104 protein-coding genes, 5 tRNA genes, 2 pseudogenes, 2 riboswitches and 2 other annotated features are annotated in these 111310 nt (G+C 58.9%); of the genes and pseudogenes, 78 read left to right on the plus strand and 33 right to left on the minus strand.

Going from position 1 to position 111310, the window contains the following annotated elements; genetic code table 11:
* The 15 genes and pseudogenes from B5G06_RS14330 to rsfS form a co-directional block, all read left to right on the plus strand.
* Positions 1 to 101: pseudogene (locus tag B5G06_RS14330) on the plus strand (IS200/IS605 family transposase); the annotation flags it as partial.
* 979 nt (positions 102 to 1080) lie between these two features.
* The gene (locus tag B5G06_RS03290; protein WP_242955334.1) at positions 1081 to 1827 is read left to right on the plus strand and encodes a S1 RNA-binding domain-containing protein; all 747 of its coding nucleotides are present in this window, start codon (positions 1081 to 1083) and stop codon (positions 1825 to 1827) included.
* 183 nt (positions 1828 to 2010) lie between these two features.
* A complete protein-coding gene (locus tag B5G06_RS03295) occupies positions 2011 to 2316 on the plus strand; it encodes a type II toxin-antitoxin system RelB/DinJ family antitoxin (protein ID WP_087187671.1) in 306 nt (101 codons plus the stop codon).
* Complete coding sequence (locus B5G06_RS03300; protein ID WP_087187672.1) at positions 2313 to 2636, plus strand: type II toxin-antitoxin system RelE/ParE family toxin; 324 nt, start codon at positions 2313 to 2315, stop codon at positions 2634 to 2636. Before B5G06_RS03295 ends, B5G06_RS03300 begins: the two co-directional genes overlap by 4 nt.
* Before the next feature lie 323 nt (positions 2637 to 2959).
* Positions 2960 to 3640 carry a hypothetical protein gene (locus tag B5G06_RS03305; protein ID WP_087187673.1) on the plus strand — a complete coding sequence of 227 codons (681 nt, stop codon included), beginning with the start codon at positions 2960 to 2962 and terminating at the stop codon, positions 3638 to 3640.
* Positions 3641 to 4105: 465 nt separating this feature from the next.
* Entirely contained in the window at positions 4106 to 4306 is a 201-nt protein-coding gene (locus B5G06_RS03310; RefSeq protein WP_087187674.1) for an excisionase, read from the plus strand.
* A gap of 243 nt (positions 4307 to 4549) precedes the next feature.
* On the plus strand, positions 4550 to 5818 hold the full coding sequence (locus tag B5G06_RS03315) for a site-specific integrase (RefSeq protein WP_087187675.1): 1269 nt from the start codon (positions 4550 to 4552) through the stop codon (positions 5816 to 5818).
* Between the two features lie 160 nt (positions 5819 to 5978).
* On the plus strand, positions 5979 to 9548 hold the full coding sequence (gene smc / locus B5G06_RS03320; RefSeq protein ID WP_087187676.1) for a chromosome segregation protein SMC: 3570 nt from the start codon (positions 5979 to 5981) through the stop codon (positions 9546 to 9548).
* Positions 9549 to 9589: 41 nt separating this feature from the next.
* Positions 9590 to 10489 carry a signal recognition particle-docking protein FtsY gene (gene ftsY / locus B5G06_RS03325; protein WP_087187677.1) on the plus strand — a complete coding sequence of 300 codons (900 nt, stop codon included), beginning with the start codon at positions 9590 to 9592 and terminating at the stop codon, positions 10487 to 10489.
* Between the two features lie 14 nt (positions 10490 to 10503).
* Positions 10504 to 11205: a ribonuclease PH gene (rph, locus tag B5G06_RS03330; RefSeq protein ID WP_087187678.1), complete on the plus strand. Its 702-nt coding sequence runs from the start codon at positions 10504 to 10506 to the stop codon at positions 11203 to 11205.
* A 3-nt stretch (positions 11206 to 11208) separates the two neighbouring features.
* Positions 11209 to 11808, plus strand: a complete 600-nt coding sequence (locus B5G06_RS03335) for an XTP/dITP diphosphatase (RefSeq protein ID WP_087187679.1) — start codon at positions 11209 to 11211, stop codon at positions 11806 to 11808.
* Positions 11792 to 12115 (plus strand): ribosome assembly RNA-binding protein YhbY, encoded by a 324-nt coding sequence (yhbY, locus tag B5G06_RS03340; RefSeq protein WP_087187680.1) that lies wholly within the window; start codon positions 11792 to 11794, stop codon positions 12113 to 12115. The genes B5G06_RS03335 and yhbY overlap by 17 nt, the downstream gene beginning before the upstream one ends.
* A 19-nt stretch (positions 12116 to 12134) precedes the next feature.
* Positions 12135 to 13343, plus strand: a complete 1209-nt coding sequence (yqeK, locus tag B5G06_RS03345) for a bis(5'-nucleosyl)-tetraphosphatase (symmetrical) YqeK (protein ID WP_087187681.1) — start codon at positions 12135 to 12137, stop codon at positions 13341 to 13343.
* A gap of 1 nt (position 13344) precedes the next feature.
* Positions 13345 to 14871 (plus strand): LCP family protein, encoded by a 1527-nt coding sequence (locus B5G06_RS03350; protein WP_087187682.1) that lies wholly within the window; start codon positions 13345 to 13347, stop codon positions 14869 to 14871.
* Between the two features lie 12 nt (positions 14872 to 14883).
* Positions 14884 to 15246, plus strand: coding sequence for a ribosome silencing factor (rsfS, locus tag B5G06_RS03355; RefSeq protein WP_087187683.1), 363 nt, complete (start codon positions 14884 to 14886; stop codon positions 15244 to 15246).
* Positions 15247 to 15286: 40 nt separating this feature from the next.
* Here the strand turns inward: rsfS and B5G06_RS03360 are convergent, their stop codons facing one another.
* A complete protein-coding gene (locus tag B5G06_RS03360) occupies positions 15287 to 16453 on the minus strand; it encodes a tRNA(Met) cytidine acetate ligase (RefSeq protein ID WP_087187684.1) in 1167 nt (388 codons plus the stop codon).
* A gap of 171 nt (positions 16454 to 16624) precedes the next feature.
* Between B5G06_RS03360 and B5G06_RS03365 the strand changes: the two genes are divergently transcribed.
* From B5G06_RS03365 to B5G06_RS03395, 7 genes are all read left to right on the plus strand, one after another.
* The gene (locus B5G06_RS03365) at positions 16625 to 17821 is read left to right on the plus strand and encodes an acetate/propionate family kinase (RefSeq protein ID WP_087187685.1); all 1197 of its coding nucleotides are present in this window, start codon (positions 16625 to 16627) and stop codon (positions 17819 to 17821) included.
* A 282-nt stretch (positions 17822 to 18103) separates the two neighbouring features.
* Positions 18104 to 18721 carry a TetR/AcrR family transcriptional regulator gene (locus B5G06_RS03370; RefSeq protein WP_204220734.1) on the plus strand — a complete coding sequence of 206 codons (618 nt, stop codon included), beginning with the start codon at positions 18104 to 18106 and terminating at the stop codon, positions 18719 to 18721.
* Positions 18722 to 18736: 15 nt separating this feature from the next.
* Positions 18737 to 20401 (plus strand): HlyD family efflux transporter periplasmic adaptor subunit, encoded by a 1665-nt coding sequence (locus B5G06_RS03375; protein ID WP_087187687.1) that lies wholly within the window; start codon positions 18737 to 18739, stop codon positions 20399 to 20401.
* Between the two features lie 3 nt (positions 20402 to 20404).
* On the plus strand, positions 20405 to 21160 hold the full coding sequence (locus B5G06_RS03380) for an ABC transporter ATP-binding protein (RefSeq protein WP_087187688.1): 756 nt from the start codon (positions 20405 to 20407) through the stop codon (positions 21158 to 21160).
* The gene (locus B5G06_RS03385) at positions 21157 to 22389 is read left to right on the plus strand and encodes an ABC transporter permease (RefSeq protein WP_087187689.1); all 1233 of its coding nucleotides are present in this window, start codon (positions 21157 to 21159) and stop codon (positions 22387 to 22389) included. The genes B5G06_RS03380 and B5G06_RS03385 overlap by 4 nt, the downstream gene beginning before the upstream one ends.
* Before the next feature lie 87 nt (positions 22390 to 22476).
* A complete protein-coding gene (locus B5G06_RS03390; protein ID WP_087187690.1) occupies positions 22477 to 24366 on the plus strand; it encodes an S-layer homology domain-containing protein in 1890 nt (629 codons plus the stop codon).
* Between the two features lie 143 nt (positions 24367 to 24509).
* Positions 24510 to 25235 (plus strand): peptidoglycan DD-metalloendopeptidase family protein, encoded by a 726-nt coding sequence (locus B5G06_RS03395; protein WP_087187691.1) that lies wholly within the window; start codon positions 24510 to 24512, stop codon positions 25233 to 25235.
* A 43-nt stretch (positions 25236 to 25278) separates the two neighbouring features.
* Here B5G06_RS03395 and B5G06_RS03400 read toward each other — a convergent pair whose 3' ends face one another.
* On the minus strand, positions 25279 to 26646 hold the full coding sequence (locus B5G06_RS03400) for an alanine/glycine:cation symporter family protein (protein WP_087187692.1): 1368 nt from the start codon (positions 26644 to 26646) through the stop codon (positions 25279 to 25281).
* 114 nt (positions 26647 to 26760) lie between these two features.
* Positions 26761 to 26852: riboswitch (glycine riboswitch) on the minus strand.
* Positions 26853 to 26940: riboswitch (glycine riboswitch) on the minus strand. It lies immediately after the preceding riboswitch.
* Positions 26941 to 27346: 406 nt separating this feature from the next.
* Between B5G06_RS03400 and prfB the strand changes: the two genes are divergently transcribed.
* From prfB to B5G06_RS03415, 3 genes are read left to right on the plus strand one after another with little or no spacing between them, the layout of a single operon-like run.
* Entirely contained in the window at positions 27347 to 28468 is a 1122-nt protein-coding gene (gene prfB / locus B5G06_RS03405; protein WP_087187693.1) for a peptide chain release factor 2, read from the plus strand.
* 27 nt (positions 28469 to 28495) lie between these two features.
* Positions 28496 to 29602, plus strand: a complete 1107-nt coding sequence (locus tag B5G06_RS03410) for a glycosyltransferase family 4 protein (protein WP_087187694.1) — start codon at positions 28496 to 28498, stop codon at positions 29600 to 29602.
* A 20-nt stretch (positions 29603 to 29622) separates the two neighbouring features.
* Entirely contained in the window at positions 29623 to 31155 is a 1533-nt protein-coding gene (locus B5G06_RS03415; RefSeq protein WP_087187695.1) for an O-antigen ligase family protein, read from the plus strand.
* Between the two features lie 57 nt (positions 31156 to 31212).
* Here the strand turns inward: B5G06_RS03415 and B5G06_RS03420 are convergent, their stop codons facing one another.
* The gene (locus tag B5G06_RS03420; protein ID WP_087187696.1) at positions 31213 to 32493 is read right to left on the minus strand and encodes a serine dehydratase subunit alpha family protein; all 1281 of its coding nucleotides are present in this window, start codon (positions 32491 to 32493) and stop codon (positions 31213 to 31215) included.
* A gap of 289 nt (positions 32494 to 32782) precedes the next feature.
* On the opposite strand from B5G06_RS03420, the gene B5G06_RS03425 reads away from it, so the two are divergent.
* Genes B5G06_RS03425 through B5G06_RS13830 form a run of 4 tightly spaced genes read left to right on the plus strand, consistent with a single transcriptional unit; the run spans position 32783 to position 34545 of the window.
* Positions 32783 to 33049, plus strand: a complete 267-nt coding sequence (locus B5G06_RS03425; RefSeq protein ID WP_087187697.1) for a hypothetical protein — start codon at positions 32783 to 32785, stop codon at positions 33047 to 33049.
* Entirely contained in the window at positions 33046 to 34134 is a 1089-nt protein-coding gene (locus B5G06_RS03430) for a hypothetical protein (RefSeq protein ID WP_087187698.1), read from the plus strand. The genes B5G06_RS03425 and B5G06_RS03430 overlap by 4 nt, the downstream gene beginning before the upstream one ends.
* A complete protein-coding gene (locus B5G06_RS03435) occupies positions 34118 to 34414 on the plus strand; it encodes a toxin-antitoxin system toxin subunit (RefSeq protein WP_224764580.1) in 297 nt (98 codons plus the stop codon). Before B5G06_RS03430 ends, B5G06_RS03435 begins: the two co-directional genes overlap by 17 nt.
* Positions 34411 to 34545, plus strand: a complete 135-nt coding sequence (locus B5G06_RS13830; RefSeq protein ID WP_140399779.1) for an XkdX family protein — start codon at positions 34411 to 34413, stop codon at positions 34543 to 34545. Before B5G06_RS03435 ends, B5G06_RS13830 begins: the two co-directional genes overlap by 4 nt.
* 74 nt (positions 34546 to 34619) lie before the next feature.
* Here B5G06_RS13830 and B5G06_RS03440 read toward each other — a convergent pair whose 3' ends face one another.
* Positions 34620 to 35537, minus strand: a complete 918-nt coding sequence (locus B5G06_RS03440) for a LysR family transcriptional regulator (protein ID WP_087187699.1) — start codon at positions 35535 to 35537, stop codon at positions 34620 to 34622.
* A gap of 162 nt (positions 35538 to 35699) precedes the next feature.
* On the opposite strand from B5G06_RS03440, the gene B5G06_RS03445 reads away from it, so the two are divergent.
* The 3 genes from B5G06_RS03445 to sdaAA are packed head-to-tail and all read left to right on the plus strand — an operon-like array spanning position 35700 to position 38481.
* A complete protein-coding gene (locus B5G06_RS03445; protein WP_087187700.1) occupies positions 35700 to 36926 on the plus strand; it encodes a dicarboxylate/amino acid:cation symporter in 1227 nt (408 codons plus the stop codon).
* 4 nt (positions 36927 to 36930) lie between these two features.
* On the plus strand, positions 36931 to 37599 hold the full coding sequence (gene sdaAB, locus B5G06_RS03450; protein WP_087187701.1) for an L-serine ammonia-lyase, iron-sulfur-dependent subunit beta: 669 nt from the start codon (positions 36931 to 36933) through the stop codon (positions 37597 to 37599).
* A gap of 12 nt (positions 37600 to 37611) precedes the next feature.
* Positions 37612 to 38481 carry an L-serine ammonia-lyase, iron-sulfur-dependent, subunit alpha gene (sdaAA, locus tag B5G06_RS03455; protein ID WP_087187702.1) on the plus strand — a complete coding sequence of 290 codons (870 nt, stop codon included), beginning with the start codon at positions 37612 to 37614 and terminating at the stop codon, positions 38479 to 38481.
* Between the two features lie 73 nt (positions 38482 to 38554).
* Here the strand turns inward: sdaAA and ilvD are convergent, their stop codons facing one another.
* The gene (ilvD, locus tag B5G06_RS03460; RefSeq protein ID WP_087187703.1) at positions 38555 to 40216 is read right to left on the minus strand and encodes a dihydroxy-acid dehydratase; all 1662 of its coding nucleotides are present in this window, start codon (positions 40214 to 40216) and stop codon (positions 38555 to 38557) included.
* Between the two features lie 117 nt (positions 40217 to 40333).
* Here ilvD and B5G06_RS03465 point away from each other — a divergent pair, with 117 nt between their 5' ends.
* A complete protein-coding gene (locus B5G06_RS03465) occupies positions 40334 to 41005 on the plus strand; it encodes a FadR/GntR family transcriptional regulator (protein WP_087187704.1) in 672 nt (223 codons plus the stop codon).
* Between the two features lie 39 nt (positions 41006 to 41044).
* Here B5G06_RS03465 and B5G06_RS03470 read toward each other — a convergent pair whose 3' ends face one another.
* Positions 41045 to 41944 (minus strand): hypothetical protein, encoded by a 900-nt coding sequence (locus B5G06_RS03470; protein WP_143382703.1) that lies wholly within the window; start codon positions 41942 to 41944, stop codon positions 41045 to 41047.
* A 188-nt stretch (positions 41945 to 42132) separates the two neighbouring features.
* Between B5G06_RS03470 and B5G06_RS03475 the strand changes: the two genes are divergently transcribed.
* Complete coding sequence (locus B5G06_RS03475; RefSeq protein ID WP_143382704.1) at positions 42133 to 43152, plus strand: acyltransferase family protein; 1020 nt, start codon at positions 42133 to 42135, stop codon at positions 43150 to 43152.
* A gap of 51 nt (positions 43153 to 43203) precedes the next feature.
* On the opposite strand, the gene ilvC is transcribed toward B5G06_RS03475, so the two are convergent.
* The 3 genes from ilvC to ilvB all read right to left on the minus strand — a co-directional run bounded on the left by ilvC (position 43204) and on the right by ilvB (position 46627).
* Entirely contained in the window at positions 43204 to 44223 is a 1020-nt protein-coding gene (ilvC, locus tag B5G06_RS03480) for a ketol-acid reductoisomerase (RefSeq protein WP_087187707.1), read from the minus strand.
* Between the two features lie 122 nt (positions 44224 to 44345).
* Positions 44346 to 44903, minus strand: coding sequence for an acetolactate synthase small subunit (ilvN, locus tag B5G06_RS03485; RefSeq protein WP_087187708.1), 558 nt, complete (start codon positions 44901 to 44903; stop codon positions 44346 to 44348).
* A gap of 14 nt (positions 44904 to 44917) precedes the next feature.
* Positions 44918 to 46627, minus strand: coding sequence for a biosynthetic-type acetolactate synthase large subunit (ilvB, locus tag B5G06_RS03490; RefSeq protein ID WP_087187709.1), 1710 nt, complete (start codon positions 46625 to 46627; stop codon positions 44918 to 44920).
* Between the two features lie 56 nt (positions 46628 to 46683).
* Positions 46684 to 46902: a binding site (T-box leader), on the minus strand.
* A gap of 365 nt (positions 46903 to 47267) precedes the next feature.
* On the opposite strand from ilvB, the gene rsxC reads away from it, so the two are divergent.
* The 6 genes from rsxC to B5G06_RS03520 are packed head-to-tail and all read left to right on the plus strand — an operon-like array spanning position 47268 to position 52446.
* Positions 47268 to 48614 (plus strand): electron transport complex subunit RsxC, encoded by a 1347-nt coding sequence (gene rsxC / locus B5G06_RS03495; protein ID WP_087187710.1) that lies wholly within the window; start codon positions 47268 to 47270, stop codon positions 48612 to 48614.
* Entirely contained in the window at positions 48611 to 49675 is a 1065-nt protein-coding gene (locus B5G06_RS03500; protein WP_087187711.1) for an RnfABCDGE type electron transport complex subunit D, read from the plus strand. The genes rsxC and B5G06_RS03500 overlap by 4 nt, the downstream gene beginning before the upstream one ends.
* Before the next feature lie 3 nt (positions 49676 to 49678).
* Entirely contained in the window at positions 49679 to 50236 is a 558-nt protein-coding gene (locus B5G06_RS03505) for an RnfABCDGE type electron transport complex subunit G (RefSeq protein WP_087187712.1), read from the plus strand.
* A gap of 14 nt (positions 50237 to 50250) precedes the next feature.
* On the plus strand, positions 50251 to 50934 hold the full coding sequence (rsxE, locus tag B5G06_RS03510; protein ID WP_087187713.1) for an electron transport complex subunit RsxE: 684 nt from the start codon (positions 50251 to 50253) through the stop codon (positions 50932 to 50934).
* Entirely contained in the window at positions 50934 to 51524 is a 591-nt protein-coding gene (rsxA, locus tag B5G06_RS03515; protein ID WP_087187714.1) for an electron transport complex subunit RsxA, read from the plus strand. Before rsxE ends, rsxA begins: the two co-directional genes overlap by 1 nt.
* Positions 51525 to 51546: 22 nt before the next feature.
* A complete protein-coding gene (locus tag B5G06_RS03520; RefSeq protein WP_087187766.1) occupies positions 51547 to 52446 on the plus strand; it encodes an RnfABCDGE type electron transport complex subunit B in 900 nt (299 codons plus the stop codon).
* A 59-nt stretch (positions 52447 to 52505) separates the two neighbouring features.
* Here B5G06_RS03520 and B5G06_RS03525 read toward each other — a convergent pair whose 3' ends face one another.
* The 3 genes from B5G06_RS03525 to B5G06_RS03535 all read right to left on the minus strand — a co-directional run bounded on the left by B5G06_RS03525 (position 52506) and on the right by B5G06_RS03535 (position 54186).
* On the minus strand, positions 52506 to 52676 hold the full coding sequence (locus tag B5G06_RS03525; RefSeq protein WP_087187715.1) for a DUF1540 domain-containing protein: 171 nt from the start codon (positions 52674 to 52676) through the stop codon (positions 52506 to 52508).
* A gap of 128 nt (positions 52677 to 52804) precedes the next feature.
* Positions 52805 to 53662 carry a hypothetical protein gene (locus B5G06_RS03530; RefSeq protein ID WP_087187716.1) on the minus strand — a complete coding sequence of 286 codons (858 nt, stop codon included), beginning with the start codon at positions 53660 to 53662 and terminating at the stop codon, positions 52805 to 52807.
* The gene (locus B5G06_RS03535; RefSeq protein WP_087187717.1) at positions 53659 to 54186 is read right to left on the minus strand and encodes a gamma carbonic anhydrase family protein; all 528 of its coding nucleotides are present in this window, start codon (positions 54184 to 54186) and stop codon (positions 53659 to 53661) included. The genes B5G06_RS03530 and B5G06_RS03535 overlap by 4 nt, the downstream gene beginning before the upstream one ends.
* 117 nt (positions 54187 to 54303) lie before the next feature.
* On the opposite strand from B5G06_RS03535, the gene B5G06_RS03540 reads away from it, so the two are divergent.
* Positions 54304 to 54516: a hypothetical protein gene (locus tag B5G06_RS03540; protein WP_087187718.1), complete on the plus strand. Its 213-nt coding sequence runs from the start codon at positions 54304 to 54306 to the stop codon at positions 54514 to 54516.
* 44 nt (positions 54517 to 54560) lie between these two features.
* Here the strand turns inward: B5G06_RS03540 and B5G06_RS03545 are convergent, their stop codons facing one another.
* A complete protein-coding gene (locus B5G06_RS03545; RefSeq protein ID WP_087187719.1) occupies positions 54561 to 55103 on the minus strand; it encodes a putative ABC transporter permease in 543 nt (180 codons plus the stop codon).
* Positions 55104 to 55294: 191 nt separating this feature from the next.
* Between B5G06_RS03545 and pyrB the strand changes: the two genes are divergently transcribed.
* From pyrB to B5G06_RS03615, 14 genes are all read left to right on the plus strand, one after another.
* Positions 55295 to 56353: an aspartate carbamoyltransferase gene (pyrB, locus tag B5G06_RS03550; protein ID WP_087187720.1), complete on the plus strand. Its 1059-nt coding sequence runs from the start codon at positions 55295 to 55297 to the stop codon at positions 56351 to 56353.
* A 43-nt stretch (positions 56354 to 56396) separates the two neighbouring features.
* Positions 56397 to 56609, plus strand: a binding site (T-box leader).
* A gap of 46 nt (positions 56610 to 56655) precedes the next feature.
* Positions 56656 to 59289 carry a valine--tRNA ligase gene (locus tag B5G06_RS03555; protein ID WP_087187721.1) on the plus strand — a complete coding sequence of 878 codons (2634 nt, stop codon included), beginning with the start codon at positions 56656 to 56658 and terminating at the stop codon, positions 59287 to 59289.
* Positions 59290 to 59467: 178 nt separating this feature from the next.
* Positions 59468 to 60202 carry a hypothetical protein gene (locus B5G06_RS03560; RefSeq protein WP_087187722.1) on the plus strand — a complete coding sequence of 245 codons (735 nt, stop codon included), beginning with the start codon at positions 59468 to 59470 and terminating at the stop codon, positions 60200 to 60202.
* Positions 60203 to 60294: 92 nt separating this feature from the next.
* On the plus strand, positions 60295 to 60600 hold the full coding sequence (locus tag B5G06_RS03565; RefSeq protein ID WP_087187723.1) for an STAS domain-containing protein: 306 nt from the start codon (positions 60295 to 60297) through the stop codon (positions 60598 to 60600).
* A 15-nt stretch (positions 60601 to 60615) separates the two neighbouring features.
* Positions 60616 to 61059: an anti-sigma F factor gene (spoIIAB, locus tag B5G06_RS03570; RefSeq protein ID WP_087187724.1), complete on the plus strand. Its 444-nt coding sequence runs from the start codon at positions 60616 to 60618 to the stop codon at positions 61057 to 61059.
* A complete protein-coding gene (locus B5G06_RS03575) occupies positions 61056 to 61766 on the plus strand; it encodes a sigma-70 family RNA polymerase sigma factor (protein WP_087187725.1) in 711 nt (236 codons plus the stop codon). Before spoIIAB ends, B5G06_RS03575 begins: the two co-directional genes overlap by 4 nt.
* A 151-nt stretch (positions 61767 to 61917) precedes the next feature.
* Positions 61918 to 62883 (plus strand): glycosyltransferase family 2 protein, encoded by a 966-nt coding sequence (locus B5G06_RS03580; protein WP_087187726.1) that lies wholly within the window; start codon positions 61918 to 61920, stop codon positions 62881 to 62883.
* The gene (locus B5G06_RS03585; RefSeq protein WP_087187727.1) at positions 62867 to 63274 is read left to right on the plus strand and encodes a GtrA family protein; all 408 of its coding nucleotides are present in this window, start codon (positions 62867 to 62869) and stop codon (positions 63272 to 63274) included. The genes B5G06_RS03580 and B5G06_RS03585 overlap by 17 nt, the downstream gene beginning before the upstream one ends.
* A gap of 98 nt (positions 63275 to 63372) precedes the next feature.
* Positions 63373 to 63717, plus strand: coding sequence for a serine proteinase (locus tag B5G06_RS03590; protein WP_242955335.1), 345 nt, complete (start codon positions 63373 to 63375; stop codon positions 63715 to 63717).
* 128 nt (positions 63718 to 63845) lie between these two features.
* On the plus strand, positions 63846 to 64220 hold the full coding sequence (locus tag B5G06_RS03595) for a BlaI/MecI/CopY family transcriptional regulator (RefSeq protein ID WP_087187728.1): 375 nt from the start codon (positions 63846 to 63848) through the stop codon (positions 64218 to 64220).
* Positions 64217 to 65119 (plus strand): M56 family metallopeptidase, encoded by a 903-nt coding sequence (locus B5G06_RS03600; protein WP_087187729.1) that lies wholly within the window; start codon positions 64217 to 64219, stop codon positions 65117 to 65119. The genes B5G06_RS03595 and B5G06_RS03600 overlap by 4 nt, the downstream gene beginning before the upstream one ends.
* Entirely contained in the window at positions 65116 to 66777 is a 1662-nt protein-coding gene (locus tag B5G06_RS03605) for an RHS repeat protein (protein WP_143382705.1), read from the plus strand. The genes B5G06_RS03600 and B5G06_RS03605 overlap by 4 nt, the downstream gene beginning before the upstream one ends.
* Before the next feature lie 13 nt (positions 66778 to 66790).
* Positions 66791 to 68338: an XAC2610-related protein gene (locus B5G06_RS03610; RefSeq protein ID WP_087187731.1), complete on the plus strand. Its 1548-nt coding sequence runs from the start codon at positions 66791 to 66793 to the stop codon at positions 68336 to 68338.
* 15 nt (positions 68339 to 68353) lie between these two features.
* Positions 68354 to 70414: a hypothetical protein gene (locus B5G06_RS03615; RefSeq protein WP_087187732.1), complete on the plus strand. Its 2061-nt coding sequence runs from the start codon at positions 68354 to 68356 to the stop codon at positions 70412 to 70414.
* Positions 70415 to 70460: 46 nt separating this feature from the next.
* Here B5G06_RS03615 and B5G06_RS03620 read toward each other — a convergent pair whose 3' ends face one another.
* The 7 genes from B5G06_RS03620 to rpoB all read right to left on the minus strand — a co-directional run bounded on the left by B5G06_RS03620 (position 70461) and on the right by rpoB (position 81777).
* Positions 70461 to 71210 carry a DMT family transporter gene (locus tag B5G06_RS03620; RefSeq protein ID WP_343286350.1) on the minus strand — a complete coding sequence of 250 codons (750 nt, stop codon included), beginning with the start codon at positions 71208 to 71210 and terminating at the stop codon, positions 70461 to 70463.
* 3 nt (positions 71211 to 71213) lie between these two features.
* Positions 71214 to 71354 carry an EamA family transporter gene (locus B5G06_RS13995; RefSeq protein ID WP_158094662.1) on the minus strand — a complete coding sequence of 47 codons (141 nt, stop codon included), beginning with the start codon at positions 71352 to 71354 and terminating at the stop codon, positions 71214 to 71216.
* Positions 71355 to 71454: 100 nt separating this feature from the next.
* Positions 71455 to 72372, minus strand: a complete 918-nt coding sequence (locus B5G06_RS03625) for an SH3 domain-containing C40 family peptidase (RefSeq protein ID WP_087187734.1) — start codon at positions 72370 to 72372, stop codon at positions 71455 to 71457.
* 41 nt (positions 72373 to 72413) lie between these two features.
* On the minus strand, positions 72414 to 72704 hold the full coding sequence (locus tag B5G06_RS03630) for a hypothetical protein (RefSeq protein ID WP_087187735.1): 291 nt from the start codon (positions 72702 to 72704) through the stop codon (positions 72414 to 72416).
* Between the two features lie 74 nt (positions 72705 to 72778).
* Entirely contained in the window at positions 72779 to 74167 is a 1389-nt protein-coding gene (locus B5G06_RS03635; RefSeq protein WP_143382706.1) for a DUF2029 domain-containing protein, read from the minus strand.
* 91 nt (positions 74168 to 74258) lie between these two features.
* Positions 74259 to 78047, minus strand: a complete 3789-nt coding sequence (gene rpoC / locus B5G06_RS03640) for a DNA-directed RNA polymerase subunit beta' (RefSeq protein ID WP_087187736.1) — start codon at positions 78045 to 78047, stop codon at positions 74259 to 74261.
* A 22-nt stretch (positions 78048 to 78069) separates the two neighbouring features.
* Positions 78070 to 81777 carry a DNA-directed RNA polymerase subunit beta gene (rpoB, locus tag B5G06_RS03645; RefSeq protein WP_087187737.1) on the minus strand — a complete coding sequence of 1236 codons (3708 nt, stop codon included), beginning with the start codon at positions 81775 to 81777 and terminating at the stop codon, positions 78070 to 78072.
* A 338-nt stretch (positions 81778 to 82115) separates the two neighbouring features.
* Between rpoB and B5G06_RS03650 the strand changes: the two genes are divergently transcribed.
* The 10 genes from B5G06_RS03650 (at position 82116) to B5G06_RS03695 (ending at position 94250) form a co-directional block, all read left to right on the plus strand.
* Entirely contained in the window at positions 82116 to 83468 is a 1353-nt protein-coding gene (locus B5G06_RS03650; protein WP_087187738.1) for a sigma-54 interaction domain-containing protein, read from the plus strand.
* A 223-nt stretch (positions 83469 to 83691) separates the two neighbouring features.
* Positions 83692 to 85275, plus strand: a complete 1584-nt coding sequence (locus B5G06_RS03655; protein WP_087187739.1) for an amidohydrolase — start codon at positions 83692 to 83694, stop codon at positions 85273 to 85275.
* Between the two features lie 39 nt (positions 85276 to 85314).
* Entirely contained in the window at positions 85315 to 86538 is a 1224-nt protein-coding gene (locus B5G06_RS03660) for a M20 metallopeptidase family protein (protein ID WP_087187740.1), read from the plus strand.
* A gap of 50 nt (positions 86539 to 86588) precedes the next feature.
* The gene (locus B5G06_RS03665) at positions 86589 to 87977 is read left to right on the plus strand and encodes a YfcC family protein (RefSeq protein WP_087187741.1); all 1389 of its coding nucleotides are present in this window, start codon (positions 86589 to 86591) and stop codon (positions 87975 to 87977) included.
* Positions 87978 to 88204: 227 nt separating this feature from the next.
* A complete protein-coding gene (locus B5G06_RS03670) occupies positions 88205 to 88447 on the plus strand; it encodes a ribosomal L7Ae/L30e/S12e/Gadd45 family protein (protein WP_087187742.1) in 243 nt (80 codons plus the stop codon).
* A 75-nt stretch (positions 88448 to 88522) separates the two neighbouring features.
* Positions 88523 to 88945 carry a 30S ribosomal protein S12 gene (gene rpsL / locus B5G06_RS03675; RefSeq protein WP_087187743.1) on the plus strand — a complete coding sequence of 141 codons (423 nt, stop codon included), beginning with the start codon at positions 88523 to 88525 and terminating at the stop codon, positions 88943 to 88945.
* Between the two features lie 215 nt (positions 88946 to 89160).
* Positions 89161 to 89631 carry a 30S ribosomal protein S7 gene (rpsG, locus tag B5G06_RS03680; RefSeq protein ID WP_191435189.1) on the plus strand — a complete coding sequence of 157 codons (471 nt, stop codon included), beginning with the start codon at positions 89161 to 89163 and terminating at the stop codon, positions 89629 to 89631.
* An 11-nt stretch (positions 89632 to 89642) separates the two neighbouring features.
* Positions 89643 to 91748 (plus strand): elongation factor G, encoded by a 2106-nt coding sequence (fusA, locus tag B5G06_RS03685; protein ID WP_087187745.1) that lies wholly within the window; start codon positions 89643 to 89645, stop codon positions 91746 to 91748.
* Between the two features lie 125 nt (positions 91749 to 91873).
* Positions 91874 to 93076 (plus strand): elongation factor Tu, encoded by a 1203-nt coding sequence (gene tuf / locus B5G06_RS03690; protein WP_087187746.1) that lies wholly within the window; start codon positions 91874 to 91876, stop codon positions 93074 to 93076.
* 313 nt (positions 93077 to 93389) lie between these two features.
* Positions 93390 to 94250, plus strand: a complete 861-nt coding sequence (locus tag B5G06_RS03695; RefSeq protein WP_087187747.1) for a mechanosensitive ion channel family protein — start codon at positions 93390 to 93392, stop codon at positions 94248 to 94250.
* Positions 94251 to 94365: 115 nt separating this feature from the next.
* On the opposite strand, the gene B5G06_RS03700 is transcribed toward B5G06_RS03695, so the two are convergent.
* Positions 94366 to 94839, minus strand: coding sequence for a DUF4830 domain-containing protein (locus tag B5G06_RS03700; protein WP_087187748.1), 474 nt, complete (start codon positions 94837 to 94839; stop codon positions 94366 to 94368).
* A 99-nt stretch (positions 94840 to 94938) separates the two neighbouring features.
* On the opposite strand from B5G06_RS03700, the gene B5G06_RS03705 reads away from it, so the two are divergent.
* The 7 genes from B5G06_RS03705 (at position 94939) to B5G06_RS03735 (ending at position 102411) form a co-directional block, all read left to right on the plus strand.
* On the plus strand, positions 94939 to 95652 hold the full coding sequence (locus B5G06_RS03705; RefSeq protein ID WP_087187749.1) for a pseudouridine synthase: 714 nt from the start codon (positions 94939 to 94941) through the stop codon (positions 95650 to 95652).
* Between the two features lie 231 nt (positions 95653 to 95883).
* Positions 95884 to 96975, plus strand: a complete 1092-nt coding sequence (locus tag B5G06_RS03710) for a PucR family transcriptional regulator (RefSeq protein WP_087187750.1) — start codon at positions 95884 to 95886, stop codon at positions 96973 to 96975.
* A gap of 90 nt (positions 96976 to 97065) precedes the next feature.
* Positions 97066 to 97758 carry a cell division ATP-binding protein FtsE gene (gene ftsE / locus B5G06_RS03715; protein WP_087187751.1) on the plus strand — a complete coding sequence of 231 codons (693 nt, stop codon included), beginning with the start codon at positions 97066 to 97068 and terminating at the stop codon, positions 97756 to 97758.
* Positions 97742 to 98632, plus strand: a complete 891-nt coding sequence (gene ftsX / locus B5G06_RS03720) for a permease-like cell division protein FtsX (RefSeq protein ID WP_087187752.1) — start codon at positions 97742 to 97744, stop codon at positions 98630 to 98632. Before ftsE ends, ftsX begins: the two co-directional genes overlap by 17 nt.
* A 32-nt stretch (positions 98633 to 98664) precedes the next feature.
* Positions 98665 to 99897: a murein hydrolase activator EnvC family protein gene (locus tag B5G06_RS03725; RefSeq protein WP_087187753.1), complete on the plus strand. Its 1233-nt coding sequence runs from the start codon at positions 98665 to 98667 to the stop codon at positions 99895 to 99897.
* A 39-nt stretch (positions 99898 to 99936) separates the two neighbouring features.
* The gene (locus B5G06_RS03730; RefSeq protein WP_242955336.1) at positions 99937 to 101199 is read left to right on the plus strand and encodes a murein hydrolase activator EnvC family protein; all 1263 of its coding nucleotides are present in this window, start codon (positions 99937 to 99939) and stop codon (positions 101197 to 101199) included.
* A gap of 81 nt (positions 101200 to 101280) precedes the next feature.
* Complete coding sequence (locus tag B5G06_RS03735; protein ID WP_087187754.1) at positions 101281 to 102411, plus strand: S41 family peptidase; 1131 nt, start codon at positions 101281 to 101283, stop codon at positions 102409 to 102411.
* Positions 102412 to 102467: 56 nt separating this feature from the next.
* Here the strand turns inward: B5G06_RS03735 and B5G06_RS03740 are convergent, their stop codons facing one another.
* The 6 genes from B5G06_RS03740 to B5G06_RS03765 all read right to left on the minus strand — a co-directional run bounded on the left by B5G06_RS03740 (position 102468) and on the right by B5G06_RS03765 (position 106382).
* On the minus strand, positions 102468 to 102677 hold the full coding sequence (locus tag B5G06_RS03740; RefSeq protein ID WP_087187755.1) for a DUF378 domain-containing protein: 210 nt from the start codon (positions 102675 to 102677) through the stop codon (positions 102468 to 102470).
* Positions 102678 to 102764: 87 nt separating this feature from the next.
* The gene (locus B5G06_RS03745) at positions 102765 to 103925 is read right to left on the minus strand and encodes a DUF362 domain-containing protein (protein WP_242955337.1); all 1161 of its coding nucleotides are present in this window, start codon (positions 103923 to 103925) and stop codon (positions 102765 to 102767) included.
* Entirely contained in the window at positions 103925 to 104320 is a 396-nt protein-coding gene (cdd, locus tag B5G06_RS03750) for a cytidine deaminase (RefSeq protein ID WP_087187757.1), read from the minus strand. Before cdd ends, B5G06_RS03745 begins: the two co-directional genes overlap by 1 nt.
* Positions 104321 to 104406: 86 nt before the next feature.
* Positions 104407 to 104916: a Gx transporter family protein gene (locus B5G06_RS03755; RefSeq protein ID WP_087187758.1), complete on the minus strand. Its 510-nt coding sequence runs from the start codon at positions 104914 to 104916 to the stop codon at positions 104407 to 104409.
* A gap of 46 nt (positions 104917 to 104962) precedes the next feature.
* Complete coding sequence (locus B5G06_RS03760; RefSeq protein ID WP_087187759.1) at positions 104963 to 105364, minus strand: NusG domain II-containing protein; 402 nt, start codon at positions 105362 to 105364, stop codon at positions 104963 to 104965.
* Positions 105345 to 106382, minus strand: coding sequence for an FAD:protein FMN transferase (locus tag B5G06_RS03765; protein ID WP_087187760.1), 1038 nt, complete (start codon positions 106380 to 106382; stop codon positions 105345 to 105347). Before B5G06_RS03765 ends, B5G06_RS03760 begins: the two co-directional genes overlap by 20 nt.
* A 220-nt stretch (positions 106383 to 106602) precedes the next feature.
* Here B5G06_RS03765 and B5G06_RS03770 point away from each other — a divergent pair, with 220 nt between their 5' ends.
* Positions 106603 to 107379 (plus strand): hypothetical protein, encoded by a 777-nt coding sequence (locus B5G06_RS03770; protein WP_087187761.1) that lies wholly within the window; start codon positions 106603 to 106605, stop codon positions 107377 to 107379.
* Between the two features lie 54 nt (positions 107380 to 107433).
* Here the strand turns inward: B5G06_RS03770 and B5G06_RS03775 are convergent, their stop codons facing one another.
* On the minus strand, positions 107434 to 108096 hold the full coding sequence (locus tag B5G06_RS03775; RefSeq protein ID WP_087187762.1) for an HD domain-containing protein: 663 nt from the start codon (positions 108094 to 108096) through the stop codon (positions 107434 to 107436).
* Positions 108097 to 108266: 170 nt separating this feature from the next.
* Here B5G06_RS03775 and B5G06_RS03780 point away from each other — a divergent pair.
* The 5 genes from B5G06_RS03780 to B5G06_RS03800 all read left to right on the plus strand — a co-directional run bounded on the left by B5G06_RS03780 (position 108267) and on the right by B5G06_RS03800 (position 108737).
* Positions 108267 to 108340, plus strand: a tRNA-Gly gene (locus B5G06_RS03780).
* A 3-nt stretch (positions 108341 to 108343) separates the two neighbouring features.
* Positions 108344 to 108420 (plus strand) — tRNA-Arg (locus B5G06_RS03785).
* Positions 108421 to 108445: 25 nt separating this feature from the next.
* A tRNA-His gene (locus B5G06_RS03790) sits at positions 108446 to 108521 on the plus strand.
* A 62-nt stretch (positions 108522 to 108583) separates the two neighbouring features.
* A tRNA-Gln gene (locus B5G06_RS03795) sits at positions 108584 to 108658 on the plus strand.
* A 3-nt stretch (positions 108659 to 108661) separates the two neighbouring features.
* Positions 108662 to 108737, plus strand: a tRNA-Lys gene (locus B5G06_RS03800).
* Between the two features lie 160 nt (positions 108738 to 108897).
* Here B5G06_RS03800 and B5G06_RS03805 read toward each other — a convergent pair.
* The 5 genes and pseudogenes from B5G06_RS03805 to B5G06_RS03825 form a co-directional block, all read right to left on the minus strand.
* Entirely contained in the window at positions 108898 to 109353 is a 456-nt protein-coding gene (locus tag B5G06_RS03805; protein ID WP_087187763.1) for a hypothetical protein, read from the minus strand.
* A gap of 26 nt (positions 109354 to 109379) precedes the next feature.
* On the minus strand, positions 109380 to 109721 hold the full coding sequence (locus B5G06_RS03810; RefSeq protein WP_143382707.1) for a hypothetical protein: 342 nt from the start codon (positions 109719 to 109721) through the stop codon (positions 109380 to 109382).
* Positions 109685 to 109987, minus strand: coding sequence for a hypothetical protein (locus B5G06_RS03815; protein ID WP_242955338.1), 303 nt, complete (start codon positions 109985 to 109987; stop codon positions 109685 to 109687). The genes B5G06_RS03810 and B5G06_RS03815 overlap by 37 nt, the downstream gene beginning before the upstream one ends.
* 22 nt (positions 109988 to 110009) lie before the next feature.
* Positions 110010 to 110609: an MptD family putative ECF transporter S component gene (locus B5G06_RS03820; protein WP_087187765.1), complete on the minus strand. Its 600-nt coding sequence runs from the start codon at positions 110607 to 110609 to the stop codon at positions 110010 to 110012.
* A gap of 128 nt (positions 110610 to 110737) precedes the next feature.
* Positions 110738 to 111310, minus strand: a pseudogene (locus tag B5G06_RS03825) (hypothetical protein); the annotation flags it as partial.

Here is a 111310-nt window from a genome sequence, read left to right on the forward strand (position 1 = left end):
AGTATATCCGAAACCAACTGGCATCAGATCAAATCGCAGACCAGATAGGGCTGAAAGAGTTTGTTGACCCGTTTACGGGTCGCGAGAACAAGAAGGCGTAAAAAGAACCCCTTAAGGGGCTTCGTCCGTATCAGGCCCTTTTAGGGCCTACTCAAGCCTCCGGCTTAGCCGGAGGTTTTGACTTCGGGGGGCAAAAGGATTTGCAATAGCCTCCATTCCTTGATATAATACTTTATTCAGAAGTATATGTGTTGCGAGGTGCCGCCTTGTATTTAAAAGCGCTGAAAATACATAGAGAACCCACCAAACCGCTGTAATGCCTGGGAAATCGGTACTTTGATGGTATGGCTGCCGAGTGAATTACACCAGTTTTACACCAGTTGAGACAGGGTCTGATATAGCACGTAGGGATAGCACAGTTATAATTGGGGAGGCAGTCGCTTCGATTTGGCCTCTTTTGGCAGAAACGGCCGCTGCAATAGAAAAGATTGAAGGGTTTTGGGGATATACCAAGTAAAGAATACCCCAAAAGAATACTGCAAAAGAAACGCCCGAGACTTACGAGCCTCGGGCGTAATTCTATATTTGTGGTGTGTAAAATACATCCCATGAAATGTAGTACGTATACACAGATAAAAAATGTGCTATGGGCAGAAAAACTGCATGGGTAGTGAGTCAGAAAATCGGCTGTGCTGGCAGAGCTCAACAACTACCGTTATCATCAGTCCAAAGATTCTCATTACGCCGATTTTTATAATCCTCTTGTTCTTCATCGGTTGCTGGACGAATGGTCGGTTTCCCGCAGTCAGGACAGGTCTTTTCAACTGTTCTGGGGAACAGGTAATGGCAATTATCACACGCATAAAGCATTTTAATCAAGCCTCGCTTTCGTGTTAATCAGTGTAGCACGGAGCGAGGCTTTTTTCAATCTACCAGAAAGGAGGTCAGTGCAATGAAGTGTCTACTTAAATATCAGTGGGTCAAACTGCCGCGAAATCAGTTGCCGCCCGGGAAGGGCATAATGGGTGCTTGGGCGCGTCTGGCCTCCCGAGCAGCCTTTCGAAATGGGCATGCAAAGTATTGCGGTTACATTATGCTGTCATCTACCACGGGGATTTCAAGGTCATCATCCCGGTGCTGGAGGCCATCGAGGAGCCTGCGGACTATCGTGGCCAGCCCAAAGGCGACGTGCTCCACTATCTGCTCAACAAGCGCCTGGGCGCGGAGGTGGATTACATCGTCAAGGGTATCGACCAGGAGCACAATGTGGTAGCGGGCAGCCGGCTGGAGGCTATGGCGCTCAAACGCAGGGAGTACTACTTCCGCACCGACCGGGACGGCAACTACCAGATCTACGAGGGAATCCGCGCTGAGGCTCGGGTCATCTCCGTCATCCGGGCGGGCGTCTTTGTGGATCTGTTTGGTGCGGAGTGCTATATTCCCCTGAGAGAGCTGTCCTACCAGCGCTGGGTAGATGCTGCGCAGCACTACCAGCCTGGCCAGCGCGTGCTGGTACGAGTACTGGAAGTGGACCGTAGCGACCGCAACCACCCCAGGGTGACCGCCTCGGTGAAGCAGGCGATGGAGAACCCCTATGAGAAAGCTCTGAAGAAGTATGTGGTGGGCAACCGCTATGTGGGCACCGTCAGTATGGTCGATCTCAACGGTGTGTTTGTCTCTCTGGATGGTGGTATCGATTGTCTCTGTACCTACCCCAAGCGCGGTCGGCCGCCCCGGGGAGCCAGAGCGACTGTGCGGATCCTGGGAATCAACCATGAAAACAATCGGATCTGGGGTGTGATCACCCACATGTCCACCATGCGCTGAGGGGAGGGAATAGGACTAGGCTATGTCAAAAAAGCCAGAAGTAAATTTGCCGCACAAAACAGTAGCGTGACAAGCGTATGAGTGGTCAACGGAATGTGGCAACATTGTTGCTACATTCCGTTGACTTTTTTGCCCTGTCTGGCTATACTATATGTGAGAAACAATAAATAGGAGGAATCGGACATGGATAATATCGTAGTAGCACCGAAGACGGATATGTTCCGCTTCCGTATCAATCCGGAAATCAAACAGCGGGCAGAGGCTGTTTATGCGCGTAATGGCCTGACTCTGACGCAGGCCCTGAATATTTTTATCCAGCAATCTATCAATGCCGGCGGCTTTCCGTTCCAGGTAAATGAGGAGAATGTAGAGTTGATCAAAGCAAGAGCCATGGAGAGGCTAATGAAAGAGCTGGATGCCGGTGAGAACTCCGGGGAGCTCATTGATGAAGCGGAGGCATATCGCCTTCTTGGGGTGAATGAACTGTGAGATTACAGTATCGGCCGGCGGCTATTGCCGACATCCGCAAGGCTTCGGATTACATTGCTGGAGTGCTCAAGAACCGCAGCGCGGCAAACAGGCTTAAAGGAAGAATTCTTGCGGGCGTATCTCTTTTGAAGGATAATCCGTACATGGGGACGCCGCTTTCAAGCAAGTATGACGGTGTTCCGGAGAATATTCGGTTCCTTGTAATTAGCAAGCAGATGGTTTTCTACAAGGTTACAGAAAGTGGGATCGAGATCATTCGAGTATTGGATGGGCGGACAGACTACCTGGTGCATTTGTTTGGATCAAACGAGGTAGAATAAAGCATTACCACGCTTTGAAGGGTAAAAAGACGCTTGCATTCTGTTGACAATTTCGCTATAATGCTGACATAAAGTATCCGTTGTTTGTCGCGGCAGACACAGTAACCGTGTTTCATAGCTCCCAGAGGTCGAACTGACCTTTGGGAGCTTTTTTGTTATATGTAGACTTACTGATACCAAAACTAAATACTGAGCCAAGAAAGGCATCAAGCGCATGGATCGCACTGGATCCATGCGCTTGTTTTTATATAGATAGTATCAAAAGATTGAAAGATGTAAGGAGGTGCATTATTCAATGCAAGCGGACTAAAAAAGCAAAGCGGATGAAATTGGCGAACATTCCCTTCCGCGTGCAGTATTCCGATTACAGAGAATATGCTGAAGAATACTGGGGCTTTAAGAGGAAGGAAGGAACTGATGCCTATGGCTTCTACACGAACCCCAATACTGAGTTTGACTGGTTTCAGATCGGCGGTCGCTGGCCGGACAGATTCCTTGTCAAGGCAGATTGCCGCGACGTTTTTTCGGGCGACTTGAGTTTTTTCCTTAGAGACAAACCTGCTGAGGCAGCCCCTGACGGGTACTGTTGGGTCACAGGAGCACGAAAAAAGGATATCGCATGGGATCTTATGAAGGAACTGTTCATTCAGAGAGAGCGTGAGACTTTTTTGTCATGCGAGAAGTGGTACCAGTCTGGTAAACTCCCGTCAGACCGACATGATTTGTCTATCACGGAAAAAGGCATTACATCTTGGGGGAAATTGATCTATGACAAAGGCCAAACGCTGGAGGAGCATCTGTGTAGCAAGGCTCTGTCTGAAGAGTACCGATATCCATTGACAACGTATGCAGTGCTGGACGATGGTGTGTGGAACGACCTCTATGAGATGAAATGCGTCAGTGAGGACAACGGCAAAGGAAATAATCAGCTATGGCATCAGGTGGTGGAAAAGTATATCGCATCGCTGCCTGAAGAGGCAATGCTGGTATGCTCGACAATCTAACAATTTTCGACCAGTAATCAGAGCGGCCCTATGCCTTCCAGCGGCGTAGGGCTGCTCTTTTGTGGCAAAACAGGCGACGAGAAACGGGGAATGAGGTGAAGACGAAATGTTCTTCCGGGAAGGCATCCTGATGCACCTTGACAAACAGGCGTGCTGCGCCTCATATTCAGCAACGGGTACGTTTCGTGTATGGAGAGCCGCGCAGGCAGACCGGGCCATGATCCCGCAGGGGGAAAGGAGAGATGGGGGAGCCGGATGCCGTGTGCAGACGAACTGTGGCGGTTTGTTGGCCATGACCCATACTCGTTAATCATGATACGTCGCTTTGGCCGTGATCCGAGCGGTAGCCATTCCGTCGCAGGTTGCGGGAAGTGCCAATAGCTCGGGGAGTAAGTCTCGCGGAGCGGCCTTGCCAGCTGCCGCCCGTTGCTTTTCTTTTGACTTTTACAAAAAGGAGTTGAGGAAATGGAAAAGCAAGCGGTACCAATTTGGGAGAAGGCCAATTTGACGATTGAAGAGGCGGCTGCCTACTTTGGAATTGGGACAAATAAGCTGCGAGAGATAACCAGCAACCCGGACTGTGGGTTTGTTATTTGGATAGGAACAAAAAGGCTGATCAAACGAAAAAAGTTTGAAAAGTATTTGGAAGATGTCGATACATTGTAAGCAATAAAAAGGAGGTCTGGACATGGCTTGAGCCGTGGCCAGACTGTCTTTTTATATAGCAAACTGTAACTGGTGTACTGGTAATTTCCGTAAAAAACAAAATTAGATTAAATTCAATAGAAAAATGTGATGAAATCCCGCCAGAGTTACCGGAAATAGGTTGAATCTTGAAAAGTAGTATCTGATGTGGTAGAATAAAATGCTATATCAGATTCCTTTTCTCGTGATAGAAGGGGAATTACTATGCCAAGTAAACGAAAAGACAGCAAAGGCAGAATCCTTAGAAATGGGGAGGTGCAAAGGCGAGACGGTATGTATATGTTCCGATATACCGATCCGGATGGAAAACGGAAAGCGGTATATAGTTGGAAACTGGTCAGTACTGATAAGGTGCCAGAGGGTAAAAAATGCGTGATGGCCCTTCGGGACCTTGAAAGACAGATCCAGAGAGATCTTGAGGATGGTATACGTGCCGGCGAAGCAAACACAATAACGGTTAACGCGCTGTTCAAATCCTTCATGGACTTGCGCAGTGATCTCAAGGAAACCACAAGATGTAATTACATTTGCTTATACGACAAGCATGTTCGGGATGAACTTGGCGGACGCAAAATCCGGAGTGTCAAGTTTTCTGACATTCAGAGATTGTATATGCATATGGTCCAAGATCTTGGCCTCAAGGCAAGTACGGTTCAAAGTGTCCATTCCATACTGTACCAAATGTTTGAGAGTGCTGTAATGGACAATCTTATTCGTGTGAATCCTGCAGCGAATGTTTTGAAAAGCTTGCGTAAGATGCTGCTGGTTGAACAGGAAAAGCGTCACGCATTAACGGAAGAAGAACAGACGAAATTGATTGAGTATGTTTATCAGTCGCGGATTTATTGTCGCCTGGGTACACTATTCACTGTTCTTCTTGGTACTGGTATGCGGATCGGTGAAGCACTTGGACTTAGATGGTGTGATTGCGATTTCGAAAAAAAGTTAATCAGTGTAAATCACACCCTACTATATAGGCAAAGCGAAAATGGGGGATATAGGTACCGAATTTCTGAGCCAAAGACAAAAGCGGGTCTAAGAGTTATCCCAATGCTATCAGAAGTGAAAGAAGCGCTTTTGGCTGAAAAGGCGAAGAGAAGAAACCCCAATTTAGAGCCCTTCTCTATTGGAGAATACACCGGTTTTATTTTCCTCAATAGTCATGGTAAGGTTTTTACTCCGGCGTATGTGTTCGATGCCATACAAAACATCACGAGTGCATTTAACAGGGAAGAGTACTTCAAAGCCGAGCAAGAAAACAGAGAGCCGTGTTATTTGCCAAAGTTCAGTGCCCACATATTGCGCCACACTTTCTGCACAAGGTTCTGCGAAAATGAAAGAAACCTCAAGATAATCCAAGACGTGATGGGGCATAGAAATATTCGAACGACGATGGATGTTTATAATGAGGCAACGGAGTCCAAAAAAATTGAGAGTTTTCAAAGCCTGGAAGGTAAATTCAAACTCATGTAGGTTTACACCATTTTGCCGCAGTCAACACCATTTTGCACCAGGATTTACACCAGTACATCGGTAAGTTATAGAAAACTATGAGGGGTTATATAAGCACCAAAAGCCTGGAACCCCTTGAAATAAAGGGGATAAGAGGTTATGAGAAGAAAGAGGTGTGCTTATGTACCTTAAAGCGCTGGAGATCCAGGGATTCAAATCGTTCCCGGATAAAACGGTCCTCTCCTTCGGGGAGGACATCACCGCTATCGTTGGTCCCAACGGCAGCGGAAAATCGAATATCTCCGACGCCATCCGCTGGGTCATGGGGGAGCAGTCCACCAAGGCCCTCCGGGGCGGTAAGATGGAGGATGTGATCTTCGGCGGTACCGCCCTGCGCAAGCAGCAGGGCTTTGCCGAGGTGTCCCTGGTGCTGGATAATACCGACCACATCTTCCCCCTGGAGGAGAGCGAGGTCATGGTCACCCGCCGGTACTACCGCTCCGGCGAGAGTGAGTACTACATCAACCGCCGTTCCGTCCGCCTGAAGGATGTGAACGAGCTGTTCATGGATACCGGCCTGGGCCGGGAGGGCTACTCCATCATCGGTCAGGGCCGTATCGACGAGATCCTGTCGGTGAAGAGCGGCGACCGCCGGGAGATTTTTGAGGAGGCTGCCGGTATCTCCAGGTTCCGCCACCGGAAGGAGGAGGCCGAGCGCAAGCTGGAGCGCACCCAGGAGAACCTGGTGCGCATCACCGACAAGATCGATGAGCTGGAGCTCCAGGTGGAGCCCCTGCGCCAGCAGAGCGAGAAGGCCAGGAAGTTCCTCATCCTGCGGGACGAGCTGCGTGGGCTGGAGATCTCCCTGTGGCTGGACCAGCTGGAGAAAATTCGTTCCGGGTCCCGCAAGACCCTGTCCGACTACGAGAATGCCCTCCGCCAGAAGGGGGAGGTCCAGCAGCAGGTGGAGGATCTGTACGCCGCCGCTGAGGCATTCTCCGCTCAGATGCGGGACAAGGACGTGGAGACCGAAGGCGTCCGCTTCCAGATGATGCAGCGGGAGGCCGACGCCAACAGCCTGGAAAACGCCATCGCCGTCCTCAAAACCAACATTCAGAACAACCTGGAGAACCGGGATCGTATCCAGCGAGAGCTGGAGCAGCAGGAGGGCCGGGCCGACTCCATCGCCGCTCAGATCGGGGAGCGTAAGACCCGGTTGGAGGAGCTGGAAGGCCAGACTGCCGGACTGCGTCAGCAGTTGACAGACCGCCAGAATGAGGCTGCCTCCGCCAGCCGCTCTGCCGGGGCCATTGCCCAGGAGCTGGAGGATCTGCGCCGGAAGGAGGCGGTGGAGAACGCCTCCGCCGCCGACGCAAAGGCCCTCATCTCCGCCCTGGCCGCCGCCGCCCAGGAGGTGCTGGACCGGGACGAGGCCATGCGTCAGGAGCTGGCCGCCGGTGAGGATCGACTCCAGGAGGCGGAGGAGACCCGCCGTCAGGCCGCTCAGGAGCTGGACCAGGCCAGAGAGGACAAGGACAGCTTACAGAACATCATCAGCGGTTACGCCCTGCGGCTGGAGACCCGGCAGCGGAAGGCCAGGGAGGCGGAGGAGCGCCACGTCAAACTCCAGATGGAGGACAACGCCCTGAACTCCCGCATCCATATGCTCTCCGAGATGGAAAAGATGTATGAGGGCTACTCCAAAGCGGTAAAGCTGGTGATGGGGGAGGCCAAGAAGGGCCAGCTTCGGGGGATCCACGGCCCGGTGGCCGGGCTCATCCACGTGCCCGACGCCTGCACCGTGGCCATCGAGATCGCCCTGGGGGGCGCTATGCAGCATATCGTGGTGGAGCGGGAGGAGGACGGCAAAGCCGCCATCCAGTACCTGAAACGCCGGGACGGCGGTCGGAGCACCTTCCTGCCCCTGACCTCCATGCGGCCTTCCGACTTCCGGGATCAGGGCGTGCGCAGGGAGCCCGGCTTTGTGGGCCTGGGCAACGAACTCATCCAGTTTGACCCCCGGTATGAGAAGATCTTTTCCAACCTGCTGGGCCGCACCGTGGTGGCCGAGGATATGGACAAGGCCATCGCTATGGCCCGGAAATACAACTATCGCTTCAAAATTGTTACCCTGGACGGCCAGGTGCTCAACCCTGGCGGCTCCATGACCGGCGGCTCGGCGTCCCGCAGCGCGGGCATCCTGAGCCGGGCCAACGAGTTGGAGCGGCTGGCTCAGCAGCGCACCGGCGTGGCCCAGCAGCTGGCCGACGCGGCCCACGCCATGGAGGAGGCTAAGCGGGAGGCCACCGCTGCTGCCTACGAGATGGAGACTGCCCAAGCCCAGCAGCGCCGCCACGAGGACGACATCCTCAAGCTGGAGGAGCGCCTGGGCCACCTGGACACCCAGCTGGCCGATCTGAAGAAACAGCGGGCCGATCAGAAGAATGAGCTGGAACAGCTCCAGGCCCGTTCCGCCCAGATCGAGGCGGACACCTGTGCCGCTCGTGCCCGGGTGGAGTCCCTGGAGGGGGCTGCCGCCGCCCTGCGGGCCGAGGCAGAGGGCAAGGCCAGAGGCCAGAGCGAAGTCCAGGAGAAGGCCACGGCTCTGGGGGAGGCCATTGCCGAACTGAATATGCGCCTGGCCGCCCTGGAGGCGGAAGCCCAGGCCGCCCGGAAGTCCATGACCGAACTGGAGGAACTGCGCCGGGATCTGACCGGCGACAAGGCCGAGCGGGAAAAGATGCTCTCCCAGTTCCAGGAGAAGAACGCCGGCCTGGAGCGGGAGATTGCGGAAAAGGAGCGGCAGCTCCAGACCATCCGGCAGGAGAACCAGGATCGTCAGGCCGCCATCAGCCGCATCAACGACGAGAAGCTGGCCCTGGAGGCCCAGCGCAACCAGGCGGACAAGGACGCCCGGGACAAGAACAGCGCCCTGCTCAATCTGGAGCGGGAGGTGTCGGTGCTGGAGCAGAAGAAGGCTGCCGCTGCCATGGAGGAGAAGAACCTGCTGGACAAGCTGTGGGAGACCTACGAACTGTCCCACCAGGCGGCCATGGCCCAGCGGGTGGAGCTGGAGAGCGTCCCCAAGGCCCAGCGCCGGGTGGGCGAGCTGAAAAAATCCATCTCTGCTTTGGGCAACATCAACCTGGACGCCATCGACGAGTTTCAGCGCATCAATGAGCGCTATACCTACCTCACCGACCAGAGGGACGATGTGCAGAAGTCCAAGAAAGAGCTGGAGGGCATTATCGCCGATATCACCGAGGAGATGCGTGCCATCTTTGCCAAGCAGTTTGCCATCCTCAACGAGTCCTTTCAGCAGACCTTTACCGAGCTCTTCGGAGGAGGTAAGGCCACCCTGGAGCTGGAGGACCCGGAGGATATCCTGAACTGCGGCATTGAGATCAGGGTGCAGCCCCCGGGCAAGGCACTGAAGGTGCTCTCCCTGCTGTCAGGCGGCGAGAAGGCCTTCGTGGCCATTGCCCTCTACTTTGCCATTCTGAAAGTGCGGCCCACCCCCTTCGTGGTGATGGATGAGATCGAGGCCGCTCTGGACGATGCCAACGTGGTGCGCTTTGCTCACTATATGCGCCAGATGGCGGACAAGACCCAGTTTATCGTCATCACCCACCGCCGCGGTACCATGGAGGAAGCGGATGTGCTCTACGGCGTCACCATGCAGGAGCAGGGCGTCAGCCGGATGTTGACTATCAATCTCAATGATGTGGAAAAAGAGCTGCATATCAAGTAAGTCGGCAGCTTTATCAACAACCGAAAGGAACCAAAATCAATATGGGCTTTTTTGCGAAGATTAAGGCGGGTTTGACCCGCACCAAGGAGAACATCGGCCACTCCATCGACCAGCTGTTTGCCGGTGAGCTCAACGACGACTTCTACGACGAGCTGGAGGAAACCCTGATCCTGGGCGACATGGGCGTGGACACCACCCTGAAGGCGGTGGAGACCCTGCGCCGCCGGGTGAAGGAGGAGAAAATCAAGGATATGGACTCTGCTCGTGCCTGCCTGCGGCGGGTGCTTACCGAGATGCTCCAGGTGGGCGAGCCGGAGCTCCATCTCACCACCACCCCCTCGGTGGCCCTGTTTATCGGTGTGAACGGCGTGGGCAAGACCACCACCATCGGTAAGCTGGCCGCCAAAATGAAGGGGGAGGGCAAGCGGGTGCTGATGGCTGCCGCCGACACCTTCCGGGCTGCCGCCGCGGATCAGCTGGAGATCTGGAGCCAGCGCTCCGGCGTGGAGATCGTCCGCCAGCACGAGGGGGCTGATCCCGCCGCCGTGGTGTTTGACGCCCTCACCGCCGCCAAGGCCAGAGGTACCGATGTGATCCTCATCGATACCGCCGGGCGGCTGCACAACAAGCAGAACCTGATGAATGAGCTGAACAAGATCTCCCGGGTGGTGGACCGGGAGCTGCCCGGCTGCGACCGGGAGACCCTGCTGGTGCTGGACGCCACCACCGGTCAGAACGGCCTGATCCAGGCCAAGCAGTTCAAGGAGGCCGCCGGCATTACCGGCATCGTCCTCACCAAGCTGGACGGCTCCGCCAAGGGCGGCATCGTCATTGCCATCGCCCAGGAGCTCCAGGTGCCGGTGAAGTATATCGGCGTGGGCGAGGGTATCGACGACCTTATGCCCTTTGAAGCGGAGGCCTTTGTGGAAGCGCTGATTTAATGGAGGTTATAACAATGGCCAGAATTGACGGACGGGCGGCGGACCAGCTGCGGCCTGTAGAGATCATTCCTAACTTCAACAAATTTGCTGAGGGTTCCTGCCTCATCCGCTGCGGCAACACTCAGGTGCTGTGCTGCGCCAGCGTGGAGGAGCGCACCCCGCCCCACGTTCCCGAGGGGGAGGGCTGGGTCACCGCCGAGTACTCCATGCTGCCCCGGGCCAACCGGGAGCGCTCCAAGCGGGACATTGCCAAGCTGAAGCTGTCCCCCCGCTCCGCGGAGATTCAGCGGCTGGTGGGCCGCTCCCTCCGGGCCTGCGTGGATATGAAAAAGCTGGGTGAGCGCACCGTGACCATCGACTGCGATGTGCTCCAGGGAGACGGCGGCACCCGTACTGCCAGCGTCACCGGCGGCTATGTGGCCCTGGCCCTGGCCCTGAAGAAGGTAGGGGTTGCCGATGCTCTGGTGGATCAGGTGGCGGCGGTGTCTGCCGGCATTGTGGACGATCAGCTGCTGCTGGACCTATGCTATGAGGAGGACTCCTCCGCCCAGGTGGACCTGAACTGTATCATGACCGGGGACGGCAAGCTGGTGGAGATCCAGGGCACCGGCGAGGGCCGGGCCTTTACCGTGGAGGAGCAGGGGGCTCTGGTGGACCTATGTGCCAAGGGCATCGCCCAGCTCCAGACCATCCAGAAAAACGTACTGGAGGGCTGAGACATGAAAATGGTATTGGCCAGCAAGAACGCCCACAAGCTGGTGGAAATGAAGGCCATCCTCTCCCAGCTGGGGGTGGACGTGGTGTTGGAGTCCGAAGTGGGCGTGGATGTGGACGTGGAGGAGACGGGCACTACCTTTGAGGAGAATGCCTATCTGAAGGCCCATGCGGTATGTGAGGCCTCCGGTCTGCCCGCCATTGCCGACGATTCCGGCCTGTGTGTGGACGCCCTCAACGGCGCCCCCGGCGTATACTCCGCCCGCTACGGCGGTCCCGAGCTGGACGACGTAGGCCGGTATAAGCTGCTGCTGGAGAACCTGCGGGGTCAGCTGGACCGGCGGGGCAAATTTGTATCCTGCATCTGCTGTTGCTTCCCCAACGGGGACAAGGTGGAGGCCAGAGGAGAGTGCCCCGGCACCATCGCCTACGCCCCCAGGGGTGAGGGCGGCTTCGGCTACGACCCTGTGTTCTTTATCCCGGGGCTGAAAAAGACCTTTGCGGAACTGACTGCCGAGGAGAAGAACGCCATTTCCCATCGGGGAAATGCGCTGAACAAATTTAAAACAGAATTGGAGAACTATCTGAATGGAACTGACCAGTAAACAGCGGGCCCAGCTGCGGGGCCTGGCAAACAACATCGACACCATCCTCCATGTAGGCAAGGACGGCATCGGAGAAAACCTGGTGAAGCAGGCCGACGATGCCCTGGAGGCCCGGGAGCTCATCAAGGGCAAGGTCCTGGAGAACTGTATGCTCACCAGCCGGGAGGCGGCGGAAGAACTGGCTGCGGCCACCCGTAGTGACGTGGTGCAGGTGATCGGAACAAAATTTGTTCTGTATCGTCCGACCCACAAAAAGGATAAGAAAGACAAGATCGTTCTGGTATCGGATAAAAAGCGGAAAGCATAATAAACGAGGGGGCATGGTCATGAAGCTGGGCATCTATGGCGGGACCTTCAATCCACCCCATTTGGGGCATCTGACCTCGGCTCAGGCGGCGATGGACGTTCTGGAGCTGGACCGTTTGCAGTTTGTCCCGGCGGCGCTGCCGCCCCACAAGGATCTGCCTGAAGGCAGTCCCGGACCCCGGGAGCGGCTGGCTATGGTGGAGCTGGCGGCGGACAGTCTGCTGCTGCCCGATCGGATTGGGGTCAATGCTCTGGAGCTTTCCCGACCCGGGAAAAGCTACACTGCGGATACGCTGGAGCAGATCCACGCCCAGTATCCCAACGCGGAGCTGTGGCTGATGATGGGTACCGATATGTTTCTTACCCTGCAAAACTGGTGGGAGCCCCAACGGATCACCCGACTGGCGGGAATATGTACCTTTGCCCGTACCCAGAGCGACAGCGGCGAGGCTTTGAACATCCAGGCAGAGCATCTGCAAAAGACCTTCGGGGCCAAGACCTGTGTGCTCCAGCTGCCCCATATTGTAGATGTATCCTCCACCCAGCTGCGGGAGCTGCTGGCCCGGGGAGAGGGACAGGAGTATCTGTCTCCGGCGGTATATGGATATATCATCCGCCACGGCCTGTACGGGGTCCATTTTGACCTGAAGCATCTGCCGGACCGGGAACTGCGGGCCTGCGCCTGCTCCATGATCCGGGCCAAGCGAATTGCCCACATCAGGGGCACGGAAGAGGAGGCGGTGCGTCTGGCCCGCCGCTGGGGCGCCGACGAGGAAAAGGCCCGCCGGGCAGGTATCCTCCATGATATTACAAAATATCTGGAGATGGACGAACAGTTGCAATTATGCCATAAATATGGTATCGTACTGGATGATTTGGAACAGCGTGCTGTTAAGCTGCTCCATTCCAAAACCGGGGCGTGTGTGGCCCGGGATGTGTATGGAGTGAGTGACGATATTTACAATGCGATTTTCTGGCACACCACCGGCAAAGCGGATATGACGCTGCTGGAGAAGATCCTGTACATCGCCGACTACATGGAACCCAACCGGGACTTCCCGGGCGTGGAGAAGCTGCGGAAGCTGGCTTATGAGGATCTGGACCAGGCAGTGCTGCTGGGTTGCGAGATGAGCATTCAGGAGATGAAGGACCGGGGCCTGCCGGTCCACAGCAACACGCTGCAGGCCAGGGATTGGCTGAGGAGCAAATCCAGCAGAAAGGAACCTTGAGATGAACCCGGAAGAGAAAAAGAACAGCCGCGGCGGCGCCCGGCTCGCGAAAGAGCAAAAGCCGCCCAAAGCCCCCAAGCAGAAAAAACCAAAGCCCCAGCGCACGCCCAGGGAAAAGATCCTGCGCATCTTGTTTATCATCTTTACAGTGATCGCAGCCCTGATCGTGATCCTGTTTGTGGCCTATAAGCTGCTGGTGGTCAAGCCGGAGATTCCCAATGTAGCGCCCCCCGATGCGGAGGAATCTGCCGGAATGGAGATGACGGGACCGAAACTGTCCGGCGACCGGAAGGAGGAGTTCTACACCTTCCTGGTGGTGGGACGGGATACCGGCGGCGGCGGCAACACCGACACCATTATGGTCATGTCCTACGACATTCCCAACCAGCAGCTCAATGTGCTGAATATTCCCCGTGATACTATGGTCAATGTGCCCTGGGACGTGAAGAAGATCAATTCCGTCTACAACTGGGCTTCCAACTACGACAGGGATGGCATCGATTACCTGAAGGAGGAGATCTCCTACCTCATCGGCTTCCAGCCCGACTTCACCATGGTGGTGGAATGGGAGGCTGTGGGTGAGCTGGTGGATGCTATCGGGCCCGTGTGGTTTGATGTACCATACGACATGAATTATGATGATGGTACCCAGGACCTCTACATCCACCTGGAGGCCGGCTACCAGGAGATCGACGGCGACGAGGCCATGCAGCTGCTGCGCTGGCGGAAAAACAACAAGATTGAAAACGGCAAACTGATTGTCTACGGCGGTTACCCCTCCGGCGATCTGGGCCGTATCCAGACCCAGCAGGATTTCCTGAAGGCGGTCATTGAGACCTGTCTGAACAACCTGACTGTGGATAAGATCCCCGCCCTGGCTCAGATCTTCTTCAATAATGTGGATACCCGCGGCACCCTTACTGTGAATAACCTGGCCTGGTTTGCCCAGGAGGCCATTCTGGGCGGATTGAGCATGGAGAATGTCAACTTCATGACCCTGCCCTGCGAGGGCGTCTACGTCTATAGCCGGACGGTGGGCAACAAGCAGTCCTATGTGACCCCCATCCAGGATCAGACCCTGGAAATGATCAACACCTATTTCAACCCCTATCTGGAGGACATCCGGTTGGATCAGCTGGATCTGATGAGCGTCAATGACGACGGGTCTCTGTCCTCCACCAGCGGCCATGTGGAGGACACCTATGCGGCTAAGCCTCAGGGCGGCAGCTCCAGCAGTTCGTCCGGTTCTTCCAGTTCGAACAGTTCCAGCGGCTCGGGTAGCTCCAACACAACGACCAAGCCCAGCAGCACGCCCAAGCCGGAAGTGACTTCCACGCCCAGGCCCAGTAACAGTCCGGCAGCCAGTGCGCAGCCCTCCACGACCCCGGCTTCCACACCCAGTCCCACGGCCAGTGCGCAGCCCTCTGCGACCCCGGCGCCTACCCCAACTCCGGCCCCTACGCCGGCAGCCACACCCGCTCCTGAATCGACACCGGAGATTGGTCCCGGCATGGAGCCTGTGGAGTAAAGGAGAGATTTTATGTTAACACCTAAGGAAATTGCCCTGCTGGCCGCCAAAGCGCTGGACAGTAAGAAGGGCCTGGATATTAAGGTGCTGGAGACCGGTCATCTGACCACGCTGGCCGACTATTTCGTGCTGTGCTCCGCCACCTCCACCACCCAGATCAAGGCCCTGGCCGACGTCTGTGAGAAGGAACTGAAGGAGGCTGGCGAGCCTCCCCACCATGTGGAGGGCCACCGGGGCGGCATCTGGATCCTGCTGGACTTCTCCTCCGTGGTGGTCCACATCTTCAACGAGGAGGCCAGAGAGTTTTACGATCTGGAGCGCCTGTGGAGCGACGCCACCCCTGTGGACCTGTCCGGTGTGCTCACGGAAAACTAAAGCAGTAAAAAAGTGTCGCGGGATTTCCCGCGACACTTTTTTATTTTATGATGACTGGGCTGGAGGTCCACTCCAAGCCGCAGGGCCTGGGTATAGGGAAGCACAGACCGTACAGGTCGGTGTATCGGACTTCCGCCTCAAAGAGCTGGCGGGCCGGACCGGTCAGATCCCTGGCCTGAGCGGGCTTGGTCAGAATGGGGAGGGGGCAGGTTCTTTTCATCTCCTTCAGAAGTGCCTGTCCCCGGCTGTTGAGCCCCAGCACCCGCACATAGGGGGGCAGCGCGGGGCGATCCGTGGTTACCCCTAAAAAGGCGGACAGAGCCAGCCGCCGGAGTCGGGCGTGGGTATAGCGCTTGGTTTTGGCAAGGGAATAGAATTCATCCAGGGAGAGGGCCTGTCGGGCGGCGCGGACCAGCCGTTCCGGCAGGCCTTCTGCCGCGCCGCTGTCGGGGAGGGCGGCCCAGTCTGAGGCGTCCATGGTGCGCAGTTTGGCCAGAATGGCCCGCTCGATATGGGACAGGGAGGATATCGCCCCCATCTGGTCCAGAGCGTTGGGGCGTACCAGCAGGGCGGCTTCCTCTTGCTGTCCGCTCCGCAGTAGTCGCCGGATCTGGGTGGCGGAAGCAAAACCCTCCACCGTCCGGCTGCTGTTATGCTCCGCCCCCCGGCGGGGTACCGTCACCACCTCCATGGAGGCAGACAGATGGTGGAGGGCCCGCAGGTACTCCACCCCAAGGTTGTTGTTTGGGGTGGACAGGCAGGAACAATTTGCTGCCTCCTGCCGGGCGGCGGGAAAGGACAGCCCCTTGCCCAGAGCTGCCCGCAGCCTGGCAGGGAAGTCCGGGGCATCCAGAGCCTCCGCTGCCTGGCGCAGTTCATCAGTGCTGCCGCACTCGCTGCCAAAGGAGAGGGTATCTACCACCCCGGTGGCAGCCAGAATCGACACCGCTCCCCGGGCAAAGGCCTCTGCTGAGGCCATGGCCCAGGGGGTGGGAAGCTCCAGCACCAGATCGGCGCCCCCCTCCAGAGCCAGTCCAGCACGGGTCCATTTGTCCGTAACGGCACAATCCGCCCCCTGCACCCAGTGGCCGCTCATGACGCACACCACCGGCCGGTCCTCCTCCAGCAGGCGGTGGGTCTGGGCGATGTGCCAGGCGTGACCCAGGTGGAATGGATTGTATTCCGCGACGATGCCTACAGCGGTCATGGCTTTTCCTCCAGAACGAGAGTAAAATTTCTCTCCCTTTCAGTCAAAATGTGGGTTGTTCTTTGTGAAAAAAAGGGATAAAATAAAACTGATATGTTTCTGTTATTGTACTACGGGAACGCCTGGCTCTCAAGCCATAGTTTATCAGGAAATGTAAGGAGAGATGGAACCATGAAAGTTCTGGTCATCAACGCTGGCAGCTCTTCCCTCAAGTATCAGCTCATGGACCCCGCAACCCGTGAGGTGCTGGCCAAGGGCCTGTGTGAGCGCATCGGCATCGACGGCCGCCTGACCCATAAGGTCCCCGCCAAGGACGCCAAGTGTGAGTTCGAGATCCCCATGCCCACCCATGCCGAGGCCATTCAGGCCGTGCTGGACGCTCTGCTCTCCAGCGAGCACGGCGTGATCAAGAGCGCCTCTGAGATCGACGCTGTGGGTCACCGCGTGGTGCACGGCGGCGAGAAGTTCGCCTCCTCCGTGCTCATCACCGACGAGGTCATGGCTGCTCTGGAGGAGTGCATCCCCCTGGCCCCTCTCCACAATCCTGCCAACATCACCGGCATCCGCGCCTGCCAGAAGGTCATGCCCGGCGTGCCCATGGTGGGCGTGTTTGACACCGCCTTCCATCAGACCATGCCCGCCAAGAGCTACATCTATGCTCTGCCCTACGAGTACTATGAGAAGGACAAGGTCCGCCGCTACGGCTTCCACGGCACCTCTCACCGCTACGTTTCCGCCCGGGCTGCCGCTATGCTGGGCAAGCCCATTGAGGAGCTGAAGATCATCACCTGCCACCTGGGCAACGGCTCCTCCGTGGCCGCTGTGGACTGCGGCAAGAGCGTGGACACCTCCATGGGCTTCACCCCCCTGGCCGGTCTGCCCATGGGCACCCGCTCCGGCGATCTGGACGCCGGCATTATGGAGTACCTGATGAACAAGTATGGCTACGACATGAAGGAAATGATGACCATCCTCAACAAGAAGTCCGGCGTGCTGGGTATCTCCGGTGTGTCCTCCGACTTCCGCGACGTTGAGAACGCTGCCAACGAGGGCAACCAGCGGGCCGCTCTGGCTCTGGAGACCTTCCAGTATGGCGTGAAGAAACTCATCGGCGCCTATGCTGCCGCCATGGGTGGTGTGGACGTTATCGTGTTCACCGCCGGCGTGGGCGAGAACGATGCCAACACCCGTCTGGCTGCCGCTTCCGGACTGGAGTTCATGGGCGTGAAGATGGACGCCGAGGCCAACAGGGTCCGCGGCAAGGAGACCGTGATCTCCGCAGCCGACTCCAAGGTGAAGGTGCTGCTCATCCCCACCGACGAGGAGCTCATGATCGCCATGGATACCGCCGCCATCGTGGGCAAGTAAGGGAAATAGAATATCCTTTCCTTTCAAAGGGGCGCTGCCATACAGCGCCCCTTTTTGCGTCAAAAACGGGAAAACGGCAGGATCGCGTTGCTGCCGCCCCTATTCTTTTAGAAAAATTTCATCTTTTTTTATGGAAGCTTTGGGAGGGGTCTGCTATCCTGTCTGACGGAATGGTTGGGAACAAATTGTGAATTCTGCGCCCGCCCTGTTGACATATGACAGCTTGTCGGATTAAGATAATACGACAGGTTGTCAGGTCTGGAGGGAAGCACTGTGCCAAGTATGACCTTTTTTCATCTGCCGGCAGAAAAGCGGGAGCGCCTGCTGGCAGCGGCCCGGGCGGAATTTGTCCGGGTACCTTATGAGGATGCCTCCATCAACCGGATGATCCGGGAGGCGGGCATTCCCAGGGGCAGCTTCTATATGTACTTTACCGACAAGGAGGACCTGTTCCGCTATCTGATGGAGTCCTATGGCCAGCAGCTGGTGGAGCAGGTGGAGGAATGGCTGGACCGGGATGGCGGAGATTTGTTTCAGGCCTTTCTGGACCTGTTCGACTATCTGCAGGCCAACCGGAACAGCAACGGCTTCCGGGAGATGGCGGCCATCCTCCGCCGCAATCAGCGGCTTCAGCCGGGATTGATCCTCAACCGGCAGGGGCCCTGTGCCATTGTGGACCGCCTGCGGGACAAGATTGACCTGTCCCGTCTGGATCTGCGCACCGACACCGATCTGCCTGATCTGTTTCACCTGCTGATCTCCGCGGTAGCGGGGACCATGCTGACGGCAGAGCAGGACGGCGGCGTGGAGCAGGCCAGAGCCAGGCTGATTCGTATTTTGGGGATCTTACAGCGGGGCGTAGCTGCAAAAGAGGCTGTGCCCGGCCGGGGACAGCAATGAAAAGGAGAAACGACCATGGAAGCAACCCAAGTAAAATCGGAAACCACAGCGGCGCCCAAGGAGGATCAGAAAAAACTCCCGGAGTTTAAGGCGCCCAAAAAGAAGCGCAAGTGGGTCAAGCGGGTGATCGCTCTGGTGGTGATCGTGGTGATCATTGCCTTCCTGCTCTCCCGCTGTATGGGTGCGGGCAAGCAGATCATCAGCAGTGCCTATTTGCCCTACACGGCCTCCATGCAGGATATGACGGTGTCCGTGTCGGGTACCGGTACCATTGAACCTATCCAGTCCTACAACGTGACCACTCTGGTCAGCGGCGAGATTCTGGAGGCCCCCTTCGAAGAGGGACAGACGGTACATAAGGGCGACGTGCTCTTCCGCATCGATGCCAAGGATGTGGAGAACAACATTGAGCAGCTCCAGCTCAATGTCCGCTCGGCTCAGCTCACCCTGGACGATCTGCTCAAGACCCAGAGCGACAACCAGAAGGACCGGAACATCACTGCCAAGGACGCCGGTGTTATCACCGAACTGCACGTGGAGCAGGGGGACACCGTTACGGTGGGCACTGTGATCGCCGACGTGCTGGACCGGGATCACATGAAGCTGAAGGTACCCTTCCATGCGGCGGACGCTGCAGGCTTCTATGTGGGACAGACCGCCACGGTGACTGTGAACGGCACCGGCTCCACCCTGACCGGTACAGTGACTGAGATCGCTGCCACCGACGAGGTGGGAGCAGGCGGCACTCTGGTGCGCCAGGTAACCATTCAGGTCAACAACCCGGGTGTGTTGTCCGAGACCAGCCAGGGCACGGCCTCCATCGGCGGCGCGGCCTGCGCGGCCAGCTCCAACTTTACCTATGCGGCCTCCGCCCAGATCACAGCAAAGGCCTCCGGTGACCTGGATGTCCTCAATGTGAAGGAGGGGGACCGGGTCAGTGTGGGGCAGATCATCGGTGTGATCGCCGAGGCGGATCTGGACACCCAGATCGAAAACGCCAGGATCGCCCTGGAAAATGCTCAGCTCTCCCTGAAAAACGCCCAGGAGAAGCTGGACGACTATACCATCACCTCCACCATCGACGGTCAGGTCATTGAGAAGAACCTGGATGTGGGGGACAACATCAACGGTATGTCCAGCTCCGGCACCACCGTAACCTATCCCGCCGTGATCTATGACCGCTCCCAGCTCACCTTTGAGATGGATATTGACGAACAGGACATCAGCCAGATCCAGGTGGGCCAGAAGGTGGAGATCACTGCCGATGCTCTGGACGGGCAGAGTTTCACCGGCGTGGTGGATAAAATCAACATCAACGGCACCACCGCCAGCGGACACACCAGCTACCCGGTCACTGTTCTGGTGGATGGCTCTCCTGAAGAACTGTATCCCGGCATGAACGTTTCCGCCAAGATCATTGTGGAAGAGGTGGGCAATGTGCTCGTCCTGCCGGTGGAGGCTGTGGAGCGGGGGAATACTGTTCTGGTGGCCAAAGAGGGCTGCCTGGATGAAAAGGGAAATGTAGTGGATGTCACTGCCACAGAAGAGCGTCAGGTGACCCTGGGCCGCAACGACGACAACTACATCGAGATCGTGGACGGCCTGGAGGAGGGGGAAGTGATTCTGGCCCCCAGCCCTCAGGGGTCCAATATGATGGAAGCTATGATGGGGATGGGTTAAGCCATGGAACACCTCATTGAACTCAAAGACGTCTATAAGATCTACCAGATGGGTGAGGAGACCGTCCACGCTCTGGACGGCATCTCCCTGACGGTGGATCAGGGGGAATTTGTGGCTATTGTGGGCCAGTCGGGCTCCGGCAAGTCTACTGCCATGAATATCATCGGCTGCCTGGATGTTCCCACCTCCGGTACCTATCATTTAAGTGGGGTGGACGTGTCCACCATGGACGACGACCAGCAGGCCGAGATCCGCAACAAGATGCTGGGCTTTATCTTCCAGCAGTATAACCTCATACCAAAGCTCAACGTGCTGGAAAATGTGGAGCTGCCGCTGCTGTATGCCGGTGTGCCAGGCAGCGAGCGCCGGGAGCGGGCCCTTCAGGCTCTGGAACGGGTGGGACTGGCGGACAAGCGGAAGAATCTGCCCAGCCAGCTCTCCGGTGGTCAGCAGCAGCGGGTCTCCATTGCCCGCGCTCTGGCGGGAAATCCGTCGGTGATCCTGGCCGACGAGCCCACCGGCGCTCTGGATTCCCGCACCGGCCGGGAGGTGTTGGGCTTCCTTCAGAAGCTCAACGCCGAGGGAGACACCGTGGTCCTCATCACCCATGACAATTCCATTGCGGTAAGGGCCAAACGCATCGTCCGTCTTCAGGATGGACGAATCATCTATGACGGGGACGCCCACGATCCCAGAGCTGTGGTCCAGCCCGATCTGGAGGAGGAACACGGCGGAGCCAGGGAGGTGCTGAATCTATGAAGATAGGACAGTCCTTCCGGCTGGCCATCAAGAGCCTGATGACCAGTAAGGTGCGGGCGCTGCTTACCATGCTGGGTATCATCATCGGCGTGGCAGCGGTCATCGTCATTGTTTCCCTGGGCAACGGGATGCAGCAGTACATGAACAGCCAGTTTGAGCAGATCGGCGTCAATATGATTCAGGTGGGGATCTACTCCTACGGCGGAAACCGGGAGGCCACGCCGGAGGACTTCTATGAGTTGGCGGAAAAATATCCTCAGTACATAGATTCGGTGAGTCCCTACCTCAGCGCTACCACCATTGTCCGCCAGGGCGCACAGGAGTATGAGCGCACCAAGGTCTACGGCGTCAGCGAAACCATGTACAACAGCGAGAAGGGGCAGACAGCTACCGGCGACAAGCTGGAGGAAGGCCGCTTCCTCAGCTATGTGGATGTGGAAAAGAATCAAAAGGTGTGCGTGATTGGCAGCTACCTCAATGAGGATATGTTTGGCGGTCAGGGCCTGGGACAGACCCTGACCATAGGAGGCGTACCCTACACCGTCATCGGCACGCTGGCCCAGAAGGCGGATTCCACCGAGGGCAGCGGAGACGACCAGATCTATCTGCCCTATGGCCTGGTGGAGCAGATCAACGCTACCGGCAGCATGATGGGAATGAGCAGCAACTCCTACCTGGTCACCAGTACCAACAAGGATACCTCCTCCGCCGCCAAGGGTGTCATTGAGAATATGCTCTTTCGCATCTATGGGGACAGCAGTGCCTATCTGGTCATGACCTCGGCGGAAATGATGGACATGATGGACTCCATGCTGGGTGTGCTCATGACCATTCTGGTGGTTATTGCCGCTATTTCCCTGGTGGTGGGCGGCATCGGCATCATGAATATCATGCTGGTATCGGTGACCGAGCGCACCCGGGAGATCGGCATCCGGAAATCTCTGGGGGCCAAGGGCCGGGATATCCGCAGCCAGTTTATCATTGAGGCGGGTACCACCTCCGCCATCGGCGGCGTGATCGGTATCCTGTTGGGTATCCTGCTGGCCAATCTGTTTACCGCGGTGGTGGGAGTGGTGATGAGCGATGCCGAGGGCTTTGCCGCCATTCCCAATCTCAGCGGCATCCTGGTGTCCTTTGGCGTGTCGGTGGGCATCGGCGTCCTGTTCGGTTACCTGCCTGCCAACAAGGCGGCCAAACTCAACCCAATTGATGCCCTGCGTTACGATTGACAGGTGGGGAGGAACCTCTTGCCTCCTGCCTTCAGGGGGTATATACTTACGGTAACGAAGGCCGTTTCCGTGGGAAGGAGAAAAAAGATGAAGCATAGACTGTTATCCGGATTGCTGGCCCTGGTTTTGGTATTGGGGCTGGCCCCCGGGGCGCTGGCGGCCCCTCCGGCCGAGGCGGAGGCTGCCCAGGTACTGGCTGCGCTGGACATTATGGTAGGAGATCAAAATGGTGATCTGGCCCTGGACCGTACCATTACCCGGGCGGAATTCACCAAAATGACAGTGGCGGCCTCCACCAGCCGGGATACGGTGGGGGATACGGTGGCTGTCAAGCCCTATCCGGACGTGCCCCAGACCCACTGGGCGGCTCCCTATGTGAAAGCCGCTGTGGACCTGGGCCTGGTTCAGGGCGATCTGTACGGCAACTTCAACCCCGACCAGAAGATCACTCTGGCGGAAGGGGTCACCATGGTACTGCGGCTGCTGGGCTATACTGACAGCGACTTTACCGGCGTTTGGCCCGCAGGCCAGATGGCTCAGTACCGGGCCCTGGATCTGGATGAGGGCGTGACCTGTGGGCAGAGTGAGAATATGACCCGTCGGGACGCTCTGTACCTGTTCTACAATCTGATGGTCACCAAGAACAAATCGGGGGTCTACCACCTGAATGTGCTGGAACCCACCCTGAATTTGGTGAATGCCGCCGGTGAGCTGGACCGGGTGGCTCTCATCAACTCTGCCATGGAGGGGCCGGTGGTGGCCTCCGCCAACTGGCAGGGCGCCCTGCCCTTTCATGCTTCCACTGCCACGGTATACCGCAACAGCAAGGCGGCCACACTGGGCAGCATTCAGGAGCAGGATGTGCTCTACTGGTCCAAGTCCATGCGGACGGTGTGGGCCTACTCGGATAAGGCCACCGGTACCCTGGAGGCCCTCAGCCCCTCCGCTTCCGCGCCTACTTCGGTGACGGTGGCGGGCAAGAGCTATGCCATTGAGACCACCTCCGCCGCCTATGCGCTGTCCGACCTGGGCAGCTATGCGGTGGGCGATCAGGTCACCCTGCTGCTGGGCCGCAACGGCGGCGTGGCCGCTCTGGGTGAGGCGCCCAGCGAGGGTGCGCTGATTTACGGCGTGATCACCAAGGTGGAAAACCTACCCTATGACGACGGAAACAACGGTACCTATACCGCCCGCACGGTGACGGTGGCGGCCACTGACGGCAGCAGCTACCGCTATCAGTGTAGTGAAAAGAGCCTGGAGGAGGGGGACCTGGTCCAGGTCATCACCGGCGACAGTGAGGTCCAGGTGAAGCGGCTGAGTACCGCCAAGCTGACCGGCAAGGTCAATTCCGATGGCACCAAGCTGAGCAGCTATGTGCTGGCGGATGATGTGCAGATCATTGATACCTATGAATCCCGCACTCCCATCCGGGTCTATCCCAGCCGCCTGGCGGGGGTGGAGCTGACCGGCAGCATGGTGCGCTACTATGCCCTCAACAGCGCCGGAGAGATCAGCCATCTGATCCTGGACGATGTGACCGGTGATCTGCACCAGTACGGCATCATTACCGATGTGAATGAGGTCAATGTGAGCCTGCCCACTGGCGGTTTCCAGATCTCTTCCGCTTACACTTATGATGTGGGCGGTCAGGAGCTGATGTTTGGCTCCGACTCCAAGATCTACAATCTGAAAACCGGTCCCTGCCAGGTCAAGATGGACAGTGATACCAATGTGGAGCGCCTGTACAACCTGAGTGAGCAGAAGCTGGACAGCGTCAGTGTCAGCGGAAGCTTTGCCGTGGGCACTGACCGGCGGCAGTATGCGCTTTCCGAGCAGGTGGTGGTCTATGTCTATGATAAGGGCGACTATCTGCTCTCCAGCCTGTCCAAGGTGACGGAAGGAGACTATGCCCTCACCGGCTGGTACGACAAGAACGAGAGTGCCGGCGGCCGGATCCGCGTGATCGTGGCCCGGTAAGCCTCAGAAGAAAAGAGCCCCGCCCCGCAGAGCCAGATATGCTCTGCGGGGCGGGGTTTATCATTTGAAATGCAGAAATTTCCGCCCGATGTGTATAACCCCTCTCCGGCCTGTCCAAAATAAGGTCGGAGGTGCTGAATAGTATGAAAAAATCATTCTATAACCGTTTCAGCGACTTTATCGAGGGAAAGGGGTTCTACATCGTCCTGGCTCTTTGCCTCGCCGCCATCGGAGTCTCCGGCTGGTTCCTGTTCTCCTCCCTGACCGGGGAGCAGGAGGAGCAGCCTGTAGGCGGTACAGCCAGCATCACGGTGACCCCTGCCCCCACACCGGCTGCTACTGTAACGCCGGTGAAGCCCACCGTGACCGCAACCCCCAGGCCTACCGCTACGGTTCCCGCCGTAGTCTCTGCCACGCCCTCGGCCACCGTTCAGCCGACGCCCACACCTAAGAGCGCCCCCACCTCTCTCACCTGGCCGGTACAGGGAGAGGTGCTCACCAGCTACAGCGTGGAGACCCTGGCCTATGACGTGACCATGGCTGACTGGCGCACCCACGCCGGTGTGGATATTGCCGCCGCCGCCGGCACGGAGGTCCGGGCTCCCGCCTCCGGTGTGGTGGTTGAGGTGACCGAGGATGTGATGCTGGGCACCACTGTGGTCATCGACCACGGCGGCGACCTGACCACAACCTGCGCCAACCTGGCCTCCGTTCCCACAGTGGAAGTGGGGGATGAGGTGACGGTAGGAGATATCATCGGCTCGGTGGGGAACACTGCCATTGCCGAGAGTGCCCTGGCCAGCCATCTGCATTTCAGTGTGGAGCGGGAGGGCCAGAGCGTGGACCCTATGGAACTGCTGAACGGATAACGGAAAAGAGCGCGCTGCGGAGTGCAGCGCGCTCTTTCTATTGTCAGCGATGCAGCTGATCCCCGGAGCCACGGGTGATCTTGACCACCAGGCCGCTGAGGGCCAGCAGACCGATCAGGTTGGGCAGCACCATCAGGCCGTTGAACATATCGGACAGACTCCAGACCAGATCCACTTTCAGGGTGGAACCTACCACGATAAAGACCACCACGATGACGGCGTATCCCTTGGCCGCCGTCTTGCCGAACAGGGCCTTCACGTTGACCTCGCCGAAGAAATACCAGCCGATGATGGTGGAGAAGGCGAAGAACAGCATACAGATGGCCACAAAGGCGTTGCCGAAGGAACCGAAGGCGGCGTTGAAGGCGGCCTGGGCCAGGGCGGTACCCTGGAGGGGGCCGTTCACAGGCTGGAGCATACCGGAGGAGATGATGACCAGGGCGGTCAGGGTGAGCACCACAAAGGTGTCGATAAATACGCCCATCATGGCAATGATGCCCTGATCCTGGGGCTTTTCCACCTTGGCCATAGCGTGGGCGTGGGGGGTGGAGCCCATACCGGCTTCGTTGGAGAACAGGCCCCGGGCCACGCCGTACCGCATGGCCTCCCGCACACTCAGGCCCAGAGCGCCGCCAAACACCGCCTGGGGATCAAAGGCGCACACAAAGATGGAGCGCAGGGCGGAGAGCAGGGTCTCGTGGTTGATGCACAGGATGATGATGCAGCCTACAATGTAGAAGAAGGCCATAATGGGGACGATCTTCTCGGTGAAGGAGGCGATGCGCCGCACACCGCCCAGGAAGATAAAGGCGGCAATAACGGCCACCACAACGCCTACCACCAGCTTGGGAATACCGAAGGCGGTATGGAAGGCGTCGCCGATGGAATTGGACTGGACCATATTGCCCATAAAGCCAAGGGCAAGGATGATGGCGATGGCAAAGAAGCCGGACAGGAACTTGCCGAACTTGCCCCGGAAGGCCGCCCGGATGTAGTACAGGGGGCCGCCGGTGACATGGCCGTCGGCGTCGGTGGTACGGAACCGCTGGGCCAGCACCGCCTCGGAATAGATGGTGGCCATACCGAAGAAGGCGGACAGCCACATCCAGAAGATGGCGCCGGGGCCGCCGGAATACAGGGCGGTGGCGCAGCCGGTGATGTTGCCGGTGCCCACCTGGGCGGCAATGGCGGTGGTCAGAGCCTGGAAGGAGGACATACCCTCCTTGCCCGCCCGGGCGCCCTTCATGGAGAAGCCGCCGAACAGCCGGCGCATTCCTTCGCCGAATTTACGCAGCTGGATAAAGCCCAGCCGCACCGTAAAGAAAATACCGGTAGCTACCAGCAAAAAGAGCAGCGCATAGTCCCACAGCACGGTGTTGACCGCGCCAACCAGTCCTTCGATCCATTCCATTGTACTCTCTCCTCGTCTCTTGGAATTGCGGCAAAGAAAAGGGCCAAACCGCACACACTGCGGTTTGGCCCTGAAATACAAGCAGAAAGACATCCGGTGAACCGGATGCCGCTGTTCTTCACTCTGTCCTTTTGCCTGAGAGATTCGTGCCCCATGGGGCACGTTGCACCTTCGGCATCCCCGCTGGGGGGACTTCTCCAGAGCCACATCCATCCACAGTCCTCATTTCCCGGGGGAAACGCCTGAGAGTTTTGCTCCTTCGGCAAGCCGTCGGCTTTTTCCTGTGGACTTCCTTTGTCGCTATGCGGCGGACGAATGTCCGTCCGATTTGATATGCAGAACTATAGCACGGGATGGGGGACTTGTCAAGCCCTTCCAAACGGTCGAAAGAGGGTGGGAAAAAGAGGAAAATCTGCGACAGAAACCGTGCACCTTCTCCCTGCCATCGGGCATATACTGATATGTACATCACCGGGAAGGAGGGAGCCAAATGAAGCAGTACCCGCATGATGACACCATTCAGTCCACCGGTCCCAGCGGAGACGTAGATGATCTGATCTTCTGTACCGATCCGGCCTGGTCCGCCAGCAGCCGATAAAAACCGCCCGCCTTCGGGCGGTTTTTTGGCGCCCCTCTCTTTACATCGGCCCTGCCGTTGGGTATAATAATATGGCTATTTTACGGAAATGAGAGTGGATCTATGTTACAGTTTGATGAATATAAGGTAAAGCTCAACAACCTGCGGCCCGAGCTGGACGAGCTGGAGCAGGCGTTGGGCCTGGAGGCCGCCCGGCGGGAGGCCGAGATGCTGGAGTCGGAGTCCGCCTCCGACGGCTTCTGGGACAACCTGGAGAAGGCCCAGAAGGTGCAGCAGCGGGTGAAGAACCTGCGGGACAAGATTGAGGGCCAGGAGAAGCGCCAGAGCCAGTGGGAGGACCTGATGACCCTGTGCGAGCTGGGCAATGAGATGGAGGACGAGAGCCTGGTGCCCGAGCTGGAGGAGGGCTTTGCCAAGCTGCAGGCCGACATGGAGGAGGCCAAGCTGTCCACCCTCTTCACCGGCGAGTACGACAACTCCAACGCCATCCTTACCTTCCACGCCGGCGCCGGCGGTACTGAGGCCCAGGACTGGGCCCAGATGCTCTTCCGGATGTACACCCGCTGGGCCGAGCGTCACGGCTTCACCTGCAAGACACTGGACTACCTGGACGGCGACGAGGCCGGTCTGAAGAGCGCCACCATCCTCATCGAGGGTGAGAACGCCTACGGCCACCTGCGCAGTGAGCACGGCGTTCACCGTCTGGTGCGGGTATCCCCCTTTGACGCCAATGCCCGGCGGCAGACCTCCTTTGCCGCCATTGAGGTCATGCCAGACCTGCCCGAGGACGCCGACGTGGAGATCCGGCCCGAGGACTACGAGATGCAGGTGTTCCGTTCCTCCGGCGCCGGCGGTCAGCACATCAACAAGACCTCTTCTGCCGTCCGACTGATCCACCATGCCACCGGTATCGTGGTGTCCTGTCAGACCGAGCGCAGCCAGTTCCAGAACAAGGACACCTGTCTGCGGATGCTGCGGGCCAAGCTGGTGGAGCTGAAGATGCAGCAGCACGCCGAGAAGATCTCCGACATCAAGGGCGTCCAGCTCAAGATCGAGTGGGGCAGCCAGATCCGGTCCTATGTGTTCATGCCCTATCAGCTGGTGAAGGACAACCGCACCGGCTACGAGACCAGCAACGTCAACGGCGTGATGGACGGCGATCTGGACGGCTTTATCAATGCCTATCTGAAGGCGGAGGCTACCGGCAACTGGGCGGGGAAATAATCCGCCGAAGGAAAAGGAGAATTTGCCATGCGCAAGGTACTCTATCTGCTCAACTATGCGGGCAAGGCGGGGACGGAGCGGTATGTGGAAACTCTGGTGAAGTACCTCTCGGCCGACGGATTGGTGCAGCCCTTCTTTGCCTATAACGAGGGCGGACTGCTGGTGGAGCGGCTGGAGGCCATGGGGGTCCCCTGCCGTCAGGTCACCATGCGCCGCCGGTTCGATAAGCAGGCCGCCAGAGCGCTGGCCGACCTGTGCCGGGAGTGGGATATTGATCTCATCCACTGCCACTACCTGCGGGAACACTATACTGCCCTGCTGGCTAAAAAATACAACAAAAAAATCCGGGTGGTGTACACCAACCACTTTGTGTTGGCCAACGACTTCATCACCCGGCTGTCCAACCGCTGGATGGACAAGCGGCAGGACCAGATGATCGCCGTGTGCAACAAGGGCAAGGAGCAGCTCATTGCCAACGGCTGGAGCGCCGACCGGATCCAGGTCATCTTCAACGCGGTGGATCTGGAAGCCTGGGCGGGGGACCGCTCGGAATCCACCCTTCGCTCCGAACTGGGTCTGCCCGAGGACCGGTTTGTCATGCTGTGCGCTTCCCGCTTTGCTGACGACAAGGGACATAAGTACCTCATTGACTCGGTGAAGCGGCTGACGGAGCTGACGGACAAGCCCTTTACCTTGGTGCTGGCGGGAGACGGCCCTCTGCTGGAACCCTCCAAGGCCCAGGTCAAGGAGCTGGGGCTGGAGGAGCAGGTGAAGTTCATCGGCTTCCGCAAGGATATCAAGAACCTGTACAAGGGCTCCGATCTGTACGTCAACTCCTCTCAGCATGAGGCACTGTCCTTCCTCATCATCGAGGCTATGGCCGCCGGTCTGCCGGTGATTGCCACCGATATGGGCGGCAATTCGGACATTGTAAATGACGAGGCGGGCTGCGGCCTGCTGGTGGCCTATGACGACCCCGACTCCATGGCTGGGGCCATGAAGCGGTTCCTGGAGGACCCGGATTTCAGAGCGGCCTGCCGGGAGAATGCCCTGCGGACCATCGAGGAGAAGTTTGAGATCCACAAGATGGCCAAGGTTACCTACGGTGTGTACGAAAAAGCCCTTCACGACTGATTCCAAGGAGTAAAAACCTGATGTCTATCGCAAAAAACAGCCTGTTTCTTCATTTTTTCCTGGCCTTCTGGCTGGGACTCAGGCAGGCCTGGGCGGGCAGTCTGCCCGGACGGGCCTGCGCGGGCCTGGAGCGGTGGTTCACCCGGCAGCTGCGGGGGAGCATTCTCTTCCGCTTTGTCTGGCGGGAAGGAGTCATCCCAAAGGCCTGGCCGGACAGCCTGATTTGCAGGCTGCTCACCGCTATCATCAACATTCCCTGTGCCATCTGTAAGTGGCTTTACAAGATCGGCCGCCCGGTATGGGACGGCAGCTTGTTCTGCCGCTTCCTGGGTGCCGTGGGCGGGGCCGGATTCTTCTTCCTGGGCCTGTTCATGCTGGTGATGCTGGTGGCCCCCCATGAGATGTGGAATAACACTTATGGTCTGCTGGGCGCGGTGGCTGTCACCGGTCTGTTCGTCATCGGCAGCGCCTCCCGGGCCAAGGATCGGCTGGAGCTGGATACCCTGGGGCCCTATATGAGCCTCTATATGGCCTTTATCTGCATTGCTCTGGCCGGGTCCATCTCTACCCGCCTGTCCATGCGCTTCTTTGCCTTCCACATTACAGCCTTCCTGTTGGTGCTGCTGGTGGTAAGCTCCGTGCGGAAGTATGAGCAGCTCCAGCTGATGGTGGCCCTGGCGGTGCTGGGTATCTCCATCGCCTCCATTTACGGCTGCTACCAGGGATATATCGGCGTGGAGGTGGTGGCCTCCCAGCAGGATATGACCGTCAACGCCGGTATGCCCGGCCGGGTCTATTCTGTCTTTGACAACCCCAACAACTTCGCCGAGCAGCTGGTCATGCTGCTGCCTCTGGAGCTGGCCCTCTTCCTCAACTCCCACTGGCGGGGCAAGATACTCTCCCTGCTCGCCCTGTGCGTGGGCGTGGTGGCCATCGGCCTTACCTACGGCCGCTCCTGCTGGATCGGGCTGGCCCTGGCGGTGGTGGTGTTCCTGGCCCTCATCGACTGGCGGTGGGTGCCCCTGTTCATTGTGGCCGGACTGGTGGCCATCCCCTTCCTGCCGGAGACCATCTACAACCGGATCCTCACCATCACCAACACCGAGGACAGCTCCACCCAGTACCGCTTCGAGATCTACTCCACTACCAGCAACCTGATGCGGGACCACTGGGTCAAGGGCATCGGCCTGGGCACCGATGTGATGAAAGAGGTATTCCAGACCTATCCCACCAACTTTGACGGCACCTATCCCATCCATACCCACAACAACTATTTGCAGATGTGGGCCGAGGCCGGTATCTGGGGCGTGATTTCCTTCCTGGCCCTGCTGCTCTACCAGCTTAAGAGCGGCGTGAAGGCCTTCCGGGCTGCTCTGGATAAGCGCACCAAGCGGATGCTGGCGGCAGCCCTGGGCGCCTTCTGCGGCATCCTGGTGGTGAGTGTGGCGGAGTATACCTGGTTCTACCCCCGCAATATGTTCACCTACTGGTTCCTCTTCGGCGTCATCGCTGCCTGCGTCAAGTTGGTCAGACAGCAACAGAAAAAGGCATAACGAATAGAAGCACAAAAAAGCGTCTGCCTCGGCAGACGCTTTTTTTATACTTTCTTGTTAGCAGGGTTCCCGAGTCATCATTTCCAGAATCACATGGTCGGTCTCACGCATCCCCTGGCGGCCCAGTTCGCCCACGTTCTGAATGGTGTGCTCCACGCCGTCGCTGATGATGCCGTCGCCGGTGCGGAACTCCTGGCCGTTCTGGTACATCTGATAGCCAAAGATACCGGCCTCCACCGCCATACTGATCTTGGCGGCGCAGCTGGATTTGGCGCCGTCACATACCACGCCGGAGTGGAAGGCCAGGGCATTGACGATGGTGTGCTTCACTTGATCGTAACCGCCGCCCAGCAGGTAGCAGATACCGGCCCCGGCGCCTGCGCCTGCGCTCACCGCGCCGCAGAAGGCGGACAGACGGCCGATATAAGTCTTTTGGTGGATGGTGCACAGGTCGGACACTGCCAGCGCCCGGTACATCCGCTCTTCCGGAATGCCCAGGGAGCGGGCGTACTCAATGACGGGCACCGAGGCGGTGATGCCCTGGTTGCCGCTGCCCGAGACAATGACCACCGGCATTTCGCAGCCGTTCATCCGGGCGTCGGAGCCGGCGGCGGCCTTGGCCCGGGCCCGCCGCTCCAGAGAGGCCTCGGTGCTCATGAGTACCTTGCCCACGTTGGCCCCGTAGGCGTGGAGCAGGCCCTCCTCCGCGATAGCCATATTATACTGGATCTGGGGGTCCAGCAGGGGACGCAGGTCGTCTACATCCACGCTGTCGGCAAAGTCCACGATCTCCTGGATGGAGAGGATGGAGCGGTCGGTGAGGGCCGTCTCCTGCTCGCCCTCCACCGGAATGTCGATCTCCTTCACGCCGTCCTTTTCCAGCAGCACGATGTTGGTGTGGTAGTTGGCGATGCGCAGGGTGACGGTATGGCCGCCGCCGGTAAGAGTGACGGTATAGTCGAAGGTCAGGGGAGTGTCGGCCAGATGGACCCCGATAGGGTGGGAGCGGAGGAAGTCAGTCATTTCTGCCTTCTGTTCCTCTGTCACCACGGAAATGACCTCCAGCACCTTATCTGGATCGCCAGCCACAAGCCCGGCGGTGACAGCGGCGGGGATGCCCTTCAATCCGCCGGTGTTGGGGACAATGACGCTCTTCACGTTTTTGATCAGGTTGCCGCTGACCTGGACGGAGACGGTTTCGGGCAGGCAGCCCAGGGCCCGGCGGGCCACCGCCGCGCCGTAGGCCAGCGCGATAGGCTCTGTGCAGCCCATGGCGGGGACCAACTCTTCCCGCAGAATTTGCAGATAAGCTTGATAATGGGGATCGGTTTTCTTCATGAACGGTTCTTCCTTCCCGCGGGCTCCCCAAGGAGCGCGCTTTCTCCTGTTATCTACATGATATCCGACCTTCCCCCAGTTGTAAAGAGGTCCTTTCCATCTCAGGAAAGGACCTCCTTATTTTGGCGGAAGATTGAAATTCAAAAAATCTTTTTCTTTGGTGTACGAAACCGTCCAACTTTTGGGGGTGGAACCGCTAAAAGTGAAGAGACCATGGAGTCTCTTCCAACAGCGAGCGGGGCGGATACAGGGCTGGGGCGGCCGCTCCGGGAAAGAGGAGGTGAACAGGATGGCCAGATTGCAGGAATTATCCGGGCAGTATCGGGAGGCGGCCGCCCGGCTGAGGTTGGGCCTGGAGGCAGCCAAGCAGCGTCTGGAAAGCCAGGAGGGAACAGAACGACAGGTGACCAATCGGGAGATCCTGATGCTGCGGCAGATGCTGCGGGAGATGCGGGAACTGCGGCAGCTGGCGGAGGAATACTACACCCGGCCCAGAAGCGGAAAATATACCACCGCCGACCTGACCGCGCCCCGAATCAACGAGGAAAAGCGATGAGCAGAGCCAGAGAGATCAGAGAACGAATCAAGGTACTGCGGGAGCAGAAGGTAGCCCTTCAAACGGAGCTGGATGGAGCGCAGGGGAGAGAGAAGAAAGCCCTCCGACTGGAACTGGCCCGGGCCGAGGAGGATCTGGCGAACTGCACCCGACAGCTGCGGGAGCAGATGCCCCGGCACAGGATCAGTCGAGGTACCACCTGGGCCGGGGTGGACGGCTGGCGGTGGGACAGGATGCAGTATAAGACCTGGGCGGAGGTGGAAGGCGCGGAGGCGCCGGAGGGCCCCACGGAACAGGACAAGATGCGCCTGGCGGTACGGACGGCCCGGACGGGGATCACGCCTGTCCAGAAAGCTTATCTGGCAGGTATCGACGGTGGCAATCCTCAGGCCCAGGTGGCCCGGGAGGCGGGGCGGAACCGCTCCACTGTATGCCGTACGCTGCAACGGGGGCAAAAACGGATTGCGGAGGACGCTAAGTTCCTCTATCGGCTGCTGGACTGCCAGGAGGGAGGCCCTCTGGTGGTGGACCTGGGGGAGCGGTCGGTGCTGAAAGCAGTGCTGGACCGGCTTACCCTCCGGCAGCAGACCTATTTGTATCTCTATTATGGCGAGTGGCTCTCCCTGCGGGAGATCGGAACTTTGCTGGGGGTGGACCATGCGTCGGTACTGCGGTCCATCCGGTGCGGACTAAAGAGGCTGGAAAGTCTGGCCCTGGGAGAACAGGTGGAGGTGCGGGGACTGGAGAGCCTGGAGGAGCGGCTGATGGCCCACTTCAATGACCTGCCTCCGGAGGAGACCCGGGAGAAGCGTACTTATCAAAAGCGAGGTGTTCCGTCTGCCGATCACAAGCCGATATCGCTGACACAGCGGCTGCTTCGTCTGGTGCGGGGCGGACAGATACGGATTGTAGAGGCGGGTGCGCCTGATCTGTCCCTCGGGACGGATGGCTGGAGCAGCGGCAGGCTGCTGGACTGGCTGAGGGAGCAGGGGGAGGGGCGGAAGGAAAAACGGGCTTGGCTGCGCAAGTTGTTGTATCACTTACTAACATGGATGAGGAGGGATCTGGATGTTGACCATCATTGAGATCGAGGCCAGAGCGGACGGCGGTCACGGTTTACAGAGCCAAAGCCACCGAACGGAGTGCTGGCTGGAGGGGTGGGTTGCAGTGCCGCCCCAGCTGGAACAGGCGGCGTGGGACTGCTGCGGCTACTGCGAACTGGACATTCAGGACGGCATTCTGGTGGGGCTGACTCCCGGCCAGGCGCCGGAACCGGAACCCACGCCGGAGCCTGAACCTACGGAATTGGAGCGGCTGCGGGCGGATGTGGACTTTCTGGCCATTATGACGGGGGTGGAACTGTGAACGTGTACGAGTTGGCTAAGAAATATTATCCCAGACTGTGGGATGAGCAGCGTATACAGGCCCTGGCAGAGGCAGGCAAGCTGACAGAAGAAGAAGCTGCGGCGATTCTCAGCCAGACGGAAAAAGCATAACGCATGATCGTGTAAACCGCCGCCCCGTGAACCGCTTCTGTGGAAGCAGGCTCACGGGGCGGCTGTTTTGTTTTTTACAGGGATAACAGGACGGAGGGACGTTCTTCTTCAGGCGGGGTACAGAAGCGGACAAACTCCTCCATCTCCCGGGTGGCCCATTTTTCCCGGTGATAGAAGATCTGGCCATACATTACCGCCTTGAGGTCGCTGACATCCACAATGGCCAACTTTCCTTGGCGCACCGGTTCTTCCACCAGAAAACGGGGCAGGAAGGACAGCCCTTCCGTCTCCTCCAGAACTCGCAGCAGGAAGGAGGCGTAGCTGCTCTCCAATGCAGGAGTAATGGCCTGGCCAAAGGCGGCCAGTCGCTGGTCCAGCAGCCGACGGTAGTTGGCGTCCCGCTCCGTCAGGTAAAAGGGCTTGTCCAGCAGGTCCACCAGCTTGTGGGAGCGACCGCTTAGTGCCGCCCCCAGCGAAGCGGAGGCGACCACCACTACCTCCTCCTGTAGCTCCAGCATTTTGCACCAGCTGTTGTTGTAGAGCGGTTCATCCAGAATGTAGATGATATCCAACTCACCCCGCTCCATTTTGGTGATGATCTCCTCCGGCGTACCCGTGGTGATCTGGATGCTCACCTGGGGATGCCGTATCCGGAAATTCCGGATGATACCGGGCAGTCGGGCGTAGCAGAGGGATTCCAGTGTCCCGATATGGAGCTGGCCCCGCAGGGTTTCATCCTCACCGGCCAGAGCCAGCTTGGCTTTAGATACATCCTGAATGATGCTGATGGCGCTGTCCAGAAAGACCTTCCCCTGTCCGGTGAGACACACCCGCTTTCCCATACGGTCAAAGAGCCGGACCCGCAGTTCCTCCTCCAGAAGGCGGATCTGTACCGTGACGGCGGACTGGGAATATCCCAAACTGGCCGCCGCCTTGGAGAAACTTTGAAATTGGGCCACCCGGATGAATGTGGTCAGCTGACGCAGCTCCATAATGCAAGCCTCCTGCCATACCGGTGAGTTTGATATTAAGAAAAATCAATTATATGATAAATTAGATTTATTTGATTTAATTGTTGTGCAATGTTATACTAAGGCCCGCCAAAAGTCAATAGGGAAATGGACAAAATAGAGAAAGTTAAGGGAGGAACTTATATGGCAAAGAAAAAGATTAAAATCGGCCTGATCCCGAAGCTCATCATTGCAATTATCCTTGGCATCTTGTTTGGCTCCTATATGCCGGAGTGGTTCAACCGTGTGATTGTGACCTGCTCCTCGATTTTCAGCACATTCCTGTCCTTCATCATCCCGCTGATGATTGTGGCCTATGTGACCATGGGCATTGCCAACCTGCGCAGCGGCGCCGGTAAGCTTCTGCTCATTACAGTGGCCCTGTCCTATGTGTCTACGCTGGTGGCGGGTTCCGCCTCCTATCTGGTTTCCTCCAACCTTTTCCCCTCCTTCATGAGTGAAGGCGCCCTGGACCAGATTGCCCAGACGGCGGATGTTTCCCTGGAAAGCTATTTTTCTTTGTCCATTCCTCCGCTGCTGGATACCCTGTCCGCTGTGACCCTGGCCTTCGTGCTGGGGCTGTGTCTGTCCAATATGCGGGGCAAGGAGATTGGTGACAGCCTCTATCACGGCATAGAGGATTTCTCCGCCATTATTGATAAGGTGCTCCATGTGGTCATCATCCCCCTGCTGCCCCTCTACATCTGCGGTACCTTTACCAACATGACTGCCTCCGGAAAGACATTCGCCATTCTGGGCATCCTGTGGAAGGTATTCCTGGTGGTCATCGCCATGCACCTGATCTATATCTGCATCCAGTTTATTGTGGCAGGTGCAGTATCCAAGAAGAATCCCTTCGCTCTGATTCGCAACCAGATCCCCGGCTACGCCACCGCCATCGGCACTCAGTCCTCCGCCGCCACCATCCCCGTCAACCTGGAGTGCGCCAAGAAGGACGGCATTCTGGAGGAGATCCGCAATTTTGTGGTGCCGCTGTGCGCCAACATCCACATGGCCGGTTCCATGATCACCATCACCGCCTGTGCCACCGCCGTGTGCCTGATGTACCAGCTGCCCATCAGCCTGGGTACTGTGGTGCCCTTCATCATGACTCTGGGCATTGCCATGGTGGCCTCCCCCGGCGCCCCCGGCGGCTCCATCATGACCGCGCTGCCCTTCCTGTACATGGTGTTCGGTACCGAGGCCGGCGATGTGAACGGCCCCATCTGTGCCATCATGGTGGCCCTCTATATTACTCAGGATTCCTTTGGCACCGCCTGTAACGTATCCGGTGACAACGCCATCGGTACCATTGTCAATGCCATCTACCAGAAATTCATTCTGAAGGCGCCTGCCGCCTCGGAGGAGTGATTCTATGTCGTTCATCAGCGTATTCGACGTATTGGGACCCAACATGATTGGTCCGTCCAGCTCCCACACTGCCGGTGCTGTGCTTATTGCCAACGTGGCTCACAAGCTGCTGGCTCCGCCGCTGAAGAAGGTGGACTTTACCCTCTACGGTTCCTTTGCCAAGACCTATCACGGTCACGGTACCGACCGGGCCCTGCTGGGCGGTATCATGGGCTTCTCCACCGATGATCTGTGCATCCGGGACTCCTTCCGCATCGCCAACGAGCGGGGGCTGGCCTTCTCCTTCACCCCAGATGAGGTGGAGACCGACATCCACCCCAACACCGTGGATATCCGCATGGAGAACGCTGCCGGACAGGTTATGACGGTCCGGGGCGAGTCTCTGGGGGGCGGCAAGATGCACATTGTGCGCATCAATGGCGTCCGCGTGGACTTCAGCGGCGAGTATGCCTCGGTGGTGGTGGTTCAGCAGGACAAGCCGGGTGTGGTGGCCCACATCACCAAGGTACTCAGTGACCGCAACGTGAATATTGCCTTTATGCGTCTGTTCCGGGAGGGCAAGGGAGATACCGCCTACAGCATCATCGAGTCGGACGGTACTCTGCCCGAAGGCATCGATGAGGAGCTGCGGGCCAATCCCTATATCCAGGACGTTATGATCGTCCAGTCGTAAGGAGGTAGGAACATGGACTTTAAAAATGCCAATGAGCTGCTGGCGCTGTGCCGGCAGGAGGGGTGTTCCATCTCTGAGATCATGCGTCGCCGGGAGTGTATCCTGGGGGAGACCACGGTGGATACGGTGACCCGGCGCATGAAACGGGCATTGGAGATCATGCGGGAGTCAGCCACTATTCCGCTGACCAGCCCTGTCCGCTCCATGGGCGGACTCATCGGTGGCGAGGCCAAGCATCTGGCCGCCCACGCCGCCAAGAAGAAGGATATCTGCGGACCTGTACTTCAGAAGGCCATTACCTACGCCATGGCGGTGCTGGAGGTCAACGCCTCCATGGGCCTGATCGTGGCCGCCCCTACCGCCGGTTCCTCCGGCGTGGTGCCCGGCCTGCTGCTGGCCCTTCAGGATACCTATCATATCTCGGACGCCCGGATCATAGATGGACTGTTCAACGCCGGCGCCATCGGTTACCTGGCCATGCGAAATGCTACCGTGGCCGGTGCGGTGGGCGGCTGCCAGGCGGAGGTGGGGATCGCCGCTGCCATGGCTGCATCCGCAGCCGTGGAGCTGATGGGCGGTGAGCCGGAGCAGTGCATCAGCGCGGCCTCCACCGTGCTGATGAATATGCTGGGCCTGGTGTGCGATCCGGTGGGCGGTCTGGTGGAGTACCCCTGCCAGAACCGCAATGCTGCCGGTGTGGCAAATGCGCTGGTGGCCGCCGAAATTGCGCTGAGCGGAATTCAGCAGCTGATCCCCTTTGATGAGATGCTTGCCGCCATGTACCGGGTGGGTCGCTACCTGCCCGCCGAGCTGCGGGAGACCGCACAGGGCGGCTGTGCCACCACTCCTTCCGCCTGTGAGCGGTGCGGGTGCTGCGGCTGACAACTTAATACAAAATAAACATGGCCGCCCGTCAGGGCGGCCATGTTTTGCATCTTGAAAGGGAAATAGGGGCTTACTCCAGCACCGCGCCCCGGGAGGCGGAGGTGACCAGCTTGGCGTACCGGGCCAGATATCCCGTTTTGACCTTGGGCTCGGGGCACACCCACTTGGCTTTCCGCTGGGCCAGGGTAGCCTCGTCCACCTGCAGCTCGATCTTGCAGGAGGGGATATCGATGGAGATGATGTCGCCCTCCTCTACCAGGGCGATGGGTCCGCCCTGGGCAGCTTCGGGGCAGACGTGGCCGATGGCGGCGCCTCGGGTGGCGCCGGAGAACCGGCCGTCGGTGATGAGAGCCACGCTCTCGCCCAGACCCATACCCACGATAGCGGAGGTGGGGTTGAGCATCTCGCGCATACCGGGACCGCCCTTGGGGCCCTCGTAGCGGATGACTACCACGTCGCCGGGGACAATCTTGCCGGCGTAGATGGCGGAAATAGCCTCCTCCTCGCTGTCAAAGACACGGGCGGGGCCGGTGTGGGCCATCATCTCAGGAGCCACGGCGGAGCGCTTCACCACGCAGCCCTCAGGGGCCAGATTGCCCTTGAGCACGGCAATGCCGCCGTCGGGGGAGTAGGGGTTCTCGATGGGGCGGATGAGCTCCGGGTTGCGGTTGGTGACGTCCTCCAGATTCTCCTCCAAGGTCTTGCCGGTGCAGGTCATGACGCTGGTGTCCAGCAGGCCCTTCTTGGTGAGCTCCTTCATGACGGCGTACACGCCGCCGGCACCCTCCAGATCCTCCATGTAGGTGTCGCCGGCGGGAGCCAGGTGGCACAGGTTGGGGGTCTTGGAGGAGATCTCGTTGCTCATGTCCAGATCCAGCTCAATGCCGCACTCGTGGGCAATGGCGGGCAGGTGGAGCATGGTGTTGGTGGAGCAGCCCAGGGCCATATCCACCGTCTCAGCGTTGTGGAAGGCAGCAGAGGTCATGATGTCCCGGGGACGGATGTCCTTCTTTACCAGCTCCATGATCTGCATACCGGTGTGCTTGGCCAGCCGCAGACGGGCGGACCACACGGCGGGAATGGTACCGTTGCCACGCAGGCCCATACCGATGGCCTCGGTGAGACAGTTCATGGAGTTGGCGGTGTACATACCGGAGCAGGAGCCGCAGGTGGGGCAGGCGTTGTTTTCGTAGTCCTCCACGCCGCACTCGTCCAGCTTGCCGGCCTTGTAGGCGCCTACCGCCTCAAACATATGGCTCAGGCAGGAGCGGCGGCCGTCATTGAGCCGACCGGCCAGCATGGGACCGCCGGAGCAGAAGATGGTGGGGATGTTCACACGGGCGGCGGCCATCAGCAGGCCGGGCACGTTTTTGTCGCAGTTGGGGATCATGACCAGACCGTCGAACTGATGGGCAATGGCCATGGCCTCGGTGGAGTCGGCGATCAGATCACGGGTGACCAGGGAATACTTCATGCCAATGTGGCCCATGGCGATGCCGTCGCATACGGCGATGGCGGGGAACTCCACCGGGGTGCCGCCGGCAGCCCGGACGCCGGCCTTGACGGCCTCGGCGATCTTGTCCAGATTCATGTGGCCGGGGACGATCTCATTGTAGGAGCACACCACGCCGATGAGGGGACGCTCCAGCTCCTCCTTGGTGTAGCCCAGAGCATAAAAAAGGGAGCGGTTGGGGGCGCGTTCCACGCCCTTGGTAACATTGTCGCTGCGCATGGGGAATGACCTCCTTCTATGTATCACTTGCGTTGTATGATAACGCTTGCATTGTCTGACTATATACTATATGATAGTGGCAGAACTGTCAAGGACTGACCAGAAGGGAAGTAGGGTATGGAGAAAAAAAGTTTGGCCCAGCAGACGGCAGAGGGGCTATACAGTCGTATCGTGGTGGAGAAGGGACTTAAGCCGGGGGAGAAGCTGCCCAATGAGGTGGAGCTGGCCGGGGAGCTGGGGGTGAGCCGGGCCACCCTGCGGGAGGCCATCCGCACCCTGACTGCCCAGGGGGTGCTGGAGGTGCGCCGGGGCAAGGGCACCTTTGTGTCGGCGGCGGTGGAGGAGATGGATGACTTCGGCTTCTCCAGCCTGGAGCGGGTGCGGGGGCAGTTGCGGGACCTGTTTGAGCTGCGCTCCATTTTTGAGCCCAGGGCTGCCGCCCTGGCCTGCCAACGGGCCACAGAGGAGGAGCTGGCAAATATCCTGGCCCGGGGAGAGGAAGTAGAGCGGTGCATCCGGGCGGGGGAGGACCGAACCCAGGCCGACCGGGCCTTTCACGCCGCCATCGTCCGGGGCGCCCACAATGAGTTTCTGGTGCGGCTGCTTCCCCTCATCGATCAGGCGGTGTCCGCCGCTCTCACGGCGGGAGAGCACCAGGAGCGGCTGGCTGAAGACACGTGCCGGGACCACGCTCTGCTGATGGAATTTTTCCGTAAGCGGGACGGAGAGGGGGCGGGCTACGCCATGGCCATCCATATGCGCCACTCCATGGACGTGATGGGGCTATAAAAAAGCGGCCCCCAGACGGGGGCCGCGCAAGGCGTTGGGTCACAGACTCCGAAGGTCCGTGTCCATCAGGAAGGGCATGGAAGTTTGGATCAGATCAATGCGCTGGTCAAAGGCTTCTGAATCAAAATTGTTGCCGGAATCAGACATGGCCTGGGCAAATTCCTGGTCGGAAGCGTCTAGCAGAGCGCATACCGGAGTAAGGAATTCCTCCCACTGTGCAGCGACTTCCATCAGGGCGTCATAGCCCTCCTGATAGTAGGGAGGGGGCGTCAGCTGGGACAGAGCATCCTTCACCTGATCGTAGGAAGCCTGGGCGGTGCGATAGGCCTCCCGATAGGGCTCAGTGTTGAAGCTGATGGTGAAGTTGATGGTGTTGAAAAAGTCATGGATGCCGCTGGTGAACTCGCCCACCACCTCCAGGGCTTCCTGCTGGAATGCTATTGCGTTCTGAACCTCGGTGGTCTGATAGCTGGTTCCGGCCAGAGTGGTGGTCAGCACCAGTTCCTCCGGATGCTCGGAGGCCTCCGGCGGGATCTCCACGATGCAGTACAGGGTGAAATCCCGCAGCGGCGGCAGGGGAGTATGGCCGGCATAGGCGTTGCCGTTGCCTGCGATATCCTGATCAAATTCCGTATATTCATATTTTTCCTGGTAAAATACCTTATTAGAGAGTACGGTTTCCGGAATGAGATCGTCCTCCGTGGCACCGGTATTTTTGATGTTATAGATGGCGCACAGGTAGTCGCTGTCATCCTTGGCGTTCAGGTTGATGTTTTCATCCACCACTGCGTCCAGAATGACCACCCCTTTCAGGGTGAGTTCAGCGGTTTCTGATGTGATGGTCTGGCCAGCGGTCAGTTCTTCCAGCGTCTGAGCCGGTGCGGCGGAAGGACTGTCAGGTGCTCCGCCGCAGGCGCATAGGGAGACGGAGAGTGCCAATGCCAAGGCACCAGGCAGCAACGGGGATATTTCATCGCAGTTTCCTCCTCATCAGATGATATAACATTTGTACTATAGCATGGGAGGACGGCAGTCTGCAATCTGCCGGGAGCATAGTAAAAGGCGTGGGGATTGACGGAAGAGAAGGAGCCACCTATAATGAAACCACGATAAAAGGGGGTGGACAGGTGATCGATGAAAACGGCAGGGAAGTTGGCGGATATGGACTACTAAGCCACTACCGGGGCGAGCTGATGGGGATTGCCATGCTGTATGTCATGCTCTTCCACGCCTATGAGCTGAACGACACTTTCCTGCCCTTCAAGGCCTTTCGCTCCATGGGTTTTGCAGGGGTGGACATCTTTCTGGTGCTCTCCGGCATGGGAATCTGCTGCTCTCTGATCCGGAGAGGAAAGGAGTCCTACGGGCGCTATCTGGGCCGACGGCTGCGGCGGCTGCTGCCCGCCTTCTGGCTGGTGGTTGGGATCTACAGTGTGGCCCTGGCCGCGGCCGGGCGGATCACTCCTGATGTGATCTTCTGGAATCTGTCCACTTTATCCTACTGGCTGAATGTGCCGGAGGGGTTCAACTGGTATATCTCCGCCATCCTGGTGTTCTATCTGGCGGCACCGTTCTATTTCAAGCTGTTCCGCCGCTGTGCCCATAAAGAGTGGCTGACCCTGTTCATCTATTTGATCAGCTACCTGCTCTATCGGGTAACCTGGGGTGCCGGGCTGCTGTATCTGCCGGATTTTCTGCTGCGTATTCCCGATTTTGCCATGGGCTTTCTGGTGGGCTCCTATGTGATGGAGGGTAAAAAGCTCAATGCCCGGCACCTGGCAGTGTGGGTGACTTCAGCTGTTCTGGCGCTGGCAGTTGTGGCCGGCTGGCTGGTCCAGCCGGTGATCTTCCCCCTGATCCTGGCGGTTGTGGTGGGTGTGATGCCTGTCTGTCTGCTTCTGGGCAGAGTGCTGCACTGGTACCCCGGACGGTGGGTCCCTGCCTTCCTGCGTATGGTTGGGGGGAGCAGCCTGGAGATCTATCTGCTCAATGTGGTAATCACCCGGGAGTTTGACCTACTGGCGCCCTGGCTGGACCATGATCCCAGACACATCGGCTTCTACCTCATTGCCTATACCTTCAATATCGCTTTGGGTGTGCTGCTCCACCGGGTACTGGAGCGGCTCATGAGCCGGTTTGCATCCTGAGTATAAAAAAGGTGGCCCTCCAGCTGGAGGGCCACCTTTTTTAGGATACAATTAGTTGGAAGCGGTGTCCAGGTCGGTGTCGCCGCCCCAGATCATGTTCTTGCGCAGCTCCTCGCCCACGATCTCCATCTGGTGCTTCTTGAGCGCGGCACGCTTGGAGTTGAAGAAGGTACGGCCGTTCTTATTCTCGGCGATCCACTTGCCGGCGAAGGTGCCGTCCTGGATGTCGGCCAGCACGGCCTTCATGTTCTTCTTGGTCTCCTCGTAGGGCAGCACACGGGGACCGGACACATACTCGCCGTACTCAGCGGTGTCGGAGATGGAGTAGTTCATGGCAGCCACGCCGCCCTTGTTGATCAGGTCGATGATGAGCTTCATCTCATGGATGCACTCGAAGTAGGCGTTCTCGGGCTCGTAACCGGCCTCCACCAGGGTCTCGAAGCCGCACTTCATCAGATCCACCACGCCGCCGCACAGCACAGCCTGCTCACCGAACAGGTCGGTCTCGGTCTCGTCGTGGAAGGTAGTTTCCATGACGCCGGCGCGGGCGCCGCCGATACCGGCGATGTAGGCCAGGGCGATCTTATAGGCGTTGCCGGTGGCGTTCTGCTCCACGGCCACCAGGCAGGGCACGCCCTTGCCGTTGACGTAGGTGGAGCGGACGGTGTGGCCGGGGCCCTTGGGGGCAGCCATGAACACATCCACGCCGGCGGGAGGCACGATCTGCTGATAGCGGATGTTGAAGCCGTGGGCGAAAGCCAGGGCCTTGCCCTCGGTCATGTAGGGAGCGATATCCTTCTTGTAAACCTCAGCCTGAACCTCGTCGTTGATGAGGATCATCACGATGTCGCCCCACTGAGCGGCCTCGGCAACGGTCTTGACCTGGAGGCCGGCCTGCTCGGCCTTGGCCCAGCTCTTGGAACCCTCACGCAGGCCAACGCACACATCGCAGCCGGAATCCTTCAGGTTCATGGCATGGGCGTGGCCCTGAGAGCCGTAGCCGATGATGGCGATCTTCTTGCCGTTCAGGTAGGTCAGATCACAGTCCTTCTCGTAATACATCTTAGCCATAGTCTTTGCACTCCTTTGTCAAATGAAGGTTTTTTTCTTGTCCACGATGATAACACAGCGGGGCAGAAAAGAATGATAAGTGTGATACAATCTCAGAACGTTTTTTGGAGTGGACCAAAAGATCACAGGAAATTTTTGCCCAGATTAAACTCAGTCTGTTCCTTGGTCTCATCCTCAATGGTGTAGGCGCCTCTCTCGAGCGCGACCATGCCGGTGCGGACCAGCTCCAGGATGCCGAAGGCCTCCAGAAGCTTTTGCATGGCCTCCGCCTTGGTCTCGTCGCCGATGAGGGCCAGGGTCAGGGACTTCAGGGACACGTCGATGATGGAGGCCCGAAAGATGTTGGCGATCTGGATGACCTCATTGCGGATGTCGTGGGTCTCTGCCTTGACCTTGAACATCACCAGTTCCCGGCGGATGGAACGCTCCGGCTTCAGCTCCTGCACGGAGTAGACGGGATACTGCTTACGCAGCTGGTTCATGATCTGCTCGATCATGGGGGCGTCGGCCCACACCTCGATGGTAATACGGGACACCGTGGGATCATCAGTGGTGCCCACAGCCAGAGACTCGATGTTATAGCCCTTTCGGGAGAACAGCCGGGAGACCTGGGACAGGACGCCGGCGGCGTTTTCAACCAGCACCGAAAGGGTGCGGCGGGTGGCATTCATTTCATTCATATTCCACACCCTCCTTAGTCCAGAATGAAGTCAGTGACCGGCGTACCGGCGGAGATCATGGGATGGACCATGGCGTCCTTGTCGATGGCGCACTCGATCACATAGGGACGGCCGGAGGCCACGGCACGACGGAAAGCGGCCTCAAATTCCGGCTGGGTGGCTGCACGCTCACCCTGGATGCCGTAGGCCTCCGCCAGCTTCACAAAGTCGGGGCCCCGGTCCAGATCGGTCTGGGAGAAACGTTTGTGATAAATCAGGTTCTGCCACTGGCGTACCATACCCAGGGTCCGGTTGTTGAAGATCACGGTGATCACCGGGATGTTATAGTGCTCGGCGGTACACAGCTCATGGCAGTTCATGCGGAAGCAGCCGTCGCCGGTACACTGGACCACCACCTTGCCCGGGTTGCCCACGGCGGCGCCCATGGCGGCGCCCAGGCCGAAGCCCATGGTGCCGAAGCCGCCGGAGGTGATCAGCTGGCCAGGGCGGGAGAAGTGGTAGTACTGGGCGCACCACATCTGGTGCTGGCCCACGTCGGTGGTGATGATGGCGTCCCCGTCGGTGACCGCCTGAATGGTCTCCAGAATCTCATGGGGGTGGAGAATGTCGTCCTTCTTCAGGGGGATCTCCTTGTGGGAGAACACCCACTCCTTCCACTCGGGATAGTCGTGGGCGGGCAGCTTGGTGTTGAGCAGCTCCAGCACCCGACGGGCGTCGCCGATGATGTGGTGGTCGGTGACCACGTTCTTATCGATCTCGGCGCGGTCAATATCGATGTGGACGATTTTGGCGTTGGGGGCGAAGGTGGCGGGGTCGGTGGCCACCCGGTCGGAGAACCGGCAGCCGATGGCGATGAGCAGGTCGCACTGGTCGCTGGCGTGGTTGGAGGCGTGGGAGCCGTGCATTCCGATCATGCCGGTGAACAGGGGATGGTCGCCGGGGCAGGCGCCGCCGCCCATAATGGTGGAGGCCACCGGGGCATTGAGGGTCTCAATGAACTTCCGGAACTGAGGCACAGCGCCCTTGGAGCGGATCACGCCGCCACCCACCAGCACCAGGGGACGGCGGGCCTCCTCGATCATGTCCAGCAGGGTCTGGATGTCGCCGGCGTCGGGCTCGGGAGCCTTGAGCTCGTGGCTGGCCCGGCGGAGCATGGCGGCCAGACGGCCGTGGTTGGGGTGCTCAGACAGGGGCAGGGGCTCATACTCCGCCTCAGCGGCGGTGACGTTCTTGGCGATGTCCACCAGAACCGGACCGGGACGGCCGGTACGGGCAATGGCAAAGGCCTCCCGGATCACGTCGGCCAGCTGGTTGGGGTCCTTTACCAGGTAGTTGCACTTGGTGATGGGCATGGAGATACCGGTGATATCCACCTCCTGGAAGGAGTCCTTGCCGATCAGGTTCTCGCTGACGTTGCAGGTAATGAAGACCACGGGGGAGGAGTCGTAGTAGGCGGTGGCAATGCCGGTGGTCAGGTTGGTGGCGCCGGGGCCGGAGGTGGCGAAACACACACCCACCTTGCCGGTAGCCCGGGCGTAGCCGTCAGCGGCGTGGGAAGCGCCCTGTTCGTGGGCGGTGAGGATGTGACGGATCTTATCCTTATAGCCGTGCAGCTCGAACTCGTCGTATACATTTAGAATGGTGCCGCCGGGGTAACCGAATACGGTATCCACCCCCTGCTCCAGCAGACATTCCATCAGGATCTGGGCTGTTTTCATTCTCATGGTGGAAAAGACCTCCTTTGGCTGGTATGGGAGAAAAACAACATGGCGGCTTCGTCCCATAGGACGAAGCCGCCATGACACTCCGTGGTACCACCTAACTTCGCGGGCATACCCGCGCACTCATGCCCCGGTAACGGAGGGTAACCGTCCCCGCCTACTGCCTTCGGCGGAGCCGCTCCCGGGTGACCTTCCGATGCGGCCTCACGGGAGCTTACACCAACCGCTCCCTCTCTGCGCTTATGCGCCGCCCGTACTGTCCCGGTCATCGCATTTGAAGCGTCCATCCCAGAGGATGAACTGCAAGTTGTAGGTATAATCATAGCTTTCCCGGTGGGCTTTGTCAATCTGCCATTTGAAACTTCTGCATTTTAAACAAGTAAAGTACCGTGGCAGGGGGACAGAATCCACGGTTCCGCCAATTGGAAAACCAGCTGGTATAGTTTTTTCAAAAAGGAGGAAAAGAAAGGAAGAATTCAGCTTTTTGATAAAACTGGTGAGTTTAAATGAAAAAACAGTGAGAAATTTGACGGTTTTAACTGGACAATTTGTGTGCTTTGCGATATGATAATTCTGTTTGAGATACCGGTCAAACAACTCAGAAAAATGGCCCGTGTGTGGGTCAGATTTGCGAGGTGGACCTATGAAGCAAAGCTTTTACGGCGGCGTGCATCCCCATGACCGGAAGGAGCTGGCACGCCACAAGGAGATAGCGCCTCTGAGCGCTGCTCCCAAGCAGGTGGTCATCGCTATGTCCATGCATATCGGTGCTCCCTGTAAGCCCATCGTTGCTGTGGGCGATCACGTCAAGGTGGGTCAGAAGATCGGCGAGATCGCCGGTCTGGGTGCCCCCATCCACGCTTCGGTCTCCGGTGAGGTCAAGGCGGTGGAGCCCCGTCCCTATGTGGGCGGCGGCAAGTGTATGTCGGTGGTGATCGAGAACGACTTCCAGGATACCTGGGGCTCCGAGCTCGTTCCCCATCCCGATTACACCAAGCTGAGCACCGATGAGATCGTCAACATCGTGAAGGAGGCTGGCCTTACCGGTATGGGCGGCGCAGGCTTCCCCACCCATGTGAAGATCAGCTCGGGCATCGGCAAGGTGGACACCGTGATCCTCAACGGCGCCGAGTGTGAGCCCTACATCACCGCCGACCATCGCCTCATGCTGGAGTATGGCGAGAAGGTTGTGGGCGGTCTGCGCATCCTCATGCAGGCCTTCGGCCTCAAGAGCGGCGTGATCGGTGTGGAGGCCAACAAGGAGGATGCCATCGAGCACCTGCGTGCACTGGTGGGCGGCAAGGGTGACATCACTGTGGAGTCTCTGCGGACCCGGTACCCCCAGGGCGCTGAGAAGCAGCTGATCCAGCGTATCACCGGCCGTGAGGTGCCTCCCGGAGGCCTGCCCGCCCATGTGGGCTGCGCCGTGTTCAACGTGGGCACTGCTGCCGCCGTGTACGACGCCGTGGTGGAGGGCAAACCCGTTACCCACCGTGTGATCACCGTCACCGGCGACGCCATCCAGGAGCCCAAGAACCTGATGGTACCCCTGGGCGTGTCCTTCCAGGAGCTCATCAACGAGGCCAAGGGCTTCAAGGAGGAGCCTGAGCGCATCCTCACCGGCGGCCCCATGATGGGTATCGCTCAGTACGACCTGAACGTGACCTGCATCAAGGGCACCAACGCCGTGCTTTGCCTCACCAAGCACGAGGCTGCCCCCGTGGTGGAGGAAGAGGTCTGCCTGCGCTGCGGCCGCTGCGTCAACGTCTGCCCCATGCATCTGACTCCCGTGTATATGCACCTGTATGCCGGCAAGGGTATGTGGAAAGAGGCGGAGGCCCTCAACGTTATGGACTGCATCGAGTGCGGTTCCTGCAACTACATCTGCCCCGCCCGCATCCATCTGGTCCAGTCCTTCCGCGTGACCAAGGGTGAACTGCGGAACCTGGCGGCCAAGGAAAAAGCGGCAAAGGAGGCGGCCAAAGCATGAATGAGGAAAAGAAGCTGAATCTGACGGTGGCCTCGTCCCCCCACGTGGCCTCCCCCATCGATACCCAGAACCTGATGCGCGATGTGCTCATCGCGCTGGTGCCCGCCCTGGTCATGGGCGTGGTGTTCTTCGGCCCCCGTGCTCTCGTTGCCACTCTGATCTCTGTGGTGGCCTGCGAGTTCTTTGAGTGGGGCTATCGCAAGCTGATGAAGAAGTCCTGCGCCAACAAGGACCTGTCCGCTGCCGTTACCGGCGTGCTGCTGGCCTTCGTGTGCGCCCCCACTCTGCCTTACTGGATGCTGATCATCGGCGATTTCTTCGCCATCGTGGTGGTCAAGCAGCTCTTCGGCGGCCTGGGCCAGAACTTCATGAACCCCGCCCTGGGCGGCCGTGCCTTCCTGATGCTGTGCTACCCTGTGGCCATGACCACCTGGGCACCCCAGGGCATCGGTACGCAGTACTGGCCTGACCTACTGGGTGGCACTACCACCATGGCCGGCGCCGACATCGTTTCCGGCGCCACCCCCCTGTCCGCCGATTTCATGCACAAGGGCCTGCTGCCCACCGATGTTTCCCTGCTGGATGCCTTTGTGGGCAACAAGATGGGCTGTATTGGTGAGATCTCCGCGCTCATGCTGCTGCTGGGCGGCCTGTACCTGATCTGGCGGGGCGTCATCCGCGCTCGTATCCCTGTGGCCTACATCGCCACCGTGGCCGTACTCACCTTTGCCTTCCCCATGGGCGGCAATGACCGGCTGACCTGGATGCTCTATCAACTGTGCACCGGCGGCCTGATGCTGGGCGCCTTCTTCATGGCTACCGACTACGTGACCAGCCCCGTCACCAAGAAGGGCGAGGTCATCTTCGGCATTGGCTGCGGCCTGCTCACCGTGTTTATCCGCTACTTCGGCGGCTATCCCGAGGGTGTGTCCTACTCCATCCTGATCATGAACTGCTGCGTGTGGCTCATCGATAAGGTGGGTAAGCCCAACCGCTACGGCGTCACCAAGGAAATGAAGGCTGCCGCCAAGGCCGCCCAAAAAGCCGGGAAGGAGGGCTAAACCATGAGCGAAACTGTAACCAAGAAGAAAGAGCCCGGCATGGCGACCCTTGTCATTGTGCTCTTTGCCATCTGCGCCGTTACCGCTCTGCTGCTGGGCCTGACCAACGAGGTCACCAAGCCCTACATTGCGGCCAATAACGAAAAGACCACCCAGGAGGCCATGGCTGCCGTGCTGCCTGCCGACAGCTATGAGAAGGTTACCGATCAGTACACCGGCGGCGATGCCACCGTGGAAGACGTCTACAGCGCCGGCGACGCCGGCTATGTGGTGCAGGTCAAGCCCGCCACTTCCTTCAGCGGCAACCTGACCATCATGGTGGGCGTGGACGCCACCGGAGCCTGCTCCGGTGTGTCCATCGTTAAGACCGGCGAGACCTCCGGCCTGGGTTCCAACGCCAGCAAGGAGGATTTCCGTGCCCAGTTCGTTGGTGCCACTGGTGAGGTCAATGTGACCAAGGATGGTGGCACCATCGACGCGCTCACCGGCGCCACCATCACCTCCCGAGGCGTATGCGAGGCGGTTTCCTCCGCTATTGCCGCCGCGGCCAGCATGGGTTAAGGAGGGAACGAACCATGAATGCAAGAAAACAACTGATGGACGGTCTGTTCTATCAGAACCCCGTTACCGTCCAGCTGCTGGGTATGTGTTCCACCATGGCCATCACCACCACCCTGTTCAACGGACTAGGCATGGGTGTGTCTGTGCTGGTGATCCTGACCCTGGCTAATATCATTATCGCTGCTCTGCGTAAGATTATTCCAAACAATATCCGTATTGCCTGCTTCATCGTGGTCATTGCCGGTTTCGTGACCATCGTGGACCTGATGCTCCAGGCATTCGTACCTGCCTTGTCGGCCAGCCTGGGTCTGTTTATCCCCCTGATCGTGGTAAACTGTATCATTCTGGGTCGGGCCGAGTCCTTCGCCTACAAGAACGGCATCGGTGCTTCCGCCATGGACGGTATCTTCCAGGGCCTGGGCTATACCATGATCCTGGTAATCATGTGTGTTATCCGTGAGTTCCTGGGCAATGGCACGATCATGGGCGGCCTGCTGGAGATCGGCAAGGACGGCAACCTGGTCTTCGGCCTGGGTACCGCCGCCGGCATTCGCATCCTGCCCGAGGGCATCCCCGCTCTGGGCATGATTCTCCCCGTGGGCGGCTTTATCACGCTGGCCGTGCTTATCGCTGCCATGCAGTACATCCTGAACAAGCCCAAGAAGGGCGAGAAAAAGGCTGAGGAGGTGGCCAAGTAATGGATTGGGCAAACCTATTTACCGTGGCCCTTGGCGCCATCCTGGTCAATAACTTTATCGTGGCTCAGTTCCTGGGCATCTGCCCCTTTATGGGCGTGTCCAAGAAGGTGGAGACGGCCTCCGGCATGGGCCTGGCGGTCACCTTCGTCATGGGTCTGGCTTCCGCTATCTGCTGGCCCATCAATGAGCTGATTCTGGTGCCTCTGGGGCTGACCTTCATGCAGACTGTGACCTACATCCTGGTCATCGCCGCCCTGGTGCAGTTCATTGAGATGTTCCTGAAGAAGTCCATGCCCTCCCTCTATGAAGCCCTGGGCGTGTACCTGCCCCTGATTACCACCAACTGCGCCGTGCTGGGCGTGGTGCTGCAGAACACCCAGAACAGCTACGATTTTATTACCAGCGTGGTATACGGCGTCACTGGCGGTATCGGCTTCCTGCTGGTCATCGTGATCTTCGCCTCCATCCGTGAGCGGATGGAGTTCTCCAAGTGTCCCAAGGCCTTTGAGGGCTTCCCCATTGCCCTGATGGCCGCCGGCTTGGTGGCCCTGGCCTTCATGGGCTTCTCCGGTCTGAAGGTCTTTGGTTAAGGGAGGCGGATGAATCATGGATATGAATACTGTTATCTTTGCCGTTGTGGTCCTGGCTGTGCTGGGCGCCATCTTCGGCCTGGTGCTGGCCATCGCCGCCAAGGTGTTCGCTGTTGAGGTGGACCCCAAGGAGGAGGCTGTGCTGGCCTGTCTGCCCGGCGCCAACTGCGGCGGCTGCGGCTTCCCCGGCTGCTCCGGTTATGCTGTCGCTGTGGCCAAGGGCAAAGCCCCTGTCAATGCCTGCGCCGCCGGCGGCGAGGCTGTCGCCGCTCAGATCGGTGAGATTATGGGCGTATCTGCCGGCGCTGCTGTCAAGATGATCGCTCAGGTTCACTGCACCGGCTGCGGTCAGAACTACAAGCAGTACAACTATGTGGGCCTCCACGACTGCGTGGCCGCTTCCAAGCTGCCTGGCGGCGGTGATCTGGGCTGCTCTTATGGCTGTCTGGGTTTGGGCTCCTGTGAGAAGGTCTGCCCCTTTGACGCGATCCACGTTGTTGACGGCGTGGCCAAGGTGGACGAGGAGAAGTGTAAGGCCTGTAACAAGTGCGTGGACGTTTGCCCCCGCCACATCATTGCTCTGGAGCCTTACAAGACCAAGCGTCACGTCACCATTCCCTGCTCCTCCCATGACAAGGGCGCGGACGCCCGGAAGGTATGCGACAACGGCTGTATCGGCTGTTCTCTGTGCATGAAGAACTGCCCCAGGGAGGCCATCACCATGGTCAACAACCTGGCCGTCATCGACTACGAGAAGTGCATTGGCTGCGGCATCTGCGCTCAGAAGTGCCCCCGCAAGCTGATCATTGTGGATGGCAAGGTGCCCGAGGTCAAGCCTGCGGCGCCCAAGGCTGCCCCTGCTGCTGCCGCCCCCAAGGCGGAGGCTCCCAAGGCCGAGGCCCCTGCCGAGCCCAAGGAGTAATTCCAAATACAAAAAACAGGACCTGCTTTCGCAGGTCCTGTTTTTTGTTGCTCAGGTGCTTAGTGCTGGCCCAGCTGGAAGGAGGCGCACTCGGTGGAGGCGCACTTGGTGGCGTTGGGCTCGCAGCAGCCCACCTTGATCTCGTTCAGGGTGCAGTAGTTCTGGCCGCCGCAGTGGTGGGCACAGTTGGTGACGGAGCACTTGATGCTGTTGTTAGGGGTCTGGTTCATGGCTAATTCCTCCTTGTTACCGTGGTACGCTCCTAGTATGGGCGGAATGGAGGAACTCTATGCAGGTATGTAGTGAAAAAATCTGCCAAAAGGGGAGAGTAGGTGGAAAAACAGAGGAGCAAAGCAGCTTAATTCTGTGTGGGATGGTCCTGATCTGCCGTTGTTTCCACATCGTCCACCACAGTGGGGATAAACTGGGGAGCAAATTTACCCTTGCCGCGGTTTTTCACATAAAAGAAGCCGATGGTGGAAAAGACCACAGCGCCAATAAAATTCACGAACAGATCCTTCATGGTGTCGATAATGCCGATGTCCAGATAGCCGCCCAGCCCCAGAGATTGCTGGGCGCCGTCGGCAGTGACCACAATCACATCTGTAATGTGTTTGATGGAGACAGGATGATTGCCTCCGGTGGGGTCCAGCATCACCGAGCCAATGGAATTGACCACGGTATCCTTCTGCATATCCAGCAGGAAGAGCTGGTCCATCGAGAACTCAAAGAACTCCCAAAGCACGCCGATGGTCATAGAGAAGCAAAAGGCTACCACAGCCAGATAGACCGGAGAGAGGCTGAATTTTAGTTTTTCATTCCGGTTGAGGATGTCCAGCAGAGAGAAGCCGATGGCAGCGCACAGGAAACCGTTGAGGGTATGAAGCATGGTGTCCCAGTAGGGATACTGGATGTAGTAGGCTTGGATCTCACCAAGGATTTCTGCAGCAAAGATGAAAAGTAAGATGATAATTTCCAGCGTGTCCGGAATCTCCACACGAATGGTGCGCTCCAGGAAGGAAGGCAGCGTAAAGAGAAACAGGGTGAGAACACACAGAAACACGTTCTCAAAATTACCCTTGAAGGACTGGGCCACGATGGCCACAATAACCAGGGCCCGGAGAATGATATAGACTGCGGTCACACCGGGTTTGGCCTTTACCTCTTCTTTCAGCGCCTGTCGGCGCTGTCCCTTGGGGTGATGCTCTTTTTTCATGTTGTTACCTCCTGACCGACAGCGGGAAGTTGGGCCGCAGACAGCTCCCGATAGAGCTGGGCGGAGTGGGGCAGGGATTCCTGCTCATCCGGGCGCAGGGGCCGGACCGCTTTGGCAGGGGAACCCATCACCAGGCTGCCTGGCGGGATTACCGTGTTCTGGGTGACCAGCGCCCCGGCCGCCACCAGACTGCCTGCACCGATGACGCAGCCGTTGAGCAGGATGGCGCCCATACCGATGAGGCATCCGTCTTCTATTGTGCATCCATGGAGGATGGCGCCGTGGCCTACAGTTACATCCCGGCCGATAACAGTGGGAAAGTCCGGGTCGCCGTGGACCACCGCCTGGTCCTGCACGTTGGAGCCTGCGCCCAGGCAGATGGAGCACTCATCGCCCCGCAGAACTGCGCCGTACCAGATGCTGGCAGCGGGGCCGACAGATACCTTGCCCACAAGGGTGGCATTGGCGGCGATTCTGGCCTCCGGGTGGAGCTGAGGAACATGGTTATCCAGAGAATGGATCATAGAAAGTGGGGCCTCCTTATCCGGATATATGGTATGCACACCATTATAGCCTGCCCCACATCAGCCCGCAAGTCAAATCTGCGTCACTGGTGCATAGACTGGGTTGGAGGTGAGCGCATGGAACTCAAACGCAATCAGATTACAGTAGGGGAGCTGCTGGACCATCCGGGCAGCCGGGCGGTGCTTCAGCGCCGGTTCCCTATGCTCTTCAAGCATCCCATCCTGGGGGCTGCCCGCTCCATCACCCTGGAGCAGATCCTCTCGGTAGCCCAGGCTTACGTATCCCAGAAGAAGATTGACGAGACTCTGAATGACCTGAGACGGGCATGAGGGACGCCCCCTTTCAGATACAAAAATCTGAAAGGGGGCGTTTTTCACGCTGGCTTTCGTCGGAACAGCCGGACATACCAGCGTAGAGAACCGGTATCCCGTGTTCGGCGCAGCAGAAGGGCGGTGAGTACCGTATCTACGCACAACAAAGCCGCAGCGGGTGGTGTGGCCCAGGTTGGAATGGCGGCAGCCAGCCAGGCAACCGTCGGATGGAGCAAATAATAGAGGGCCAGAGTCAATGCGCCCCAGTACAGGGAGAAGCGGAGGCAGATGTGCCGGCCCAGATGCAGAGGCAAATGGGAGTAATCCCAGAAGGATACCAGAAAGACTTTTTCATAAAAAAGACCCGCCAGAAGTTCTGCCGCCGTACAGATCAGAACTGCGGCGGAGAACAGCAGAAGCGGCTGGGCCCGCACACACTCCGGCAGCAGGAGCAGACCCAGCGCGCCCAACCCATAGACCGGGCAGATGGGAAGAAGCAGGCGGCACTTCCGGTCCTGCTTGGATTCACCACTCAGCCGGGCATAGCCTACCTCAATCAGAAAGCCCACAAAGCTGTAGAACAGAAAAATCCAAAACAAGTACATGACGCCGCCTCCTTCCTCTCTAGTGTGGACAGAAGGGAGCAAAAGGATACCTGCCGGCCCCTGTTGGAACAATGTGCGGGGGGTGTCAAGGAGCCGCGGGAAAAAAGGAGGAAATTTGTCCATTCTGCTCTTGCCGGAACGGGGGGAAATATGATACGATAGAAAAAATTCAAAAGGGGAAATGAAGCGTCATGCGGCATTTGATCGACTTTGGAGACCTGTCAAGGGCGGAGTGGGATTCCCTGTACCAGCGGTGCAGTGATATTATGGACCACCCCGCCGATTTTATGGACGCCTGCCGGGGGCGGGTGATGGCCAGCCTGTTCTATGAGCCCTCTACCCGCACCAACTTTTCCTTCCAGACCGCCATGCTGCGGGTGGGCGGTACCGTGTTCGGCTTTGCCGATCCCAAATCCACCTCCACCGCCAAGGGCGAGACCCTGAAGGACACCATCAAGATGGTGTCCGGCTACGCCGATGTGGTGGTCATGCGTAACCCCAAGGAGGGCGCCGCCAAGGCTGCTTCTCTTTACTCTGATGTACCGGTGATCAACGCCGGCGACGGCGGCCATATGCACCCCACCCAGACCACCGCCGACCTGACCACCATCACCCGCCTGCGGGGCGGTGTGGATGGTCTGTCCGTGGGCCTGTGCGGTGACCTGAAGAACGGCCGTACCGTTCACTCCCTCATCAAGGCCCTGGCCAAGTTCAAGGGCATCAAGTTTTTCCTCATTGCTCCCCGTGAGCTGGCGGTGCCCGAATATATGCGGGCCTTCATGCGGGAGAATGATATGTGGTTTACCGAGGTCACCGGCCTGGAGGCCGTCATTCCCCAGCTGGATGTGCTCTATATGACCCGTATCCAGCGGGAGCGCTTTGTGGATCCCCTGGAGTACGAGCGGTGCAAGGGCATTTACGTCCTCACCCGCCGGAAGCTGGACCGGGCCCGGAAGGACCTGCTGGTGATGCATCCCCTGCCCCGTGTGGACGAGATCGCCATCGACGTGGACGACGATCCCCGGGCGGTCTACTTTGAGCAGGCCCGCTATGGTATGTATGCCCGTATGGCGCTGCTCACCGACCTGGCCAATCAGGACCGTATGAGCCCCGGCGCCGTGGAGATCGGCACCAAGCCGGTGTGCTCCAACCCCAACTGCATCACCCAGACCGAGCACTACCTGCCTCCCTTGGTGAAGCAGAACGGCGGCGTGGATTGCTGCGCTTACTGCGACAAGGAACTGCGGTAAGCCAGAGGCTTGACATTTTCCCGAAAAGTGCATATACTATGTCCCAAAGGCTAAGATGGGAAGGAGTACCCCCGCGAAAGGTACAGAGAGGAGCCGGTTTGGTGCAAGGCTCTCCGGCGGTGGGGGGAAGGTCGTCCCAGAGCTCTGCCCCTGAACCACAGTAGGGGGCGGCGGAATCCTCCCGTTACAGAGGCAATGAGTGTCCTCATTTGAGGAAATTCAGGTGGTACCGCGGACTAACAGGTTCGCCCTGAGCAACAGCTTGGGGCGAACTTTTTTTGCCCCGAAAAGGAGTGTAACAGATGAAGAAAGAACTTCCCAAGGTCTATGAACCCCAGGAGGTGGAGGGCCGCGTCTACGAGATGTGGGAGAAAAACGGCTGCTTTGAGGGCCACCGTGATCCCGACAAGAAGCCCTTCACCATCGTCATGCCGCCCCCCAACGTCACCGGCCAGCTCCACATGGGCCACGCCATGGACTCCACCCTCCAGGATATCCTGATCCGCTTCAAGCGGATGCAGGGCTACGCCGCCCTGTGGGTGCCCGGCACCGACCACGCCGGCATCGCCACCCAGATCAAGGTGGAGGAGGAGCTGCGCAAGAACGAGGGCCTGTCCCGCTACGACCTGGGCCGGGAGAAATTCCTGGAGCGGGTGTGGGACTGGAAGCACAAGTACGGCAACCGCATTGTGGAGCAGCAGAAGAAGCTGGGCGCCTCCTGCGACTGGTCCCGTGCCCGGTTCACCATGGACGAGGGCCTCAGCAAGGCCGTCCGCCATGTGTTCGTGTCCCTGTACAAGAAGGGCCTCATTTACAAGGGCTCCCGCATCATCAACTGGTGCCCCCACTGCGTCACTGCCCTCAGTGACGCCGAGGTGGAGTATCAGGACAAGCCGGGCAACTTCTGGCACATCCGCTACCCCATCCAGGGAGAGGAGGGCCGGTACGTCATCGTGGCCACCACCCGGCCTGAGACCATGCTGGGCGACACCGGCGTGGCGGTCAACCCCAACGACGAGCGGTACAAGGACATTGTGGGCAAAAAGTGCATTCTGCCCCTGGTGGGCCGTGAGATGCCCATCGTGGCCGACGAGTATGTGGACATGGAGTTCGGCACCGGATGCGTGAAGATGACTCCCGCCCACGACCCCAACGACTTTGAGGTGGGCCTGCGGCAGAACCTGGAGACCATCCGTGTGCTGGACGACAACGGCAAGGTGGTGGAGGGCTACGGCCGCTACTCCGGCATGGACCGCTACGAGGCCCGGAAGGCCATTGTGGCCGACCTGGAGGAGCAGGGGTATCTGGTCAAGGTGGAGCCCCACCAGCACAACGTTGGTACCTGCTACCGCTGCCACAACGACGTGGAGCCTCTCATCTCCGCCCAGTGGTTTGTCAAGATGAAGCCTCTGGCTGAGGAGGCCCTGCGGGTGGTCAACGAGGGCGAGGTCAAGTTCGTCCCCGATCGCTTCTCCAAGATCTACACCAACTGGATGGAGAACGTTCATGACTGGTGTATCTCCCGCCAGCTGTGGTGGGGCCACCAGATCCCCGCCTGGACCTGCCAGGAGTGCGGTCACATCACCGTGTCCGAGGACGATCCCACCGAGTGCGAGCACTGCCACTCCAAGAACATCAAGCAGGAGGAGGACGTGCTGGATACCTGGTTTTCCTCTGCCCTGTGGCCCTTCTCCACCCTGGGCTGGCCTGAGGAGACCGAGGACTACAAGTATTTCTATCCCACCGACGTGCTGGTCACCGGCTACGACATCATCTTCTTCTGGGTGGCCCGCATGATCTTCTCCGGCTGTGAGCATACCGGCAAGCCCCCCTTCCACACTGTGTTTATCCACGGCCTGGTGCGGGACGACAAGGGCCGCAAGATGTCCAAGTCCCTGGGCAACGGCATTGATCCCCTGGAGATGGCCAACCAGTACGGCGCCGACGCCCTGCGCTTCAACCTGGTGACCGGCAATTCCCCCGGAAACGATATGCGCTTCTACACCGAGCGGTGCGAGGCCATGCGCAACTTTGCCAACAAGATCTGGAACGCTTCCCGCTTCCTGATGATGAACCTGACCATCGACCAGTGCCAGCTGCCCGACAAGCTGGAGCTGGAGGACAAGTGGATCCTGTCCAAGCTGAACAGCGTCATCCCCGAGATCACGGAGAACATGGAGCGCTACGAGCTGGGCGTGGCCGCCCAGAAGGTGTACGACTTCATCTGGGATTCCTACTGCGACTGGTATATCGAACTGACCAAGACCCGCCTTCAGGGTGAGGACGAGGACTCTAAGGTGCGTGCTCAGCAGGTGCTGTGCTACGTGCTCACCCAGATCCTGAAGCTGCTCCATCCCTTTATGCCCTTCATCACCGAGGAAATCTGGCAGGCCCTGCCCCATGAGGGCGACTACCTGATGCTCCAGCAGTGGCCGGAGCACCACGCCAACCTGGACTTCCCCGAGGAAGAGAAGGCTATGGAGCTCATCATGGACGCCATTCGGGCCATCCGTGCCCGTCGGGCCGAGATGAACGTGCCCCCCTCCAAGAAGGCACAGCTCACCGTCTCCACTCTGGAGCAGGCCGTGTTCCACCAGGGCACTCCCTTCCTGAAGCGTCTGGCCTATGCCAGCGACGTGAAGGTGGTGGAGGCCACCGATACGGTGGACACCCAGGGTATGGTGACCATCGCCACCCATGCGGCCCGGCTGTATCTGCCCCTGGCTGAGCTGGTGGATCTGGAGAAGGAGAAGGCCCGCATCCAGAAGGAGCTGGACAAGAACCGCAAGGAGCTGGACAAGCTGGAGACCAAGCTGAATAACCCCGGCTTTGTAAACAAGGCCCCCGCCCAGGTAGTGGAGGCCGAGCGGGAGCGGGCGAATAAGCTGAAGGCTCTGCTGGTCAAGCTGGAAGAATCTGCGGCTGCGCTGGGCTGATAAAATTCTCGAAAAACAGAGAAACGCCGCCATCGAACGCGGATGGCGGCGTTTCTGTGCCCATATTGTCATACTTTGTTACACAACTGTGGTTGTGCTCCAGAGCAGAATCGGATAAAATGTACAGTAATATTGTACGGCCCAGTTTGACCCGGGCCGTGGAAAGGAGGTTGGAGCGTTGAAAAGACTGATCCCATTGCTGGCGTTACTGCTGCTGCTGGGCGGATGTACCGGGTCCTGTCAGGATACCGGGGCGGTATCTACCGCGCTGCCCAGTGCCGCATCCACGCCTGAGGTGGAGCAGAGCGCCGAACCTACCCCCTCCGCGGAGCCCTCACCCATCCCAACGGCCCAGCCCACTGTTATGCCGGAACCTACGGCCTCTGTGGAGCCGGAGCCCTCTGCGGAGCCGTCCCCTACCCCAACGGCCTATGACGGACCTAACGATGAGGAGGTATTGTCCGCCTACCGGGCGGCGGTGCAGGCCTTCTGGTGGTTCCAGGTGGAGCCCATGACCTTTGATGAAACGGACAGCCGCGAGGTAGACGGTGCCACCTATTATCGGGTAGACTATCCCGGCATTGACAGCACGGTCAGCCTGCGGGGTTACCTCAAGAGCCTCTTTTCCGACGATCTGGTGGAAAAGCTGCTGCCTTATGACGGAACCCAGTATGTGGACATCGACGGCGTCCTCTACGTCCAGGACGGCGGCCGGGGCACCGACATCACCAGGGGTGCCGAGACGACCCAGGTCCTGCGGGACGGAGACCCAAACCGCTGTACCGTCCGGGTAACGGTGGAAGTGCTGGACCCGGAGCAGGACGGCGCGGTGGTGGATACCCTGACGTTTGACTTCCCCTACGAAAAAGTGGGGGAGAAGTGGATCTTTACCGATTTTTCCCTGGTCCGGTGAGTCCTTCGACAAAATATATACCCCATCTGTGATAGGATCGCAGTATACCAAAAATTGGTATACTGCGATTTTTTGTACAGGGGGGATATGCCATGGCAGTGACCTGCAAAGCAGAGAATCGGGCGCTGTACGCGGCCATTGACGGCGAGGTGGACCACCACCGGGCCAGACAGATTTTAGGCGAGTTGGTACGGCAGATCGACCTGACCATGCCCCGTCATCTGACGGTGGATCTGGGGGGCGTCAGCTTTATGGATAGTTCGGGGATCGCCGTACTGCTGCGGGCCAGCCGCCGGATGAGCGAGCTGGAAGGGACCATGGAGGTGGTCCATGTGCCTGAGCAGGCAAGCAAGGTGCTTCGGGCGGCCGGGCTGGACCGGTTGATCAAATTTGAATGACGGAGGAAGTACATAATGAAACCGATGAATGAGGCCACGGTGATCTTTCTCAGCCGGTCGGCCAACGAGGGCTTTGCCCGTACCACGGCGGCCTGCTTTGCCGCTCAGCTGGACCCCACCCTGGAGGAGATCAATGACATCAAGACGGCGGTGAGCGAGGGAGTAACCAACTGCATCGTCCACGCCTATCCGGACAAGCTGGGGCTGGTCCAGATGCGGCTGCGGCTCTTTGAGGACCACACCCTGGAGATCCAGATCAAGGATAAGGGCGTGGGCATCTCCGATGTGGAGCAGGCCCGACGCCCCATGTTTACCACCGGCGGAGAGGAGCGCAGCGGTATGGGCTTTACCATTATGGAGAGTTTTATGGACGGAGTGAAGGTACGCTCCACCCCGGGGAAGGGAACGGTGGTGACCATGCGCCGCAGGATCTCCCGCCGGCTGGGAGGGGCGCAATGAATGTGGCGGATACCCCCGACCTGCTGGAGGAGGCCCGCCGGGGGGACAACGAGGCCTGTGCCAGGCTCATTGAGGAGAATGGTGGGCTGATCTGGTCCATTGTGCGCCGCTACTACGGCCGGGGAGTGGAGCCGGAGGACCTGTATCAACTGGGTTGCCTGGGCTTTGTGAAGGCGGTGCGGGGCTTCGATCCCGCCTTTGGCTGTCAGTTCTCCACCTATGCCGTGCCCAAGATCGCCGGTGAGATCCGGCGCTACCTACGGGATGACGGCGCTATTAAGGTCAGCCGCGGTCTGAAAGAGCGGGGGATGGCCATCCGGGCGGCCAGGGAACGGCTGTCGGCCTCCCTGGGCCGGGAACCCACCTTGTCCCAGCTGTCCGAGGCCACCGGGCTGGAGCCGGAGGAGATTGCCGCCGCTGAGGAGGCGGGGCTGCCGGTGGCCTCCCTCCAGATGGAGACAGGGGACGGCCTGACTCTGGAGAGTGTGTTGGGCACCGAGGGTATCGAGGAGGGTATCGTGGAGCGTGAGGCCCTGCGTACCGCCATCGCCGCCCTGCCTGACCGGGAGCAGCAGGTGATCCTGCTGCGCTACTACCGGGGCATGACTCAGGACCGGGCGGCCCGGGTGCTGGGGGTGAGCCAGGTCCAGGTATCCCGCATTGAGCGCCGGGCGGTGGAGCGGCTGCGAAAGAAACTGGAGGAGTGAGGGATGCGGACAAGCTGAGAGAGGCTGGCGTGTATTTGTCCTGTGCTGAGCATGACTTTGTTTGGATAAGAGGAACTTAATGGTGGTTTTTCTCGTCCAAAGGGAGTATAATGACCAAACAGAACAAAAAACGCAAGGAAGATGGATTGATATGGAAGATATTCTTTATATTGTCGTTCCCTGCTACAACGAAGAAGAAGTGCTGCCAGAGACCTCACGCAGGCTGAAAGAAAAGCTGGAGGCCCTGATGGCTGCCGGAACTATTTCCCGGGAGAGCCGGGTTCTTTTTGTAAACGACGGTTCCAAGGATAAGACCTGGCAGCTCATTGAGGAGCTGCACCAGAGCAGCCCCATCTTCTCCGGCGTGGACCTGAGCCGCAACCGGGGCCATCAGAACGCTTTGTTGGCAGGGCTGATGACCGCCAAGGAGCGGTGCGATATGGCCATCTCCATGGACGCCGACCTCCAGGACGACATCGATGCGGTGGACGCCATGGTGGAGCAGTATTATGCCGGGTGTGACATCGTGTATGGCGTTCGCTCCTCCCGGAAGAAGGACACCTTCTTCAAGCGCTTTACTGCCGAGGGCTTTTACCGGCTGATGAACTCCATGGGGGCGGAGACGGTGTTCAACCACGCCGACTACCGCCTTATGTCCCGCCGGGCCCTGGAGGGGTTAGCTCAGTTCAAGGAGGTCAACCTGTTCCTCCGGGGGATCGTGCCCATGATCGGCTACCGCACCGGTACTGTGGAGTATGAGCGGGGAGAGCGCTTTGCCGGTGAGAGCAAGTACCCCCTGAAAAAGATGCTCTCTTTCGCTATGGAGGGCATTACCTCCCTGTCGGTGAAGCCCATCCGCATGATTACTGGCCTGGGTTTCCTGGTGTTTCTGGTGAGTATTGCCATGCTCATCTACTCCATCGTCCGCTGGGCCATGGGTGAGACCATTTTGGGCTGGGCCAGTCTGATCTGCTCCGTGTGGGCCATCGGGGGACTGATCCTGCTCTCTTTGGGCGTCATTGGTGAGTACATCGGCAAGGTCTATCTGGAGACTAAGGAGCGGCCCCGGTTCCTGATTCGTGAGGTATTGGAGGACAAGCATGGCAAAACTGATTGATAATTCCATCCCCAAATTCCTGCTGGTGGGGGTGGGCAATACCCTGCTGTCCATGGTGCTCATGTTCCTGCTGGAGGGGCTGGGCTACTGGCCCTCCACCGCCATCGCCTATGTGGCGGGCGCAGTGATGAGCTTTTTCCTCAACCGCCACTTTACCTTCCACAGTGAGGAGACCTTCCTGCACTCAGCGGTAAAGTTTGCCATCAACGTGGCGGTGTGCTATGTGATTGCCTATGCCCTGGCCCAGCCCATCGCGGGTTGGGTGCTGGGTAATACCGGCATGGATCCCATCTGGCAAGAGCGCCTCACCAAGCTGGGCGGTATGGCCTTGTACACCATCCTCAATTATTTCGGCCAGCGGTTCTTTGCCTTCCAGAAAAAGAAGCATTAAATTTATGTGAAATCCCCCGGCGTTCTCTTGCGTCCGCCGGAAAATGGGGGTAGAATAGGGCCAGCATTTCAGCCACTATACCGCAAGGAGGTAGGAAAATGGCCTTTTTTGACGATTTGAAGGATAAAGCCACCGACCTGGGTCGGGCCGGCATGGCCAAGTCCAAGCAGCTGATGGAGATCACCAAGCTGTCCCTCAACAATTCCGGAGAGGAGGACGCTATCCGCAAGGCCTATCTGGAGATCGGCAAGCTCTACTATGCCGAGCGGGGAGGTGCGCCGGAGCCGGGCTACGCCGCCCTCTGCCAGCGGATCACCACCGCCAAGATCAACATTGAGGAGAACAAGGCCCGCATCGCTCAGATCAAGAAGGACGGCACCCTGTCCGATGAGGATATTTCTCAGGCTGCCGCTCAGGCTGCCCGCGACCACACCGAGGAATAAAACAACCAAAGCCCTCCGCCCAACCGGCGGAGGGCTTTTCTTATGCCTGTAACTGGATTGTAACTGGACAAATATCTACTTCAAATGTAGTATAATGATATCCACTACAAATGAAGTTGGTGATAGAGATGAAACGACTGCCCGATACTGAGTTAGAAGTGATGAAGGCCCTGTGGGCCTCCGGGCCGGATACTCCGCGCTCCGCCTTGGAGACTGCCCTGGAGGGCTTTTGCTGGGCCTCCAATACGGTGAATACCTATCTGACCCGCCTGGTGGAGAAGGGCTTTGTAGCCGTTCGCCGGGAGGGAAAGAGCAACTTGTACACCCCGCTGGTCAGCCGGGAGGACTACCTGGCCTTTGACAGCCAGGCGGTGCTCTCCAAACTGTACGGCAGCTCTCCCCGAAACTTCCTGGCAGCCCTGGCCAGAAATGGCCTGGAGGAGCGGGATCTGGACGATCTGCGGGATCTGTTGGATGAACTGAGCGGGGAGAAGCAGAGATGACAGACTTTTTGACCTCCATGGCGGGCGTGAGCCTGGGAGGCGGGGCGGTAATCCTGCTGTTGGTGGTGTTGGCCAAACTGACCCGGGGACGATACGGTGCCAGGTGGCGGTGCTGGGCCTGGCTGCTGCTGGCCCTCCGGCTGGCCGTCCCCCTGCCTCTGCTGCCCGCCGGGTCGGCCTCCGCCCCCATCCAGATCCAGGTGCCGCCGGACCGGGTGATCTACCAGCCGATGCGGACACCCCGGCCCAGTGCGGCTCAGCCCTCCCAGCCGGTCCAGACGGCGGCTCCATCTGCGGCACCCTCGGCTGTCCCGGTCTCCACTCCTGCGCCTGAGGCCCTGCCCACAGAGCAGGCCCAGCCGGCGCCCATCACGGTGGGCGGTATCCTGCTTGCGCTGTGGGTGACAGGTGACGCGGCGGTGCTGGGGTGGAATCTCATAGCTCATTTCCGGTTTAAAAGATACCTGGCCCGGTGGTGCCGCCCGGTGGAGGATGCGGGCACTATCCGCCTGTTCAACGGACTGTGCGACAGCCTCTCCCTCCAGCGCAGGCCACGGCTGCGCCTGTGCCCCGGGCTGGCGGTACCCATGCTGGCGGGGTTGTTCAGGCCGGTGCTGCTGCTGCCGGAGGACGCCGGAGGTCAAGGACTGCGCTACGCCTTGCTCCATGAGCTGGTTCACTACCGCCGCCGGGACATTTGGCTGAAAACTCTGGTGCTGTGGGTGAACGCCGTCCACTGGTTCAATCCACTGGTGTGGCTGATGGTGCGCTCCGTGGAGCGGGATACTGAGCTGGCCTGCGACGAGGGGGCCCTGAAGCGGCTGCCCCAGGAGGAACACGCCGCCTACGGCAGAGCGATTTTGCAGGCCGTGGCTGCCCTGAGAAAGGAGAAAGCATGACATTGCCCAAGACCCGGCTGTCTACAGCCATGAGCGGCTCGGCCAAAGAGACCGAGGGACGACTCCGCAATCTCTTTGTCAAGCACCGGCGGCCCGCCCTGGGCCTGGTGGCGGTGGTGGCCCTGGCCATCGGCCTGTGCGGCTCCCTGGTGGCCTGCCGATCAGAGACGGCCATTTCCGCTGCCCCGGCGGGAGAGGAACTGGCTTTTGTCCTCACCGAGCCGGGAGAGGAGACGGTGCCCTTTGCGGATCTTTTAGGTCTTTCAGGTACCGTGACACACACCTTGACAGACGATGGCGTGCATAATTACGCCTATCAGATCCGGCTGGAGGACGGAACAGAGTTTCCGCTGACGGAGACCTGGATGCCCCTGTACCAGGTGGATCTGGACGGGGATGGGGCGGTGGATGCCCTGGTGGAGAATGAATTCTTCCTGCAGGTGTACCGGTATTGGCCGGACGGGTCCCTGCGGACCCAGCAGCTCCAGGCGGCGGCAGCCGGTTTGCTGGGCCTGGAGGGGGACTATTGGCGCATGGTGGAGCTGGCCTTCCAGCCGGAGGATCAGATGGTGGCCATCCACGTCTGGCCCTATGACGATGTGGGAGAGATGGAGGAGCGGGTACCCCTGTCCCGGCTGCTGGAAGCGGCTGACTGGAGCGAGGTAGTACTTACCCCGGAGGGACAGCCCCTGCCGGATGGGAGCAGCCTCAGTTATCTGGAGAACCTCACGCTGGACGGCCAGGGTGTGGGAGACGACCATCTGACGGTTAGGGCAACCTGGCCGGACGGGCAGGACCAGGGTTCCACGGAGATGGTGGTGACCCTGGGTACCGGAGAGGTGCTGTCCTGGCGTTATCCAGCGGTCACCCGCCCCACGGTCACCCCGCTCCATATGACCTCCAGAGAGCAACAGTCCCTGCTGGCCGCCCTGGCAAGTCCCGGGTCCAACTACGGCGCCTGCGCCTATGTGGTGCTGGAGGTGGAGGACAATAAGCTGGCCCAGCGGTTCCAACTGGACGCCGTAGCTAATGCCTATGTGGAGACCGGTGAGAACGGCCTGCAGGTCCTGCGTATCCCGGAATTGTATGACAAATGGCACAGCTACATATGGGGAACAGCGGCCTGGGACGGCAGCCAGATCACCTATACCTCCGACGGCTACTTTACCGATACCTATGAGTTGGACGTGGGCGGCGACGAGACCCTGACCCTGGCCCTGCGGTGTACCCCGCCCCTGGGGGAGGACGCGCTGGTCACAACGGTGCTGTACGACCGGGTCCAGCTGTTGCAGGACGGCCAGGTGGTCCAGACCATCACACCGGAGGATGTGGCGGACGACGGAGTCCACACCTTCCAGGGCTTCCATATTGACAGCCCGGCAGGGGGGCCGGTGGCGACCCGGGATATCAACTTTGACGGGGTGGAGGAGTTCGGCCTGCTATGCGACGCCACCCAGAACGCCTGCCGCTGCTGGTTTGTGTGGGACAGTGAGGCGGGACAGTTCCGCCATCTGGCCACCCTGGCCGGGGAACTGACCCTGCTGCCTGAGGAGGGGCAGCTGGAGGAGCGGATGTGGAACCGGGACTGGAACGCTATGGTGACCCGCACCTACGGCTGGGACAGCCAGGGCAACCTGGTGCTGCAATCGGAAACATAACAGGAGGAACGCTATGAAATTGCCCAAAACCCGGCTGTCCACGGCCATGAGCGGCTCGGCCAGGGAGACCGAGGGGCGGGTCCGCAATCTCTTTGTCAAGCACCGGCGGCCCGCTCTGGCTCTGGTGATGGCGGTGGGCTTTGCCATCGGTCTGTGCGGCTCCCTGGTGGCCTGCCGTGCCCAGGTTGGCCAGGAGCAGCGGCTGGATGCCCTGTATGATGCCGCTGAGGTCAGTTTTGATGGGAAACCTCAGCGGGAGGAGCTGGCCTGTATCCAGGGCCAGGGGGGCACCCTGGTAGCCGGCCATTTTTACGACGACTATCCCCACTGTGCCCTGGTCATCGGCGTAGAGGATGACCGGGGCCAGCTTACTGGGCCGGTGTTTTCCGCCACCTCCAGCGGCGGAAGACCCCAGGTTTCCACCTTCCGAAAGGACGATGTGGACTATCTCCTCTACACCGTCAACGGCGGAGGGCAGGGTTACACCTATGGAGAGGGGGGCCTGCTGGCCTTTGACGGCACCGACTTTACCTGGGTCTGGCCCATGAAGGGGGATCTGCGGCAGGAGGACGCCCAGGTCTGGATGGAGTACCAGAACTACTGGGAGGATCAAATACCCCTGCCCTGTCCCGGCGGGGTAGAGATCTTTCAGGGTGCGGATAACTGGCGCCTGTATGGCCAGGGTCCCCAATGGTCCTTTCGGGAGCGGCTCCAGCTGACGGGGGGGTACCATGCCCCTGAGCGGGTTATGAATGAGCTGCGCAGGGTTGTGGAGAGCCGCACCAGAGACCAGGATAACCCCTGGCAGGCCAGCAATACCTCCGCCCAGTGGCAGATCGTCCAGGTGACGCCGGGGGAGGAGACCCTGTGCGGACAGCGGTACACCCTGCTGGCCTGCTCTGTTTTGACGGGAGAGGAGTGGCTGGGAATGGAGGTGCTGCTCTGCCCCACGTTCTGGAGTGGTGAGGAGCAGCTCTGGCCCAATCTCATCCGGGTGGTCACAGGGAGCGAGGAGGAGGTGCGGCAGGCCCTGTCGGAGGAAAACCGGCAGGTGGAGACCGAGCGGATTACCATGACCACTGCCACCGGGCGAAACCTGTCCCTGGAGCTGGAACTGGAGCCGCTGGACCAGCAGCCCTATTGCCTGGCTATCGAGCAGATCCGGGTCTATGAGGGTGACACACCGCTTCAGTTCATGGCGGTGGAGGACGATGTGTATACGCCGGACAGCTTCTACCAGGGCCTGTTTCTGATCCGGGACCCCAATATTGGGGAGCCGGATATCCGGGACCTGAATTTTGACGGTTCCCCCGATTTGGGCCTGCTGGCGGAGTCGAGCTTTCCCCACAATGTGAGCTATGTGTGGTTCTTGTGGGACGAGGAGACGAGCCGGTTTTCCTTTTCCACCTACCTGTTTTCCAATCCCACCCTGGACGTGGAGAACCGGCAGGTGGTGGAACACATCCGGGGGGATGTGGGCCGTCCGGAGGAGGCAGTGTATGCCTGGACTGAAGACGGTACCCTGGAGCAAATCAGCTACAGACAGCTCAGCTGGTCATGAGAGAGGAGGGCCATTATGAACGTGCCCCATACCCGGCTGTCTACCCGCATGAGCGGGTCGGCCAAAGAGACCGAGCAGCGCCTGCGTAATCTCTTTGCCCGGCACAAGCGGCCTGCCCTGCTTTTGGTAGGGATGGTGACCCTGGCCATCGGCCTGTGCGGAGGGCTGGTGGCCTGCCGAAGTACTACGCAGGCCGGAAGTTTCACAATGGACACCCAGTATTATGATGCCCTGGGCAACTATATTGAGATCCCCAGACTGACGGCGGAAGGAGAGGGTGCCCAGGAGGTCAACCAGGCCCTGGCCGCCCTCAAAAGCCAGTATCAGACCGTTATGGATGCCCCCGTGAATACGGTAGGGGGCCAACGGTGCCTGCTTTATCCTGCGGTGACCGAACGGTACGATAACCTGATCTTCTATTTGGACTCTGCCAGCTCCGGCAACGACGGTGATATCTACACCCTGGTCTACGACCGGCAGGAGGATCGGGTGGTCACCCTGACGGAGGCCCTGGAATTGGCGGGAACCACGGAGGATGCCCTCTGCCGGGGAGCGGAGGAGTACCTGAACGGGGAGCTGCCGGAGGCAGAAGTGGCTTTGGCCGCGCAAGATGGGGCGGTGACCGGGTTCCGCATCCGGGATGACGGGGGCGTGGAGTTCTACCTCACCTGTATGACCGACGATGCCGATCCGGCGGTGGACGCTGTGGACGGCTGGCAGCACCTGCTGGCATATGCTGACGGCAACTGGCGCCACTACAACTGCAAGGCCACCTTGATGCTCACGGAGGAACTGCTCATTCCGGCGGAGGAGCTGGCCGGCTTTGATACCCCCCTGTGGTACCAGTGGGGCCCATCCGGCGGAGAACCGGAAGGGGGCTTTGTGATGGAACAGATTCCTCCCCAGGTGGAGGAACAAGTCCTGCAATATATGAAAGATTCTCTGGGCTATTCCGAACCGCCTATGGAACTGATCCTCTGTGCCAGCTTCCATGATTTGAGTCGGTTGGATCTGGCGGAAGAATGGCGGGATATGGACGCTCTGGAGTGCTATGGAATTACCTATGGCGCCAACGGTACCTATGTGGGCGAAGATCTGCTCTTTTTCCGTAAGGGCGAGCAGTATACCTTCGTCGGATCGCTGGGAGAGTATGATTCCGAACAGGTGGAGCCCACTCGGTTGGCTGCTGTAGGCACCTATAATTATCGGATTATGTACTGGATGCTGGAGCAGGGCATCCTTACCGCCTTCCCCGAGGCGGACGCCATGCTGCGAGACGCGCCCATGCCGCTGGCAGCCCAGAGCGCCGCAGTGGCCTATTTTTACAGCAACAGGCCGGCGGATATGTCTATTTTCTTTGCCGACCAGGCGCCGCTCCAGCCGGAAGGACGCACCATGCGGATCGATGAAGCAACCTACCTGGGCCTGCGGCAGCTTTACGAGACCTACGGTGTGGTCTATCAGCTAAGGTGCAGCGGCTGGGAGGATGGGAATTGGTATGCCTACCCGGAACCCCTGTGGCTGGTGTTCCAACTGGGCCAGGGAGGAGACATGACTACCGTCCTGGATGAAAGTGTGCCCAGGGAAACGGTGGAGCAGGCTGCGCTGGAGCAGGGATACCATCTGGTAGATGGGGAGATAGCCCTGTGGCGGGACGGATACCCCAACCCGGCGGGGCCGGGCAGTGAGGTGGGCTTTTTCCGGGAGGAGCCTGTGGTTACCGTCCTGGAGGGGGCCGAGCCTATCTACCAGGAGGGGGACTGGTGGCAGCAAATGGAGTGGGAGGGCCTTTCGGCCCTGTGCTACTGCAATGCCGACGGCAGCTACGCCATCCAGCGGCTGGAGACCACACGGACCGACCTCTCTACCGACCGGGGCATCCGGGTGGGTTCCACCCGGGCGGAGGTGGAGGCGGCCTACGGGGAAAAGCTGTCCCGTACCGACTATTGGAGCCTGTATCCCGGGGAAGATTATCTGTGGTACTGCGCGGATCCGGAGGGCTGGGGGGCAGCCATCCTCTTCTTCTTTGATGGGGACCAAGTGAGCCGTATCGTACTCAACAATATGTTTAATTGACATAAAACAGAGGGGCCTGCCACGGCTGCGGCAGGCCCCTTTCTCATCAGGTGGTAAGGATGGTGGAACGGCGCTGAGAGAGCCACAGTCCCGCCAGGATGAGGACGATGGCACCCAGGGTGAAAAGGGTCACCGGCTCCCCCAGGATGAGGAAGGAGGCAGCCACGGTGATCACCGGCATCAGGTAGAGGTACACATTGGTGGCTACCGGGCCAATGAGGGCGGAGGCTTTGTTCCAGGCCAGAAAGCATAGGGCGGAGGCCACCACGCCCAGGTACACCGTATTGCCCAACATCACCGGTTGGGCAAACCGGGTCAGATCAAAGGTGATGCCGGTACCCAGGCAGAAGGGGAGGGTGAAAAGGACACCCCAGAAAAAAACCTTCCGGGTGACCAGCAGATCGTTGAGGCCCTGGCGCTGGGCGGACTCCAGACACAGACCGTAGACGCCCCAACTGATAGCGGAGCCCAGGGCCAACAGACAGCCGATGGGATTGAAGTCAAAGGATTCTCCCTCCGCCAGGGAGATGAGGGCGATGCCTGCCATAGCGAGAACAAAGCCCACAAAGAAGGAGGCTCCAGGCCGGGTGGTTCGACGGCAAAGCCACAGCAGCAGCGCGGTAAACATGGGCGCGGAGGAGACGATGAGCCCTACGGTGGAGGCCATGGAAAAGGTGAGGGCGTAATTCTCCAGCAGAGAGTAGAAGGTGAGCCCTGACAGGGCGGCCCCCAGGAAAGGCAGCTCAGATCGGAAACTGCGGGGCAGATGGGGCTTTGGCGCACAGAGAAAGAGGATGGCTCAGGCCAGCACAAAGCGGAAGATGAGGATCTCTACCGGATGGAAGGCATCCAAAAGCACCTTGGTGGAGATATAGGTGGTACCCCACACAATGGAGACAGCCAGGGCCAGCAGATGGCCAAAGGCGGGAGAACGGCTCAAAGTGGGCACGCTCCTTTCTGGTTTAATAGGAAAAAACACCCCGCCTGCTGACGCAGACGGGGCGAAAACTTTGATATGATCTTTACCTGCCAAGCAAAAATCACAGAATGCGGCGGGCAGCGATATACACGTTGGCGTAGTGGCCGGTCATCAGCTGATCGATCTGCACCTGATACTTGTTGGTAGAGGCGTGGATGAACTGGCCGTTGCCGATGTAGATGCCCACATGAGAGGCGGGGTAAGAGGTATTGTAACGGAAGAATACCAGATCGCCGGGCTGCAGCTCACTCTTGGATACCGCCACACCGTTGGACAGCTGGGTAGAAGCGGTGCGGTTCAGAGTGTAGCCGAAGTGGCGATATATGTAGCTGGTGAAGCCGGAGCAGTCAAAACTGTTGGGTCCGTTGCCGCCATAGACATAGGGCACACCCAGGAACTGCTTGGCGTAGCTGACGATCTGCTGGCCCATACTGCTGTCGGAAGCCACAGCCACGGCGGTGGTGCCGTCGCCGCGGGAACCGGCGGAGTCCTTGCAGGTCACCATATACTCGCTGCTGACATAGCCAACAGCACCGCTGGAGGTCTTGATCTTGTACCAGCCATTATTGATACCCACGATGGTGACAACCGCGTTGTCATTGAGGGTGGTCACCTTGCTGTAGGTGGTGCCAGGCCCGCTGCGCACGTTCAGGGTGGAGCCGCCGGTCTGAACCAGACCGTAACCGATGGTCACATCGGCCTGAGCGGAGACCGTCAGGTATTCGCCGGACATATAGCCTTCCACGGTGTTGTAGTCCACCTTGTACCAACCGTTGCCGGCGTCCTCCAGAATGACGACGGTGTCACCCTCGGAAGCAGTAGCCAGGATGGTGGAAGTGGTGTTGGCCTCGTTGCGAAGGCGAAGGGCGTCGGTATTGACGGTGCCCACGCCGCTGGCGGCGGAAGCGCCGATCATACAGACGGCGGAAACGGCGACGGTCAGGAGCGTGGTGCGCAGAAGCTTGGCAGGTGTTATCATTGGTAGAATTCCTCCGTTCTGATCGTTGGGTGGGTAGGAACTTATTTGCCGGACAGAGCCCGGTCCAGCCAGACGGAAGCCACGTCCATAGCGGCGTACAGGCTGTCTTTCTCGGTCTTCTTAACCACACGGTCCCGGCTCTTCAGGTCAGGGTCGGTGAGCTGAAGCTGAACGGATACCCGGGTGGCCATGTCCAGATCCTGATCCTTCTTCTGGTCCAGAACCTGAAGCATAATGATATATTTTTCGGCCATGCTGCCGTAATAGATCAGACTGTCTTTCCGGCGCAGCGGATGGCCCTTGTAAGTCAGAGGGATGCTTTGCGTAGCCATTTTGGCCTCCTTTTGGAAGTTGTTACTGCTTTTTAAAAACTGTAACCAAATTGTAACACATTGTTTCCAAGTCGTCAACCGCTTTTCCGGGATTTCTTGTTTTTTTCGCCCAAACCCTGAGGCAGACAGGGGGAAGAGACGTACAAATGCCGGATCAGCAGGACTGCTGTAAAGATGAGTCCGGCCAGTACCATCAGGCTCTCCAACAGCATGGTGAACATCTGACCACCCAGGGTGAGGATCAGGGTATATTTCATCCGCAGGTAGGTCAGATAGGCACTGAGGGAGGAGAGCTGGACCAGCACTGCCGGAGGCAGGCCCGTGGGACGGGTGCAGGCCCAGACCAGGGTGAGCACGTCAGCCAGGAAGTAATAGCGGTCGTGCATATAGGGGAGAAAGAAGGGCACGCCCAGCGTAAGCGTGATGCCGAAGAGCAGCAGAGCCCCATCGTCCAGCCGGTCCCGGAACAAGAAGGCCAGCACCAGCAGCAGCAAAACCAGGGCAAAGGCCGCCAGAATGCCCAAGCGGGCGCCGAAAGCCTCGTCAATTTGAGTGCCGTAGGGGACCATGGAGAAGATGGAGGCGCAGTTGTAGTTCAGTGCCCCTGCGCCCTCCTGCGTCTGGCCCACATAGACCCCCAGGATATCCCCCAGCGGTTTGCCCAGCAGCAGAGCAGGGATGCAGGTAACGGCATAGGCCAGGGGGAAGCACAACAGGTCCCGGAACCGGGTACGTCGGGCGATCCAAAGCACTGCCCACAGGGGGAGGATGAACACCGTCTGGAGTTTAAAGGAGAAGGCCACGCCCAGCAGGGCGGCGGAAGCTTTGGGACGGCCGCCTAGCCCATCTGCCAAGGCGTGGAGCGTCAGAGCACCGTACAGCGCGTCGCACTGGCCCCACAGGGAGCCGTTGAGCACCACAGTGGGCAGCAGCAGCAGGACGCAGAAGCATACCAGGGGACGGATGCTGTCTTTGCCGGTGAAGTGACGTACCAGCCGCAGGCCGCCCCAGGCCAGCAGAACATCAAACAGGATGGAGAAGAGCTTGATGAGGTACAGGTCGGGGACCGGCAGGTAGGAGATGGCGGCCAGGAAATAGAGGTAGGGTACATTATAGTTGCCGATGGGCAGCTTGATGGCAGCGAAGCTGCCGTTGTCCCGGAAGGTGGCCACCCACTGGGACAGGAAGATCTCGTAGTCATCTGCCGCATAGTCCAGCAGGATGGCCCGAAGGAAGAAGGCCAGGCCGATGGGCAGCAGCAGGGTACATAGCCGGTCCAGGGAGCAGCAAGAACGGTGGAGCAGCCACAGCGCCAGTACGGCCAGGGCGGTCAGCAGTACAAAGACGGCAGCTTTTGCCCCCGGACCGCCCCGGGACAGTTCAGAGATCGGAAACAGGGCAAAATACAGCAGCGCCAGACCGCCGGCACCGGCGAACAAAGAGAGAGGGGAGCATCGTTTCATCGTGATACCTCATTGTCGGTCGGATGGGACAGGGACAACGATAGAAAAAGGGGGCGCTGCATGGCTGCAACGCCCCCCAAAAACATTGGGATTAAAGATCCGCGCTGTCGGTCAGAATGGGCTCCTCAACAACGGGAGCGTCGTCAACGACTTCGGCAATCTCTTCGACGGCTTCGCCGCTCTGGGCGGTGCCCTCGTCGTCCATCTGGTCGTACTTGCGGTACATGGACAGGCCGGAGCCGGCAGGGATCAGCTTACCGATGATGACGTTCTCCTTCAGGCCCAGCAGGTGGTCCACCTTACCCTTGATAGCGGCCTCGGTAAGGACCTTGGTGGTCTCCTGGAAGGAGGCGGCGGACAGGAAGGAGTCGGTAGCCAGAGAGGCCTTGGTGATACCCATGAGCAGACGGGTGCAGGTGGGCAGCCGCAGCTCCATACCGTCGTTGGTCTCACCGGCGTCGATGCGGGCCTGAACAGCGGCCTTGGCATCCTCGAACTCGATGAGCTCGATGGTGGAGCCGGAGAGCAGGTCGGAGTCGCCGGCGTCCTCCACACGGACCTTCCGCATCATCTGGCGGCAGATAACCTCGATGTGCTTGTCGTTGATATCCACGCCCTGCTGACGGTAGGGCTTCTGCACTTCCTGGATCAGGTAGTCGTACACAGCGTGGATGCCCCGGACACGGAGCACGTCCTGAGGATAGAGGGCGCCTTCGGTGAGGGCGAAGCCCTTCTCCACGGTGTCGCCGTTCTTCACACGCAGGCCGGCATAGGGCAGCGTATAGGTGACGACCTCGCCGTCATCGGCGGTGATGGTCACATTGCACATGGAGTTGCGCTTGGCCTCCTCCAGAGTGACCTTGCCGCCCACCTCGGCCAGCTGAGCCATCTTCTTGGGCTTGCGGGATTCGAACAGCTCCTCAACACGGGGAAGACCCTGGGTGATATCGCCGCCGGCCACGCCGCCGGTGTGGAAGGTACGCATGGTCAGCTGGGTACCGGGCTCACCGATGGACTGAGCGGCGATGATACCAACGGCCTCGCCGGCGCCCACAGGCTCGCCGATAGCCAGGTTAATGCCGTAGCACTTGGAACATACGCCGCTGCGGGCACGGCAGGTGAGCACGGAGCGGATCTTGACCTGCTGGATGCCGTGAGCCTCCAGCAGCTTGGCATCGTCGGCAGTCATCATGGTGTGGTGGTCGATAAGCACCTCGCCGGTCTGAGGATCGCAGATGTCCTCCACCGGATAGCGGCCCTTCAGACGCTCGCCGAAGGTCTCGATGACCTGGCCGTTCTCCACGATCTCGCTGACCATGATGCCGTCGTCGGTGCCGCAGTCGTCCTCACGGATGATGACTTCCTGAGACACGTCCACCAGACGGCGGGTCAGATAGCCGGAGTCGGCGGTACGCAGAGCAGTATCGGCCATACCCTTTCGGGCGCCTCGGGAGGAGATGAAGTACTCCAGCACGGACAGGCCTTCACGGAAGTTGGACTTGATGGGGATCTCGATGGTGCGGCCGGAGGTGTCGGCCATCAGGCCGCGCATACCGGCCAGCTGACGGATCTGAGCGGAGCTACCACGGGCGCCGGAGTCTGCCATCATCCAGATGGGGTTATAGCGGTCCAGGCCGGCCATCAGGGCGTCGGTCACGTCCTTGGTGGTCTTTTCCCAGGCCTCAACCACCAGACGATACCGCTCGTCGTTGGTCAGGAAGCCGCGCTTGTACTGGCGCTCGATCTTCACGATCTCCTTCTCGGTGTTCTCGATGAGACCGTACTTCTTCTCGGGGATGGTCATGTCGTAGATGGACACGGTGAGGGAGCCGCGGGTGGAGAACTTGTAGCCCTTGGCCTTAATGGTGTCCAGCACGCCGGCGGACACGGTGAAGCCGTGCTTGACGATGCACTTGTCGATGATCTTGCCCAGCTGCTTCTTGCCGGTGACGAAGTTGATCTCGGGCTCAAACATCTGCTCGGGATCGGTGCGGTCCACAAAGCCCAGATCCTGAGGAATACCCTCGTTGAAGATCAGGCGGCCAACGGTGGTGCGCACCAGCTTGTAGCGGGTCTCGCCGTCCACCTCGGCGGAACGACGGACCAGGATGGGCACATGGAGCTCCAGCTCGCCCTCGTCGTAGGCCAGACGGGCCTCGATGTCGCTGCCGAAGACATGGAGCACCTCGCGGGGCAGCTGGCCGTCCTCGGTCTCGGCACAGATACCGGCGTAGGTGGGGATATCGTCCAGAGAGCCGGGGTTCTTGACCCACACCAGGTCGCCGGGATTCAGAGTGCCGGCGTCCAGAGCGGCCTTGACGGCGGCAACGTCGTCATAGGTCTCCTCGGCGGTGTGCTCGGCGTACTTCTCGTAGGTCAGGTAGTAGGAGCCCAGCACCATGTCCTGAGTAGGCACGGTGACGGGGCCGCCGTCCTGAGGACGCAGCAGGTTGTTGGCGGAGAGCATCAGCACCCGGGCCTCGGTCTGGGCCTCGGCGGACAGAGGCACATGGACGGCCATCTGGTCACCGTCGAAGTCAGCGTTGAAGGCGGTACACACCAGGGGGTGCAGCTTGATGGCGCGGCCTTCCACCAGCACGGGCTCGAAGGCCTGGATGCCCAGGCGGTGCAGGGTGGGGGCGCGGTTGAGCATAACGGGGTGGTCTTTGATGACGAACTCCAGAGCGTCCCAGACCTCGGCCTTGCCCTTGTCCACCATCTTCTTGGCGGACTTGATGTTGTTGGCCAGACCGTCCTCCACCAGCTTCTTCATGACAAAGGGGCGGAACAGCTCGATAGCCATCTCCTTGGGCAGACCGCACTGATAGATCTTCAGCTCGGGGCCAACCACGATAACGGAACGGCCGGAGTAGTCCACACGCTTGCCCAGCAGGTTCTGACGGAAGCGGCCCTGCTTACCCTTGAGCATATCAGACAGGGACTTGAGGGCGCGGTTGTTGGCGCCGGTAACGGCGCGGCCGCGGCGGCCGTTGTCGATGAGGGCGTCCACGGCCTCCTGCAGCATCCGCTTCTCGTTGCGGACAATGATGTCGGGGGCGTTGAGCTGGATCAGGCGCTTCAGACGGTTGTTGCGGTTGATGACCCGGCGGTACAGGTCGTTCAGGTCGGAGGTGGCGAACCGGCCGCCGTCCAGCTGCACCATGGGGCGCAGCTCGGGGGGAATGACAGGCAGCACGTCGATGATCATCCACTCGGGCTTGTTGCCGGAGATGCGGAAGGCGTCCACCACTTCCAGACGCTTGACGATGCGGGCCTTCTTCTGGCCGGAGGCGGCCTTCAGCTCGGCACGGAGCTGGGTGGAGAGCTCCTCCAGGTTGATGTCCTGGAGCAGCTTCTTCACGGCCTCGGCGCCCATGCCGGCCTCAAAGTCGTCCTCGTACTTCTCCCGCATATCGCGGTACTCCTTCTCGGAGAGGATCTGGTTCTTGGCCAGGGGGGAGAAGCCGGGATCGGTCACAATATAGCTGGCGAAATAGAGCACCTTCTCCAGGATGCGGGGGCTGATGTCCAGCAGCAGACCCATCCGGGAGGGGATACCCTTGAAATACCAGATGTGGGACACGGGGGCGGCCAGCTCAATGTGGCCCATGCGCTCACGGCGCACCTTGGCCCGGGTGACCTCCACGCCGCAGCGGTCACAGATCTTGCCCTTGTAGCGGATCTTCTTGTATTTGCCGCAGTGGCACTCCCAGTCCTTGGTGGGACCAAAGATGCGCTCGCAGAACAGGCCGTCCCGCTCAGGCTTCAGGGTGCGGTAGTTGATGGTCTCCGGCTTCTTGACCTCGCCATAGGACCACTCGCGGATCTGCTCCGGGGAGGCGATGCCAATCTTAATGGCGTCAAATTCAGCGTAACTCATGTTTCTGCTCGACCTCCCTTACTTATTCCATATCGTCATCATCGGAGTAATCGTCCTCCGAATCAGAAAAATCATCGCTGTCGTCGGCAACGGCCAGATCATCGTCGTCGCTGCCTTCCTTGAGGGTGTAGCCCGCGGCGGCAAAGTCGGACTCTCCGCCGGCGTTGTAGCCGTAGAAGTCGTCGTCATCGTCGCGGAACTTGCCGGGCTGGTAGGTATCCTCGTCGTCGTCCTTCAGCTCGATCTCGTTGCCCTGGTCGTCCAGCACCTTCATATCCAGGCACAGGGACTGCAGCTCCTTAACCAGAACCTTGAAGGACTCAGGCACGCCGGGCTTGGGCACGTTGTGGCCCTTGACGATAGACTCGTAGGTGCGCACACGGCCGGTGACGTCGTCGGACTTGACGGTGAGGATCTCCTGCAGGGTGTAGGCGGCGCCATAAGCCTCCAGGGCCCACACCTCCATTTCGCCGAAGCGCTGGCCGCCGAACTGGGCCTTGCCGCCCAGAGGCTGCTGGGTGACCAGGGAGTAGGGGCCGGTGGAACGGGCGTGGATCTTATCATCAACCAGGTGGTGCAGCTTGAGGAAGTAGACGTAGCCCACGGTGACGGGGTTGTCGAACCGCTCGCCGGTGCGGCCGTCGTACAGCCAGCTCTTGCCATCGGGGCGCAGACCGGCCATCTTCAGGGTCTCGGCGATGTCCTTCTCGTCGGCGCCATTGAAGACGGGGGTGGCCACCTTCCAGCCCAGGGTCTTGGCGGCGTAGCCCAGATGGACCTCCAGCACCTGACCGATGTTCATACGGGAAGGCACGCCCAGGGGGTTCAGCACGATGTCCAGAGGAGTGCCGTCGGGCAGGAAAGGCATATCCTCCTGGGGCAGGATGCGGGACACAACACCCTTGTTACCGTGACGGCCGGCCATCTTGTCGCCCACGGAGATCTTACGCTTCTGGGCGATATAGACGCGGACCACCATGTTAACGCCGGGGGAGAGCTCGTCGCCCGCCTCGCGGGTAAAGACCTTCACGTCCACGATGATGCCGCTCTCGCCGTGAGGCACCTTCAGGGAGGTGTCACGGACCTCGCGGGCCTTCTCACCGAAGATGGCGCGCAGCAGGCGCTCCTCGGCGGTGAGGTCGGTCTCGCCCTTGGGGGTGACCTTACCCACCAGAATGTCGCCGGCACGGACCTCGGCGCCTACGCGGATGATGCCGCGTTCGTCCAGATCCTTCAGGGCGTCGTCGCCCACATTGGGGATGTCCCGGGTGATTTCCTCGGGACCCAGCTTGGTGTCGCGGGACTCGGTCTCGTACTCCTCGATGTGGATGGAGGTGAATACGTCCTCCTTTACCATACGCTCGTTGAGCAGGATGGCGTCCTCGTAGTTGTAACCTTCCCAGGTCATAAAGCCCATGAGGATGTTCTTACCCAGGGCGATCTCGCCGTTGGAGGTGGAGGGGCCGTCCACGATAACCTCGCCCTTCTCCACCCGCTGGCCGGCGTTGACAATGGGACGCTGGTTGATGCAGGTGCCGTGGTTGGAGCGCAGGTACTTGGTCAGCTTGTACTCCTCCACCCGGCCGCTGTCATAGCGGACGGTGACGTACTGAGCAGACACCTTGGCGACCACGCCGTCCTCCTCGGCCAGAATGGCGACCTCAGAGTCGATGCAGTTCTTGTGCTCCTGACCGGTGGCCACGATGGGGGCCTGGGTGGTCAGCAGAGGCACGGCCTGACGCTGCATATTGGCGCCCATCAGAGCACGGTTGGCGTCGTCGTTCTCCAGGAAGGGGATCATGGCGGTAGCGATGGAGAACATCATCTTGGGGGACACGTCCATGTAGTCCACCTGATCCCGGTCCACATCGATGATCTCGTTGCGGTGACGGCAGGTGATACGGGCGTTCTTCAGACAGCCGTTCTCGTCCAGAGGCTCGGTGGCCTGGGCGATGGTGAACTCGTCCTCCATATCGGCGGTCATATACTCCACCTGGTCGGTGACCTTGCCGGTGGCCTTATCCACCTTGCGGTAGGGAGCCTCGATGAAGCCGTAGCGGTTGATACGGGCATAGGAGGCCAGATAGGAGATCAGACCGATGTTGGGACCTTCGGGGGTCTCAATGGGGCACAGACGGCCGTAGTGGGAGTAGTGAACGTCTCGCACATCGAAGGAGGCACGGTCACGGGACAGACCGCCGGGGCCCAGGGCGGACATACGGCGCTTGTGGGTCAGCTCGGCCAGGGGGTTGGTCTGGTCCATGAACTGGCTCAGGGGGGAGGAGCCGAAGAATTCCTTGATCGCGGCGGTAACGGGGCGGATGTTGATCAGGGACTGGGGAGTGACGATGTCCAGGTCCTGAATGGTCATGCGCTCCCGAATGACGCGCTCCATGCGGGAGAAGCCGATGCGGAACTGGTTCTGCAGCAGCTCGCCCACGCAGCGCAGACGACGGTTGCCCAGGTGGTCAATATCGTCTGCGTTGCCCACGCCATGGGCCAGGCAGTTGAGGTAATTGATGGACGCCATAATGTCGTCCACAATGATGTGCTTGGGAACCAGGTCATCGATGCGGTCCTTGACAGCCTCTTTCAGCTCCTCGCCGGAGTAGTTCTGCAGCAGCTCCTGCAGAACGGAGAAGCGGACCTTCTCGGTGACGCCGCACTGGGCGGGGTCAAAGTCCACAAAGCCGGCCATGTCCACCATGTTATTGGAGAACACCTTCAGCTGTACGCCGCCGTCCAGGTCCAGGATGGCCTCGTTGACGCCCTTGGCCTCCAGCTCACGGGCGCGCTCACGGGTGAGCACCTCGCCGGGCTCGGCCAGGATCTCGCCGGTGGTGGGATCAACCACGGGCATGGCCAGCTTCTGGCCGGACAGACGGGACCAGATGGCCAGCTTCTTGTTGAACTTGTAGCGGCCCACGGCGGACAGGTCGTACCGGCGGGGGTCGAAGAAGAGGGCGTTGAGCAGGCTCTCGGCGGAGTCCACCGTGGGAGGCTCGCCGGGGCGCAGCTTGCGGTAGATCTCCAGCAGGGCCTCCTCATAGGTCTTGCAGGCGTCCTTCTCCAGGGTGGCCACAATGCGGGGATCGTTGCCGAACAGCTCCAGAATCTCGGAGTCGGTCTTGGGACCCACGGCCCGGATCAGGCAGGTGATGGGCAGCTTGCGGTTCTTATCGATACGGACATAGAAGATGTCGCTGAGATCGGTCTCATACTCCAGCCAGGCGCCGCGGTAGGGGATGACGGTGGTGGCGTACACCACGTTGCCGGTCTTATCCTCGGTGCGGGCATAATAGATGCCGGGGGAACGGACGATCTGGGAGACGATGACGCGCTCGGCGCCGTTGATGACAAAGGTACCGGCCTTGGTCATCAGGGGGAAATCTCCCATGAAGATCTCCTGCTCCTTCATCTCGTCGGTCTCTTTGTTGCGCAGGCGCACCCAGACCTTGATAGGAGCGGCGTACGTGGCGTCCCGGGCCTTGCATTCCTCCACGTTGTACTTGGGAGGCTCATCCATGGAGTAGTCGATGAAGGAGAGCTCCAGATTGCCGGCGTAGTCGGTAATGGAGGCCACATCCTTAAAGACTTCACGCAGGCCTGTCTCCAGGAACCACTTGTAGGAGTTCTTCTGCACCTCCAGCAGGTTGGGCATTTCCAGGATCTCTTCATGGCGGGCGAAGCTTTTGCGGAGGGTCTTGCCGAAGTAGACGTCCTTGACCATCGTAGAAAAAACACCTCGATTTCATTGTCTGGAACCGCCGCCTCAGGGGGGCGATTCCGGCGAAGGTTGCTGCTTTCCGTCAAATCATACAAAAGGGGCGGTGGGGCACCGGACGCGAACGCCCGGGTGCGTGGATAAAAATATTCTGATATCCTCTTGCGCTTTCCGCCCTGCTGTGTTAAACTGACCACACAGTGGAGCAGAATGTTCTGACGCAATCGGAAGTTAAGAGCGTTTTAGTATACCATGAAATCATAGGAAAAGTCAACGGCTGTTTGGTGAAAATCTGGAGAAATCCAGATTTTTTTCATGTCTGCGGCAGGATGGAGGAGAGCAGGATGCAGGACAGAGAGGTGGCGGAACAGATCGCGGATGTGATCCGCCTGTGTGAGGACACGGACGGACTGCTCATCGCCAACCGGGACGGTATAGTGGAGTTTCAGCGGATTTTTCTGGACAACTACTGGCGTTCCGGTGAGACGGTGGGGCTGCATATCTTTGAATTGTATCCTGAACTGGACGAGGAGAGCAGCACCATCATCCAGGCAATGAGAACCGGAAAGCCTTCTTATAATGTATTGCAGGACATCAATAACCGCCGGGGCGAGCGGGTGCTGCTGGAGTCCACCACCATCCCCATCGTGGTGGACGGACAGGTGGCGTGCGTCATTGACTCCTCCAAGTTCCACTCCATCGATCAGCGGGTTATCCGGGGGGAGGGAGGCATTTCCACCCTGGACCGCATCATCACCCAGGACCCGGCTATGCTGGCCCTGAAGAAACGCATCCGGGACGTGGCGCCCCTGGATTCCTCCGTGCTCATTTACGGCGAGACGGGTACCGGCAAGGAACTGGTGGCCGAGTCCCTCCACAGCGAGGGGCGGCGCTCCGGCAGGCCCTTTGTCTCCCAGAACTGTGCGGCCATTCCGGCCAATTTGCTGGAGAGCCTGTTCTTCGGTACCGAAAAGGGCTGCTATACCGGCGCCCTGACCCGGAAGGGCCTGCTGGAGGAGGCTGACGGCGGCACTCTGTTTCTGGACGAGATCAACTCTATGGAGACCGGCCTCCAGGCTAAACTGTTGAAGGTATTGGAGGAGAAAAAGGTCCGCCGCCTGGGCGGCAGCCGGGACATCCCCTTTGACGTGCGTATTGTGGCAGCGGTGAATGAGGAGCCTGCCAAGCTGATCCGGGAACACCGGCTGCGGGAGGACCTGTACTATCGCCTGGGCGTGGTGCGGATCACCCTGCCGCCCCTGCGGAAGCGGGTTGGAGATATCCCTCTGCTCATCCGCTATTTTATCGACCAGTACAACCGGAAAATGAAGCGCAGCATCCAGGGAGTCAGTGCTCAGGCGTTACGCCGGCTGGAACGGTATAGCTGGCCCGGAAACGTGCGGGAGCTGCAGAATGTCATCGAGGGAGCCTTTGCCTCCGCCCGCTCCGAGCTGCTGGTGCTGGACCACATGGAGGACGCACTGGAGCAGCAGGAGGAGCCGGCAGCGGAACAGGTCCAGCAGGTCCGGGAAGAGGAGATCGGGCCGGGCTTTTCACTGACCAAGGCGCTGGAACAGTATGAAAGGGAGCTGCTGCACAAGGCTATGGAACAATCCTCCTCCATCTCGCAGGCTGCCCGTCTGCTGGGCCTGTCCAGACAGAACCTGAAATATAAACTGCAAAAATATAACCTGTAAAAAATTTTGCATCCGCAAAAAATTTTGCCTGCAATAAGGGAGACTCTTCCCATAAAGCGCAGCAAGGACCGCCCCGTTTGTCGGCGGAAAGAGGAGCAGAAGCCCTTCTTTCTGCATGAAAAGACAAATAGGGCGGTCTTTTTGTACTCTGACCTCCGGTTGGCACGGAATTTGCTCCTTGTGAAAGAGGAAACAGACTGAATGGGAAGAAAGGAAGATCGATATGCGAACCCTTCGCTATAACGGAACGATTCTTTCGATGGATCAGACCATAAGCCGATATGAGGCCATTGGTGTTCAAGATGGGAAAATTGTGTTTTTGGGGACAAATCAGGAGGCGCTGACCCAGCGATGGGATGAGAAAAAGGACCTTAACGGCGCCTGTGTGCTGCCTGGCTTTAACGATACCCATATGCACCTGCTCCACTACGCCATGTTCCGCCGGAATGTGCCTCTGCTGGGCGTTAAAAACATCGATGAAGTGGTGGCGCGCTGTAAGGCCCGGATTGAGACGGAGCATCCCGGTTATCTCATCGGCATGGGCTGGAACCAGGAGACCATGGAAGAGGGCCGACTGCTGACAAAAGAGGATATGGATCGCATCTCCACCGACATCCCGGTGTGTATGCTGCGGACCTGCATCCATATTGCCGCCTGCAATACGGTGATGCTGGAGAAGATTCGTGCCCTGAAAAATGTGGAGCCTGAGGTGATGGCTCTGGTGGATTTTGAACACGGTATCCTGCGGGAGAATGCCGCTCGACTTTATATGGATGTGCTGCCCCAGGCGGACGACGCCTATGTGCGCCAGCTGATCCGGGAGGGGCAGAAGGAGCTGAATGCCGCCGGCATCACCTGCATCCACTCCGACGATCTGATGGCCATCGCCGGTATGGACCCCATCCGGCTCATCGGTGTTTTCCGGGAGATGGAGGCCGACGGGGAACTGACCGTGCGGGTGTATGAGCAGTGCCTGGTGGAGCCGGAGGACTTTGAACGGCTCAAGGGCGTGCGCAGCGACCCGGCGGACCGAACCAGCCTCTTCCGGACCGGCCCCCGGAAACTGCTCCAGGACGGCTCTCTGGGCGCCAAATCCGCCGAGATGATTGACGGATATGTGGATGACCGGGACAACCACGGTATTCCGATCTATACAGAAGAGGAGCTGTGCCGCCGCATCCAGGCGGCTCACGATATCCACATGGACGCAGCGGTCCATGCCATCGGCGACCTGGCCCTGAAAAAGGTGTGTGACGCCATGGAGAAAGCGGAGCAGGCCAATCCCTGGACGGATCACCGCCACGGTATCGTCCACGCCCAGACCACCACCCCCGCCCTGCTGGAGCGGATGAAGGAACTGGGTCTACAGGCCTATATCCAGCCCATCTTCATCGACGCCGACATGAACATCATTGCCGAGCGGGTGGGGGAGGAACACGCCAGAGACTGCTACAACTGGAAGGCCATGCTGGACCTGGGCCTGCACGTCAGCGGCGGTTCCGACTGCCCGGTGGAGCCCTTCAACGTGCTGGATAATATGCGCGCCGCCGTCACCCGGCAGAACCGGGCTGGTACCAAGACCTATCTGCCCGAGCAGGCTCTCACCGTGGAGCGGGCCATTCGGCTCTTTACCTCGGATGCCGCCTGGCCCAGCCGGGACGAGGGGGTGCGGGGTACCCTGGAGGTGGGCAAGCAGGCCGACCTGGTGGTGTTGGATCAGGATCTGTTTGAGGTCCAGCCCAGCCGGTTCCCCCAGGTGAAGGTACTGGAGACCGTGCTCAACGGTGTCACAGTCTATCAGGCGTAACGCGGTGCTCCGCGTGGACCATAGAAAGGAGAGCTCCCTATGAACGAGATGCTGGAAAAGGCCCGTGCCATCGAGGCGCAGATCATCGCCGACCGGCGCTGTCTGCATCAGATCCCCGAAGTGGGTGTCTATACCCCCAAAACGGCGGAGTATGTGAAAAAACGGCTGGACGAGATGGGCATACCCCATCATGATTGCGGAATCCATACCCAGGAGGAGCGGGAGAAGATGGTGTTTGCCGGTTATCCCGACGCGCCTGAATCCACCGGTGTGGTGGGCCTGATCGGTAAGGGCGGCCCCTGTATCCTGCTGCGGGCTGATATGGATGGCCTGCCCATGGAGGAGACCACCGGCCTGGACTTTGCTTCCAAGGGCAACACCGCCCATATGTGTGGTCACGACGCCCACGCCGCCATGCTGCTGGGCGCCGCCCAGATCCTGAAGGATATGGAGGACCAGCTGCCCGGTACCGTGAAGCTGATGTTCCAGCCCGGTGAGGAGATGGGCTACGGTTCCCGCACCATGGTGGACGACGGCCTGCTGGAGAACCCCAAGGTGGACGCCGCCATGGCCCTCCATGTGGGCTCCCAGGTGGAAGTCGGCAAGCTGAACTACTCTCCCGGCGTGGCCTCCGGAGCCATGGCCACCTTTATTGTCAGCATCCAGGGCAAGGGCGGCCACTCCTCCGAGCCCCAAAAGACCATCGACCCGGTGAACATTGCCACTCAGGTGTGCTCCGCCCTCAATATGCTCATTCCCCGGGAGGTGGACCCGGAGGCCTTTGCCACCATGACGGTAGGCGCCCTCAACGGCGGCCGGGCCTCCAACATCATCCCTGATACTGCGGAGATCATGGTGTCCTTCCGCACCCTCAGCCCGGAGGCCTACGACCATCTGATTGAGCGCATTCCTGAGATCCTGGAACACTACATCAAGGCCTGGCGGGGCACCTATGAGGTGCGGGTACTTAAGACCCCCAGCACCGTGTGCGACCCCAACTTCTCCGCGGAGATCGTTCCCTTTGCCGCCGAGATCCTGGGCGCGGAGAATGTAAAGCCGGTTCCCCCCATGAAGGGGGCTGAAGACTTCGGCCATGTGACCCGCCATGTGCCCGGATTCTATGCCTTTATGGGGGCGGGCTCTCCTGACGGCTATCCGCTGCATAACCCCAACATGGTACTGGATGAGAGCGCCTTTGCTCTGGGCACCGCCATCCTGGCCAACTGCGCCGTGGAGTGGCTGAAAAAGAAGACCCAGGGTTGAACGGAGCAGTGCTGCGAGAGAACAGCAAGACAAGAGGAGGATAATATGTTATGGGAAACACATTAAATAAGAAGAGGGGCTTCAGTATGCCCCATGTGTACATCGTCATTCTGATCCTGATGCTTATCATCACCGCGCTGACTTACATCGTCCCTGCCGGTTCCTACGTCCGGGACGCCAGCGGTACGGTGGACCCCAACAGCTTCAGTTTTGTGGAACAGACCCCGGTGGGCTTTTTGCAGTTCTTCACTGCCCTCCACCAGGGCTTTGTGGAGAGCGCCAGCATCATTGGAGCCGTACTGCTCATCAGCGGCTGTATCCAGATCATCAATAAGACCGGCGCCTTTTCCGCCGGTATTCAGTCCCTGATCCGGATCAGCGGCCGGGGCGGACTGGTCATGGTGATCATCTTCTTTACCCTCTTTACCGCCCTGGGCGTCATCGGTTATCTGGATGCCCTCTATCCCTTCTATCCGATCATTATCTCGCTGTTTATCACTTTGGGCTATGACAAGATGGTGGGTACCGCCATCATCCTGCTCTCCACCGCTGTAGGCTTTACCTGCGGCATGGTCAACCCCTACACCACCGGCGTAGCCCAGACCCTGGTGGGACTGCCCATGTACTCCGGCATTGCGTTCCGGGCAGTGGGCCTGGCGGTCTTTTTCGTCATTGCTCTGTTCTTCCTGCTCCGCTACTGCATCAAGATCAAGAAGGACCCCAAAAACAGCATTATGGGCGAGAACTACCTCCAGGAGCAGACTGCCCCCATGGAGTTTGAGGCGGGCCTGAAGTTTACCAAGGGCCGGATTGTTATCATCCTGGCCTTCCTGGCCACCATTGTGTTCTCCGTGGTGGGTTCTCTCCTGTGGATGTGGGGCCTGCCTGAGATTACCGCCTGCTATTTCCCGGTCACCATCCTGGGCATCATCCTGTCCCGCATAGATCTGACCGAGGCCTGCACCGAGTTCGGCAAGGGCATGGCTGGCGTCATTGCTCCCACCATGGTCATCGGCTTCAGCCGGGCCGTGTCTGTCCTGCTCACTGAGGGCAACATCACCGACACGATTATCCATGGTGTCTCCGGCCTGCTGGAGGGCAAGAGCCCCGTCATTACCCTGCTGATCATCTACGCCTTTGTCACCCTCTTTAACTTCTTTGTCTCCTCCGGCAGCGGCAAGGCTGTGGTCATGATGCCTATTCTCCAGCCCCTGGGTCAGGTGCTGGGTATCAACCAGCAGGTGATGGTACTGGCTTACCAGTACGGTGATGGATTCACCAACACTTTCTGGCCTACCGCCTCTCTGCTTCAGCTCTCCCTGTGCGGCATGGATTACGGCCACTGGTTCAAGTTTGCCTGGAAGATCTATGCCTGTCTGATTACCGCCGGCTTTATCCTGGTGGTGGTTGCAAATCAGATCGGCTACGGGCCCTTCTGAGTTTTCCTGAGACGTCCGGAAAAGGGGCGGCGCACCGGCCGGTGCGCCGCCCCTCGGCATTCCGACGGGAAACGCCCCGAAACTGTTGGAAAATCCAGTGATTTTCTGATTGACTTACATTTTGGGGTATGATATAATCCGGAATTGCGCAGGTGTGCCTGCCGATGGGGAAAAGACGGTAAAACGACCGCCAATCTCCGTGATTTCAAGGAACGGGAGGCTTACCGATGCTCACCCAACTCAAGCAGGGCGCCAGGGTGGCCGGGGTCAAGCAGACCAGAAGGGCCATCGAGGACGGCAGGGCCGCCCGCGTCTTCCTGGCGGAGGATGCCGATCCACGGGTCACCGGCCCGGTGGAGGCGCTGTGCGCCGAAAAGGGCGTGCCGGTGGAAAAGGTGGCGCAGATGAAGGAACTGGGTTCCGTCTGCGGCATCGCCGTGGGCAGCGCCGTAGCCGCGCTGCTGCACTGATTTTGGTTTTAACGGTATAATTTTTGATTATTCCGTTAAAATATATTTCTCAGAAACAAAGAAAGGAGGAAAACCATGCCTACGTTTAACCAGCTCGTTCGCAAGGGACGCGAGGCCGTGACCTACAAGTCCAATTCTCCTGCTATGCAGAAGGGCCTGAACACCCTGAAGAACCGCGAGACCGACCTGCCTTCTCCCCAGAAGAGAGGTGTGTGCACCGCTGTTCGTACCTCCACCCCGAAGAAGCCTAACTCCGCTCTCCGTAAGATCGCCCGTGTGCGTCTGACCAACGGCTACGAAGTGACCGCTTATATTCCCGGTGTTGGCCACAACCTGCAGGAGCACTCCGTGGTCATGATCCGCGGCGGCCGTGTTAAGGACCTGCCCGGCGTTCGTTACCACATCATCCGCGGCACTCTGGATGCTCAGGGCGTTGCCAACCGTATGCAGGGCCGTTCCAAGTACGGCGCCAAGCGGCCCAAGGCCGGCAAGAAGTAATTATAACGATTACTTCCAACCACGCTGCAAGCTTGCAGCAACATGAAATGAACTAATGCGCAATCGCGCAAGGCAGTTGTCCTTGCAGAGGCGCTTCCTATACAATAGGGGCGTTTTCCTGTGAGGCACTGGACAAGCAGGCACTTGTCTTACACGGGGGCGTTTGAAACGCCTTCGAGTACCTATGAAATCATACTATGAAGGAGGGAAGCAAAGTGCCCAGAAGAGGAAACGTACCCAAGCGGGAGGTTCTGCCCGATCCTATCTACAATTCCGTCCTGGTGACCAAGCTGGTCAACAGCATCATGCTGGACGGTAAGAAGGGCGTGGCCCAGAAGGTGGTCTACGGAGCTTTCGATATCATCAAGGAGAAGACCGATAAGGATCCCCTGGACGTGTTCACCACCGCTCTGGAGAACATCATGCCGTCCCTGGAGGTCAAGGCCCGCCGCGTGGGCGGCGCCACCTACCAGGTGCCCATCGAGGTTCGGCCCGAGCGCCGTCAGACCCTGGGTCTGCGGTGGCTCACCAACTACTCCCGCAGCCGCAGCGAGAAGACCATGAAGGAGCGTCTGGCCGGCGAGATCATGGATGCCTCCAACAACCTTGGCTCCGCAGTCAAGAAGCGTGAGGACACCCACAAGATGGCCGAGTCCAACAAGGCGTTCGCTCACTATCGCTGGTAAGGAGTTAGAGTATGCCTAGGAAAGTTACCTTAGAGAATACCAGAAATATCGGCATCATGGCTCACATCGATGCCGGTAAGACCACTACCACCGAGCGCATCCTCTACTACACCGGTGTTAACTACAAGATCGGTGAGACCCATGATGGTACCGCCACCATGGACTGGATGGCTCAGGAGCAGGAGCGCGGCATCACCATCACTTCCGCTGCTACCACCTGTTACTGGAAGGGGTCTAAGAACCAGTTCCCCCAGACCCGTATCAACATCATCGACACCCCGGGCCACGTGGACTTCACCGTAGAGGTGGAGCGCTCCCTGCGCGTGCTGGACGGTTCCGTGACCGTCATGTGCGCCAAGGGCGGCGTTGAGCCTCAGTCCGAGACCGTGTGGCGTCAGGCCGACCACTACAAGGTCCCCCGCATGATCTACGTCAACAAGATGGACATCATGGGCGCTGACTTCTACAACGTGCTCCGCATGATCCACGACCGCCTGAAGTGTAACGCCGTGCCCATCCAGCTCCCCATTGGCTCCGAGGATACCTTCAAGGGCATCATCGACCTGGTGGAGATGGACGCCGACATCTACTACGATGAGCTGGGCAAGGATATGCGCGTGGAGGAGATCCCCGCCGACATGATGGAGCTGGCTCAGGAGTACCGCACCAAGCTGGTGGACGCCTGCGCCGACATCGATGACGAGATCATGGAGCTGGCCCTGGAGGAGAAGCCCATCCCCGAGGATATGCTGCGCCGCGCTCTGCGTAAGGGTACCATCGAGAACCTGCTGGTTCCCGTGACCTGCGGTACCTCTTACCGCAACAAGGGCGTGCAGAAGCTGCTGGATGCCATCGTGGACTTCATGCCCTCTCCTCTGGACATCCCCGCCATCAAGGGCACCAACCCCGAGACCGACGAAGAGGACGAGCGTCCCGCCGACGACAACGCCCCCTTCTCCGCTCTGGCGTTCAAGATCATGACCGACCCCTATGTGGGCCGTCTGTCCTTCTTCCGTGTGTACTCCGGTAAGCTGTCTACTGGCTCTTCCGTGCTCAACAGCACCAAGAACCAGAAGGAGCGTATGGGCCGCATCCTGCAGATGCACGCCAACCACCGTGAGGACATCGAGGAAGTTTTCTCCGGCGATATCGCCGCCGCCGTGGGCCTGAAGAACACCACCACCGGCGACACCCTGTGCGATGAGAAGGCTCCCATCATCCTGGAGTCCATGGAGTTCCCCGATCCCGTGATCCGCGTGGCCATCGAGCCCAAGACCAAGGCTGGTCAGGAGAAGATGGGCCTGGCGCTGGTGAAGCTGGCTGAAGAGGACCCCACCTTCCGTACCTGGACTGACGAGGAGACTGGTCAGACCATCATCGCCGGCATGGGCGAGCTCCACCTGGAGATCATCGTGGACCGTCTGCTCCGCGAGTTCAAGGTGGAGGCCAACGTTGGCGCTCCCCAGGTCGCCTACAAGGAGACCATCAAGAAGTCTGTCGAGCAGGACACCAAGTATGCCCGTCAGTCCGGCGGTAAGGGCCAGTACGGTCACGTCCGCATCACCATCGAGCCCAACGAGCCCGGCAAGGGCTATGAGTTCCTCAACGAGATCACCGGCGGCGTCATCCCCAAGGAGTATATCCCCGCGGTCGACGCCGGTATCCAGGGCGCCATGCAGGCGGGTATCCTGGCCGGTTATCCCGTGGTGGACGTGAAGGTCCACCTGACCTTCGGTTCTTACCACGAGGTCGACTCCTCTGAAATGGCGTTTAAGATCGCCGGCTCCATGGCCTTCAAGGAGGCCATGCGCAAGGCCAACCCGGTCCTGCTGGAGCCCGTGATGAAGGTCTCCGTCATCGTGCCCGACGAGTATCTGGGCAACGTCATCGGCGACCTGACCAGCCGCCGCGGCATGATCCAGGGCCAGGAGAGCCGTCCCGGCGCCACTCAGGTGGACGCTCTGGTGCCTCTGGCCAGTATGTTCGGCTACGCCACTGACCTGCGTTCCTCCACTCAGGGCCGCGGCCAGTACTCCATGGAGCCCCACAGCTATGTGGAGATTCCCAAGAGCATTGCCGACAAGATCATTGCCGAGCGGGGCCGCAAGGACGACTAATTTTCGTTCCGAGCCAATTCCCGCAACAAAGGTATTGCTTTTTATTCTGCAATGCTATACAATATTTTCGCATTTATGTGGAAATGACCCTATCCCAACTTGAGTAATTAAGGAGGACACTTAAAATGGCTAAGGCTAAATTTGAGCGTACCAAGCCCCATGTCAACATTGGCACCATCGGCCACGTTGACCACGGCAAGACCACTCTGACCGCTGCTATCACCAAGTATCTGGCTCTGAAGGGTCAGGCCCAGTACGAGGACTACTCCAGCATCGATAAGGCTCCCGAGGAGCGCGAGCGCGGCATCACCATCAACACTGCCCACGTGGAGTACGAGACCGACAAGCGTCACTATGCCCACGTTGACTGCCCGGGCCACGCCGACTATATCAAGAACATGATCACCGGCGCTGCTCAGATGGACGGTGCTATCCTGGTTATCGCCGCCACCGACGGCCCCATGGCTCAGACCCGTGAGCACATCCTGCTGGCCCGTCAGGTGGGCGTGCCCGCCATCGTGGTCTTCCTGAACAAGTGCGATCAGGTTGACGACGAGGAGCTGCTGGAGCTGGTGGAGATGGAGGTCCGCGAGGTCCTGTCCAAGTACGAGTTCCCCGGCGACGATCTGCCCATCATCAAGGGTTCCGCTCTGAACGCTCTGACCTGCGAGTCCGGCAACCCCGACGATCCCGACTTCGCCTGCATCAAGGAGCTGATGGACGCTGTCGACGATTATATCCCCACTCCCGCCCGTAACGACGACCTGCCCTTCCTGATGCCCGTCGAGGACGTGTTCACCATCACTGGCCGTGGTACCGTTGCTACCGGCCGTGTGGAGCGTGGCGTCATCAAGATGAACGAGGAAGTCGAGATCGTTGGCCTGACCGACGAGAAGAAGAAGACCGTCGTCACCGGCATCGAGATGTTCCGCAAGCTGCTGGACTACGCTGAGGCTGGCGACAACATCGGCACCCTGCTGCGCGGCGTTGCCAAGACCGACATCGAGCGTGGCCAGGTTCTGTGTAAGCCCGGCTCCATTCACCCCCACACCAAGTTCGTGGGCCAGGTGTACGTCCTGAGCAAGGACGAGGGCGGCCGTCACACCCCCTTCTTCAACAACTATCGTCCTCAGTTCTACTTCCGTACCACCGACGTGACCGGCGTCATCACTCTGCCCGAGGGCACCGAGATGTGTATGCCTGGCGATAACGTCGACATGAAGGTCGAGCTGATCACCCCCATCGCCATCGAGAAGGGCCTGCGTTTCGCTATCCGTGAGGGTGGCCGCACCGTGGGTTCCGGCGTTGTTATCGACATCGAGGAATAATTCTCCTTTTGCAAGAAGACCTGCCGCAAGGCGGGTCTTCTGCATTTAAGAGACTGTCCGCCCGAAGGAAAAGCGCTGTTATCGACATCGAGGAGTAATTCTCCTTTTGCAAGAAGACCTGCCGCAAGGCAGGTCTTCTGCATTTTAGGAGGGTGTCCGCCCGAAGGAAAGCGTTATTGTCAACATTGAGGAGTCATTTGCTCCATTCAGAAGAGAGCCAGCGAAACGCTGGCTCTTTTCTTTTGGCAATCTTTTGAGGGGCTTGTCTGTGTGGAAAAGCTATGATAGAATAGCCGCAGAAAGGAAGTATGTCATGCTAACCAATATCACAAATATTTCTCCCGAAGAAGCCGAAGAGACGATTCAGACTGTAACCGGCTTTTTCAATGACCTGAATCTGCAGAAGATCATTACCATCATTCTGCTCTTTGTGGGCTGCATGGTGGTCATGAAAATCATCCTCCGTCTGACCGACCGGGCCTTCCTCCGTCTGGAGATGGAGAAGAGCCTCCATACCTTTATTCATGCCGCTCTGCGGGTCATTCTGTGGCTCATTACCGTGTGCATCGTGCTGGACTACATCGGCGTGCCTATGACCAGCCTGGTGGCGGTGTTGGGCGTGATCGGTTTGGCCGTATCCCTGGCCATTCAGGGGACCTTGTCCAATTTAGCGGGAGGCATTCAGGTGCTGGTGTCCAAGCCCTTCAAAGCGGGGGATTATGTGGAGGCCGGCGGCGTCAGCGGTACGGTAAAGGAAGTGGGCCTGGCCTATACCAAGCTGAGTACCATCGACAACAAGGTGATTTCGGTACCCAACGGCCAGATCTCCGCTGAAAAGATCATCAACTATACCACGGCGGAGCAGCGGAGGGTGGACTTGAAGTTTACCACCTCCTATGACGATGCGCCAGAAAAGGTGATTGCCGCCATCAAGAGAGTCATCGGCGCCCATCCTAAGGCTCTGTTTACACCGGAACCCTTTGTCCGGGTGTCGGCTTATCTGGACAGCAGCATCGAGTACAGTGTCCGGGTATGGTGCGCTACCGCAGATTATTGGGATCTGTACTACGATCTGCTGGAACAGGTCAAAGCTGCCTTTGACGCCCAGGGCATTGAAATTCCCTACAACCATTTGAATGTGCATCTGATTCGGGAGCAACAACAGGGTGAGTGACAGCGGAAGAGAGTAAGCAGCGGGTGGCTTGCTTCATCTCTATGTGCCTACAAAAAATGGCCGCGAAAGCGGCCATTTTTTGTAGGGTGCCGATGGTTTTAAGCTGCTGCCTCATCTAGCCTGGCATCTCCAGCCCATGGATAAACCCGCCCAACTGAGGAGAAAGTACATCTCCGCCGATGACGGTATTCTTGTAAATCAGCAGTCCGGCCTGGATGCCGGTTTCCCCCGTAGGGTAATTGCTGATTTCATAGGTATACCGTTTAACTCGCTTGCCGCAATATTCGGTCAGATCGAAGCCCTGGGAGGATTGGAGCTCCAGGTATTGGGTGTAGCTGTCATCGAAGGACTCCGGAATGAGCAGTTCCTCTACAGCAGAGGGCTCTTGGGAGACCTGCCACCCATAGCTCTCCAGATATGCGATCCGATCCTCATTGGATTTGACGCCGGTGGGACTGACCACGCCGGAGACCGCCGTATCCCGGCCGCCCAAACCTGCCGCAGTCAGCAGGACCCCGCAGACTACCACAGCAGCGGCGGCCACAGCCAGTATAGGTCCTTTACGGACCCTGGCGGTAATAATAAACACAGCGCAACGCCCCTTTCCCAAAGTACTGATACTCAAAGAGTATGTGCCTATGGTGCCGGTTATGACGGAAAAGGGGAAAGCTGATGAGGAGGTACGTCATTGGAACGTCTGGACAAAATTTTGGCCAATACGGGCCGGTGGTCCCGGAAGGAAGTCCGGGAACTGGTGCGGGCTGGTCGAGTAACGGTAAATGGTGTCCCGGTTCATTCTCCGGAGGAAAAATGGGATCCCGCCGCCGAATTTGCTGTGGACGGTGTTTCCGTTTCCGGGGAGCGCATGGTCTATCTCATGCTCCATAAGCCGGCTGGATTGGTGTCCGCCACCGAGGACCCCAAACAGCCCACGGTACTGGAACTGCTGCCCGACCACCTAAAACGGGTGGGGCTGTTTCCGGCAGGTCGGCTGGACAAGGATACCGAGGGCCTGTTGCTGCTTACCAATGACGGTGTGCTTGCCCACCGGCTGCTGGCGCCCCGACGTCATGTGGATAAGACCTATTTTGTCCAGGTGGAAGGGCAGTTGGATGAGACGGATGTAGAGGCTTTTTCCACCGGCATGACTTTGGGAGACGGGCTGGTGTGTATGCCTGCCGGTCTGGAGGTGCTGGGGCAGCCTGATACTGCCATCGTCACTCTGCGGGAAGGAAAATATCACCAGATCAAGCGGATGCTGGCCAGCCGGGGCAAGCCGGTGCGCTACCTCAAACGCCTTACCATGGGCCCGCTGAAACTGGACCCTGCATTGAAGCGGGGGGAATGGAGACCTCTGACCGAGGAAGAGATGGCGGCATTGCGTCTGACAGCGGGAGTATGAGCGTAGGTTCTCCCCAGAGTTGGTAATTTTTTGCGTGTTTTAGTCAATATCACCAAAAAACTTTGAAAAAGCTATTGAAAAGAGCAAAAAGAACCGGTATAATAGTGACTGTTGAATGAACAGTTGCGTCAAGAACTGTCTGAAGAGGAAATAGGGCACTCAGCCCGTGTGTGTTGCGTGTAATAGACAGAGTATCCCAAAGTGGGGATTAATATAAGGAGGCATACAACCATGTCCAGCAGAATTTTCCAAAGCGTTGTCTTACAGATGAAAGACAGCACCGAACGGGCCATTGGCGTGATCGATTCTGAGGGAACGGTTGTGGCCTGCAACGAACTCAGCTGTATTGGGGAACACTGGCCTGGTGCAGTTGAGGCGGTAAACCGGGGCGAGGGAGACACCGTCCGCTTTGAGGGCCGTACCTTTAAGGCACTGGCCGGCTGGGGTTCCCAGTTTGACTATGCGGTCTTTGTCAAGGGTGAGGATGCCGAGGCTACTATGGTTTGTTCCATGGCTACGGTGGCCCTCAACGGCGCCAAGACCTATTATGAGGAGAAGCACGACAAGGCTACCTTTGTCAAGAATATTATTTCCGACAATATCCTTTTGGGTGATATCTATGTTCGGGCCAAGGAGCTGCACTTTGTCTCCGAGGCGCCCCGGGCGGTCTTCCTGATCCGTCAGGTGGAGACCACCGATCCGGCCCTCATTGACGTGGTCCACGCCCTGTTCCCCGACAAGCAGGTGGATTTCGTGCTCTCCATCAGCGAGACCGACGTGGCCCTCATCAAGCAGCTCAATGATGGGGCTGAGACCCGGGATCTGCACAAGATCGCCAAGCAGATCGAGGACAAGATCAACGAGGAACTCCATATCCGGGTGGTCATCGGCATTGGCACCATCGTGGGCCATATTCGGGAACTGGCCCGGGCCTACAAGGAGGCCGGTATTGCCATTGATGTGGGCCGGGTGTTCGACACCGAGAAGAGCATTATCAACTACGAGAATCTGGGTATCGGCCGGTTGATCTACCAGCTGCCCACCACTCTGTGCGAGATGTTCCTTCAGGAGGTCTTTAAGAAAAATCCCATCGACGCACTGGATCAGGAGACCCTGTTCACTATCAACAAGTTCTTTGAGAACAACCTGAACGTGTCTGAGACTGCCCGGAAGCTCTTCGTCCACCGGAATACCCTGGTATACCGCCTGGAGAAGATCAAGAAGCTCACCGGCCTGGACCTGCGGGAGTTTGACGATGCCATCACCTTCAAGGTGGCTCTGATGGTTAAGAAGTATCTGATTTCCCGCGGCATCGACAACTAAAAGAAACCATATCAGCCGCAGAGGACGTCGGTGACGACGTCTTCTGCGGCACGTGAGTTTGTCCCCAATCCTGTAAATGAGGTACACAGCGTGATACGTCTGATCGATATTCAAAAGTCCTATGACAACGGGACCAAGGCCCTGAAAGGGGTCAATCTGCGCATTGACGACGGAGAATTCGTCTTTTTGGTGGGTCCTTCCGGCTCCGGTAAATCCACCATTCTGAAGCTGATTACCGCTGAGATCGCCCCCACCGGCGGGCGGCTCATGGTCAACGGCTATAACCTAAACAACATTACGCCTCGGCAGGTGCCCTATATGCGGCGCACGCTGGGGGTTATTTTCCAGGACTTCCGCCTGATCGACAAGAAAACCGTGAAGGAAAATCTGGTCTTTGCCATGCAGGCGGTGGGTGCCTCTTCCCGGGAAATCCGCAAGCGGGTGGCCTATGTGCTGGATCTGGTGGGTCTGCTGGAGAAGGGAGATCAGCGCCCCGACCAGCTCTCCGGCGGTGAGCAGCAGCGTGTGGCCATCGCCCGGGCTCTGGTGAACAATCCCCAGATGATCATTGCCGACGAGCCCACCGGCAACCTGGACCCCATGCGCTCTCTGGAGATCATGATGCTGCTGGAGCGCATTAACGAGCTGGGCACCACCGTGCTGGTGGTCACCCACGAACGGGAACTGGTCAACCGCTTCTCCAAGCGAGTGGTGGCCATCGAAAACGGCAGGATCATCAGCGATGAGACAGGCGGGTATTACAACAATGAGACAACGATATAATTTTGGCTATCTGTTTTCCGAGGGCTTTCACAGTATTTTTACCCACGGATTTATGTCCTTTGCGGCAGTGTGCATGATTGTGTGCTGTCTGCTTATCATGGGTTCCTTCTCTTTGGTGGCGGTAAACGCCCAGCACAACTTCTCCGACCTGGAGCAGGAGAACCAGTTTACTGCGTACATCGATGAGACCCTTTCTCAGGAGGAGGCCCGTGCCCTTCAGGATGATATTGAGGCTGTGCCCAATGTGGCGCGGGCTGAGTTTGTTACCAAGGAAGAGGCTCAGGAGGAATTTGAGGCTGACTACGAAGGCAACCCCCTCTTTGAGGGCCTGCCCTCCAGCGTATACCGGGACCGGTTCCACATCTATCTGGAGGACATCAGCAAGTTGTCCGAGACCGAGACGGCGGTAAAGCAGGTGACGGGTGTGGCCTCCACCAAGTCTGCCCCTGAGATCGCCGAGGGCTTTACGGTCATCCGCAATATTGCCGGCGGTGTGGCCCTGATCCTGGTGGCTATTCTGCTGCTGGTGAGCCTGTTTATCATCTCCAATACCATCAAGCTGGCCACCTTTAACCGGCGGGAGGAGATCGCTATCATGAAGATGTGCGGTGCCACCAATGCCTTTGTGCGCTGGCCCTTTGTCTTTGAAGGCATGATCCTGGGCGTCACCGGCGCGGTGGTTGGCTTCTTCCTCCAGTGGGGGGTATATACCCTGGTCAGCCGTGCCATCGGCGGTACGGACACCATCGACCTCATCAAGGTGCTGCCGTTCCAGCCCATGGCCCTGTGGGTGTTTGGGGCCTTCCTGATTACCGGCCTGCTTATCGGTGTGGTGGGCTCCATGTTGGCCATCCGCAAGTTCCTGCAGGTGTGATCCGCCTGCGTCATCCGGAATAAGGAGACCTTATGAGACGGAAACATTCCAGACTCCGGCTTTTGTGCGGGGTGCTGGTTCTGGCATTGTGTACATCGGCTGCCACCCAGGTGGGGGCGGTGACTCAGAGCGAGATCGACGCGCTGAAAAAAGAACAGCAGGAAAGTCAGGCCAAGCAAGCGGCGCTGAAGGACCAGCTGTCCGATATCAAAGAGGACCAGGCCGCCGCGCAGCAGAAGCGGCAGATTCTGACCCAGCAGTTGGACGCCATCAACGCTGAGATTGCCAACATCGATGCCCAGATCTCCTACTATGACGGAGAGATCGCCCAGAAAGAAGTGGAGCGGAAAGAAGCGGAGGCCCGGGAGGCGGAGCAGTACGACCTGTTCTGCCAGCGGGTACGGATGATGGAGGAACAGGGAACGGTGTCCTACTGGTCCATCCTCTTCAACGCCGACAGCTTTTCTGATCTGCTGGATCGCATCGCTGACGTGGACGCGGTGATGGCCTATGACAACCAGATTATGGACCAGCTTGTCGCCACCCGGCAGGAGCTGGAGCGGGTCCAGGGAGAACTGGAGAGTGCCCGAGCCGAGGAGCAGGAGGCCCGTGACCAGCAGGAAGCGAAAAAGGCGGAGCAGCAGGCCAAGGTGGCAGAAGCCCAGAAGCTGCTGGATCAGATCAACGCGGATGCCGCCGAGGTCAACCGGCAGCTGGAGGCAGAGGATGCCGCCGCTGCCAGCATTCAGGCTGAGATCACCCGAAAGCAGAAACAGCTGGAGGAGGAGCGGAAACAGCAGAATGTGACCCTGCCTCCTACTGGTTCGGGATACCAGTGGCCCCTGCCCAGTAGCTGTCTGACCCTCACCTCTGCCTTTGGCTACCGCATTCATCCCATCAGCGGCCAGGCCCACAGCCATACCGGCATTGATGTGTCGGCGGCAGGAGGCACCCCCATCTATGCCACCAAGGGCGGGCAGGTCATCATGTCGGAGTATGGCTCCGGCGCCAACTGGTCCTACGGTAACTTTGTGGTCATCGACCATGGAGACGGAACCACCAGCCTGTATGCTCATATGAGTTCCCGGGCGGTGAGCGAAGGACAGTTGGTAAACCAGGGGCAGATCATTGGATATGTGGGCAATACGGGCAATTCCAAAGGCAATCACCTGCATCTGGAGGTGCGGGTTGGCGGTCGGCGAGTGGACCCGGAGGGCTGCTTCCCCGGCTTGTCCAATTCCTTTATTCGGGCCTATAATTGGTAAGCGACAGACCTACGGCACAGACAGATAAGGAGAAAAATTGTGGCAAAAAGCGGAAAGAAAACCAATCAGAAAAACTCCACAAAGAAGGTAGAACCCCGGCGCGTGGTAGTGGGTGTCCTGGCAGCAGTATTGGCGCTGCTGATGCTGCTGCCCATGGTCAGCATGATCATCAGCAGCGCAGGAGCTGTGACCCAGAGTGAGATCGATGCTCTGAAAAAGGAGCAGGAGGAGAGTCAGGCCAAACAGGATGCCCTGAAAGATCAGCTGGCTGATCTTGAGGCCAATCAGGCTGCTGCCCAGGAAAAGCGACAGCTGCTGACCGAGCAGCTCAATGCCATCAACGCTGAGATTGCCAACATTGACGCCCAGATCTCCTACTATGACGGAGAGATCGCCCAGAAGGAAGAGGAGCGTAAGGAGGCGGAGGCTCGGGAAGCGGAGCAGTACGACCTGTTCTGCCAGCGGGTGCGGATGATGGAGGAACAGGGGACGGTGTCCTACTGGTCTATCCTCTTCAATGCCGAGAGTTTCTCCGACCTGCTGGACCGCATTGCCGATGTGGATGCGGTTATGGCATACGACAATGAGGTCATGGACCAGCTGATTGCTACCCGAGAGGAGTTGGAGCGGGTCCAGGGCGAGCTGGAGAGTGCACGGGCAGAGGAGCAGGCAGCCAAGGAACAGCAGGAGGCCAAGAAGGCCGAACAGCAGGCCAAGGTGGCTGAGGCTCAGGCCCTTGTGGATCAGATCAACGCGGACACAGCTGAGGTTAACCGCCAGTTGGATGCGGAGAGCGCCGCAGCTTCTGAGATCCAGGCAGAGATCGCCCAGAAGCAGAAGCAGCTGGAGGAGGAGCGGAAGCAGAACAATATCGTGATCTCCTCGGAGACTGGTTATCTGTGGCCGCTGCCCGGATATTACCGCCTGTCCTCTCAGTTTGGTTATCGTATTCATCCCATTACCGGCGTGGCCCACAGTCACACCGGCATTGATATCCCCGCGTCGGGTGGAACGCCTATTCTGGCTGCCAAGAGCGGGCAGGTGGTCACCTCTGCCTATCACTACTCCTACGGCAACTATGTGGTCATCGACCACGGCAACGGTAACTCTACCCTGTATGCCCATATGAGTTCCCGTGCGGTGAGCGAGGGCCAGATGGTAACCCAGGGGCAGGTGATCGGTTATGTGGGTACCACCGGCAGTTCTACCGGCAATCATCTCCACTTTGAAGTGCGGGACAACTATACGCGGGTGGATCCGGAGAGCAAATTCCCGTCGCTGAATTTGACTCCCCCGTGGTAAAATTGAATGGTACATGAGGGCGGAGGGGGCAACCCCTCCGCCCTTCTTTGCTTATTACGTTCAGAAAGGAAATGATACAGTATGCGAACCAAACGCTTCTCCGCCCTCCATCTGATCATCCTGCTGCCGGTCACCATGCTCCTGACGGCAGGGGTGCTGCTGGCTGTTTTCTATGGGATCTTCGGCAAGGAGGGCCTGTCCCTGTTGGAGGGCCTCTACTTGGTCAACAGCCGGTTTGTGGGAGAGTACGATGAGACGCAGGTGGTGGATTCTGCCCTGAGCGGTATGGTGGACGGTCTGGGAGACCGGTGGAGCTACTACCTCACAGAGGAGGAGTATGAGGCACAGAACCAGCGCCGCACCAACCAGTATGTGGGCATCGGCGTTACAGTGAACTATGAGTCGGAAGATGGCCTGACCATTGTAGAGGTAACAGAAGGCGGTCCTGCGGAGGCTGCCGGCCTCCAGGGCGGTGAAGTGATTACCGCGGTGGACGGCTTCTCTCTGGCCGGTGAGGCCCGCTATGAGGGTGCTGAGCGTATCCAGGGCGAGGAGGGGACAACTGTTACCCTGGAGGTCCTGGGAACGGACGGGGAGACCCGTACGGTGGAGGTGACCCGGGCCAGCCTGGACAGCGATCCGGTCACAGCCAAGATGCTGGAGGGCAATGTGGGCTATGTGGCCCTGGCCAATTTCTACGACCACAGCGCTGACCGATTGAAGGAAGAGGTGACCCGTCTCCAGGAAGAGGGCGCCGAGGCGCTGGTATTTGATATGCGCAACAACGGAGGCGGTTACCTCAGTGAGCTGACCGAAATGCTGGACTTCTTGCTGCCCGAGGGACCCATCTTCATCAGCAGGGACCGGGCAGGCAATGAGGAGGTTACCCAGTCGGATGCCGCCTGTGTGGATCTGCCCATGGCAGTGCTGGTCAATGCCAATACCTACTCTGCCGCTGAGTTCTTTGCTGCCGAACTCCAGGAGCAGGGAGTGGCGGTCATTGTGGGCGAACCCACCAGCGGGAAGGGGTATTCTCAGCAGACCTTCGCCCTGCCCCACGGCGGCGCTATGGCCATCTCTACCGGGGCCTATTTTACCGGCAGCGGTACGTCGCTGATTGGGACCGGTTTGACTCTGGATCGGGAGGTCTATCTCACCGATGAGGGAGATGCCCAGCTGGAGGCGGCTCTGGACCTGCTGGAGCAAAACTAACAGGAAACGGGCCTTCCGCAACATCATGTTGCGGAAGGCCCGTTTTAAAATGGCGCTTAGGTGTGATCTTTGTCCCGCAGGTCCCGGAAGAGCAGAGAAATACACCAGATAGCCGCCAGACCAACCAGGGTAAAGATCACGCGGCTGAAGGTGCTGGACTGTCCTCCGAAGAGAAAGCCTACCAGGTCAAACTGAAAAATGCCGATGCTGCCCCAGTTGAGTCCGCCGATGATGGCAAGGACCAGGGCGATCTTGTCCAGGAACATAGGATATGCTGCCTCCTCCAAATTGAGATACCGCTGTTAGCATATCCTGTTTTGTGTGCAATATTCAAAAAATTTAAATGCCGCCATTTAGCTGCCTAAGAGCTTGCCCAGCCAGCTGCGTTTCAGCTTCACCGCCTTGTGGGGGCACAACTCATGACAGCAGTAGCAGCGGATACAGGAGCGCGGGTGGATCTTGGCTGTGCCGTCGGGGCCGGTCATGGTGATGGCTTTGCCGGGACAGGCGTTTTTGCAGATGGCGCACCCCACGCACACCTTGGACTGTACCCTGGGAGTCTGGGACAGCAGGCTCTTACACAGCCGCCCGGCAGCGCCGGTGAGGGGCCCCAGAAACTCCATCAGATTGCTCCGCACGTTGGCAGGAAATTTATAGTCCGGGATGCGCAAGTCATCCAGACGGGCGCCGATCAGCTCCACATCCTCCCAACGGGTGGGAGACAGCCCCCGGGCCTCCGCTGCCAGCAAAACGGGGTTGCTGTTTCGGGGCAGCCCCATGATCTCCCCGGCGATCACATCCAGAGCCAGAGGATTATCTGAGAGCAGAAGCAGGCCTACCTGTCTGGGCGTACCGGAGGAGCCGGGACCTTCCCCCTCCATGGCCAGAACGGCGTCCATGACGCTGAGGCGGGGCTTCATAAAGCCAATGAGATCCAACAGCACCTGGGCAAACTGGGCCTGATCCGGGTGAGAGCCATGGAAACCCACCTTGGTCAGGCCGGGGATGAGACCGAAGCTGTTTTTGACCGCGCCGGTCATGCCCATAAAGACATGGGTCTTCATTTTGCACAGATCAAAGATGCCGTCACAGTCCAGAGCGGGGGAGATGATTTCGGCCTGCCGGAGCACCTTTCCCTCCGGCAGCTCTACTAAACGGGCGGAGGGGTCCATGCAGACCTCGCCACCGGACTCCTGAGCAGCCTGGGCCGCACCGGTCTTTTCGTACAGATTGCGGAGTACCGATTCCTTTTGAAGCGCGCCGCCGGGACTGTCGGCGATGAGGGCAGTGCCCCCGGCCTCCCGGATCAGCTTGGCAATAGCGCCGATCACCGCCGGGTGGGTGCAAACCGCTGCCTCCGGCGGGACAGGGCGGAGCAGATTGGCCTTCAGCAGGATGCGCTCACCCGGCTGAACAAACCGGGAAATTCCGCCCATCCGCTCCACCGTTTTCCGCAGCGCAGTCTCCGCTTTGGCGTAATCGGTGCAGGAGACGACGTAAACCTGGTTTCCCATCACGCCAGAGACTTGGGCCCGAAGCCGTGGGGGAGCAGTTCATGGAGGGGCAGGCGAACGAAGTCCCGGTCAGAGCGGCCCACCAGAACCGTCAGGTCGGGAGCAAATTCGTAAAGCATCTGACGACAGGCACCGCAGGGCCAGCAGTAGTCGGTGGAGTTGCCCACCACAGCCAACCGGACAAAGTCATCCCGGTGGCCCTCGCTCACCGCCTTGACCAGAGCAGTGCGCTCGGCGCAGATGGTGGAGCCGTAGGCGGCGTTTTCCACATTACAGCCGGTGAATACCGTCCCGTCGGCGCACAGCAGGGCGGCGCCCACAGGAAAATGAGAGTAGGGGACATAGGAGCGTTCCAACATGGTAAAGGCCAGATCCACCAGTTCCCGGTCGGTCATAGCAATCCCTCCTGACAAATAAAAAGGTGGTAAAATGAGATTGGGTTCTCATTTTACCACCTTTTTTCAGGTGTGACAACTACCATTCATACCTTTCCGGGAAAGGGGACCCGGTGGACCAGCAGAATGGAGACTCCGCCGGTGACCGTTCCGGTGATGAGAGAGCACAGCAGCAGGGGGGGCAGATAAACCAGAGGAGCGGGAGTGCCCAACACGACCATAGCAGCCAGGATCTGTCCGGTATTGTGAGCGGCAGCGCCGGCAATGGACACCCCGAACAGGGACAGGCCTGGCAGCCGCAGCAGCAGGGCCATGACACCAAGGGCCAGCAGACCGCCGGTGAGAGAGAAGGCCAGTGCCATCAGGTTGCCTCCCAGCAGGGAACCCAGCAGACAGCGGGCAATGAGAATCAGCAGAACCTCCCGACCGGACAGACGGCACAGGGCGTACACGGTGACCAGATTGGCCAGGCCAAGCCGCAGGCCGGGAAGGGGGAAAAGAATGGTCAGTGGGACCAGGCCCTCCGCCACGGAGAGAGCCAGGGCCAGGGCCGTGAGGACTGCCGAGCGGGTGAGCCGTCGGAGGGAAACAGACACAGGCGAACCTCCTTCCAGGAAAAAAGAAACGCAGGTGGGGAATTTTTCAGCCTGTTACCGCGTCAAAGGGTTCAGGCTCCGTACCGGACAGGGAGATGACCAGCCGGTTGGGCAGACAGATGATCTGCTGCCCCGGGCGGCTGATCCAGCCGGTACGCACACAGTCCTGACTGGGACAGTCGCTGTGTTCAATACAGATACGGCCCTGTTCCGCCCGGATGGTGAGGGGGTAGGCTGCCCCTTCCACATCCAGCGTAACCGGCTGGGACAGCTGATCCAGGCGATACTGGGCCACTGTCTCGCCATCCAGGGTGATGACGGCGGTGACGGCGCTGCCCTCTGCAGGGCGCAGCAGGAATACCAGAAGTACCGCGAAAGCCACTACAGCCAGTACGACCAGACCGTCCCACAGGGTGGGACGGCGGCGATCAGCGGCGGGCGATCTCATAGGTATACCCCCGATCCTCACCGGCGGGGCGGTAGCCCGCCTCCAGACCTTCGGTGACGATTACCCTGTTGTCCTCCGTACACAGCACCAGCTCAAAATCATCCCTGCTGCGCCAGAAGTCCAGCGCCTCCTCCGGACCGGCTACAAACAGGGTGGTGGAGAGAGCGTCGGCCAGCATATGGTCGGAGGAAATCACCGTCACAGACAAAAGACCGCTGTCGGCGGGATAGCCGGTTTTGGGATCGATGATGTGGTGATAGGTCTGACCGTTTTCCTCAAAATAGCGCTCATACCCGCCGGAGGTGGAGGCGGTCTGGTCCTCCAGAGAGAGGACGCACAGAGCCTCCGAGGTGTTTTGCGGGTCTTTGACCGCCACCTGCCAGGCGGAACCATCCAGCTTACTGCCAATGGCGGTGACGTTGCCGCCCAGATCCAGCAGAGCGGAAGTAACGCCATACTCTCGCAGCACGGCGTCCGCCCGGCCGGCGGCAAAGCCCTTGGCCACCGCGCCCAGGTCCACTTCCATGCCTGCCTGCTCAAGTCGGGCAGAGGAGGAGGCCTCATCCACAATGAGGGCTTCGCTGTTCACCAGAGACATAGCGTCGGCCAAAGCCTCAGCTGAAGGAACGTGGCGCTCCTCCTTGGTAAAGCCCCAGCAGTCCATCACAGGCGCGATGGTGATATCAAAGCAGCCGGGCAGCAGCTGAGAAACTGATTTGGCAAAGGACAGCAGATCTGCCACCTCGGCATCCAAAGAGATCAGGGTACCGTCGCCGGCATGGCTGTTGAGAAGGGAGATCTGGCTGTCCGGATTGGTGCGGGAAAGTAGCTTGTCCAGACGTTCGACCTCCTGCCGGGCGGCCTGGATGGCATCTTCGCCGCCTTCGTTATATACACGGATGGACATGACGGTGTCCATGGAAAAGAACTGGACCTGTGCAGGTTCCGCATCGGCAGAGGGGGCGGTGCAGCCAGCTAGGAAAAGCAGACAGCAAAGGAAAGGAAGAAAACGCTTCATGATTGACTCCATTCTGCATGGTGCGGCTCCGCCAAAGACCGATGGCGCCGCGGTTTTGGAATTTTTTGCAGACTTTATTCTAGCATAGTTTTTCACGATTGAAAAGAGAAAAGGGATTCTTGACTTGCAATATGCGGCAGATTCTGATAAACTATATGAGATTGATGATTCAGAGTTGTTCGCCATATCTGCCGAACACTTTGCCACAGGAGATGGATACATGAATAAGAAAGAACAACAGAAAGCCCAGCGCGCACGGGAAGAAGACATCGTTTTGACCAAAGTCCTCTGGTGGATTCTGGGCGCTGTGGTGCTGGAGGCTCTGCTCCTTCTGCTGAACAAGGTATATGTAAACTTTACCACTGAACAGGTCTATATTGCGGTGGCCCTTCAGGGAATGTTCAATGTATTGTCGATTGTACTGCCGATCTGCTTCGTGGTTTTGCTGATTTGGACCCTGGTATTCTGGCGTGCAGGCCGTTCTCTTTGTCTGCCGGGGGTCCTGACCGGGATTTCTCTGGTGCTGGCCGTGTGTGCGGTGGTCATTCATTACTTCTATGACAAGGGCATCAATTTCCTGTACATCGCGGTGCCTGCGGTAGCCGTGCTGGCGCTGATTTACTATCTCTACCAGCGGGAATTTTTCTTTGCTGCGGTACTCGGTGCTTTGGGCCTGCTGGGCGTTAAAGTTGCTGCTCAGGCTGCCAGCAGTCCTCTGGTGGGATATGGCTATCTGGCTGTACTGGCCGTGATCGTTGTGGTTGCCGCTGTGTGCTTCCGGATGCTCCAGGCCCACAAGGGCGTGTGGAACATCAAAGGAAAGAGCAAGGAAATCCTGCCCAAGAACGCGAACTACGCCATGCTCTATGTGACCTGCGCCCTGGTCGCCGTGGTGGTAATCGCGGCGTGCGTGCTGGGGGCCCTGGCACTGCTGTACGGCGTATTGGTAGCCTGGCTGCTGATCTTGGCGGTCTACTACACCGTGCGTCTCATGTAATTGCGTGAAAGAATAAAAAAGCCCGGTTCGGCAAACGCCGAACCGGGCTTTCTCTTACAGAAGAGCCAGACCGTTGATGACCAGCTTGAACTGGAGACTCAGGTGCTCGGCCGCTCGGCGGCACAGGAGCATCCGCTCTAAAAAGATCTCAAAGTAGTCCATAACGGCACAGAACTCTGTATTGATGGTCAGAGTCAGGGTAATGGTACCGGCATCCTTGTCCAGCGAAAGATCGGAACGCTCGGCGGCGTAGTTGACCCGATCATGGATGTCAAAGCTTTGGTGCTCCTTGTTGCGGACCCGGCTGCGGCGCACGTCTGTCTTGTCAGCAAGGATCAGGGCGGCGGCCACAGGATTGACCGGGAAGGCGGTAGAGTCGTCGTGATGGCCGATGGCGGTGATGACAGCGGCTACATCTGCCGGTTCCATTCCCATCTTATCCAAAATACGAAAGGCCATAACCGCGCCGGTTTGGGCGTGATCGTGGCGGTTGACCACGTTGCCGATGTCGTGCATAAAACCAGCAATGCGGGCCAGTTCCTGCTGATGAGCATCATAACCAAGCTGTACCAGAATGTCAGCAGCGACCTCAGCGCAGCGTGTCACATGGGCAAAGCTGTGTTCTGTAAAACCTAGTGCCGACAGCGAATGGTCAGCCTGTGTGATATAGGTGCGGATCTCTTCCGCTTGGCGTACCATCTGATAACTGATTTTCATACCGGGATTTCCTCCTCTGCCAGATAGCCTGCTCTCTCATCATAACCAAGGAAGGCCTGTTTTGCAAGTTGGAGAAAAATTTTTCTGGACTGTGTAAAAAAGCGTTGACAAATAGCAAATGGTATGCTACTATATTCTGGCTGACGTACTTAACAACAGTCAGCGCCCATGCGGGTGTAGTTCAATGGTAGAATCCCAGCCTTCCAAGCTGGTCGCGTGGGTTCGATTCCCATCACCCGCTCCATACGCGCCTGTAGCTCAGGTGGATAGAGCAACTGCCTTCTAAGCAGTGGGTCAGGGGTTCGAGTCCCTTCAGGCGTGCCATTTTCCCGTTTGGTTTTTCCATATGGTGGGTGTAGTTCAGTTGGTAGAGCATCGGATTGTGGTTCCGAGTGTCGCGGGTTCGAGTCCCGTCACCCACCCCATAAACGCATGGCGGAAGGGCCGGAGCGTCCGCTCCGGCCCCTTTGCTATTGACCAGCCATGTTGGGGTGTAGCCAAGTGGTAAGGCACGGGACTTTGACTCCCGCATTCGCTGGTTCGAGCCCAGCCATCCCAGCCATATGACTCGTTAGCTCAGTCGGCAGAGCAACTGCCTTTTAAGCAGTGGGTCCGGGGTTCGAATCCCCGACGGGTCACCAAAAAGAAAACCCTGTAGCTTCAACGGCTACGGGGTTTTTTCTTACTCTCGCAACGGAAAGAGCGATTCCGTTTTACATTGTGCGTTTCCGATTTCTGTAATTAAAAACCTGGTTCAGATGCAAAAATTGCACACGCCGTTACACACGGAGCTGAGAGCAGTTAGCGCTCCCAGCTCTTTTTACTGATGTCCATATTGCACTCGATCCCGGGTCGCTGCTTCTGCATAGCCTCAAAAGCGCTGATAGCTGCGCGGCGCTCGGTTCCGGGGTATTTGGTCTCGTGCTCGGTATCTTCGTGGCCGTCCTCATAGACACGGACCAGGCGCAGGGTGTAGGTCACGCGCTTGTCATACCATCCTTTGTGCCGGATCAGGTCAAGGCGGAGTTTATAAGGCATAGTCGCAAGGACCGCGTACCGCTCTGCAAGGGCCTGCCGGTAGCCCTTGAGGGCTTCCAGCGCCTCCTCCATACGCTGGATGGTTCCGGCGGCGCTACGGTCGTACAGCGCTACGCCGTCGGTGTCGGTCAGCTTGTCCGGGCGGCGCAGGTGGTCAAAGATCTTGATCTCGGCCTCGTCACCTCTCCAGCTATGGGCAAAAAGTTCTTGCCAGGTCATAAAACATCCTCCTGTTTTAGAAAAGATTAAATCTTCCAATTTTTTGTGGTTTTTAGCGTATCGCCATCGTGAAAAGCTGCGCCGTGGGTCATTCCGGTATGGTCAACGCCTTCCCATCTATCCAGGTAAAGAAGCGCGTTTTCGTTTGCCTCCTGTTCGGTTAGGCGATATACGCGGGTCAGCCTGATCCACCCGCCGGGCCATGAATACAACCGGCCAACGCGGGCGCTTTCCTTTGTGAGTTCGGGGAGATCGGAAAGCATTTCCTTTCTTGCTGCCTGGTATTCCGCCGTTGCCTTGTTCCTATCTATGGCGGCGGAGATACGGGAAATCAAATCTTTATCATCAGAAAGCCGGGCATCAGGCAAGGCATCATCCGGCGGGCATAGTTGGCAAAAATAGAGAAGCTGGTAGCAACCCATCCCGGCGCAGCCGGCAGAATCCAGTATTGCAGGCACAGGATTCCTCCGAAGATCAAGAGGCTTTTCCCCACCATGGCAAAGCAGCGATGGAGCAGCATCAGGAGCAGGAGAAAACCGATCCATATCATTTCCATCCAAAAAGGTTGCTCACTAAAGGCTGCCAGATTGGCGAAAACCAGCAGAGCAAGACCCACCCTGGGGTCGAACACCAAACAGCGCCGTGCCTCCTCCATGTTACAGAATCCCCGCCTTCTCAAAGTGATTGCGGAACATTCCTTTGGCCAGCAGGATACCCAGAATAGCTCCCACGATAGGCGCCCCCACCAGAACCACGATCATACCCGGGGAAGTCAATGCCGCCAAGGTGGAGACATAGGCTTCCGGCATTCCCTGCTGGCTGATCTGCGCCAGAAAACTGTCCCGCATGATCCAGACAGGCAGCGGGGAGCCGATCATCCCCAGCGAGAAAAACACGTAGGCCAGAGCATTACCACGGAAAGACCGGTAATGGCTACAGATCCGGCAAAGCTCCGCCAGGATGCAGCTCACTGCAAAAGCAATGAGAATCACCACCGTAAATTGGCCAGTAACAAAGTAGATCAAGGCCGTAATAAAGCCCATCAGAACCACCGCACCGGTCTTTGGCACCTTAGTACACATCATCAGGAATGGGATACCCGCAAATATGGCGATCAGGCCAGGCATCAAGATCCAAAGCAGAGGATGCAGACCGCTGAGAAGCATAAAAGCAAAGTTAATGACAAAGTAGATGGCGGAGAAAATTCCCACCGTAATGATGTCCTTTCCCGTCATCCCTTTTTTCTGCGTATTCATGATGTACCGCTCTCCATTCATGTGGTTAGATTATGCTAACCATTATTTCTGAGAAAAGGCGCTCAGCGCGCCCCTCCTTACTGAGTATAGCGGCACATCGCAGTTCTTTCCGCTCCGATTGGACGACTTTATCCTGTTTGGTCATGGAATTTAGCGCTGTGACAGAGATGTACCATCTTCACCATACAGAATCGGTCCGAAACTGCCATGCTGACCTTGGTGGACAGCTTCAATCCGGTTCGGGTGATATGGCGGTAATAAGGCTCCTCAGCCAGCACCCTGACCCCACTGCCGATTTTTCCGGCCAGCACCGATGCGGAATCCACATAGAAAAACATCTGCGCATCTCCGTGGCCCACTTGCTTCATGTACTTTTTCCGCATCATGGCCATACCGCTTTTGCTCACGGTATCAAAGACGATTTCAATCTCTCCAAACCCCGTGAGCATCCGCAGGAGGCCCACAACCTTGCTTTCCTCAAAATAGTGGAACAGGCCGCCGGCGGTGACCAGAATAGGAGCATCCGGCACATCGGCGCGGATCTGCCTGATCCAGTCCTCGGCAAAGGCGTCTCCGGCGAGATTGGAGTGATACACTAAAACCGCACACCCAAGGTGATATAATAAAACACAGAAAGGGTGTAGCAGATGGGACAGAAATACGACGCGGAATATAAAGCCGATGTGCTGAAGCTGGCCGAT

The sequence above is a fragment of the Flavonifractor sp. An52 genome (assembly GCF_002159385.1).
GTDB classification, from domain to species: Bacteria; Bacillota; Clostridia; order Oscillospirales; family Oscillospiraceae; genus Flavonifractor; species Flavonifractor avicola.

Bases quoted from the DNA above. Each gene is read 5' to 3' on its own strand.
- B5G06_RS03295 (WP_087187671.1), top strand. From the start codon at position 2,011: ATGGATAATATCGTAGTAGCACCGAAGACGGATATGTTCCGCTTCCGT.
- B5G06_RS03305 (WP_087187673.1), top strand. From the start codon at position 2,960: ATGAAATTGGCGAACATTCCCTTCCGCGTGCAGTATTCCGATTACAGA.
- B5G06_RS03310 (WP_087187674.1), top strand. From the start codon at position 4,106: ATGGAAAAGCAAGCGGTACCAATTTGGGAGAAGGCCAATTTGACGATT.
- B5G06_RS03315 (WP_087187675.1), top strand. From the start codon at position 4,550: ATGCCAAGTAAACGAAAAGACAGCAAAGGCAGAATCCTTAGAAATGGG.
- smc (WP_087187676.1), top strand. From the start codon at position 5,979: ATGTACCTTAAAGCGCTGGAGATCCAGGGATTCAAATCGTTCCCGGAT.
- ftsY (WP_087187677.1), top strand. From the start codon at position 9,590: ATGGGCTTTTTTGCGAAGATTAAGGCGGGTTTGACCCGCACCAAGGAG.
- rph (WP_087187678.1), top strand. From the start codon at position 10,504: ATGGCCAGAATTGACGGACGGGCGGCGGACCAGCTGCGGCCTGTAGAG.
- B5G06_RS03335 (WP_087187679.1), top strand. From the start codon at position 11,209: ATGAAAATGGTATTGGCCAGCAAGAACGCCCACAAGCTGGTGGAAATG.
- yhbY (WP_087187680.1), top strand. From the start codon at position 11,792: ATGGAACTGACCAGTAAACAGCGGGCCCAGCTGCGGGGCCTGGCAAAC.
- yqeK (WP_087187681.1), top strand. From the start codon at position 12,135: ATGAAGCTGGGCATCTATGGCGGGACCTTCAATCCACCCCATTTGGGG.
- B5G06_RS03350 (WP_087187682.1), top strand. From the start codon at position 13,345: ATGAACCCGGAAGAGAAAAAGAACAGCCGCGGCGGCGCCCGGCTCGCG.
- rsfS (WP_087187683.1), top strand. From the start codon at position 14,884: ATGTTAACACCTAAGGAAATTGCCCTGCTGGCCGCCAAAGCGCTGGAC.
- B5G06_RS03360 (WP_087187684.1), bottom strand. From the start codon at position 16,453: ATGACCGCTGTAGGCATCGTCGCGGAATACAATCCATTCCACCTGGGT.
- B5G06_RS03365 (WP_087187685.1), top strand. From the start codon at position 16,625: ATGAAAGTTCTGGTCATCAACGCTGGCAGCTCTTCCCTCAAGTATCAG.
- B5G06_RS03370 (WP_204220734.1), top strand. From the start codon at position 18,104: ATGACCTTTTTTCATCTGCCGGCAGAAAAGCGGGAGCGCCTGCTGGCA.
- B5G06_RS03375 (WP_087187687.1), top strand. From the start codon at position 18,737: ATGGAAGCAACCCAAGTAAAATCGGAAACCACAGCGGCGCCCAAGGAG.
- B5G06_RS03380 (WP_087187688.1), top strand. From the start codon at position 20,405: ATGGAACACCTCATTGAACTCAAAGACGTCTATAAGATCTACCAGATG.
- B5G06_RS03385 (WP_087187689.1), top strand. From the start codon at position 21,157: ATGAAGATAGGACAGTCCTTCCGGCTGGCCATCAAGAGCCTGATGACC.
- B5G06_RS03390 (WP_087187690.1), top strand. From the start codon at position 22,477: ATGAAGCATAGACTGTTATCCGGATTGCTGGCCCTGGTTTTGGTATTG.
- B5G06_RS03395 (WP_087187691.1), top strand. From the start codon at position 24,510: ATGAAAAAATCATTCTATAACCGTTTCAGCGACTTTATCGAGGGAAAG.
- B5G06_RS03400 (WP_087187692.1), bottom strand. From the start codon at position 26,646: ATGGAATGGATCGAAGGACTGGTTGGCGCGGTCAACACCGTGCTGTGG.
- prfB (WP_087187693.1), top strand. From the start codon at position 27,347: ATGTTACAGTTTGATGAATATAAGGTAAAGCTCAACAACCTGCGGCCC.
- B5G06_RS03410 (WP_087187694.1), top strand. From the start codon at position 28,496: ATGCGCAAGGTACTCTATCTGCTCAACTATGCGGGCAAGGCGGGGACG.
- B5G06_RS03415 (WP_087187695.1), top strand. From the start codon at position 29,623: ATGTCTATCGCAAAAAACAGCCTGTTTCTTCATTTTTTCCTGGCCTTC.
- B5G06_RS03420 (WP_087187696.1), bottom strand. From the start codon at position 32,493: ATGAAGAAAACCGATCCCCATTATCAAGCTTATCTGCAAATTCTGCGG.
- B5G06_RS03425 (WP_087187697.1), top strand. From the start codon at position 32,783: ATGGCCAGATTGCAGGAATTATCCGGGCAGTATCGGGAGGCGGCCGCC.
- B5G06_RS03430 (WP_087187698.1), top strand. From the start codon at position 33,046: ATGAGCAGAGCCAGAGAGATCAGAGAACGAATCAAGGTACTGCGGGAG.
- B5G06_RS03435 (WP_224764580.1), top strand. From the start codon at position 34,118: ATGTTGACCATCATTGAGATCGAGGCCAGAGCGGACGGCGGTCACGGT.
- B5G06_RS03440 (WP_087187699.1), bottom strand. From the start codon at position 35,537: ATGGAGCTGCGTCAGCTGACCACATTCATCCGGGTGGCCCAATTTCAA.
- B5G06_RS03445 (WP_087187700.1), top strand. From the start codon at position 35,700: ATGGCAAAGAAAAAGATTAAAATCGGCCTGATCCCGAAGCTCATCATT.
- sdaAB (WP_087187701.1), top strand. From the start codon at position 36,931: ATGTCGTTCATCAGCGTATTCGACGTATTGGGACCCAACATGATTGGT.
- sdaAA (WP_087187702.1), top strand. From the start codon at position 37,612: ATGGACTTTAAAAATGCCAATGAGCTGCTGGCGCTGTGCCGGCAGGAG.
- ilvD (WP_087187703.1), bottom strand. From the start codon at position 40,216: ATGCGCAGCGACAATGTTACCAAGGGCGTGGAACGCGCCCCCAACCGC.
- B5G06_RS03465 (WP_087187704.1), top strand. From the start codon at position 40,334: ATGGAGAAAAAAAGTTTGGCCCAGCAGACGGCAGAGGGGCTATACAGT.
- ilvC (WP_087187707.1), bottom strand. From the start codon at position 44,223: ATGGCTAAGATGTATTACGAGAAGGACTGTGATCTGACCTACCTGAAC.
- ilvN (WP_087187708.1), bottom strand. From the start codon at position 44,903: ATGAATGAAATGAATGCCACCCGCCGCACCCTTTCGGTGCTGGTTGAA.
- ilvB (WP_087187709.1), bottom strand. From the start codon at position 46,627: ATGAGAATGAAAACAGCCCAGATCCTGATGGAATGTCTGCTGGAGCAG.
- rsxC (WP_087187710.1), top strand. From the start codon at position 47,268: ATGAAGCAAAGCTTTTACGGCGGCGTGCATCCCCATGACCGGAAGGAG.
- B5G06_RS03500 (WP_087187711.1), top strand. From the start codon at position 48,611: ATGAATGAGGAAAAGAAGCTGAATCTGACGGTGGCCTCGTCCCCCCAC.
- B5G06_RS03505 (WP_087187712.1), top strand. From the start codon at position 49,679: ATGAGCGAAACTGTAACCAAGAAGAAAGAGCCCGGCATGGCGACCCTT.
- rsxE (WP_087187713.1), top strand. From the start codon at position 50,251: ATGAATGCAAGAAAACAACTGATGGACGGTCTGTTCTATCAGAACCCC.
- rsxA (WP_087187714.1), top strand. From the start codon at position 50,934: ATGGATTGGGCAAACCTATTTACCGTGGCCCTTGGCGCCATCCTGGTC.
- B5G06_RS03520 (WP_087187766.1), top strand. From the start codon at position 51,547: ATGAATACTGTTATCTTTGCCGTTGTGGTCCTGGCTGTGCTGGGCGCC.
- B5G06_RS03525 (WP_087187715.1), bottom strand. From the start codon at position 52,676: ATGAACCAGACCCCTAACAACAGCATCAAGTGCTCCGTCACCAACTGT.
- B5G06_RS03530 (WP_087187716.1), bottom strand. From the start codon at position 53,662: ATGAAAAAAGAGCATCACCCCAAGGGACAGCGCCGACAGGCGCTGAAA.
- B5G06_RS03535 (WP_087187717.1), bottom strand. From the start codon at position 54,186: ATGATCCATTCTCTGGATAACCATGTTCCTCAGCTCCACCCGGAGGCC.
- B5G06_RS03540 (WP_087187718.1), top strand. From the start codon at position 54,304: ATGGAACTCAAACGCAATCAGATTACAGTAGGGGAGCTGCTGGACCAT.
- B5G06_RS03545 (WP_087187719.1), bottom strand. From the start codon at position 55,103: ATGTACTTGTTTTGGATTTTTCTGTTCTACAGCTTTGTGGGCTTTCTG.
- pyrB (WP_087187720.1), top strand. From the start codon at position 55,295: ATGCGGCATTTGATCGACTTTGGAGACCTGTCAAGGGCGGAGTGGGAT.
- B5G06_RS03555 (WP_087187721.1), top strand. From the start codon at position 56,656: ATGAAGAAAGAACTTCCCAAGGTCTATGAACCCCAGGAGGTGGAGGGC.
- B5G06_RS03565 (WP_087187723.1), top strand. From the start codon at position 60,295: ATGGCAGTGACCTGCAAAGCAGAGAATCGGGCGCTGTACGCGGCCATT.
- spoIIAB (WP_087187724.1), top strand. From the start codon at position 60,616: ATGAAACCGATGAATGAGGCCACGGTGATCTTTCTCAGCCGGTCGGCC.
- B5G06_RS03575 (WP_087187725.1), top strand. From the start codon at position 61,056: ATGAATGTGGCGGATACCCCCGACCTGCTGGAGGAGGCCCGCCGGGGG.
- B5G06_RS03580 (WP_087187726.1), top strand. From the start codon at position 61,918: ATGGAAGATATTCTTTATATTGTCGTTCCCTGCTACAACGAAGAAGAA.
- B5G06_RS03585 (WP_087187727.1), top strand. From the start codon at position 62,867: ATGGCAAAACTGATTGATAATTCCATCCCCAAATTCCTGCTGGTGGGG.
- B5G06_RS03590 (WP_242955335.1), top strand. From the start codon at position 63,373: ATGGCCTTTTTTGACGATTTGAAGGATAAAGCCACCGACCTGGGTCGG.
- B5G06_RS03595 (WP_087187728.1), top strand. From the start codon at position 63,846: ATGAAACGACTGCCCGATACTGAGTTAGAAGTGATGAAGGCCCTGTGG.
- B5G06_RS03600 (WP_087187729.1), top strand. From the start codon at position 64,217: ATGACAGACTTTTTGACCTCCATGGCGGGCGTGAGCCTGGGAGGCGGG.
- B5G06_RS03605 (WP_143382705.1), top strand. From the start codon at position 65,116: ATGACATTGCCCAAGACCCGGCTGTCTACAGCCATGAGCGGCTCGGCC.
- B5G06_RS03610 (WP_087187731.1), top strand. From the start codon at position 66,791: ATGAAATTGCCCAAAACCCGGCTGTCCACGGCCATGAGCGGCTCGGCC.
- B5G06_RS03615 (WP_087187732.1), top strand. From the start codon at position 68,354: ATGAACGTGCCCCATACCCGGCTGTCTACCCGCATGAGCGGGTCGGCC.
- B5G06_RS03625 (WP_087187734.1), bottom strand. From the start codon at position 72,372: ATGATAACACCTGCCAAGCTTCTGCGCACCACGCTCCTGACCGTCGCC.
- B5G06_RS03630 (WP_087187735.1), bottom strand. From the start codon at position 72,704: ATGGCTACGCAAAGCATCCCTCTGACTTACAAGGGCCATCCGCTGCGC.
- B5G06_RS03635 (WP_143382706.1), bottom strand. From the start codon at position 74,167: ATGAAACGATGCTCCCCTCTCTCTTTGTTCGCCGGTGCCGGCGGTCTG.
- rpoC (WP_087187736.1), bottom strand. From the start codon at position 78,047: ATGAGTTACGCTGAATTTGACGCCATTAAGATTGGCATCGCCTCCCCG.
- rpoB (WP_087187737.1), bottom strand. From the start codon at position 81,777: ATGGTCAAGGACGTCTACTTCGGCAAGACCCTCCGCAAAAGCTTCGCC.
- B5G06_RS03650 (WP_087187738.1), top strand. From the start codon at position 82,116: ATGCAGGACAGAGAGGTGGCGGAACAGATCGCGGATGTGATCCGCCTG.
- B5G06_RS03655 (WP_087187739.1), top strand. From the start codon at position 83,692: ATGCGAACCCTTCGCTATAACGGAACGATTCTTTCGATGGATCAGACC.
- B5G06_RS03660 (WP_087187740.1), top strand. From the start codon at position 85,315: ATGAACGAGATGCTGGAAAAGGCCCGTGCCATCGAGGCGCAGATCATC.
- B5G06_RS03665 (WP_087187741.1), top strand. From the start codon at position 86,589: ATGGGAAACACATTAAATAAGAAGAGGGGCTTCAGTATGCCCCATGTG.
- B5G06_RS03670 (WP_087187742.1), top strand. From the start codon at position 88,205: ATGCTCACCCAACTCAAGCAGGGCGCCAGGGTGGCCGGGGTCAAGCAG.
- rpsL (WP_087187743.1), top strand. From the start codon at position 88,523: ATGCCTACGTTTAACCAGCTCGTTCGCAAGGGACGCGAGGCCGTGACC.
- fusA (WP_087187745.1), top strand. From the start codon at position 89,643: ATGCCTAGGAAAGTTACCTTAGAGAATACCAGAAATATCGGCATCATG.
- tuf (WP_087187746.1), top strand. From the start codon at position 91,874: ATGGCTAAGGCTAAATTTGAGCGTACCAAGCCCCATGTCAACATTGGC.
- B5G06_RS03695 (WP_087187747.1), top strand. From the start codon at position 93,390: ATGCTAACCAATATCACAAATATTTCTCCCGAAGAAGCCGAAGAGACG.
- B5G06_RS03710 (WP_087187750.1), top strand. From the start codon at position 95,884: ATGTCCAGCAGAATTTTCCAAAGCGTTGTCTTACAGATGAAAGACAGC.
- ftsX (WP_087187752.1), top strand. From the start codon at position 97,742: ATGAGACAACGATATAATTTTGGCTATCTGTTTTCCGAGGGCTTTCAC.
- B5G06_RS03725 (WP_087187753.1), top strand. From the start codon at position 98,665: ATGAGACGGAAACATTCCAGACTCCGGCTTTTGTGCGGGGTGCTGGTT.
- B5G06_RS03735 (WP_087187754.1), top strand. From the start codon at position 101,281: ATGCGAACCAAACGCTTCTCCGCCCTCCATCTGATCATCCTGCTGCCG.
- B5G06_RS03740 (WP_087187755.1), bottom strand. From the start codon at position 102,677: ATGTTCCTGGACAAGATCGCCCTGGTCCTTGCCATCATCGGCGGACTC.
- B5G06_RS03745 (WP_242955337.1), bottom strand. From the start codon at position 103,925: ATGGGAAACCAGGTTTACGTCGTCTCCTGCACCGATTACGCCAAAGCG.
- cdd (WP_087187757.1), bottom strand. From the start codon at position 104,320: ATGACCGACCGGGAACTGGTGGATCTGGCCTTTACCATGTTGGAACGC.
- B5G06_RS03760 (WP_087187759.1), bottom strand. From the start codon at position 105,364: ATGAGATCGCCCGCCGCTGATCGCCGCCGTCCCACCCTGTGGGACGGT.
- B5G06_RS03765 (WP_087187760.1), bottom strand. From the start codon at position 106,382: ATGAAGCGTTTTCTTCCTTTCCTTTGCTGTCTGCTTTTCCTAGCTGGC.
- B5G06_RS03770 (WP_087187761.1), top strand. From the start codon at position 106,603: ATGAATAAGAAAGAACAACAGAAAGCCCAGCGCGCACGGGAAGAAGAC.
- B5G06_RS03775 (WP_087187762.1), bottom strand. From the start codon at position 108,096: ATGAAAATCAGTTATCAGATGGTACGCCAAGCGGAAGAGATCCGCACC.
- B5G06_RS03805 (WP_087187763.1), bottom strand. From the start codon at position 109,353: ATGACCTGGCAAGAACTTTTTGCCCATAGCTGGAGAGGTGACGAGGCC.
- B5G06_RS03820 (WP_087187765.1), bottom strand. From the start codon at position 110,609: ATGAATACGCAGAAAAAAGGGATGACGGGAAAGGACATCATTACGGTG.